Genomic DNA, 107,722 nt, shown 5'->3' with positions numbered 1-107,722 from the left:
GCCGGGAGGTGGCGGGGGCGCTCGCGCCGTTGCTGGCGGAGGGCACGCCGCTGGTGTCCTGCGCCAAGGGCATCGAGCGCGGCACCGGCCTGTTCATGAGCGAGGTGATCGCCGCCGTCGCGCCCGCCGCGGCCGCCGCCGTGCTCTCCGGGCCGAGCTTCGCCAGCGACGTTGCGGCCGGCCTGCCCACCGCCGTCACCCTCGCCGCCCATGACGCGGGCCGCGCCGAGACGCTGTGCGACGCGCTCGGCGGGCCGAGCCTGAGGCTCTATTTCTCCACCGACGTGCGCGGGGTGGAGATCGGCGGCGCGGCCAAGAACGTGCTCGCCATCGCCGCCGGCATCGTCGAGGGCCGGCGCCTCGGCGCCAGCGCCAAGGCGGCGCTGATCGCCCGCGGCTTCGCGGAACTGGTGCGCTTCGGCCGCGCCTTCGGGGCCAAGGCCGAGACCCTCACCGGCCTGTCCGGCCTCGGCGACCTGATCCTCACCGCCTCCGGGCCGCAGTCGCGCAACTTCGCCCTCGGCCAGGCCCTGGGTGCGGGCCTGCCGCCCCCGGGCAAGCTGGCGGAGGGCGCGTTCACCGCGCGGGTGCTGGTGGAGATGGCCGAGAAGGCCGGCGTCGACATGCCCGTGAGCGCGGCCGTCGACGCGGTGCTCTGCGGCCGCCTCACCGTGGACGGCGCCATCGACGCGCTGATGGCGCGGCCGCAGAAGGCGGAGGCGTAGGGCTTCCGCCTGCGCGGCGATCCCCATACTTCCATATGACCGGGCCGATACCATAATATCTATAAATCATAAATACTTATATCTGCCGGAAAGCCGGACGGCGGGGCATCTTCCGACCACTGGGTGTCGATCACCCACGAGGAGAGAGAGATGAAGACCACCCTTGCCCTTGCCGCCGTCGTCGCCTTGCTCACCACCCAGGCCGCCTTCGCCGACCCGTCCGTGACCCGCGAGAACCACGAGGCGGCCGCGGTCGCCGCCCAGAGCGCCGCCCGCGACTACAACAACCCCTTCATGATCTTCACGTCCCAGCCGCAGCAGGACCCGGCGAGCCCGGTCGCCACAGCCCTCAACCCGGTGGAGGACCCGCATTGGGGCCCGGCCGCGGACGGCACCGACAACTGATCCCGCCGCGCGAGCCTGGCTCCGCCGCGACGCCGTGAACCGGCTTGCGGCGGAGCCGTTCCCAGCACCATCCGCACCACCCCAAGCCGCGCCGCTGGCCGCTGCCTGGAGCACAGCGCCAGGGCGATGCAGCCTCGAGGGTCGAGAGGCGGGACTACCGATCCGGCCGGGCGATGGCGCCCAGTTGCCCGAAGGCCGCGCCCATCTCGGCACGCATGGCGCCGTCCGCCGCGGCGGGCGCCAGGACGTCCGCGCCGGCGCGGAACGCCGCCTCGCCGTCCGCGCAGGCGAGCGCGAGGCGCACGCCGCCCGCAAGATCGTAGACGCCCCAAGCGAGGCCGGCCTCGTGCAGCGCCGCCTGGAGCGCGCTCTGCACCAGGCCGCGCACGGCGCGGTGGGGGCCCGAGACCGGCACGTCCTCCTGTCCGCCGCACAAAGCGGCGACGCAGGCCTCCTTGTCGAACGAGGCATGGCCGCGGCAGGCCATGGGCCGCACCGGATAGATCACGCACAGGCCCTCGGCGAGGAATGGGCATGGGCGCCCCAACGCCATGGGATGGGCCGGCGCGTCGGCGGGGCCGGCCTCGGCGAGGCGGCCGTCGAGATCCACGCCGACCCGCCTGAAGCCGCCGGCCATGGCCCGCACATAGCGCGCCACCATCAGCACTTCCGGCGTGGTGGCCACCACCTGGAGCTGGCAGCAGGTGCCGCAGCCCTTGTGGCAGGCGAGCTGAGGCAGGCCCTGCGTCTCGCCTTCCACATTGCGCTCGAAGGAGCTGAAGGCCTGCGTCCAGACCCGGTCCAGCAGATCCGGCCGGTCGCGGAAGCGGGCGATGGTGTCGCCGAAGCCGGCGCGCTGGGCGTGGAAGAAGTCGGCTGCCCCGCTTGTTTCGGGAGAGGGGACGCCGCCGCCGGGAGGGAAGGAAGCCACGTCTTCGGTCCTGCGCCTCGCGGAACGCGCCGCCCGAGCGGACCTTGCGTCCCGATATGCCGCGTGAGCGCCGCGCCCGGCTCCCGGCGCCCGCGCGGCGCCGATCCCGATCCGCTAGGACCGGCCGTCTGGCGCCGCATTGAGCGAGCGCAATTCACCGGGCGCGGAGGCGGCAAGGGCCGCCCCCGCGCGATCCTCAGAAGCAGACCAGCGCCTCGGCAAAATGCTCCACCTGGGGCGGGCTCGCGAAATGCGGGCTGGCGAGGCGGCGCCATTCCTGGAACTCGGGGGCGCCGCGGAAATGGACCGTATGGTCCTCGACCGTGTCCCACTTCACCACCAGCACATAATGCCTCGGGTGCTCCACCGAGCGCTGCAGCGCCAGGCCCGAGCAGCCGCGCGCCTTCTGGAAATAGGGGGCGGCCTCCTTCACGGCGGCCTCGAAGGCGGCTTCCGCGCCTTCCTTCACCTCGATGACGGCTCTCTCATAGACCATGCGTCGTCTCCCAGCGGCCGAAGCGTCGGCGCGCCGGCACCATAATGCGCGATCGGCACGGATTGAACCCGATCGGCGCGGTCCCGCGTACAGGCGGGGCCGGAGCGCAAGGGTTAAGGTCTGCGGCGCAGATGAAGCTATGGCCCGTTGCGCGGGAGTCCTGCGCTGGACGGCGGCTCGGCGCTCCGGCTGCGCCGTCGCTGGGCCGGGGAACGGCGCCGGCTACGCCGTCGCTCGGCCGGGGAACAAGCGCCCGCCGTGCCGGCGCCGCCTTGCCAAGCCCAAGGGAAGCCGGCAAGACGGGGCGGTCCACCGTCTTTTCAGCCGCGAGCGCGCCATGGCCCATTGGCTCTACAAGTCCGAACCCTTCAAATGGTCCTGGCAGATGCAGGTGAAGGCGGGCGCCAAGGGCACCCATTGGGACGGCGTGCGCAACCACCTCGCCAAGCTCCAGCTGATGGCGATGAAGACGGGCGACACCGGCTTCTTCTACCATTCCAACGAGGGCAAGGAGATCGTCGGCATCGTCGAGGTCATCAAGGAGGCCTATCCGGACCCCTCCGACGCCACGGGCAAGTTCGTCATGGTGGACATCAAGGCGGTCAAGGCGCTGAAGACGCCGGTGACGCTCGCCGCCATCAAGGCCGAGCCGCGCCTCCACGAGATGGCGCTGCTCAAATATTCCCGCCTCTCGGTGCAGCCGGTGACCGACGCGGAATGGGACATCGTCTGCGCCATGGGCGGCCTTTGAGCCACGCCATCGCCGATCCGCACGCCTTCATCCGCGCCGAGACGCGCCTGCGGCCCGTGCCGCTGGTGCCGGAGATTTCGCTCCATGTCGCCGACGAGGCGGTGCCGATCTGGCACCGCACCGAGGAGGAGCTGGGCGAGATGGGCCTGCCGCCGCCGTTCTGGGCCTTCGCCTGGGCCGGCGGGCAGGCGCTGGCGCGCCACCTGCTCGACCACCCCGAGACGGTCGCCGGCAAGAGCGTGCTCGACTTCGCCTCGGGCTCGGGGCTGGTGGGCATCGCCGCCATGAAGGCGGGGGCGCGGCGGGCGGTCTGCGCCGATATCGACCCGTTCGCGGTGGCCGCCATCGCCCTCAACGGCGCGGCGAACGCGGTCGCGCTGGCGCCGACGCAGGCGGACCTCATCGGCACCGACGCCGGATGGGACGTGGTGCTGGCCGGCGACATCGCCTACGAGCGCGACCTCGCCGCGCGCGTGTTCGCGTGGTTGCTGGCGCTCGCGGCGCGCGGCGCCAGCGTGCTGATCGGCGATCCGGGGCGCACCTATCTTCCGAAGGATAGGCTGGAGAAGCTCGCCGAGTATTCGGTGCCCGTGACGCGCGAGCTCGAGGACATGGAGATCAAGCGCACCAGCGTGTGGCGCCCGCGCCCCTGAGGCCGCCGGCGCGGAACCATCGCGCGGCGCGCGCCGTTGCCCCGGCGAACCCGCACGCCGAGGGAGGCACGCCATGGATGCCCACGATATCTGGAACAAGATGGCCGATCAGCGCGAGTGCATGCCGGTCGACCGCGACGGCGAGCGCCTGCGCGCCCGGCCCATGGTGCCGGTGGTGGACGAGGCGGCGCGGGCGGTCTGGTTCGTCACCGACCGGCGCAGCGCCAAGGACGACGAGATCGCCCGCGCGCCGCAGGTGTGCCTCGCCTTCGTCGACCATTCTGATCATTTCCATCTCTCGGTGTCCGGCCGGGCGGGGATCGTCGAGGACCGGGCGAAGCTGAGGCATATCTGGTCCTCCTACATGGAGGCGTTCTTCCCCGGCGGTCCCGAGGACCCCAACGCCGTGCTGCTGAAGGTGGAGCCCGAGGCGGCGGAATACTGGGACGGCAAGGGCGACATCGCGAGCGCGTTCGAACTCGCCACCAGCATCATTTCCGAGCGCGCCCCCGACCTCGGCGACAACGCCAAGCTGCGCCTGTGAGGTCGGGTCCGGTCGGGCCGGCCCCTCGCCGCCGTCGCCCTGCGACCCGACCGGGGCCCGCGACGGCCCCGCCGCGCGCCGCCGCGCTCAGGCCTTGCGGGCGAACAGGGCCGCGGCCGCCGCCAGCAGCCAGCCGAGGATCATCAGCGAGCCGCCAAAAGGCGCGCTGCCGCCGAGAAGCTTGACCTCCATCAAGGCGCGCGTCGCGAGGTCTCCGGAAAAGAGAAGACCGCCGATCGCGATCAGGCCCGCGGCGGCGGCCAGCATCGCGCGCCCGCGCCCGAGCTGGAGCGCCACGGCGACCAGGCCGGCGATGGCTGCGGCGTCGAAGAGCAGGAAATGCGCGGCGGTGACGAGAGTGTCCCCGCCGCCCACATGGGCCGCCGCCGCCGCGGCGGCGACGCCCGCCGCGCCCATCAGGCCGGCGACGACGAGGAGAAGGCGGCAGAACAGGTTCATGGCGGCGCCTCGCTGGCAAAACCCGACGGCTCCTCTATAGGCCCGGCGGAGGACGCCGGCACGGGCCGGCCCTGCGGCATGGCGGAGCACCCCGCCGCCCACAGCGACGAAGGGCTATAAACCCAAAGTCTGCCTTGCCGCAGCCTTGTGGAGGGCAAGCCTCCTCACCATAATCCGCGCCAAGAATGCGCGGCTGAAGTCGCGGGAGTGCACGTCGCGGGCGAGGCCCGCGCAGGGAGGCAGATGCCATGTCCGACAAGGTGTATGACGTTCCGGCCCCGTGGGCGCACAAGGCCTATGTGGACGAAGCCAAGTACAAGGCCATGTACGAGGCCTCGGTGAAGGATCCGAACGCCTTCTGGGCCGAGCACGGCAAGCGGATCGACTGGTTCCATCCCTTCACCAAGGTGAAGAACACCTCGTTCGATCCCGGCCACATCTCCATCAAGTGGTTCGAGGACGGGATCACCAACGTCGCCTACAATTGCGTCGACCGCCACCTGGACGAGCGCGGCGACCAGGTGGCGATCATCTGGGAAGGCGACGATCCCTCCGAATCCAAGTCCATCACCTATCGCGAATTGTCCGCCCAGGTGAACACCTTCGCCAACGTGCTGCGCAACCGCGGCGTGGAGAAGGGCGACCGGGTGACGATCTATCTGCCGATGATCCCCGAGGCGGCCTATGCCATGCTCGCCTGCGCGCGGCTCGGCGCGGTGCATTCCGTGGTGTTCGGCGGCTTCTCGCCCGACAGCCTCTCCGGCCGCGTGTCCGACTGCGGCTCGAAGTGCATCATCACCGCCGACGAGGGTCTGCGCGGCGGCCGCAAGGTGCCGCTGAAGGCCAATGTGGACGCCGCCGTCGCCCAATTGCCGGCCGACAGCGTCGACCACGTGATCGTCGTGCGCCGCACCGGCGGCGCGGTCGACATGACCCCCGGCCGCGACGTCTATTACGACGAGGCGGCGGCGCTCGTGACCGACGAGTGCCCGGCCGAGCACATGCACGCGGAAGACCCACTGTTCATCCTCTACACCTCCGGCTCCACCGGCAAGCCGAAGGGCGTGCTGCACACCACCGGCGGCTATCTCGTCTACGCCTCGATGACGCACCAATACGTGTTCGACTACCATCCCGGCGACATCTACTGGTGCACCGCGGACGTCGGCTGGGTGACGGGCCACTCCTACATCGTCTATGGCCCGCTCGCGAACGGCGCCACCACGCTGATGTTCGAGGGCATCCCCAACTATCCCACCGTCTCGCGCTTCTGGGACGTGATCGACAAGCACCAGGTCTCGATCTTCTACACCGCCCCGACCGCCATCCGCTCGCTGATGCAGGCGGGCGAGGCGCCGGTGAAGAAGACCTCGCGCGCCTCGCTGCGCCTGCTCGGCTCGGTGGGCGAGCCGATCAACCCCGAGGCCTGGGAGTGGTACCACCGCGTGGTGGGCGAGGACCGCTGCCCGATCGTCGACACCTGGTGGCAGACCGAGACCGGCGGCATCCTCATCACGCCCCTGCCCGGCGCCACCAAGCTCAAGCCCGGCTCGGCCACCAATCCGTTCTTCGGCGTCATGCCCGAGGTGGTGGACGCGGAAGGCAAGGTGCTGAACGGCGCCTGCGAGGGCAACCTGGTGATCGCCGATTCGTGGCCGGGCCAGATGCGCACCGTCTATGGCGACCATGAGCGCTTCGAGCAGACCTATTTCTCCACCTATCCGGGCAAATATTTCACCGGCGACGGCTGCCGCCGCGACGCCGACGGCTATTATTGGATCACCGGCCGCGTGGACGATGTCATCAACGTCTCCGGCCACCGCATGGGCACGGCGGAGGTGGAGAGCGCCCTGGTCGCCCATCCCAAGGTGTCGGAGGCCGCCGTGGTGGGCTTCCCGCACGACATCAAGGGCCAGGGCATCTACGCTTATGTGACGCTGATGGCCGGCGAGGAGCCCACCGAGGAGCTGCGCAAGGAGCTGGTCGCCTGGGTGCGCAAGGAGATCGGCCCGATCGCCTCGCCGGATCTGATCCAGTTCGCGCCGGGCCTGCCCAAGACCCGCTCGGGCAAGATCATGCGCCGCATCCTGCGCAAGATCGCCGAGGATCAGTTCGAGAGCCTCGGCGACACCTCGACGCTCGCCGATCCCGGCGTGGTCGACGATCTGATCCACAACCGCCAGAACAAGCGTTCCGCCGCCTGAGGCGGGACGCGTCCCAAACGACGAAAGCCGGCGGGCCCTGCCCGCCGGCTTTCGCGTATGTGCGGTGCGATTTGGAAAACGGCGCCGGGGACCGGTAAGGGCCGGGCGCCGCCTCAGCCGGCCCCGTGGGCCGCGCGCGCGCCGGCCGGCGCCGGATCGGGCGCCCCGAGCACGGCGCCGGGGATCTCCTCCATGGCGTCGAACAGATGGTCCGGCCGCGCCGCCTCCAGCACGTCGCGCCGCATGTAGCCCCAGGAGACCGCGCCGCAGGCGATGCCGGCGCGCCGGGCGGCGGTGATGTCGCGCGTCTCGTCGCCGATGCACAGCGCCTCGCGCGGTGCCACGCCTTGCGCCGCCAGCACGCGGCCGAACTTGCGCGCCTTGCCGAACAGCGCCGCCCCGCAGGCGAACTGGTCCACCCGCGCCGAGATCTCGGGCCCGAGCACGTGGCGCACCGTCTCCTCGCCATTGGAGGAGACCACCGCCACCTTGACGCCGCCCGCCGCCAGCGCGGCGACCACGCTTTCGGCACCGGAGAAGAGCTGGAACGTGTGCTTCTCGCGCTCCGCCCTTTTCCTCAGATGGCGGGCGATGAGCGGCACCTTCCAGCGGGCGATGGCGAGATATTCGAGCAGTTCGCGCGCATCGAGCCCGCGCATGAAATGCGTCTCCTCGGGCACCGCACGGCGGAAGCGGAAGCGGTCGGCCGTGGGATTCACCACGGAGGTGAACCAGGGGAAGGTGTCCGCGAGCGTCCCGTCGAAATCGAAGATGACGAGCCTGTAGACCGGTTTCGGCGGCAAAGCGGGGGCGATCTCCATAGGTCGCCAAGATGGCGGCTTCGCCGCGCCGCGACAAGCGCGCAACTGCATGCAATGCCGAAATTTACGCGGCAAACTGCTTAACTTTTCATCGAATTGGATAAGGGGCCGGCAGGCCTGCGACTCCGGACCACACCAACTTATTGAAAAATATAGCGACTATAATTGGCACAGGCGTTGCACAAGAGGACGACGAGTTGGTGGCTAGGGTTCCGGCATCCCACAAGGGGGCGCGTCTGGTCCGAGAGCTGCCACCGCGACGGGAGACATCCGGCGCGGGTGCACGGCGGGATAAAAGCCCGGGAGACCTCAGTGGCCAAGGAATTGGCGGCACTCGGGTTTCCGCCAGTTCCCAATCGTTTCCAGCGAAGGGGAATTATATGCGCACTCCGTTCTCGTTCTCCGCCCACCGCCTGAAATCCCTCGCCGCCGGCGCCCTCGGCCTCGCCGCCGTGGCCGGCCTGGCGCTCGGGGCCGGCCCGGCGCACGCCGCGCCGAAGAAGGAGTTCAAGGTCGCCTGGTCGATCTATGTGGGCTGGATGCCGTGGGGCTATGCGGCCGACGCCGGCATCGTGAAGAAGTGGGCCGACAAATACGGCATCAAGATCGACGTGGTGCAGTTCAACGACTACGTCGAGAGCATCAATCAGTACACCGCCGGCGCCTTCGACGCGCTCACCGTCACCAACATGGACGCGCTCTCGGTGCCCGCCGCCGGCGGCGTCGACACCACGGCGGTGATCGTCGGCGACTTCTCCAACGGCAATGACGCGGTGATCCTGAAGGGCAAGAAGGAGCTTTCGGCCATCAAGGGCCAGAAGGTGAACCTCGTGGAGTTCTCGGTCTCGCACTATCTGCTCGCCCGGGCGCTCGATTCGGTGAAGCTGCGCGAGCGCGACGTGAAGGTGGTGAACACCTCCGACGCCGACATGGTGGCCGCCTTCAAGACCAAGGACGTAACCGCGGTGGTCACCTGGAACCCGCTGGTCTCCGAGATCCTCGCCGACAAGGCCGCCCACAACGTGTTCGATTCGTCGAAGATCCCCGGCGAGATCATGGACCTCATGGTCGCCAACACGCAGACGCTCAAGGACAATCCGGACTTCGGCAAGGCGCTCGCCGGGATCTGGTACGAGACCACGGCGCTGTTCACCGCCGACACGGACGCCGGCAAGGCGGCGCGCGCGGCCATGGGCAAGGCCTCCGGCACCGACCTTGCCGGCTTCGACGCCCAGCTCGCCGCCACCAAGCTGTTCGGCAAGGCGTCCGAGGCGGTGGCGTTCGTGCGCTCGCCGGCAGTGGGCACCACCATGGACCGGGTGCGCAAGTTCCTGTTCGAGAAGGAGCTGCTCGGCGCCGGCGCCAAGTCCGCCGACGCGGTGGGCATCGAGCTTCCGGGCGGCAAGGTGCTGGGCGACGCCAAGAACGTGAAGTTCCGCTTCACCGACACCTACATGGGCATGGCCGCCGACGGAAAGCTGTGAGGGGCTCCCTCGTATCCCGGACAAGCGAAGGCGCTGCCTGAGCGCTGATCCGGGATCCAGGAGAAGGCCCTGCGTAGCTGGCAGGTGCCGCCTTCGGCGACCTCTTGCGCTGGGCCCCGGCTCTCCTTCCGCTCGCGCTCCAGTCGGCCGGGGCGCGCGGCTTCTCCACCGTCGCCCTCCGGCCGTGGAGGCCCCGGACCAGCCGGGGCACGACGGCGGTGAAGGGGGCGGCGGGACGCGCGACGCCAGGGTTCCCCTCTCCCCTTGCGGGAGAGGGTGCCGAGCAAAGCGAGGCGGGTGAGGGGTCGCGCGACGCGGGGGTGATGCTCCAGAGGGTGTGACACCCCTCACCCTGCCCTCTCCCACAAGGGGACAGGGTGCAAACGGCGCGGACCCGGCCCGGGTCGATCTAAGACGTCCTCCCCCGCACGCAAGCGGGGGCGGGCAGCAAACGCAAGCAACCGGAGCAGCGCCGATGCGCCTCATCAATGTCAGGCCGGACCGGGGAACGGTGCTGGCGCTCGCCATCCTGCCGTTCGCGCTGGTGATCCTCGCTTACGTGCTGGGCTCGGCCGAGCGCCTGGCGCTGAACCCGGACGACAAGCTGCTGCCGAGCTTCGGCACCATCGGCGACGCCATCGTCAGGATGGCCTTCACCGCCGACAACCGCACCGGCGACTATCTGCTGTGGTCGGACACCGCGGCGAGCCTCTGGCGGCTCTTCGCCGCGCTCGCCATCTCCACCGCCGCAGCGCTCGTCGTCGGCGTGCTGATCGGCATGCTGCCCACGGTGCGCGCTTTGCTGGCGCCGTTCGTCGGCATGGTCTCCATGGTGCCGCCGCTGGCGCTGCTGCCGATCCTGTTCATCGTCATGGGGCTCGGCGAGGAATCGAAGATCGCGCTGATCGCCATCGGCATCACGCCCTATCTCATCCGCGACCTCGCCATGCGGGTTGAGGAATTGCCGCACGAGCAGATGATCAAGGCGCAGACGCTCGGCGCCTCCTCCTGGCTGATCGCGCTTCGGGTGGTGCTGCCGCAGATCGCCCCGCGCCTCATGGACGCGCTGCGCCTCTCGCTCGGGCCGGCCTTCCTGTTCCTGATCGCCGCCGAGGCGATCGCCTCGGATTCGGGCCTCGGCTACCGCATCTTCCTGGTGCGGCGCTATCTCGCCATGGACGTGATCCTGCCCTACGTCGCCTGGATCACGCTGCTGGCGGTGATCATGGACTTCGCCCTCGCCCGGGCCCGACGCCTCCTCTTCCCCTGGTTCGGAGCCGTCCGATGACCGCCATCAGCGTGCGCCACCTGTGGAAGGAATATGGCGACCAGATCGTGCTCGAGGACATCAGCCTCGAGTTCGCGCCGCGCTCCTTCGTCGCCCTGGTCGGCCCCTCCGGCTGCGGCAAGACCACCTTCCTGCGCATCCTGCTGTCGCAGGAGCGCGCCACCCGCGGCGAGGTGCTGATCGACGGCAGGCCCATCGCCCCCGAGCCGGAGGCGGACCGGGGCGTGGTGTTTCAGCGCTATTCGGTGTTCCCGCATCTGACCGTGCTCGGCAACGTGGTGCTGGCGGCGGAATTTGCCGCGGCGCCGGTGACCGGCCGCCTGTTCGGCGCCCGCCGGCGGCAGGCGGACGAGGAGGCCCGCGCGCTGATCGCTGAGGTGGGCCTCAAGGGCGCCGAGGACAAGTATCCCGCCGCCCTCTCCGGCGGCATGCAGCAGCGCCTTGCCCTCGCCCAGGCGATCATTCGCCGCCCCAAGATCCTGCTGCTGGATGAGCCGTTCGGCGCGCTCGATCCCGGCATCCGTGCCGACATCCACGTGCTCATGAAGGCGCTGTGGAATTCCTGCGAGATGAGCGTGGTGATGGTGACCCACGACCTGCGCGAAGCCTTCACGCTGGCCACCCGCATCATCGCATTCGAGCGCCGCCGCAACCGGCCCGAAGAGAAGGACCGCTACGGCGCCACCATCGCCAAGGACATCGAGGTCTGGCCGAAGAGAATCGCGGGAACGCGCATCGCCGGCCAGCCGAAGCAGACCACCACCGCCCCCGGCCGGGACGACCCGGCCCTATCCGCGGGCACCGGCCGGGACGACCCGGCGCTGAAGACGGCTTGAGGAGAAAAGCCATGACCGTCAGCGTCGAAACCCAGAAATTCATCGAAGAGAACCGCCGCCGCTACGAGGCGCTGAAGGCGGCCGGCCAGCAGCACGCGCCCAAGGCCCTGCCCGGCCCCACGCCGCGCGGCACGTTGCTGCCCGAGGGCGCGGCGATCCATGCCGAGACCATTCCCGGCGGCTGGTACTGGTCCACGCCGCTCAAGGCGGGCGAGGCCCTGCGCATCCATCTGGCGCACGGGCCGGCGGCGGTCTCCATGATCGCCTGGTCGGCCTCCGACGCCTCCGAGCGGCTGAACTATGCCGACACGGTGAAGGTGCAGTGGACCTCGGCGCTGGGAAAGGGCCGCGTGCTGTTCTCCGACATGGGGCGGGTGATGTTCTCCCTGATCGAGGACACCACCGGCATGCACGATGCCCTGGTGGGCGGCTCCACCCCCGCCTCCAACCGCGCCCGCTATGGCGAGACCGTGCTGCGCAACACGCGCGACAACTTCATTCTGGAGGCGCTGAAGCTCGGCCTCGACAAGCGGGACATCCCGCCCGCTTTGACCTTCTTCGCCCCCGTCCGCACGGATGCAGACGGCAATTTCCGCTGGATCGACGGCGCCCGCCAGCAGGGCGATTTCGTGGACCTGCGGGCGGAGATGGACCTCACCGTCGCCCTCTCCAATTGCCCGCATCCCATGGACCCGGCGCCGGACTATGCCCCGCCCCCGGTGGAGGCCATCCGCTTTAAGGCGCCCGCCCCCGCCGCGGACGATCTGTGCCGCACCGCCACCATCGAGGCCGTCCGCGGCTTCGAGAACAACGCGCGCTGAGGGAGGACGACATGAGCCAGTTCTTTGCTTCTCCCGTCCGCGATGCGTCTTCCGCTCTGCGCGATTACTTCGTGCCCGCCAACGCCCCCTTCTCCTGCCTCGTGAAGGCCGGCGAGAGCGTGCGCATCGTCGATCTGGAAGGCCAACAGGCGGTGGATACGCTGTTCTACAAGGCCGATGACTTTTCCGAGCGCTATTCCTCGCAGGATACGCTGCGCGTGCAGGGCTCGGCCTATGTCTCCACCGGCACGAAGCTGATCTCCAGCGAAGGCAATGTGATGCTGACCGTGACCGCCGACACCTGCGGCCGGCACGACACCTCGGCCGGCGCCTGCTCGTGCGAGGCGAACACGGTGCGCTTCGGCCATCAGGTGAAGTATCTGCACGCCTGCCGCGAGAATTTCGTCATCGAAGTGGCGAAGCACGGCATGACGAAGCGGGACATCGTGCCCAACATCAACTTCTTCATGAACGTGCCGGTGGAGCCTACGGGCGAACTCGCCATCGTGGACGGCATTTCCGGCCCCGGCGACTATGTGGAGCTGCGCGCGGAGATGGACGTGCTCCTCGTCATCTCCAACTGCCCGCAGATCAACAATCCCTGCAACGGCTTCAACCCGACGCCCATCCAGGTGCTCGTGTTCGGCGCGGAGGATTGAGGGCGATGTTCTCGAAAATCCTCATCGCCAATCGCGGCGAGATCGCGCGGCGGGTCATCCGCACCGCGCGGGCCATGGGCATCAGGTCCGTGGCCGTCCATTCGGACGCCGACCGCTTCACCCGCGGCGTGCTGGAGGCGGACGAGGCCGTCCGCCTCGGCCCGGCCCCGGCGGCCGAGAGCTATCTGAACGTCGATGCCGTCATCGCCGCCTGCAAGGCGACGGGGGTTGAGGCGGTGCATCCCGGCTACGGCTTCCTGTCCGAGAATGTGCGCTTCGCGCGCCGCCTCGCGGAGGAAGGCATCGCCTTCATCGGCCCGAAGCCGGAGCATCTGGAAGCCTTCGGCCTCAAGCACACGGCGCGCGAGCTGGCCAAGGCGTCGAGCGTGCCCCTGCTGCCGGGCACCGACCTCCTCGACAGCGCGGACGAGGCGCTGAAGGCGGCCGAGGCCATCACCTATCCGGTGATGCTGAAGTCCACCGCCGGCGGCGGCGGCATCGGCATGCAGCTCTGCCACACCCCCGAGGAGCTGAAGGACGTGTTCGAGCGCGTCCAGCGCACGGCCCGCGCCTCCTTCGGCGATGCCCGCGTCTATCTGGAGCGCTTCGTCTCGGAAGCGCGCCATGTGGAAGTGCAGATCTTCGGCGACGGCAAGGGCAAGGTCGTGGCGCTGGGCGAGCGCGACTGCTCGCTCCAGCGGCGGAACCAGAAGGTGGTGGAGGAGACCCCCGCCCCCCTCCTCTCTGACACGGTGCGCGCCCGCCTCCACGCCGCCGCCGTCCAGCTCGGCGAAAGCGTCAGTTACGAGAGCGCCGGCACGGTGGAGTTCATCTACGACCCGGCGCGGCAGGAGTTCTACTTCCTCGAGGTGAACACCCGCCTGCAGGTGGAACATCCCGTCACCGAGGCGGTGTTCGGCATCGATCTCGTAGAATGGATGATCCGCCAGGCGGCGGGCGAAGACCCCATCGCCGCCGCCGGCCCGCTCTCCCCCAAGGGCGCGGCCATGGAGGTGCGCGTCTATGCGGAAATCCCCCACGCCAATTTCCAGCCCTCCGCCGGTCTCCTCACCGAAGTGAAATTCCCGGACTGGGCGCGCATCGACGGCTGGATCGAGACCGGCACGGAGGTGACGCCCTATTACGATCCCATGCTGGCCAAGGTGATCGTGAAAGCGGACGACCGCCCCGGCGCCATCGCGGCCTTGCAGAAGGCGCTTGCCGAGACCTCCATCTGCGGCATCGAGACGAACCTTCAGTATCTCTCCGCCATCGCCGCGTCCGACCTCCTCGCCTCGGGCAAGGTCGCGACCACCGCGCTGAGGGATTTCGCCTTCCGGCCCGCCAGTGTCGAAGTGGTCGTCCCCGGCGCCCAGTCGAGCCTTCAGGAACTGCCGGGACGGCTGAATTTGTGGCACGTGGGCGTGCCGCCGTCCGGCCCCATGGATGAACACTCCTTCCGCCGCGCCAATGCGCTCGTGGGCAATGCCGAGGTGGCGTGTGCGCTGGAAATGACCGTCAACGGCCCGACACTGCGCTTCCATGACGATGCGACGGTGGCGATCTCCGGCGCCCTGATGCCGGCGAAGCTCGACGGCGCCCCGGTGCCGCACGATGCCGCCTTCCCGGTGAAGGCGGGCCAGATGCTCGCCATCGGCACCATCGAGGGGCCGGGGCAGCGGGCGTATCTCGCCGTGGCCGGGGCCTTTCAGGCACCGGAGGTGCTGGGCTCGCGGGCGACCTTCGCGCTCGGCCAATTCGGCGGCCATGCCACCGGCACGCTCAAGGCAGGCGATGCGCTGCACCTTGCCCCCGCGTCCGCGCGTCCGACCGGCCCGGCGACGCAAGTGCCCGCCCCCGCCCCGCTCACCCGCGACTGGCAGATCGGCGTGCTCTACGGCCCCCACGGCGCGCCCGACTTCTTCCAGCCGGACGACATCGCGGACCTGTTCTCGGCCACCTACGAGGTGCATTTCAACAGCGCCCGCACCGGCGTGCGCCTGAAGGGGCCGACGCCCCGCTGGGCGCGCACGGACGGCGGGGAGGCGGGGCTGCACCCCTCCAACCTCCACGACAACGCCTATGCCATCGGCGCCATCGACTTCACCGGCGACATGCCCATCATCCTCGGCCCGGACGGCCCCTCGCTGGGCGGCTTCGTCTGCCCGGCGGTGATCGCCCGCGACGAGCAGTGGAAGATGGGCCAGCTGAAGCCCGGCGACCGCGTGCGCTTCATCCCCCTGCCCCGGCCCGAAGACCCCATTGCCGGCCCCGCCATCATCGGCGCGCCGGAGGAGACCTCCTCCCCCATCCTCGCCATCCACGAGGACGGGCCGGTGCGCGTGGTCTATCGCCGGCAGGGCGACGACAATCTGCTCGTCGAATTCGGCGACATGCATCTCGACGTCGCCCTGCGCCTGCGCGCGCATCTGATGGCCGAGGCGGTTCAGGCCGCGAAGCTGCCGGGCCTCATCGACCTCACCCCCGGCATCCGCTCCCTGCAGATCCACTATGACGGGGCGAGCCTGCCCCGCACCAAGCTTCTCGATGCCCTCGCGGAGATCGAGAAGGGTCTGCCGGCGGCCGAGGACGTGGTGGTGCCGAGCCGCATCGTCCATTTGCCCCTCTCCTGGAACGACCCGCAGGCCCAACTCGCCATGCGCAAGTATCAGGAGCTGGTGCGGCCCAACGCGCCGTGGTGTCCCGACAACATCGAGTTCATCCGCCGCATCAACGGGCTCGAAGACGAGCAGGCGGTGAAGGACATCATCTTCGGCGCCAGCTATCAGGTGCTGGGGCTGGGCGATGTCTATCTCGGCGCGCCGGTGGCGACCCCCATCGATCCGCGCCACCGCCTCGTGACCACCAAGTACAACCCGGCCCGCACCTGGACGCCGGAAAACGCGGTGGGCATCGGCGGCGCCTATATGTGCATCTATGGCATGGAGGGGCCGGGCGGCTACCAGCTGTTCGGCCGCACCATCCAGATGTGGAACACGTGGAGGCGGACCCCCGCCTTCCGCGACACTCCGTGGCTGCTGCGCTTCTTCGACGAGATCCGCTTCTTCCCCGTCTCCCACCAGGAGCTGATGGAGGCGCGCGCCGCCTTCCCGCACGGGGCCTATCCCGTGCGCATCGAGGACAGCCGCTTCTCCTATGCGGACTATGCGGCGAACCTTGCCGCCAATTCCGGCGCCATCGCCGCCGGAAAGGCCCGCCAGCAGGCCGCCTTCGAGGCCGAACGCGCGCGCTGGAAGGCGGAGGGGCTGGACTCTTTCGTCGTCGAGGACGGCGCCGGCCCCTTCAGCGAGGGCGAGATGCCCGAGGGCTGCTTCGGCGTCGCGGCAAACGTCCCCGGCAATGTCTGGAAGGTGCTGGTGGAAGAAGAAGCGATGGTCGCCGCAGGCGACACCATCGCCATCATCGAGAGCATGAAGATGGAGATTTCCATCACCGCCCACGCGGCGGGACGGGTGCGGGAAATCCGCGCCGCGCCCGGCCGCACCGTGCGCTCCGGCGACGTGGTCTGCGTGCTGGAAGATTTGTGAGGATGCCCATGAACACGCGCACGCCGCTCAGCGGCCGTCTCCTCGCCCCCGAGGGCGCAACCGCCCTGCCCGCCGCCGAGGCGGTGCCCATCGCCGTGGTGGGGGCCCATCTCACCGGCATGCCGCTCAATGCCGAGCTCATCGAGGCCGGCGGCGTGCTCCTCAAGCGCTGCCGCACGGCGCCGGACTACCGGCTCTACGTGCTGCCGGACACCAGCCCCCTGAAGCCGGGCGTGGTGCGCGTGCCGGGCTTTGCGGGCCCCGGGCTGGAGGTGGAGGTATGGGCACTCGCGCCCGATGCCTTCGGGCGCTTCGTGGCGCGCATCCCGGCGCCGCTGGGCATCGGCAAGGTGCGCCTGGAGGACGGCACGGAGGTGCCGGGCTTCCTGTGCGAAGCCCATGCGGTCGAGCGGGCGCAGGAGATCACCGCGCTCGGCGGCTGGCGCGCTTTCATGGCCGCGCGGGCGGGCTGAGCGGTCCGGCCGGCGGCCGCGGCTCAGTGGCCGTGGCCATCCTTGCCGTAGACCGCCGCGGGGTCGAAGCGGGGGGCGTCGTTCGTGAAGGCGAGCGTCGTCTGCGGCGAGGGCGCCGCGCCCAGCGGCACGGTGCGGTAGAAGCAGGAGCGGCGCCCGGTGTGGCACGAGGCGCCGGTGCCGCCCACCTCCACCTTGATGACCACCGCGTCCTGGTCGCAGTCGATGCGCATCTCCTTCACCGCCTGCACGTGGCCGGAGGTCTCGCCCTTCTTCCAGAGCCGGCCGCGCGAGCGGCTGAAATAGTGTGCCTCGCGGGTGGCGATGGTGAGCGCCAGCGCCTCGGCGTTCATGTGCGCGAGCATCAGCACCTCGCCCGACGCCGCGTCCACGCAGACGCAGGTGACGAGCCCGGCCGCGTCGAAGCGCGGCGAGAGGACGGTGCCCTCCTCGAGGGCGGCGCCCGGCTGGGGCGGGGCGAAGGGGGAAATGTCGGCGCTCATGATGACGGCCTTCGGAATGGGGCGATCCTTGTGCCCCATGCGGCGGCGGAAGCGAAGAGCCGGCCTGCCGGAAAACGCACGGATGCCGCAGCGCCGGTCGCCGGGATCACCCACGAGCCGGCGCGCCGCGGGGGGAGGCCGCGGCCCTATTTCCCGCCGCGCACCAGGGTGATGAAGCGCACCTGCTCGGCCGGATCGTCCCGGAACACGCCGGTGAACTGGGTGGTGATGGTGGAGACGCCCTGCTTGGCGATGCCGCGCATGGACATGCACATGTGCTCGGCCTCGATCATCACCGCGACGCCGCGCGGCCGCAGGCCCTCGTCGAGGGCGGTGATGACCTGGGAGGTCAAATGCTCCTGGGTCTGCAGGCGGCGGGCATAGATCTCCACCACGCGGGCGATCTTGGAGAGCCCCACCACCCGCTCCACCGGGAAATAGGCGACGTGCGCCTTGCCCACGAACGGCACCATGTGGTGCTCGCAATGGGAGTGGAAGGGGATGTCGCGCACCAGAACGAAGTCGTCGAAGCTGCCGATCTCGCCGAAGGTGCGGTCGAGCAGGGCGTCCGCGTCCTCGCCATAGCCGGAGAACAGCTCGTCATAGGCCGCCACCACACGGCGCGGCGTGTCGAGAAGGCCTTCCCGGCCGGGATCCTCCCCGAGATAGGCGAGCAAGGTGCGGACCGCCGCCTCGGCCTCGCCGCGCGAAGGGCGCGGGGTGCCGTCCGGCATCAGCGGGGCGATGGTCTGGTGCAGGACGGCGGTCGCGCCCGGCTCCTCGGCCTCGGTGCCCACCTTGGCGCGGCGCGCCGCCTCGTCGGCGCGCGCCTTCTCCTCCTGCGCGGCCTGGGCCATAAAGAGCTTCACCACCGCGTCCATGACCAACTCCGTTCGACCCTTGCCGCAGCGCGGAGCGCCCGCGCGGAAGGGAGTGTCACCGGGTGTCGGCTGCGCTTGCGCGGCCCTTTTGCCCGCGCCCCGCCGGTCGTTCCGTTCGGCGGCGGCCTTGCCGTCCTCGTTCGCCAGGGGACATGAGCCCCACGGCACAGTCCCAGATTGATCATGCGGCGGTGCGCCCCAGGGCGCAAGCCCGGCCGCCTCTCGCCGGTCTTCAAACCCCGGACCGGCGCGCTATATATAGGTGAACATGCCATCCCCGGAAGGGGCGGCTCAAGGACGGAACCGGCCCGGCCGGCGCAACAGCCCATGCTCGACGACGTCTATAACGCGCGCATCCTCGCCCTCGCGGCGGACATTCCAAGGCTCGGCCGGCTCGCCGCGCCGCAGGCCAGCGCGCGCGCCCATTCGCGCCTGTGCGGCTCCCTTGTGACCATCGATCTTTCCCTGGACGGGGACATCGTGTCCGACTTCGCCCACGAGGTGCGCGCCTGCGCCCTGGGGCAGGCCTCCTCCTCGCTCATGGCGCGGCACATCGTCGGCGCCTCCACCTCCGAGCTGCGGGCCCTGCGCGAGACCATGTGGCGCATGCTGCAGGAGAACGGCCCGCCGCCCGCGGGCAAGTGGGCCGACTTCGCGGTGCTGGAGCCGGTGCGCGACTATCGCGCGCGTCACCCCTCCACCATGCTCACCTTCGACGCGGTGGTGGACGCCATCGACCAGATCGAGGCGGCCCGCAAGAGCACGGCCGCCGCCGCTGAATAGGGCTCAGGCCGAGGCCGCGCGCGCCGCGATGGCGTCGAGGGCCGCCCCGACGGCGGCGTCGAAGGCCGCCTCCAGGGCCGGCGAGGCGCCCCTCAGGCCGGCCGCCACCTCCCGCGACCAGGCCACATAAGCAAGGGCGCGCGGCGTCTCCCAGTCGGTCGGCGGGTCCTCCGCCAGCGAGCGCAGATTGGCCACCTTGTCGGCAAGCTTCAGCAGCTTGCCGCGCGCCGACAGGGCCGGCGCATGGACCACCTGGAGGCGCTTGCGCTCTTCGGGCGGCAGGGCCTTGTCGTCGGTGACCTCCGCCACGAGATGGGCCACATCGGCGCCGAAGGTGGCGGCGACCTCCGCGAGGGTGACGCCCTGGTCCTCGACCACGTCGTGGAGCAGCGCCGCGGCCACCAGCGCGGCATCGGCTCCGCTTGTCGCCTCGCTGACGAGCAGCGCCACCTCGGCGAGGTGGTTCACGTAAGGCTCCCCGCGCCGACCCTTGCGGCGCTGGTCGGCATGGCGCAGCGTCGCGAAGGCGAGCGCGCGCACCGCCAGGGCAAGGGGAGCGGGCGCCGTGTCCGTCACGTCGGCGGGGTGCGGCATGAGAGCGTCGGTCATCGCTCACCTCAAATGGTCGAGGCGAGGCCGACGGGACTGCCGGACCCGTCCGGCCCGGCTCGAATGGATGGCAAGGTGTCGAACGTCATGAACGACCCGGAACGGGACGATTTTGAGGCAGCCCTGGCCGCGGCGCGCCCCGCCGCGCCGGATGCCGCGAGCGCCCCCGCGGCCGGGCTCGGGCGCCTCCTCGGAATGCTAAAGCTAATCCCCCGCACGCTGCTGCGCGCGCCGATCCTCGCTTATCGCTACACGCTCTCCTCCTTCATGGGCCGGCAGTGCCGCTATCTGCCCACCTGCTCGGACTATGCGGACGAGGCGATCCGCCGCCACGGCGCCTATGCCGGCGCCTTCATGGCGATGGCCCGCATCTGCCGCTGCCATCCCTGGGGCGGGCACGGCTACGATCCGGTGCCCGACCGCCTGCCCGAAGGCGCGCGGGCGCGCGCGCCCTGGCGCTACGGCGTCTGGCGCGTGCCGCCGGAGGGCGGCGGCGAGGCCTGAGCGGGGGCGGGCGGCCGGCACGCGTCCGAGCTGGCGGCGAGCGCGGCCCAGACCTTGCGGACCTCGGCATCGTTGTTGCAACTGTCGCCGGTGCGCTCGATCTGCTCGCGCAAATTCATCTGCACCGGCTTCGACAGCCACCAGCTCATGGCGACGGCGCGGATCTCCTGCCGCTCATAGGTGAGGGGGCAGTCGCCCTTCGACGTCTCGGGCCACACCATGACGTGCGCGAGGTGGGCGTCGCAGGCCGGCCCGAGCCGGCTCGCCAGCCAGGTGCCCGCCTCGGCCACGGCGAGCCGCCCGCGCCCGCCGCGCACCGCGCCGAACGCCCCCAGCGGGCCAGCGACTTCGCCGAACCACACGGTCTGCGGCGCCTGCGGCAGCACCGCCCCGCTCTTGGCCCCGGCCTCGGTGAGGGTGGTCTGCGGATCGTTGGAGACCACCAGGATGAACGGCGCCAGCGCGGGTTCCACCGCCGTGATGGCCTTGGCGAGGTCGAGCGCGCTCTCGGCGCCGAAATTCTCGAAATAGCCGCCGTCGACGATGCGGTCGGTGATGCGGCCATCCCGTCCCGGCACCGCGCCGGGCGGCGAGATCACCGGGAAGCGCGCCGAATTGGTGGCCGCGGTGGAGAGCCGCACGTCCTTGTCCGCGGGGATCAGTTCGTGGAAGTCGAGCGCGTGGGTGAAGACCGGGCAGCGCTCCGGCCGGCCGCCGCTCGGGCATGCCGCAGCGGCATAGATCGGGTGCAGATCGCTGGTGACGATGCGCTGGCCGGTGTCCACCGACGTCCCGTTGAGCACCAGGAACGGCACCCAGGCATCGGCCGTGCGCGGCAGGCCCAGGAAGGGCTGCGACAGACGGTTGGCGGCCAAGCCTGCCGCGCTGGCCGTGTCGCGCGGATCGGCGAGGCCGAGGGCCTCGGCGGCGAGGCCGGCGAACCGGTTCTCCCAGGCGCGCTCGAGCAGGCTCGCCCGGTCGTCGGGGGCGATCTGCACCTGATCGTGGAAGGCCAGCCCGAAGAAGGACGCGGTGAGATAGTCGCCGCTGGTCATGGCCTCTAGGCAGTCGCGCCAGCTCGTCACCGCGCCGCCGAACCAGTGCGCCACGGCCCGCCTGGGACACGGGGGTGGCGCCCCTTTGGGAACGGCCGCGAGCGCTGCGGCCACCACGGCCGCGCCATAGGCGCCGCCGGACACGCCGGATAGGGCGAAGATGCGGTTGCGCACCGCCGCCCCGTCGAGCCCCTCGGCGAGGGCGGCGGGAAGGCGGTCGTCGTCGAGCGCGGCGCGCGTCATGGGCTGTTTGTCGGCCCGCACGAGCGTGGAGCCCTGCTTCAGCCGGTCGACATCGAGGAAGTGGCCGACCACGCTCGCCATGAAGAAGCCGGCCCGGCTCGCCCCGCCCGCGGCGGCGACGATGACGGGACGCGGACACGCTGCCGGGCGTCCCGTGCAGCCATTGGCCGCCATCCACAGGTCGACGGCCTCGCGGATCGAGGGGCGCGCCCGCTCGTCCCGCACCGAGTCCTTGAGGCGCACGGCATGATTGTCGCCCCAGACGGCGACCAGGACCGCGCCGAGGCCGAGCGCCGCGGTGACGAGGGGAAAGCGCCAGCGCCTGCCGAGGGAGGACAGATAAGCGAGGATCGGCACCCAGCCGCCGAAGATGAGCGGGACCGCCATGGCGAGCGGCAGGCGCTCGGCAAGGAAGAGCGGCTGGGCCACGAGAACGGCCACCACGCCGAGGGCATAGACAAGAAGGGTGAGGCGGCCGGTGGCGTGCAGCTCGCCCGATGGATCGCCCTCGCGCGGCGCGATGCCGAGCCGGGCGAACAGGCCGGCGACCCGCGGCTCGAGCCAGCGATCGAATGCCCCCAGGCGACCCCACCGGACCAAGCGGGCGCGCAGCACCGTATAGAGATAGAAGACCGGCACGCAGGCGAGCATGACCCAGGCGACGACGCCGAGCTGGGTCCGCGCGGCGGCGACCACGGGCACGTCCTTCAGCGTCGGCAGATTGGCGATGGCCGCCCAGGCGCCGATGGCGAACGCCACGAAGGTCAGCGCGCCGAGCACCCGCGGCACCAGCAGCATCGCCCAGCCGATCACCCCGCGGGCGGCCGAGAGGCGCTGCGCGGGCGCGTCCTTGCACTCCCGTGCCACCTTCACGGCGAGCGCATGGTCGGTCTCGAGCAGCAGGCGCGCCGCATAGTGCACAGGCATGGCCCAGAGCAGGAAGACGGCGGCCGCCAGAAACGCCATGGCCGGCGTGAGGCCCTTGGCCTCGGCGAGCCTGGCATCCGCCATGGCCACGTGGACCATCACGTCCTGCGCCTCGGTGATGAACGCCATGAGGGCGAGGCCGATGGCGACGCTCGCCAGCGGAATGCGGACGATCCACAGGATCAGCAGAACATCCAGCACCCCGCGCCAGACCCCTGCAGAGCGCGCGCGGAATGATGTGAACGTGCCCATGGTCGAGGCCCTCCCCCTTCCGCGCCGACACAGGATAGGGAACCTTGAGCGACACGTCTTCCGTTGCGCTTTTTGGTTTATTTTATTGTTTCATACAATTTTAACACGCACGACCGCGACGACGCCCCCTTGCGGTCCGCTGCCGGGCGGCGCGCAAGGCCGGAGGCCGGCGCCGATGCGCCGGCGCGCCCGCAGGACCGGGCGTCCCACGCCGGAATTTTTCCGGCCCCTGTCGATTTTGGCTGCGTCCGTTCGTCGTTTGAACAGGAGGGCCGCAGCGGCCTCCCCGAACTGGAGACGAGACGATGCGCGTGATGGTTCTGGTCAAGGCCACCAAGGACAGCGAACAGGGCCTCATGCCCTCCACCGAACTGCTGGAGGCCATGGGCAAGTTCAACGAAGAACTGGTGCATGCCGGCATCATGCTCGCGGGCGAGGGGCTGAAGCCGTCCGCCCAGGGCAAGCGGGTGGCCTTCGACGGGGCGAGCCGCACCGTGATCGACGGCCCCTTCGCGGAGACCAAGGAGCTGGTGGCCGGCTACTGGCTCTGGGACGTGAAGGACATGGCGCAGGCGCTGGAATGGGTGAAGCGCTGCCCCAACCCCATGCCCGGCCCGAGCGAGATCGAGATCCGCCCGCTCTACGAGCTCGCCGATTTCGGCGACGCGGTGATGCCGGACATGCTGGAGCATCACCAGCGCATACGCGAGAAGATCGCCGGCGGCTGACGCCCAGCGGCCCCGCCAGCCGCCTTGCCCGCCCGTCATCTCTGGGAGGGCATGGCGCACGGCGAGGCCGAACGCGCGATCGCGCTCATCTCCGCATGGAGCAGGCCCGCCGCGCGCGCCGGGGACACCCACTGGGCGCGCGCCGGGCGGCCGCCTGCGACGACTGATCCCGCCCGTTGGTGATGACGCCGCGTGCCGGCCGCGCCGTTGCGCCGGGCCGGCCGCGCGCCCATGTGAGGGATCAAGACGCGAGGCGCCGATGTTTCCCTTTTCCCATCGACCGTCGGGGCCTACCGGCGAATGCGAGGCGGCACCCGAGCCCGAGGACGTGGAGCGCGCCGAGCGCGCGGCGAACGGGCGCGGTCTGCCGGCGGTCGGCCTCGCCCTCGGCGGCGGGGCGGCGCGCGGCTTCGCCCATATCGGCGTGCTGCGGGTCCTGGAGAAGAACGGCATCCGTCCCGCGGTGGTGGCCGGAACCTCCATCGGCGCGGTGGTGGGCGGCATCTGGGCCGCCGGCAAGCTCGACCGCCTGGAGGATTGGGCGCGCGGCCTCACCAAGCGCAACGTGCTCGGCCTGATGGACTTCGCCTTGGGCGGACCGGGGCTCATCGCCGGCCGGCGCCTCGTCGAGCTGATGCGCCGCGATGTCGGCGAGCTGTCCATCGACGACCTGCCGCTGACCTTCGCCGCCATCGCCACCGAGCTCGGCACCGGCCATGAGATCTGGCTCACGCGCGGCGACTTCGTGGAGGCGATCCGCGCCTCCTACGCGCTCCCGGGCATCTTCACGCCGGTGAAGGTGGGCGGGCGCTGGCTGATGGACGGCGCCCTGGTCAATCCCATCCCGGTCTCGCCCACCCGGGCGCTCGGCGCGCGCATGGTGATCGCCGTCAATCTCAATGCCGACGTGTTCGGCCGGGGCACCGTGATCCAGGACCACGGCGGCGTGGTGGAGGAGGCCGCCGAAGCGGTCATCACCGGCAAGAAGGAGGGCATCGCCGCCCTGCTGAGCCCGGACCGGCTCAGGCGCCAATTCTTCGCCGGGCACGGCGCCGCCGACGGGCCGCGCGGCCTCTCCACCGTGATGATCGACGCCTTCAACATCATCCAGGACCGCATCGCCCGCTCGCGGCTCGCGGGCGACCCGCCGGACATCACCTTGAACCCGAAGCTCGGGCGCATCGGCCTGTTCGACTTTCACCGGGCGGACGAGGCCATCGCCGCCGGCGCGGAGGCGACCGAGCGGGCGCTGGACGACATCCGCGCCGCCATGGTGGCGCTGGGCTGACCGGGACGGAAGCTGGCGCCTCAGGCCTTCTCCACCAGCGCCGCGCCCTCGCCACGCCAGTGGCCGACGCCGGTGACCACGGCGCGCGCCACGGCGCCGCCGCCGGTCTCCACCGGATCGCCCGCCAGCACCGGGAACAGCTCGCCCTTCGACACTGCGAGCGCCGCCAGCGCGAGCCCGGCGGCGAACTGCGCCTCGAAGCCGTGGCCGAGGCGGTTGGCCACCGCGCGCACGGGAAGGCCGCTGGCCTTGAGCGCCTCCGCCTCGGCGGGGGTCGCCTCGCGCCCGCCGGTGGCGCAGGAGAGCACCACCGTGCCCGGCCCGGCCTCAGCCTTGGCCAGCAGATCGGTGACCTTGCGGGCGATGGCGCCCGGCTCGGACCGGCGCGCGCGCTCGGACCAGACGCCGGACAGCTTGGCGATGGGGGTCGCGCCCCGCGCCGCGGCGTGCGCGGACGATTCGAGCACCAGGAATGCGCCCATGGAGCCCGAGGGCATGCCGGGCGCCTCGACCGAGAAGACCGGCCGGAACGCGCCCTTCATGCAGAAGTCGTCCAGCACGTTGAGGAGCAGCGTGTCCTCACGTTCGGCATTGTAGGCGCCGCCCACGAGGCCGATCTCGCTCTGGCCGGCGGCGATGCGCGAAAAGGCGATGCGCACCGCATCGACGCCCGAACTCTCCTCGCCCATGAAGGTGCGCGAGGAGCCGGTGACGCCGTGGACGATGGAGATGTTGCCGGCGAGCAGGTTCGAGAGCTGCGCCAGCGAGAGCGTCGGCCGCAGATCCGAGAGCAGCCGCTCGTTCAGCAGCCGTCCGGGATCGTTGGCGCCGGCGAGATCGCCGATGATGGAGGCGTCCACCGTCGCGTCGCGCTCGCCGCCGCCGGCCGCCACCACCATGTCGGTCTTGGACAGGATGTCGGCGTTCTTGGCGATGCCTGCGGCCTCAAGCGCAAGGCCCGCCGCATAGGTGCCGATGCGCTGCCAGGGCTCCATCTGCCGCTGGTCGCCCTTCTTGGGGATCTGGCGGTCGTAATCGAGCTTGACGAGGGGATGCACCACGTAGGGCGCGAAGGTTTCCACGTCCGTGACGGGCGCGGTGCCGCCCATCAGCGCGGCCCAGTTCGCCTCGGGGCCCTCGCCGAGCGAGGAGACAAGGCCGATGCCGGTGATCCAGACGTCGCGTCGGAAGCCAGTCTCAGGCATCGGCGTAGTCCGCGAGCGGGAAGCTCACATGCTCGGCCACCTTGAGCACCACCGCCTTCATCTTGCCCTCGGGCCAGGGCAGCACGCGGAAGGAGAGATCGGCCGAGCAGATCTGCTTGCCGTCGAGCTTGGCCTCGGTCTTGGCCACCACATAGCCCGATCCTTCGTGCTCGATGGTCGAATATAGGTCGAGATTGGCGCCGGGCAGCACGAAGGTGCGCAGCTTGGCCTCCTTCACCGAGGCGAGGAACGGCATTCGCTCGAAGCGGTTGCGCGCCAGCACCAGCCAGCCGGTGGTCTGGGCCATGGCCTCGATGAGCAGCACCCCCGGCATGATGGGGTGGCCCGGGAAATGCCCCTCGAAGATGGAGCTCTCCTGCGGCACCAGGCCCTGGCAGTGAATCTTTTCGAGCGAGGGGTCGATGGTGACGACCCGGTCGATCATCTTGAAGACTTCAGGGCGCATGGTCCCCGTCCGGCCTCAGGCCGACTTCGCAGCGACCAGCTCGTCGATGCGCGCACAGAGGTTCTTGAGCACGAAATACTGCTCGGTGGTGGCCTTGCCGTCGTTGACCTCCTGGGTCCACTGCTCCAGTGGCAGCTTGATGCCGAAGGCCTTGTCGATGGCGAAGGCGATGTCCAGGAAGTCCAGGCTGTCGATGCCCAGATCGTCGATGGCGTGGCTCTCCGGCGTGATCGTGTCCCGCGGGATGTCGCAGGTCTCCGCGATGATGTTGGCCACCGTGTCGAACGTCGAAGACATGGACTGACGCCTCTCGTGTGCTCGGCCGCTTCTGGGCGCGACCGGCTCGCGAATTTGGCGAGGGCTGCGGCCATGGCCGAGGGTTCGGCCTGAAGGCCCCTTCGGATGAGTTGATGGCCCCTATAGCGAACGCCGCCGGAGGATTCAATGGCCGGACGCGCGGGAGGCCCTCACGCGTCGAGCGCGCGGGCGATGAGCAGGCCTGCCGTGGCGTCCACGTCGTTGGCCCCGAAAGGGCCCCGCGGGCGGCCAAGACGGGTGGCGACAAAGGCTTCGGAGACGTCGGCGGGCGCCGCTTGGGTGAGCGCCGCCGCGGCGGCGAGAAAATAGAGCCGGTGCGCCGCCCGGCGCGCCAGCCCCTCGCGGTCGGCGGCGGCGAGCGCGGCGGCGATGTCCCCTGCCGCCGCCCGCGCTTCGGGAACTCCGTCGCAGTCGCGCACCAGCCCCTCGAGCACCAAAGCGAGCGAGTCGGGCTCGCGCGCGGCCGCGCGCACCAGATCGAGCGCCATGACGTTGCCGGTGCCCTCCCAGATGGCGTTCACCGGCGCCTCCCGGTAGAGGCGGGGCATGACGCAATCCTCCACATAACCGTTGCCGCCCAGCACCTCCATCGCCTCGAAGATGAAGCCGGGCGCCGCCTGGCAGACCGCGAACTTCACCGCCGGGGTGAGGATCCGCGCGCGCGCCGCCTCCTCCGGGCGGCCCTCCACCTGGTCGAAGCTGCGGGCGAGGCGCACCACCGTTGCCGTGGAGCCCTCCGCCTCCAGGGCAAGGTCGGCGAGCAGGACGCTCATGGCCGGCTGGTCCACCAGCCGGCGCTGAAACACCCAGCGGTGGCGCGCATGGTGCGCCGCGAGGGTGAGCGCCATGCGCATCAGGCCGGCGGAGGCGACCGCGCAGTCGAGGCGCGTCAGCTGCACCATCTCGATGATGGTCCGGATGCCGCTTCCCTCCTCCCCGACCCGCCAGGCGAAGGCGCGCTCGAACTCCACCTCGCCCGAGCCGTTCGAGCGGTTGCCGAGCTTCTTCTTGAGCCGCAGCAGCCGCAGTCCGTTGACCGAGCCGTCCGGCCGGAAGCGCGGCAGCAGGAAGCAGGTGAGCCCCTGGTTGGCCTGGGCGAGCACCAGGAAGGCGTCGCTCATGGGCGCGGAGAAGAACCACTTGTGCCCGGTGAGCTCGTATTCGTCACCGCCGATCTGCCTGGCGCTGGTCTGGTTGGCGCGCACGTCGGTGCCGCCCTGGCGCTCGGTCATGCCCATGCCCACGGTGACGCCCGCTTTCTCCCAGAACGGCAGGAAGCGCCCGTCATAGGTGCGCGCGCGGATCCGCGGCAGCCAGTCCCGCATCAGGTTCGGGGCGGCGGCGAGGGCGGCGGGAGCGGCATGGGTCATGGTGAGGGGGCACACATGACCCGCCTCGACCTGGGTGGTGATGTAGAGCCGCGCGGCCCGCCTTCCGTGGGCCCGGCGCCCGGCCATGTCCCAGCTGGAGCAGTGCAGGCCGGAGGCGTAGCTCTGGGCCATCAGCGCATGATAGGCCGGATGGAACTCGACGATGTCGCAGCGCCGCCCCTGCGGATCGTGGCTGTGCAGCTCGGGCGGGTTTTCGTTGGCGAGCCGGCCGAGAGCGAATTGGTCCGCGGCGCCCCAGTCCGCGCCGAACGCAGACAGCTCCTCAATGGCGCCGTCAGCCGCGGCACTGTCCATCAGCGGCCGGTCAAGGGTCGCAAGATTGACGCCGCCAAGCGGCGGCGGCTGGTTGAACGTCTCCTCCACGTTCCGAAGCGTGTGCATGGCACGTCCCCGCGTCGCGCCTGGGTCGGCGCGATCTGAATGCGACGCGACCAATGGTTGCACGTCCGGAAGCCGCTGGACAGCACCCTCCCGCCGCTCGCGATCAAGTGGTGCGGACATTTCGGGGAAAATGCAAGTGTCCCCGGCACTCGCCGGGTGGCACTGCGGAACGCCCGCGGACGCGGCTCGAGGCCTGGTGCCGGCGCCGCGGCGGTTGCAAAGTCGCCGGCACCCGCCGATGCGACCAATCTTTGTCAGCCGCGGCGGCTCAGATCGGGCCCTGAAAGGCATTGCATTGCTGCATGCTGCCGCTCTTCAGCCCGCGCATGAACCAGTTCACGCGCTGCTGCGAGGTGCCGTGGGTGAAGCTGTCCGGCACCGCGAAGCCCTGGGCCTGCTTCTGCAACCGGTCGTCGCCGATGGCGCTGGCGGCGTTCAGCGCCTCTTCGACGTCGCCCTGCTCCAGGATGCGGAAGCGGGCGTTGGCGTGGTAGGCCCACACGCCGGCGAGGCAGTCGGCCATGAGCTCGACGCGCACCGACAGCGCGTTCGCCTCCGCCCGCGAGGTGGCCCGCGCCTGCGCCTGCTGCACCTTGGGCAGGATGCCGATCAGGTTCTCGACGTGGTGGCCGACCTCGTGGGCGATCACGTAGGCCGCGGCGAAATCACCGGGAGCGTTGAACTTCCGCTTCATCTCGTCGAAGAAGGACAGATCCAGATAGACCTTCCGGTCCAGCGGACAATAAAACGGCCCCATGGCCGACTGGGCGCCGCCGCAGGCCGAGCGGGTGGCGCCGGAGAACAGGACCAGCTTCGGATCCTGGTAGGTCTTGCCCTCGGCGCGGAAGAGTTCGGACCACACGTCCTCGGTCTGGGCGAGCACGGCGGCGGCGAAGCGGCCCATCTGGTCCGAGGGCTTGCTGGTCTGGCTCTGGCTCGAGGGGGGCGGGGCGCTCTGCTGCTGGCTGCCGCCGAGCCCGTTCAGCGCCTCGAGGCCGCCGATCAGCACGACGGGATTGATGCCCAGCGCCCAGCCGATGAGGCCGACGACGATGATGGTGCCGATCCCCAGGCCGCCCCGCCCGCCCGGCATCTGGAAGCCGCCGCCGCCACTGCCGCGCCGGTCCTCCACATTGTCGCTGGAGCGGAAATCGTCCCACCGCATGCCACATCTCCCGCGCTGGTCCGCCGGACGCCACCGGCACGCCTGGATCACCCTCTAAACCCGGCCCGTGAGCCCGCCGACCGCTCAGACCGAAGGCGCCGTCCGGTCGGCCAATGCTCCTGGCGCAAGAATGCACAGCTTCACGGCGAAATCCATGACGATCGGGCGGTCCGCGGCGAGGCCAAGGGGCGGCCAAGGGGGCCATGGGAAGGTCAGGACCAGCCGGATCGGCCGTCCCCCGATCCGCGGAAGACCGCGCGGACCGCGCCGTTCCGGTCGGCGGCGCTTCGGGCAGAAACGAGGAAGGCCCGCGCGGCGGCGGGCCTTCTCAGGAAGGCGCGGTGGCTGCCGCCGGGCACCTGAGCGGGGCCGGCGCACCCGACCGGTCCCGACGGGCTGCGCCGGGAGGCGGTTGCCGCCAGGGTCCCGGTCCGGGACAGCTCAGCGCGGCGGGCGGGGCTTGGAGGGGATGAGACCCTCGCGCTGGGCGCGCTTGCGGGCGAGCTTGCGGGCGCGGCGGATGGCCTCGGCGGCCTCGCGGGCGCGCTTCTCGGACGGCTTCTCGTAGTGGCCACGCAGCTTCATCTCGCGGAAGATCCCCTCGCGCTGCATCTTCTTCTTGAGCGCCTTGAGGGCCTGATCGACATTGTTGTCGCGGACGAGAACTTGCACGTGTTGCCTCTTCGAGCTGTTGCGCCGAGCCTTGGAGCTGACCTGGAATGAAACGTTCCGGAAGGGACAGGACGGCAATGACGCCACGCGCATCTCGCCCGGAAGAGCCGCTCTCTTATCAGATGGAGCGGCGAATGTCCACACGCGGTTTCCACGCCGGATGACGCGAAAGCCGTTGTGCCGGCTCACTTCCGTCGGCGCGCCTTCAGGAGGGATCCTTGACCGCGTATCGCGCGCTCCAGGGTGCGGGCGGCGACGCGAAGGACGGGGACTGCGGGCGCAGCGGCTTCGGCGTGAAGACGGGCACCGCCGCGGGCGGCGGGAATAGCGGCGGCCGCGTCAGAGCGGGCGCGGGCGCCGCCGGCGGGCGAACGGTGGGATCGATCTGCGGCACGGGCCACTGCCGCACCCGCTTCTGCGCGTCCCGGCACAGGGTGTCGAGCTCGTTGCGGATGGCCGCGTCGGTGAAGCAGTCGCCGGCGGCGCGGATGCCTTCCATGAAGCGCAGCTCGATGGCGATCAGGCGCCAGCTGCAGAAGCGCCCGGAGCGGGCCAGTTGCCGCGCGAGATCCCGTATTTGCTCGAATGCCAGTTCTTGACCCATCGGCGTCCCCCCGGCCGTATGGTAAAAACTTACATCCTGGATATGACGATTCGACTGCATCCGTCACGGCATATCCCGCGTGCATTCCCACTTTTGCACAACTCTTCGCACGCTTCGCGCCGCCACACGTCATGCGCGCCAAGGCGCCGCGCCGCCTTCCGCAATCGCGCCGGATGGCCTAAACGGGAATTGGCCGGCTCGGCCGGCGCCGCGGCTCTGGAGGGTGGCAATGGCGACGGCGCTCATCGCGCTCGACTTCATCAACGACATCGTCGACCCCGCCGGCAAGATCGCCGGCTCGGCGGCGCAGGTGGCCGCGCGCGGCACCATCGCCAAGGCGCGGGCGGCGCTCGCATTCGCCCGCGCGGCCGGCTGGCTTCCGGTGCTGGTGAAGGTCGGCTTCGCCCCCGGCTACGCGACCCTGCCCAAAGCGAGCCCGCTGTTCGGCAAGGCCGGGGAGATCGGCGCCCTCGCCCTCGACGGCTGGGGCACGCAATTCCATCCCGGCCTCGGCGCGGAGGCCGCGGACACGGTGGTCGTCAAGCCGCGGGTGAGCGGCTTCTACGGCACCGCCCTCGAGCCGGCGCTGCGCGCCAACGGCATCGACCGCCTTGTGGTCTGCGGGGTGAGCACGGCCTGGGCGGTGCAGTCGACCGTGCGCGAAGGCCACGACCGCGACTACCGGATGGTGGTGGTGGAGGACGCCTGCGCCGCCGCCACCGCCGAGGAGCACGCGGCCTCGATCGCGCTGCTGCGGCGCATCGCCGGCGTGGTGGACGTCGCCGGGCTCGGCGCCCTGTGAGCGAGCCGGCCAAGCCGCGCGCGCCCGAGGGGGCGCGCGGCGCGGACGCGGCGCCCGCGCCGGCCGGCGGGCCGGCGGGGCTCGTCGCCCGGGAAGTGCAGGGCACCGCCATCGCCAAGGCGCTGGCGGTGGTGGGCCCGCTGGTCGCCGCCTTCCTGGTGGCCGAGGAGCCGGCGCTGCTCAATCTGAGCCTGCTCGCCATGGCGCTGCTGATCCCGGCCATGAAGCTCGGCCTCGGGCCGAAGGCGGTGACCGGCCATTTCCTGGTGGTGCTCGCGGCCTTCGGGATGCTGTTCCTGGTGTTTCCCCACAAGGGCCTGTTCGTGGCGGCCACCGCGCTCGCCGCGTTCCTCGCCGTGGCGGTGACGCGCCACGGCGCCAGGCTGCGCACGCTCGGCAACTGGACCTTCATTCCCGCCGTCTACCTCGCCTGCGAGATCCGCGAGGCGCCGTCCGGGGCCGCGCTCGCGCAGGCGCAGGCGTTCTTGATGTCCGCCCCGCTGGCGCTCGGCCTGGTGCTGCTGGTCCAGGCGCTGGAGCGCAGAGGCGGCGCGCCCGCCCCCGCGCTCTTCGGCCCGGTGCGAAGCGGCTGGATCGCCCCGGCCTGCGCCACCGCGCTCGCGGTGCTCGCCGCCGCCGCTCTGGTGGAGGCGCTCGACCTTGATCAGGGCCAGTGGGTCATCTGGTCCGCCGCGAGCGTGGTGGTGGGCGACCTCTCCGAGACCTCGCAGAAACTCAAGCTGCGGGCCATGGGGGCGGTGATCGGCGCGCCGCTCGGGCTCGCTTTGGGTCTGCTGCTGCCCGAGAGCCGGATCGGCTACACCCTCGCGGTGCTGGCCGCGCTGCTCACGCTGATCGCCTTCTCGCGCTACGTGGTGGGCTTCGGCGCGCGCTGCTTCTTCATCGCGCTCGCCGCCTCGCTCGCCGGGATCGGCAGCGGCATCGCCGAGGAGCGAGTCGAGAACGTGATCCTCGGCGGCGCGTTCGGTCTTCTGGCCGTCATCCTCACCGAATGGGGCGCGCGGCGCCTGGCGCGGCGCGCCGCTGCGTGAGACCCGGGCTCAGCAGCCCTCGTTCCCGCCCAGGCGGTTCACATGGCCCATCTTGCGGCCGGCGCGCGCCTCATCCTTGCCGTAGAGGTGGAGCCGGGCGCCGGGCTCGGCGAGGATCTTGTGCCAGGCGTGCACATCCTCGCCGATGAGGTTCGTCATCTGCGTCGGGCCGAGCCGGGCCGGATCGCCGAGCGGCCAGCCGGCGATGGCGCGCACATGCTGCTCGAACTGGCAGGTCGCCGCGCCGTCCTGGGTCCAGTGGCCGCTATTGTGCACCCGCGGGGCGATCTCGTTCACCAGCACCCGCTCGGCGGCGCCGCGGCCCACCAAGAACAGCTCCACCGCGAACACGCCCACATAATCCAGCGCCCCGGAGATGGCGCAGGCGATGGACCGCGCCTGCCGTTCGGTCTCCTGGCTCACGCCGGCGGGCACCGTGGAGGTGTGCAGGATGTGCTCGCGGTGCACATTGCGCGTCACGTCATAGGCCGCGAAGGCGTCGTCGGCGCGCCGGGCGGCCACGATCGACACCTCGGCCTCGAACCGCACGAAGCCTTCCAGGATCGCCGGCTGGCGACCGAGCGCGTGCCAGGCGGCGGTGAGGTCCTCGCCGGGGCGGATGATCACCTGGCCCTTGCCGTCATAGCCGAAGCGGCGCGTCTTCAGCACCGCCGGAAGGCCGATCCGGGCCGCCGCCGCCTCGAGGGATGCAAGGTCATCCACGGGCGCGAACGGCGCGGTCTCGATGCCGAGGCCGCGCACGAAGCTCTTCTCGGCCAGCCGATCCTGGGTGATGGCGAGCGCCTTCGCGCCCGGCTTCACGGGCCGGCGGGCGGCCAGGAACTCGGCGGTGTCGAGGGGCACGTTCTCGAACTCGTAGGTGACCACGTCCACCTGCCGGGCGAACGCCTCCAGCGCGGCGAAATCGTCATAGGCGGCGCAGATGTGGCCGGCGCTCACCTGGAAGGCCGGGCTGTCCCTGTCCGGGCACAGGATGAAGCTCTTCAGCCCCAGGCGCGCGGCAGCGAGCGCGAGCATGCGCCCGAGCTGGCCGCCGCCGAGAATGCCGATGGTATCGCCCGGGGCCAGCATGGCTCAGACGGGCCGCTCCGCCACCTGCGCCGTGCGCGCGGCGCGGAAGTCCTTGAGCCGCTGGGCGAGCTCGGGGTCGGTGAGGGCGAGCACGGCGGCGGCGAGCAGGCCCGCATTGGTGGCCCCCGCTTTGCCGATGGCGAGCGTGCCCACGGGCACGCCGGCCGGCATCTGGACGATGGAATAGAGGCTGTCGAGGCCGCCCATGGCCTTCGATTCCACCGGCACGCCGAAAACCGGCAGCGGGGTGAGGGAGGCGACCATGCCCGGCAGGTGGGCGGCCCCGCCAGCGCCTGCGATCACCACCTTGAAGCCTTCCGCCTCGGCGCCCCTGGCGAAGGCGTACATGCGCTCCGGGGTGCGGTGGGCCGAGACGATGCGCACCTCATGGGGCACCTGAAGCGCCGCCAGCGTCTCCGCCGCGTGGCGCATGGTGTCCCAATCGGACTGGCTGCCCATGATGACGGCCACTGGCGGCGCGCTCATCCCTTCCGACCCCTCGGGAAAAAGGAAAGCGCGGCTTTATAGGAATGCGGAAGGCGGGGCAAGGGCGGCGGGGCAATTCACGCGCGCCGCCCCGCCCTTTTGCACCGCGCCATGTCCGGCCCGCGCCGGGCCGGCTCAATCCTGCTGCTGGTAGTAGCCGGGATCGGTGGGAAAGACCGGCGCGCCGTGATGACCGACGATGGACTTCATGGTGGCCTGGAAGAACAGCGAGCGCGCCATCTCCGCGGCGAGGCCGTTGATGCGCTGGCGCATCTTCTCCACCTCCGTCGGCCGGTCGGCGGCGAGGTCCCGCGTCTCGCCCGGATCGACGGACAGGTCGTAAAGCTCGGCGCGCGAGGGCAAGGGCGCGTTCCAGATCAGCTTCAAGTCGCCCTCGCGGACCGCGCCCCGGAACAGCTCCACATTGTGGACCACCTCCTGGCGCGGCGAGGCGGCGCCGGCGCTGATCACCGGCCACACGTCCATGCCGTCGAGGGGCTTGGTGCCGGCGAGCGGGGCGCCGGCGAGACCCGCCAGCGTCGGCAGCATGTCGACGACGTGCATCATGCCGGGGACCTTGCCCGGCGCGACGTGACCCGGCCAGTTGGCGAGCGCCACCGCGCGCGTGCCGCCCTCGTAGAGCGAGCCCTTGCCGTCCCGGAATGGCGTGTTGCGCGCCGGCAGGTCGCCCTTGGTGTCGATCTGGCCGGCGAAGGTGGCGGTGCGCACGCCGCCATTGTCGGAGTGGAACACCACCAGCGTGTTGTCGCGCATCCCGCGGTCCGCGAGCGCCTTCAGCACGGCGCCGATCTGGTCGTCCATGGCCGTGACCATGGCGGCATAAGCGCGCCGGTTGGGGTCGGCGATGTCCTGGTAGCGGTCGAGATCGGCCTTCGGCGCCTGGAACGGCGTGTGGGGCGCCGTGAAGGCGAGATAGAGGAACAGCGGGCGGCGGGTGTCGTGGGCGCGGATGAGCCGCACCGCGTCCGCGCCGAGCAGGTCCGTGACGTAGCCCGGCTCCTTCAGGAGCTTGTCGTTGCGATACCAGTCCACGACGCCGTGGACCTTGTGGTCGAAATAATCGATCTCGCCGATCAGCGGGCCGTATTGGTAATCGAACCCCCGCGCGCGCGGCCAGTATTTGCGATCCGCGTGGCCGAGGTGCCACTTGCCGATGATGGCGGTCTCGTAGCCCGCAGCCTTCAGCACCTGCGGCAGCAGGCGTTCGTCGGTCGGCAAGCCATAGGTCTGGTCGGGCAGGATCACGAAGCTCTGCAGCCCGTAGCGCAGCGGATAGCGCCCGGTCATGAGCGCGGCGCGCGTCGGCGTGCACATGGGCTGGACATAGAACTGGTCCAGCGTCGCGCCGGTCTGCGCCAGTTCGTCGAGGCTCGGGGTTCGGATCTCGGAGCCGTGGAAGCCCACGTCCGCGAAGCCGAGGTCGTCGGCGACGATGTAGACGATGTTGGGCGGTGTGGCCGCGCAAGCCGCCGTCGCGGCAACGACCGAGACCACCAGCGCCAGCAGCATGCGCGCCATGGATCAACCCTCCGAGAGCAGAAGCGGTTCCAGCCACGGCCCGCTGGACGCCTTTGCGGCGAAGAAAAAACCCAATTGAAGCAGAAGGATGGCGGCATCGGCGGTCAAGCTCTAGCTTGACCTTGCGGCAGGAGCTCGGACCGGGCGGCGCCGCCGGGCGCTCACCGCCAGCGGCGGTGCAGCCAGAGCCACTGGGCGGGATGCTCGCGCACCCAGCCCTCGATCACGTCGTTGATCGCCTGCATGGCGCCCTCCACGTCCACCTTGCCCTCGGCGTCACGCGGCATCACCATCTCGTCGGTGAATTCCACGCGGAAGCGCGCCTTGGGCAGGCGTACCACGCGCCAGCCATAGACCGGGCAGTCGAAATGGCGCGCGAGCTTGGCCAGCGTCGGGTTGGTGGCGGTGGGCCGGCCGAAGAACTTCACCTTGGGCCCGCCGGTCCAGTACTGGTCCACCAGCATGCCGATGTGCTGGCCCTGGCCGAGCCGGCGGATCAGCTCGCGCGCCGCGTCGCGGTTGGTGCGGATGAGGTCGGGCATGGTGCCCTTGCGCGTCTCCTCGATCAGCTCGGCGGCGGTCTTGTTGTTGGGCTCGCGGTAGATCACCGCGTCGAGGATGCCCATCTCCGCCCCGGCGATGGCGCACATCTCCCAATTGCCGGTATGGGCGGAGAAGAACAGCGCCGTCTTGCCGTCGAGCCGCTGCTTGGCGAAATCCTGCGTGCCGAACTCGATGCGCCCGGCGCCGGGCGTGTCGGGGTCGTAGTCCCAGATGTGGTCGAGGTGGGCGAACTCGGCGCACAGGCGGCCGAGATTGGCCCACACCTCGCGCACCAGCTTGCTGATCTCCTGCGGCGTCTTCTCGGGAAAGGCCAGCTCGAGGTTGCGCCGCGCCACCTTGGTGAGCGGCCACAGGGGGCCGAACAGGCGCGCCCAGAACGCCATCGCGGCCGAGGACACCTCCAGCGGCCACAATCTCAGCCACCACAGCGAGCCGCGCACATAGCCGCCAAGCAGCCAGCCGCCCACGCGTCCCACCCTCTGGCGCATCCGGTTGCGGAAGCGCGGCAGGGTCCCGCGGCGGAAGCGCCGCCATGCTTGCTCGACCGTGTTCAAAGGGATCCGCCCCTTCAGAACCTGACCAGGATCTTGCCGAACACGCGCCGGCTCTCCAGGCGCTCCAGGCCTTCGTTGAAGTTCTCGATCGGCACCACCGTGTCGATCACCGGGCGGATGCCGCGGCCCATCTTGGCGAGCCCCTCGGCCACGTTGCGGATGGTGGCGCCGAACGAGCCGAAGATGTGGTACTGGCGCTGGAACAGCTGCATGAGGTTCATCTGCACGCTCACCCCCGAGGTGGAGCCGCAGGTGACGAGCCGCCCGCCCGGCCGCATGGACAGCAGCGAGCCGTTCCAGGTCTCCGCGCCCACGTGCTCGAACACCACGTCGACGCCCACCTTCTTGGTGATCTTGCGCACCTCGTGCTCGAAGCGGTCGCGCCGGTAGTTGATGACGTGGTCGGCGCCCAGCGCCAGCGCCTTGGCGGCCTTCTCGTCGTCGCCCACGGTGGTGATCACGCTCGCCCCCACGTCCTTGGCGAGGCGGATGGCGGCCGAGCCGATGCCCGAGCCGCCGGCATGCACCAGCACGGTCTCGCCGGCTTCGAGCCGGGCATTGTCGAACAGCATGTGCTGGACGGTGGAGAAGGTGATGCCGGCGCAGGCGGCATCCTCGAACGGCACCCCCTGCGGCGCCGGGATCGCGAGCCGCTCGGGCATGTTGATGAGGTCGCGGGCGAAGCCGTCGATGTGGAAGCCCAGCACGCCACCCACATTCTCGCACAGATTGTCGCGGCCGGCGAGGCAGCTGCGGCAGTGGCCGCAGGTCATGGCGCCGTACATGGACACCGTCTGGCCGACCTTGAGCCCGCGCACGTCCGCGCCCAGCGCGACGATCTCGCCGGCCGCCTCGGCGCCGACCACGAGCGGCATCTTGCGCTTTGCGAACGCCATGCCGCGCCAGCCCCACACGTCGATATGGTTGAGCGCCAGCGCCTTCACCTTGATCTGCACCTCGCCGGCGCCGGGGGCGCCGGGCTCTGGCATGTCGACGATTTCGAGCTTGCGGTCGGAGACGAGCTGAAGGGCGCGCATTCTTGTTCTCTGGATCGGTTCTTTGCGAAGGCGGCAGGGGCGATGGGGCCCCGTCCGCCCGGAGCGGCGCCGTCATATAGCCCGCGCCGGGGCGGAAGAGGAAGGCCACCCCCTTGGCGCAGAGTGGGGAACGCGGCGGGCGGGCGCCGCCCCGGCCCGCTAGGCGCAGCCCGGCCGGCTCACGCCGGCTCGCCCGCCAGCACCAGGCAGACGTTCTGCCCGCCGAAGCCGAAGGAATTGGAGATCGCCCGCCGCACCTCGGCGTCGCGCGCCACGTTCGGCACCACGTCGAGCGGGATGGCGGGATCGGGGACCGCATAGTTGATGGTGGGCGGGATGCGCCCGTTGGCGATGGTCAGCAGCGACACCGCCGCCTCGATCGCGCCGGCGGCGGTGAGCGTGTGGCCGATCATGGACTTGTTGGACGAGATCGGGATGCCGGCGAGCTTCTCCTCGCCGAACACGCCCTTGAGGCCGACATATTCCATGCGGTCGTTCTCGGGGGTCGAGGTGCCGTGGGCGTTGATGTAGTCCACGTCGTCCGGCGTGATGCCGGCGTCCGCCAGCGCATTCTTCATGCAGCCGATGATCGGCCGCCCGTCCGGCGAGGAGCGGGTGCGGTGGAAATTGTCCGCCATCTCGCCGCAGCCCTCGAGCACGCCGAGGATCTTCGCGCCGCGCGCCACCGCGTGGGCGTAGCTCTCGAGCACCAGAGCGGCGGCGCCCTCGGCCATGACGAAGCCGTCGCGGTTCTTGGCGAACGGGCGCGCCGCCTCCTCGGGCTTGTCGTTGGCGGTGGTGAGCGCGGACAACAGCGAGAAGCGGATCAGCGCCTCGGGATGCACCGAGCCGTCGGTGCCGAGCGAGAGCGCGACCTCGGTCTCGCCGCGGCGGATCGCCTCGACGCCGAGCTGGATCGCGGTGGCGCCCGAGGCGCAGGCGGTGGACAGCGAGATCGGCTGGCCGCGGGTGCCGAAGCGATCGGCGAGGCGGTCCGCCACCGAGCCGAACATGAAGCGCTCGTGCCACGGGCGGAACTGGCCGGAAGCGGCGGCGCCGAGCAGGTCGCGATAGGTGAGCGGGTATTTTCCCACCGCCTCGCCCAATTCCCGCCGCTCGGGCCATTCCAGCTCCACCGGCGGAACGGCGGCGAACAGCGGCCCGGGGAAATCGCCCTTGGCGCCGATGCCGGCCTCGGCGATCGCCTCCTCCCCCGCCAGCGTGGCGAGCCTCTCGGACAGGTCCGGCGCCGGCACGCGGCCCTCGAACAGGAAATCGACGGTGCCGGCGATGGTGGTGCGCATGCCCTCGATGGGGAAGCGGGTGATGGTGTGGATGCCCGATTCGCCGGCGGTGAGGCGGCGCCAATTGTCCTGCTTGCCCTGGCCGAGCGAGGTGACGATGCCGATGCCGGTGACGACCACCACCGGCCGTCCGTGCTTGTCCAGATGCGCCTGCGTCATGCCGCGGCTCCCATTGGTGAGGCGCGCCCGCCCGAGGCGCCGATTTCGTCCGGAACCGCCGTCGCGCCCCCCGGGAGGGCGCCCGCAGACGGCGTCTGGTTCCGGCGGAAAATAAGCCGAAGCCGGCCCGCGGGTAAATGCGCGCCGGTCTTCTGTACCTAGATACCCGTTTTGGGAAGGGCGAGCGGCCTAGTCCATCTTCTCGTTGGGGTATACGCCGAACAGCAGGCTCTGCGCCACATAGCCGTCGAAGCTCTCGCCGGCGATGCGGCAGAACTTGCCGTCGCAGGACTTCACCACGCCGAGCACGCCGGGCTCAAGCTTGGCCACCACGCGGGCCTCCGCGTTCGGCGCGTCGCGCAGCGGCACGGGGTCGCCCTTCTGCCATGGCGCCACCAGGGCGGTGCGCCGCAGCGACAGCATGGAATGGTAGACCCAGCCCTCCGCGCCGTCGGCGTCGCGGATGCGGCGCCAGGTCTCGAATTCCGCGGTGACCTCCACCGGCAGCCCGGCGCGGTGGAACACCCAGGCCACGTCATGGTCCTTGTTGGGGCCGTTGCGCACGTTGACCGTGTCCGCCTTCAAGGAGACGAAGCGCGGCACCGGCAGGCCCGAGGTCCCGTCCTGCGCGGCCTGCGCCGGCGCCAGGGCGGCGAGCCCGGCGATGAAGAGCGCGCACGCAAGGAGGCTCTTCATGCAATGACGGATCGCTGAGGGCATGATGGCATCGTCCTTTCGCATCGCAGGAGAGGAGCGCCCACGAGGTGCGCCGCGGACGCGCGCCCGTCAAGGGCTGCGGCTCGCGCACGCCTTGTGTTTCGCCGCCTGTCTGCTAGACGGGACCCACAAGGGTTAAGAAATGGGGAACGGGGAAGTGCCCATGGTGCGTCGCAAGCCGCTGGTGGTCGTCACGCGCAAGCTGCCGGAATCGGTCGAGACGCGCATGCGCGAACTGTTCGATGTCCGCCTCAACGAGGACGACACCCCCCTGGACCACGCCGCTCTGGTGGAGGCGGTGAAGACCGCCGACGTGCTGGTGCCCACGGTGACGGACCGCATCGATTCGTCGGTCCTGTCCCAGGCCGGCGAGAACCTGCGGCTGATCGCCTCCTTCTCCAACGGCGTCGACCACATCGACGTGGCGAGCGCGCTGACCCGCGGCATCACCGTCACCAACACCCCCGGCGTCCTCACCGAGGACACCGCCGACATGACCATGGCGCTGATCCTCGCCGTGCCGCGCCGGCTCGCCGAGGGCGCGCAGGTGATGATCTCCGAGAAGGAGGAGTGGCCCGGCTGGTCGCCCACCTGGATGCTCGGCCGCCGCATCTGGGGCAAGCGCCTCGGCATCATCGGCATGGGCCGCATCGGCCAGGCGGTGGCGCGGCGCGCCAAGTCGTTCGGCCTGCAGATCCACTATCACAACCGCCGCCGCCTGCCGGTGGCGATCGAGGAGATGCTGGACGCCACCTATTGGGACAGCCTCGACCAGATGCTGGCGCGCATGGACATCATCTCGGTGAACTGCCCGCACACCCCGGCCACCTACCATCTGCTCTCGGCGCGCCGCCTCAAGCTGCTGAAGCCCCACGCTTATGTGGTCAACACCGCGCGCGGCGAGGTAATCGACGAGAATGCGCTCACCCGCCTGATCGAGGGCGGGGAGATCGCCGGCGCGGGCCTCGACGTGTTCGAGCACGAGCCGGCGGTGAACCCCAAGCTCATCCGCCTCGCCCGCCAGGGCAAGGTGGTGCTGCTGCCGCATCTCGGCTCGGCCACGCTCGAGGGCCGCGTGGACATGGGCGAGAAGGTGATCGTCAACATCAAGACCTTCATGGACGGCCACCGTCCCCCGGACCGGGTGCTGCCGGCGATGCTGTGAGAGATCGGGGCGTTTCGCGACGTCCCCGTCTTCCACATCTGCCGCGCCTTCCCTCCCGGAGCAGGCCCCCGCCGCCGCCCTCCCTCCACGGCCGTCGCCCTCCGGCTTGACCGGAGGGTCCACGCGGCCACGACGCCGCAACGCAACGGCGGCCGCGCCATGGATGCTCCGGTCAAGCCGGAGCATGACGGGGCGCGGGTTTGCCATGTGGGTGCTCGGCGGCGTGGCTTGGCGCAGGCGCGCCCCTACGCCGCCTCGGCATGCCCCGACAGATCGGTGATGCGCACCCTCTCCCCCGTCAGCGGGTTCTCCGGGTCCCAGGCATAGCTCAGGGTCTCGAAGCGCATGGAGCGGGCGTCGATCATCAAAAGGCGGCCCACCAGACCCTCCCCGAAGCCGACGATGGCGCGGATCGCCTCCAGCGCGGCGATGGAGCCGGCGATGCCGGCGAGCGCGCCGAGCACGCCCGCCTCGGCGCAGGGCGCCACCGTGCCGGGCGGCGGCGGCTCGGGAAACAGGCAGCGATAGGTGGGGTTCGGCGTCCCGTCCGGGGCGCGCTCATGGGCGCGGATGGTGGTGATGGTGGCGTCGAAGGTGCCGAGCGCCGCCGTCACCAGCGGCGTCTTGGCCAGCACGCAGGCGTCCGAGACCAAATAGCGGGTGGCGAAATTGTCCGAGCCGTCCACCACCACGCCGACGCCGCGCACCAGATCGAGCGCGTTGGCGGCGGACAGGCGCATCTGGTGCGTCACCAATTCCACATGGGGGTTGAGCGCGGCGATGGCGTCGCGGGCGCTGTCCACCTTCGGGCGGCCGATGTCCGGCGTGCCGTGGATCACCTGGCGCTGGAGGTTCGAGAGCGAGACCGTGTCGTCCTCCACCAGGACGATGCGCCCCACCCCGGCGGCGGCGAGATAGAGCAGCACCGGCGCGCCGAGCCCGCCCGCGCCCACCACCAGGACGCTGGCCGCCTTGAGCTTCTGCTGCCCGGGCCCGCCCACGTCGTGCAGCACGATGTGGCGGGCGTAGCGCTCGATCTCTTCGGAGGAAAAGGCCATGGCCGATATGTAGTCGCTCGCCGCGGTTTCGTCATCCGGCGTGGGAACCGGGCGGCGCCCGGCGGCATTTGTCCCTTCAGACAGACACGCCGGAGAACAGCGACATGCACCGCATCGCCATCGATTTCTCGCGCCGCGCCGACGTTCCTGCCACCTTCTTTCTCGACGATCCCGTCAATTCCGGCCGTGCCGTCGACCTGCTGCTGGACTGCGCCCGCGTCTGCACCGAGACCGCCGCCGACATGGAGACCGGCCGCTCGGCGGCGGAGCCGGAGCGCCTGCGCCTGATGTTCGCCAACGCCGAGGTGTGCCGCGCGGCCGCCCATGTGATGATCCTCGGCGTGCCGCACCATCGCGAATTGTGCGAGGCCTGCGTCAGCCTGTGCGAAGCCTGCGCCGCCGCCTGCGGGGACGATGCCGAGGCGGGCGAATGCGCCGCGACCTGCCGCGCCTGCGCCGAAGCCTGCCGCAACGTCGTCGTGCATTGAGCGCGGCCGCCGGTCGGCATCGCGGACGCGCCGCACTGCCCTCCGGGACCGACGCGCGCCGGCCCTAAGGTGCCGACAGCTTCGCGATCAGCGGCAGGAGGGTGCCGTTCACCGCCTCCGGCGTGAGCGGCCCCACGAATTTGTGGGCGACGGTCCCGTCGGGCGCCAGCACGAAGGTCTCGGGCACGCCATAGACGCCCCATTCGATGGCCGCGCGACCGTTCGGGTCCACCCCCACCGCCGCGTAGGGCAGGCCGTATTGGCCGAGGAAGCGGCGCGCATTCTCCGGCGCGTCCTTGTAGTTGAGCCCGACGAGGCGCAAACGCGGGTCCTGCGCCAGCTTCATCAGCAGCGGATGCTCCTCCCGGCACGGCCCGCACCAGGACGCCCAGACATTCACCAGCGTCGGCTTGCCGGTGAGGGTCGCGGTGTCGATGCCGGGCACGCTCGCGCCGCCCTTGCGCAGGTCCGCGAGCGGCGGCAGCGAAATGGCCGGCGCCTTGCGGCCCACCAGCACCGACGGCACGCGGGAGGGATCGCCCCCGGTCTCCAGCCGCGCGAGGAACAGAGCCGCGAGCGCCAGAAACACCACGAGCGGCAGCGCCACGAGCCACAGGCGCCGGCGCGGCGGGGGCGCGACCACGGGCGGGGCGGGCTCGCTCATGGCGTGCGCTCCTCGAGCCGGGCGGGGTTGGCGGGGCTGGAGCGGCGGCGCACGCCGCGCGCCTCCAATTCGGCCAAAGCCCGCTTCTGGGCGCCATTGTCCATCAGCAGCCACAGCGCCAGCAGTCCGAGGCCGAGGGCGGAGACGATGTAGGAGGCGGCGATGAAGGCGACGTGCTCCATGGCGTCAGCCCACCGCCTCGGCGGCGGCGCGCGCCTCCAGCACCTCCACCCGCCGGCGCAGGATCTCGGTGCGCATGGCGAGCATGTGCAGCGCCACGAACAGCAGCGTGAAGCCCAGCGCGCAGGTCATCAGCGGCCACAGCAGGGCGGCATCGATGGTGGAGCCGCCCATGCGGAACACCGAGGCCGGCTGGTGCAGCGTGTTCCACCAGTCCACCGAGAACTTGACGATCGGAATGTTGACCACGCCCACCAGCGTCAGCACCGCCGCCGCCCGGCCCGAGCGGCTCGGATCGTCGATGGCGGCGCGCAGCGCCATCACGCCGAGATAGAGCAGCAGCAGCACCAGCATGGAGGTGAGGCGCGCGTCCCACACCCAATAGGTGCCCCACATGGGCCTTCCCCACAGCGCGCCGGTGACGAGGCACAGCGCCGCGAAGGTGGCGCCGATCGGCGCCGCCGCCTTGTGGGCCACGTCCGCCAAGGGATGGCGCCACACCAGGATGCCGAGCGAGGAGGCCGCCATCATGGTGTAGGCGAACATCGCGAGCCAGGCGAACGGCACGTGGACGTACATGATCTTGACCGTCTCGCCCTGCTGGTAGTCGGCGGGCGCGCGGAAGGCGAGCCCGAAGCCAATCGCCAGCACCAGGACCGCCGCGCCCGCGACCCAGGGCAGGAGGCGGCCGGAATAGGACAGGAAACGCGTCGGGTTCGCGAGATCGAGGAACGCCATGCCGCCTTTCTAGACCATCTCCATTCGCCAGGGGAGCGCCCCCCGCGCGCCATTTACCCGCAGGAGCGGCGGCGCGGGACGCGAAGACGGCGGCGCGGCACCGGTTGCCCGGGGCCGGCGGCGCCCTCATATTCCCTTACGTCAAATCAGGAGGACGCCCATGCACGAGGACACCGCCAAGGAGCACCAGTGGCTCAAGGGCCTGATCGGGGACTGGACGTTCGAGGGCGAATGCATCACGGGGCCGGACCAGCCGCCGAGCCGCATGAGCGGCTCCGAGACGGTGCGCGCGCTCGGCGAGCGTTGGGTGATCTGCGAGAGCACCACCCCCATGCCCGATGCGGGGACCGCCACCAACATCCTTTCCCTCGGCTATGACCCGGCCAAGGGCAAGTTCGTCGGCACCTTCCTGTCCTCGGCCATGAACGCGCTGTGGATCTATGAGGGCACGCTGGACGCGGCCGGCGCGGTGCTGACCCTCGACACCGAGGGGCCGTCCATGACCGACGTGGGCCGCGCCCGCTACCAGGACGTCATCGAGCTGACCCCTTCCGGCGAGCGGCGCTTCTCCTCGCGCATCGAGATGCCGGGCGGGGCGTGGGTCACCTTCATGACCTCCACCTACCGCAGGGCCGGCTGACGGAGCCGCCCGCGCCCCGCGGCGGTGGGGCGCGGGCGGCACGCTCACTCCTTCTCCGGCACCGGGACGTTGAAGCCGTTGAGGATCACCGAGACGTGAGAATACAGCGCCACCAGATAGATCAGCTCGCCCGCGCCGGCCTCGCCGAAGGTCTCCACCGCGCGGCGGTAGAGCAGCTCCGGCAGCGGGCCGCCGTCCAGCAGAGCGTGGGTGACGTCGTAGGTCACGCCCTCCGAATGGGTGAGGTCCGCCGGCCGCGAGCCACCGACGATGGTGGCGATCTTGTCGTCGGAAAGGCCCTTGGCCTCGGCCACCGCCACATGGGCGTAGAGCTCATAGGCGCTGTCGAAATGGGCGCCGGTGACCAGGATCGCCACCTCGCGCACGGTGCGCGGCAGGCCCGGCGCCTCGGACATGGCTTTCACCAGCTCCCACACCGGGGCGCCGTACTTCGGAAAGCGCAGCCACGGATTCCACGGCCCCATCAGCGCGCCGTCCGGGTCGATCACCTTGAAGGCGTTGAAATTGGCCCTGATGCCTTTGGTCATGTCCTCGTAGAGCGGCTTTTGGGCCTCGGACAGCGCTTTGGGCGGCAAAAGCGGCAGGCGCATGGACGTCTCCCCTGATCGTCGTTGGCGCCGCGGGCGATTCGTCCGGCGGCGTCCCATAAGAGACGATGTCGGTGACGCTTTTGCCAGGGCCGGCGCCGGTCACCCCCGCGCCGCGCGCAGCGCCGCCGCCGCCGCGACCGGCCCGAGCACCAGCGCGAACAAAGCAAGGCCCAGCAACACCCGGAACGGGGTGCCGAACGGCACCGGCCCGGTGACCGCCGACGTGGTGGCGGAGACCGCGAAGATCAGCACCGGGATCGCCAGCGGGATCACCAGCACGGCGATCAGCAGCCCGCCGCGCCGGAACGCGCCGGCGAACGCGGCGCCGATGAGGCCGAGGAAGGTCACCGCCGGCGTGCCCACCAGCAGCGTCGCCACCACGGCGGCGATGGCGGGCGGCTCCAAATTCAGCATCAGCGCCAGCACCGGCGCCGCCACCACCAGCGGCAGCCCGGTGGCGATCCAGTGGGCGAGCCCCTTGGCCGCCGCCACCAGCTCCAGCGGCAGAGCGGACAACGTGAGGTTGTCGAGCGAGCCGTCCTCCACGTCCGCCGTGAACAGGCGCTCGAGCCCGATCAGGCTCGCGAGCAGCGCGCCGATCCACAGGATCGCCGGGCCGATGCGGGCAAGCAAAGCAAGGTCGGGCCCCACCGCGAACGGCACCACGGTTATGACGCACAGGAAGAACACCACGCCGAGCCCGGCCCCGCCCCCGGCGCCGAGCGAGAGCGCGAGGTCGCGCCGCAGGATGGCAAGGAAGGCGCGGGTCATGCCCAGGCCTCCGTCCGGGCGGACGGGATCGGCCGGGGCGCAGCGCCCGGCCAACCGGCGTCCCGGCGCTTCCCCCCAAGCGGAAGAGGGCTCCGGTGCGTCCTGGCGCCCGCTTTCATGTCCGCCCCCCGAGCCTGAGCTCCTCGCCGGCGCCGAGGTCGAGCGGGGCGTGGGTGGCGGCCACCAGGATGCCCCCGCCGGCGAGATGGGCGCGGGCGAAGCCGGCGAACATGCGCTGCGCCGCGGCGTCGAGCGCGGTGGTGGGCTCGTCGAGGATCCACACCGGCCGGTGCGACACCAGGAGCCGTGCCATGGCGAGGCGCCGCTTCTGCCCGGCCGAGAGCACCCCGGCCCGCAGCCGCGGCAGGGCGCCGAGGCCGACCGCCTCCAGCGCATCGCGCACGCCGAGGCCGCTCTCGCCCAGCACCGCGCGCCAGAAGCGCAGGTTGGCGTCGACCGTCAGCGCGCCCTTCACCGCATCCTCGTGGCCGAGATAATGCACCTGCTCGGCGAGCCCCGCCTCTCCCGCCCCCTCGAGCCGCACCGTGCCGGCGGTGGCCGGCAGCAGGCCGGCGAGGATGCGCAGCAGCGAGGACTTGCCGGTGCCGTTCGGCCCGGTCACCACGAGCGGGACGCCGGCCTGCGCCGCAAGGTCGAGCCCCTCGAACAGGAGTTTCAGGCCGCGCTGGCACGCGAGGGCCTCGCCCTTGAGGCAGGTCAAGGTGTATTCCGCCACGACCCCTGCTTTCGCTGCATTGCACTTTCCCCGTTCTTATCGCATGACCCCGATTTGAAATGGCTCTATAAAGCGGCTGAACCGCACCGTCCAAGGTGGTGGGGTGCCTCTCCCCAACCCTTAGGCGATCCGCGTCGGTCGATCATCGAACCGGAGTGAACGCGCCGTGACATCCCTCGACAGCTTCCAGTGCCGCACGACCCTGCAGGTGGACGACAAGGAGTACGTCTACTACGACCTGGAAGCGGCCGAGAAGAACGGGCTTCCCGGCGTCTCCCGCCTGCCCTTCTCCATGAAGGTGCTGCTCGAGAACCTGCTGCGCTTCGAGGACGGCCGCTCGGTCACCAAGAACGACATCCTCTCCATCGCCGACTGGCTGAACAACCGCGGCAAGGCGGAGAAGGAGATCGCCTACCGCCCCGCCCGCGTGCTGATGCAGGACTTCACCGGCGTGCCGGCGGTGGTGGACCTCGCCGCCATGCGCGACGCCATGGTGGCGCTGGGCGGCGACCCGGAGCGCATCAACCCCCTGGTGCCGGTGGACCTCGTCATCGACCATTCGGTGATCGTCAATTTCTTCGGCGACAATTCCGCGTTCAAGAAGAACGTGGATGAGGAATACAAGCAGAACCAGGAGCGCTACCGCTTCCTGAAATGGGGCCAGAACGCGTTCGACAATTTCCGCGTCGTGCCCCCCGGAACCGGCATCTGCCACCAGGTGAACCTCGAATACCTCGCCCAGACGGTCTGGACCCGCAAGGAGGAGATCGACGGCAAGAAGGTGGAGGTGGCCTATCCCGACACGCTGGTGGGCACCGATTCGCACACCACCATGGTGAACGGCCTCGGCGTGCTCGGCTGGGGCGTGGGCGGCATCGAGGCGGAAGCGGCCATGCTCGGCCAGCCCATCTCCATGCTGATCCCCGAGGTGATCGGCTTCAAGCTCGACGGCAAGCTGAAGGAAGGCATCACCGCCACCGACCTCGTGCTCACCGTGACGCAGATGCTGCGCAAGAAGGGCGTGGTGGGCAAGTTCGTGGAATTCTACGGCCCCGGCCTCGAGCACCTCTCCCTCGCCGACCGCGCCACCATCGCCAACATGGCCCCGGAATACGGCGCCACCTGCGGCTTCTTCCCGGTGGACCGCGAGACCATCGACTATCTCGAGGAGACCGGCCGCAAGGACAGCCGCGTCGCCTTGGTGGAGAAATATTCCAAGGCCCAGGGCATGTGGCGCAAGAAGGACACCCCGGACCCGGTGTTCACCGACACGCTGGAGCTCGACCTCGACACCGTGCTGCCCTCCATGGCCGGCCCCAAGCGCCCGCAGGACCGCGTGCTGCTCTCCGAGAGCAAGACCGGCTTCCTCGCCGCGCTCGAAGGCGAGTTCAAGAAGCCCGGCGAGGCGGCAAAGCGCGTGCCCGTCGCCGGCACCGACTACACGCTCGGCCACGGCGACGTGGTGATCGCCGCCATCACCTCCTGCACCAACACCTCCAACCCCTCGGTGCTCATGGCCGCCGGCCTGCTCGCCAAGGCGGCCGCCAAGAAGGGCCTGAAGTCGAAGCCCTGGGTGAAGACCTCGCTCGCGCCCGGCTCGCAGGTGGTGGAAGGCTATCTGAAGGACTCGGGCCTGCAGGAGTATCTCGACGACCTCGGCTTCAACCTGGTGGGCTTCGGCTGCACCACCTGCATCGGCAATTCCGGCCCGCTGCCGGAGCCGATCTCCGAGGCCATCAACAAGAACGACCTGGTCGCCGGCGCCGTGATCTCCGGCAACCGCAATTTCGAGGGCCGCGTCAACCCGGACGTGAAGGCGAACTATCTCGCCTCGCCGCCGCTCGTGGTGGCCTACGCGCTGGCCGGCTCGCTCCAGGTGGACCTGACCACCGAGCCGCTCGGCACCGACAAGGACGGCAAGCCGGTCTACCTCAAGGACATCTGGCCCTCCAACAAGGAGGTGGCCCAGTATATCCGCGAGAACGTCACCAAGAAGATGTTCAAGGAAAAGTATTCCGACGTCTTCAAGGGCGACGAGAACTGGCAGAAGATCGCCGTGCCCACGGGCCAGACCTACGCCTGGCAGGATGCCTCCACCTATGTGCAGAACCCGCCTTACTTCGTCGGCATGACGAAGGACCCGGTGCCGGTGAAGGACATCCTGGACGCGCGCATCCTCGGCCTGTTCCTCGATTCCATCACCACCGACCACATCTCCCCGGCCGGCTCCATCAAGCAGGCGTCGCCTGCGGGCAAGTACCTGGTCGAGCACCAGGTGCGGCCGATCGACTTCAACCAGTACGGCACCCGCCGCGGCAACCACGAGGTGATGATGCGCGGCACGTTCGCCAACATCCGCATCAAGAACCAGATGGTGCCGGGGGTCGAAGGCGGCGTGACCATCCACTATCCGGATGGCGCCCAGCTGCCGATCTACGACGCGGCCATGCAGTACAAGGCCGAGGGCGTGCCGCTGGTGGTGTTCGCCGGCAAGGAATACGGCACCGGCTCGTCCCGCGACTGGGCGGCCAAGGGCACCAAGCTGCTCGGCGTGCGCGCCGTGATCGCCCAGTCCTTCGAGCGCATCCACCGCTCCAACCTGGTGGGCATGGGCATCGTGCCGCTGGTGTTCAAGGAGGGTGAGAGCTGGCAGACGCTGGGCATCACCGGCGACGAGATCGTCACGCTCAAGGGCATCGAGGGCGACCTCAAGCCGCGCCAGACGCTCACCGCCGAGATCGCCTTCGCCGACGGCACCGTCAAGAGCGTCGACCTGATCTGCCGCATCGATACGCTGGACGAGCTCGACTACTTCCGCAACGGCGGCATCCTGCCCTACGTGCTGCGCTCGCTGGCGGCCTGAGACGGGGCGCCGGCGCCGCACGCACGTTGTGTCCCCATCCCGATCCCGCCCCGGTCCGCCGGGGCGGGATCGGGGCGGTGTGCCCCTCGGGCGCATTCCCCTGGCCACGGCGTTCATCACGTTGCGGTGGGGCAGGCGCGCCGCGCCTTGGGGGCGGATCCCCGGCCGGAGGCGGCGCAGGCCCTTGGGGCGCTGCGATCAGCGCGCGGCTCCCGCCGAGAGCTTGAGGCGGATCAAGCCGGCCGGCGCGGCACGGCCGATCTCGGGCCTGAGCTGCACCGGAATGTGACTGGTGCCGCGGGGTGTCCTCCAGTATCTCCGACCCACCCTCACCGCCCCCGAGATCCGACATTGCCATGTTGCGCCGCCCAGCCCTCCTTGCCCTGATCGCCTTCGGCGCTTCCAGCGCGATGGCCCAGGACATCGGGCGGGCGGCAGATCCGGCGAAGGGCACGCAAGGCCAGAAGGTGGTGGTCGAGCTGTTCACCAGCCAGGGTTGCGCCTCCTGCCCGCCCGCCGACGCGCTCCTCGCCGAGCTGGCGAAGGACCCGCAGGTGATCGCTCTGTCCCTGGCGGTGGACTATTGGGACTATATCGGCTGGAAGGACACCCTGGCGCTCCACGGCCATTCCCTGCGCCAGAAGGCCTATGCGGAGCTGCGGCCGGACCGGAAGGTCTACACGCCGCAGGTGGTGGTGGACGGGCAGCTCGCCGCCAAGGGCAGCGACCGGGCGGCGGTGCACCGCGCCTTGCTCGCCGCGCGCAGCCCGTCGGCGCAGCCCAAGGTCCCGCTCGAGGTCACGCGCGTCGCCGGCGCGCTGGAGGTGCGGATCGGCGCCGTGGAGGATCAGGCCGGGGGCACCGTCTGGGCCTGCCCGGTGAGCACCAGCCAGCAGGTGGCCATCGGCCGGGGCGAGAATGGCGGGCGCAGCGCCACCTATTCCAACGTGGTTCGCGGCTGGGTCCGGCTCGGCGCCTGGGATGGCCGCAGCCTGAAGCTCCATGTGCCGCTGGCCGACCTCAGGCGCGACGGCGTCGATGCCGTCGCCGTGCTGGTGCAGGCGGGCTCCGCCGACGCTCCCGGGCGCATCCTCGGCGCCGCCATGGTGCCGCTGGACTGAGCGCGCCGCTCCCGGCCCATCACCCCGAACGCGCCCACGTGCGGCCGCCCTTGCCCGATGCGGCGGCCGCGGCAAAAAAAGAGGCCGCCTTTCGGCGGCCTTCGGGGGTCTTGATAGGATCTGATGCGCAGCAGTGGCCGGCTCGCGCACGCCCCGGGGGCTGGGGGGCTGGGATAGGTCGGAGCGCCTCGCGAACCGGCCCTGCTACGGGACCGAAGATCGCCGACCGCCTGGGCACGCGATTGTTCGAATTCCGGCGAGACTGTGATTCCATTGACGTTGCCGTGATCCTGCCCGCGGCTCGATGCTTCCACCAGCCGGCTACGGAATGCCCTTGAAAGCAGGCGGCGGCGCGGCGATCATGGACCGCAAGGCGCGGCGGCTTCCATCGCTTGGTCCGCGCCGGGAAAGGAGGCCCGATGGGAGACGTGGAGCCCATAAGCTTTTCCCGCCGCGCAGTGCATGCCTCCGCGGCGCCCGCTCCGGCGCGCGTCACCTTCGACCGCCGGGAACTGGACCGCATCCTCGACCTCTACGGCCGCATGGTGGCGCTCGGTGAATGGCGCGACTACGCCATCGACTTCACCCGCGACAAGGCGGTGTTCTCCATCTTCCGCCGGGCGCTCGACGTGCCCCTCTATCGCATCGAGAAGGACCCCCGGCTTGCCCGCCGGCAGGGCGCTTATGCGGTGGTGTCCCAGACCGGGCTGATCCTCAAGCGCGGCCATGAGCTGCCGCGCATCCTGAGCGTGCTGGAAAAGCCGCTGCGGACCATCTGAAGGCTTAGGGGGTCCGGATCGGTCCGGATCGGTCGCCGGCGACCCCCCTTGCGATGGGAAAGGCGACGCGGCGCCGATGCGCTCGCAGCCAAGCCGCGCGGGCCGCGCCGATGCCCGTCGCGCGGCCGGGCCGGCTTGCGGCGTCGGCGGGCCCGTGAGGGGTATGGCGCCGCGGCGATGGTGGGACATGCTGACCGGCCCCGTCCGGGGCCGCCGGGGCGATCCGCCTGCGGACGCGCGCCGCGCGGCGGCTTGTTTCAGGCGGCTTCCTGCGCCTCAGGACTTGGCGACGCCTCAGGACTTGGCGACGCCTCAGGACTTGGGCGACGCCTCAGGACTTGGGAAACGGCCTCAGGCCTTGGGCGACTTGCGGCGCAGGCGCACCACCACGTCGACGCGCGCCACCTCGTAGCCCTCGGGCGTCTCCGGCAGCCGGTCCACCGCCACCTGGTGGGCGGGGATGTCGAGCAACTCGTTGTGGCTCTCGAGATAGAAATGATGGTGGTCGGAGGCGTTGGTGTCGAAATAGGTCTTGGAGCCGTCCACCGCCACCTCGCGCAGGAGGCTCGCCTCGGTGAACTGGTGCAGGGTGTTGTAGACGGTCGCCAGCGAGACCGGGAAGCGGGCCTTGATGGCCTCCTCATGCAGGATTTCCGCCGTCACGTGCCGGTCGCCCTTGGCGAACAGCAGCCAGCCGAGCGCCAGACGCTGGCGCGTGGGGCGCAGGCCGACCTCGCGCAGCATCTCGCGCACGTCATGGAAGGGACAGCCGGTGCGCCGCGCGGTGGTGATGTCGCGCAATTGCGCCACCGGCAGTGCGTTATCCTCGGCAGCCTCGGTCCCCGAGGCGATCGGGGAGCCGAAGGCGGTTCGGAATCTGGGCATCTCGCTCATTTCGGTCTGCAATCTAAGTAGCTAACACCAAAATATGCCGCCGGAGGGGAAACGCAATGCGAATGCCTCCGAAGACCAGTTTCGACTTATACCGGATCGCAGACTGCAATTCCATACCGGCACGCTTCTACGATAATAAGTCTAAAGTGCATTTGGCGACCGGACGGCGGCGGCGTCGATGCCGCTGAGGAAGGTCGCCCTGCCCGCCCGCCGACGCCGGCGCGCTGCCGCCGCCCCGGGGCGCCGCGGGCGCGCGGGATCACGCCACAGTGACCGCATCGCGGCCCCCTCGGCCCATGGACGCGGCGCAGCCCACGCGCTATGGCGGCGCGATGGGGGAGGGGGCGGCGGGCCGCCCCGAAATGGCGGAGGCGCACGTGCCCATGGGTTCCAGCAACACCGCGCAGGCCGCGCTCCTGGTGGCCGCAGGCTCCGCCTTGGCGCTCGCGGCGGCGTGGTACTTCCAGCTCGTGGTGGGCCTTGCCCCCTGCCCGCTCTGCCTCGACCAGCGCATTCCTTATTATGTCGGCGCGCCGCTGGCGTTGGTCGCCTTCGGCGCGGCGCAGTCCGGCCGGATGGGCACGGCGCGGGCGCTGATGGGGGTGCTGTTCCTGCTGATGCTCGCCAATGTCGGCCTCGCCAGCTTCCATGCCGGCGTCGAATGGCGCCTCTGGCCCGGCCCGACCTCCTGCACCGGCGCGCCCGCCGCGACCACCGGCAGCATCCTGGACGCCATCAAGGGCGCCCGCGTGCCGCGCTGCGACGAGGCCGCCTGGCGCCTGTTCGGCCTGTCCATGGCGGGATGGAACGCGCTGATCGCGGCGGGGCTGGCCGCCTGCGCGCTGTTCGGCGCGACATCAAGCCGCAACCGCGGCTGAGCCGGCGGGCCGCCGGAGCATGCGCTTCGGGATCGGGCCCGGCGCTCAGGGATCGAGCTCGGTGTCCCAATAGAGATAGTCGAGCCAGCTCTGGTGCAGGTAATTGGGCGGGAATTGCCGGCCGTTCTGGTGCAGATCCTGGACCGAAGGCTGGAACGGCATCTGCGCCGGCCACATCCCCACATCGCCCGGCATGTGGCCGCCCTTGCGCAGATTGCAGGGGGAGCAGGCGGCGACCACGTTTTCCCAGGTGGTCTGCCCGCCGCGGGAGCGCGGGATGAGATGGTCGAAGGTGAGGTCCTCGCGGGAGCCGCAATATTGGCAGGAGAAGCGGTCGCGCAGGAAGACGTTGAAGCGGGTGAAGGCGGGGTGCCGCGTGGGCTTTACGAAGGTTCTGAGCGAGACCACGCTCGGCAAGCGGATCTCGAACCCCGGACTTCGCACCGCCTTGTCGTAGTATTCGACGATGTTCACCCGGTCGAGGAAGACCGCCTTGATGGCATCCTGCCAACACCAGACGGACAGCGGGTAATAGCTCAAGGGACGGTAATCCGCATTGAGCACGAGCGCTGGCCAAGCCCCTGGTGACAAAGCCGTGGTCAAGGACCGATCTCCTCGCCTCGCGGCACCGAATCACCGTTCCCGATCCTCGGTGCGCGGCGATACTCTATATGGACGGTGTCATTCTTGTGAAGCGCGGCGCGCCGCCCCCGTCAGGGCCGCGGCGAGGAACGCGCCGCTTTGGAAAAGCCCCGCCTCGTCAATACCGTGGCCAAGCTCGGGGCACAGGTGCCACTGCACGGGCGCGCCCGCTTTGGCGAGCGCCTGCGCGCTCGCGAACATGGCCGCGACCGGGATCAGCTCGTCCTGGGCCCCGTGGACGAGGAGGATCGGCGGCGGCCGGTCGATCACCTCCGGCGGGCTCTGGAGCTGCGCCCACAGGCCGGAGCAGCCCACCACCGCCGCCGGACGCGCGCCGCCGGGCACGGTCGCGGCGTGCAGCGCCATCATCGCGCCCTGGCTGAAGCCGAGGAGCGCGAGGCGGGTGGCGGGCAAACCGAGCGTGGTCAGCTCCCGGTCCAGGAAGGCGCGCAATATGGGCCAGGCGGCCTCGGTGCCGCGTGCCAGCTCGTGCGGATCGCGGAAGGTCAGCGGAAACCACTGCCGCCCCACCGGCGCCTCGGCGCACGGCTCCGGCGCATGGGGCGCGATGAACTGGGCGCCGGGCAGGAGATCGGCGATCGCGGCGCCGATGTCGATCAGATCGCGCCCGTCGGCGCCGTAGCCGTGCAGCAGCACCACCAGCGCGTCGGCCGTGCCGGAGCGCGGCGCGAGGCGGGGACCGTCGAGCATGACCATGTGAAAAGCACCTTCAGGGCATCGGGGCCGGAGACTCAGGCGGGCGCGCCGAGACGCGCCCGGCGGGCGCCATAATAGGCCCACAGCAGGTGCGCCGCCACGCCGCGCAGCGGCCGCCAGTCCTCGGCGATGGCGGCGAGCCCGAGGTCGGAGCACCGACCCGGCAGGCCGAACGCCTCGCCCGCCGCCACCTTCAGCGCCAGGTCGCCCACCGGGAAGGCATCGGCCCGCCCGAGGCAGAACAGAAGGTAGATGTCGGCGGTCCAGACCCCGACGCCCGGCAGCCGCGTGAGATAGGCGGCGGCGGCGTCCGCCGGCAGGGTGTCGACGTGGGCAAGGTCCACCGCGCCCGCCGCCAGCGCCCCGGCGATGCCCGTCAGGGTGCGGATCTTCGGCGCCGAGAGGCCGGCCGCGCGCAGCGCCTCCTCGGGCGCGGCGAGGAGCCGCTCCGGGGCGATGGCGCCGCCGAGCTCCGCCTCGAGCCGGGCGGTGATGGCGCGCGCCGCCGCCACCGAGAGCTGCTGCGCCACGACGATGGCGGCAAGCCCGGCAAAGCCCGGCGGGCGCCGCCGCAGCGTCGGGCGGCCGGCCGCCGCCACCAGCGCCGGGAGGCGCTCGTCGCGCGCGATGAGCGCATCGAGCGCCCGCTCGAAGGCCGGCTGGTCGGTGAGGATCGGCTCCCGCATCTCGTCTCCCCGCGCGCGGCCCGTGAGGTGGGGCGAGGGCCGTGCTATGGCTCGCGCCTCAAGTCGTGCCATGAGTCGCCCCATGAGTCGCCTCATGAGTCGCGTGAGGAGTCGCGCCATGACCGTCGCGCCGCCCCGAGAGCCCGGCCGCTTCGTCTGCCGCTTCGCGCCGAGCCCCAACGGGCGGCTGCATCTGGGCCACGTCTTCTCCGCCTTCGTCAATCACGATGCCGCGCGGCGCAATGCCGGCACCTTCCTGGTGCGCATGGAGGACATCGACGCCGCCCGCTGTCGACCCGAATTCGCGCGCGCCATCCTCGACGACCTCGCCTTCATCGGCACCCCGCCCGACGCGCCGCCGCGCTGGCAGTCGGCGCACATGGCGGACTATGCCGAGGCGATCGCCCGGCTGGAGGCCCAAGGTCTCCTTTATCCCGCCTTCGAGAGCCGGAGCGAGATCGCCCAGGCCGTCGCCGACCGCACCGCGGCCGGGGCGGCGCCGGCGCGCGATCCGGATGGCACGCCGCTGTTCCCGTTCGCCCGCCACAGCCTCAGCGATGCCGAGCGCGCGCGCCGCCGCGCCTCCGGAGCGCCGTTCGTGCTGCGGCTCGACATGGCGGCGGCGCTGGCGGCGGCGCTGGCGGGCGGCCCGCTCGCCTGGCGCGAGGCCCAAGGCGCGCCGGAAGGCCCGCTTGCCATGGTGCCGGCCGTGCCCGCGGCCTGGGGCGACGTGATCCTCGCCCGGCGCGACGTGCCGACCAGCTACCATCTGAGCGTGGTGGTGGACGATGCCGCCCAGGCCGTCACCCATGTGATCCGGGGGCAGGACCTGTTCCAGGCCACGGCGGTGCACGTGCTGCTGCAGCGCCTGCTCGGCATGCCGCAGCCGGTCTATCATCACCACCGCCTGGTCCGCGATGCGGCCGGCGCGAAGCTCTCCAAGAGCGCCGGCGCCGCCAGCCTCAAGGCGCTGCGCGCGGCCGGCGTGACGCCGGCGGAGCTGCGGCGCCAGCTCGGGCTTCAGCCCACCCCCACCACGTAGAGCCAGAAGGCGATGGTGAAGACCGCAAGGCCGGTGGAGAGCGACACCGCGCTCGAGGCGGTCCCCACCGCCACGCCGTAGCGCTGGGCCAGCAAATAGCCGTTGATGCCGCACGGCATGGCCGCGAACAGCACGGCGACGCCGGCCCAGACCGGCGGCATGGGGAACACGAAGGTGAGCAGCAGCACCACCAGCGGGTGGACCACGAGCTTCAGCACGCTGAGCACCGAGGCCGGGGCGATGCCGCCGCGGATGCCGTAGCGCTTCAGCGACAGGCCGAGGGCGATCAGGGCGCAGGGCGTCGCCGCCGCCGCCAGCATGTCCACCAGCTGCTTCGGCACGCCGCCCGCCTGGATGCCGGTCAGGCGGGCGATGCCGCCCAGATAGATGCCGAGCAGCACCGGGTTGAAGGCCAGCGCCTTGGCGAGCCGCATCAGCATGGCGCGGGAGAGGCCCGCCTGGCCCTCGGCCATCACGGTGGCGGCCACCATCATCACCGGCAAATGCACGGCGATGAGCAGGAACAGCGGCACCGCGCCCTCTTCGCCATAGGCCTTCAGGATCAGCGGCACGCCCACGAACACGGTGTTGGCCTGGCCGGCGGTGAAGCCGAGGATCACCGCCTCCAGATGGCCGCGCCCGAGGACCCGGCGCGCATACGCCATGGCGAGGCCGAACACCAGGAAGGCGCCGGTGAAATAGGAGATCCAGTAGCCCCAGGGCTGGGCCTGCGGTAGCTGCGATTCGCTCAGCGTCTTGAAGATCAGCACCGGCACCGCGAGGCTGAACACGAACTCGGCCAGCCCGTCGGAGGCGCGGTCCGAGACCAGGCCCGCTTTGGCCGACAGGAACCCCACCCCCACCATGCCGAATACCGGCAGGACGATGACGGCGATGTCGGCGAGGGTGGCGAGCATCTGCCCCTCAGGCCGCCTGGGAGGCCGGCGCCCGGACCGGCACCAGCTCGGCCGCGCGCACCCCCACCGTCACCTGAAGGCGCATGCGCAGCCGCTCGGCGACCGGCGCCTCGGCCGGGAAGTCGAGGACCGCCGTCAGCCCCCGCCCGTCGGCCGAGCAGGCGACCGCGCTCGGCATCACGGCGTGGATCACGAACGGCTCCAGCAGACGCAGGAGGAGGTTGGGATCGGCCTCCGCCTCCACCCTGAGGCGGTGGCGGGGACACGGCGCGGCGGCGGGCGCCGTCGGCGGCCCGGCTAAAGGCGGCGCGGGAAGGGACGGCGCAGGGCAAGGCTGCGCGGAAACGGAGGAGGACATGGCAGGGGCCGGTTCCGGACGGGACGGCGGACGCCTCATGGAAGGTCTGGCCCGCGAGGGGCCGTCGGCGCGCGCACGTCGAAGCAGAAGGTGTGCGATTCAGATGACCCGGCCGAGCGTGTCGACCGGGCGGGAAATTCGCCGCCGCGCCGGACGGCATCCCGGCTGTCCTTGTCCGAACTGGCACATGGCCTGATCCTTTAGTCCCGCCCTCCGGCACCGTCAACCTGCGGTGCGGCACGGTTGGAGCGCGGAGCGCGGTCAGTAGAAGGAGACCGGGAACCAGCGCAGATAGAGCGTGGTGTAGATGCCCTTCTCCCAGATGCGCTGGAGGGCGTAGTCCACGGCATGGCGCAGGCCGTCATTGCCGGCGCGCACCGCCACGGCGAAGCCGTCGCCGAAGAAGCGGCTCTCCGTGAACGGCCCGCCGATGAAGCCGCAGCAGCCGCCGGAATCCGTGCCGTTCAGCCAGATGGCGAGGGTGATGCCGTCGCCGAACACGAGGTCCACCTCGCCCTTGCGCAGCGCCTCCTGCGCGCCCTTGAGGTCGGCATAGGTGCGGATCGCCGCCTCGTTGAAGAACGAACGCAGAAAGGCCTCGTGGGCGGTGCGGCCCACCACGCCGACGCGCTTTGCCGCCACCAGTTCGGGCGTCGCGTCCGCCGGGCCGGCGCCGGACCGCCCGACGAAGCGGGCCGGCGTGCCGAGATAACGCTCGGAGAAATCGAGGCTCGCCCGCGTCGATGGGGTGGCGGCGACGCCGGCGATGGCGGCGTCCGCCCGGCCCTGGTCGACCGCGGCGACGAGCTGGTCGAACGGCTCGGCGGCGATGGTGCAGGAGGCGTCGAGCTCGTTGCAGATGGCGCGCGCGAGGTCCACGTTGAAGCCCACGAGCGCCCCGCCCGCGCCGGTGAAGTTGAACGGCGGATAGTCGTCCGAGGTCACGAACCGCAGGGTCTTGGGCAGGCGCGCCGCGTCGGGGCGCTCCATGCGGCGCTCCACGTTCCAGAAGTTGGGAACCTTCACCGGCGCGGCCGCGCCGCCGCCCGCCGCCGGCTGGGCATTTGCGCCGCCGCCCGGCGCCAGCGGGAGCACGGCCAGGAACGCCGCCGCAAGCGCCAGAAACGCCGCCCTCCGCGCCGCCGCGCGCCGGCTGACCCGAATGGGGGATGGATTGTCCATGGCGGCCATACTACCTTCAGATTGCAATGCGCCGGAGGGGGCGACGCATGGTGGGGGAGGCGCGCGGTGCCCGCAAGGGCGCCGGGAAACGTCCAGCCGGCGGAACCCGACGGGCCGCTGCGATCGCACCTGCGTCCCCTGCGCCCGACCCGGCCGAAGCTCCCGGCGATGCCCGCGCCGTTCCTATGCCGCCGGAGCTCGCGCCTTTCAAGGACAGGGTGGCGCCCGCGGTGCTCGCGGCCGCGGCGCGGCGGGCCCGCCGCCTGGGCGTCGGCGCTGACGAGGTCCTGGTCGCCTCCGGCGCGGTGACCGCGCAGGCGGCGGCGCGGCTGATCGCGGCGAGCCTCGGCCTCGCCACGGCAGATCTCGACGCCATGCCCATGCCGCAGGGCCCGCTCGCCAAGGCGGCGCTGCGCACCGGCGTCATCATGGCGCCGCAGCCGGGGGGACGCACCCACTTCACCTGGGCGGTGGCCGGCCGGCAGGTGCGCCGGCTCGCCCGCGCGCTCAAGGCGGACCCGAGCCTGGCCCAGCGGGTGCGACTCGCCGCGCCCGCCGACCTCGCCCGCCGGATCACCCAATCCAGCGGCGACGGCCTGTGCGCGGGCGCCGCCTTCGACCTCGCCCGCGCGGCGCCGGAAGTCTCCGCCGCCACCTTGCGGCCGGCGCGGCTGCTCGCGGCCTGCGGGCTCGCTTGCGGCGTGCCGGCCGCGCTGGCGCTGGCGCTCGCGCCGGACGCTGCGGTGCTCGCCTTCCAGGCGGCCTTCTCGCTGGTGTTCCTGTCCTGGATCACGCTGCGCCTCGCCGGCTGCCTGTATGACAGCCCCGCCGACCCCGAGCCCGACCCCGATGCGCGGGGGCTGCCGCTCTATTCCATCCTGGTGCCGCTCTACCGGGAGGCGGCGAGCGTGCCGCGGCTCATCCGCGCGCTCTCGACGCTCGACTATCCGCCCGAGAAGCTCGACATCAAGCTGGTGGTGGAGGCGGACGACGCCGAGACCCGCGCCGCCATCGCCGCCTGCCGTCCGCCGCCCTGGTTCGCGCAAGTGGCGGTGCCCGCCATCGGGCCGCGCACCAAGCCGAAGGCGCTCAACATGGCGCTGCCGTTCGCGCGCGGGCAGTTCGTCGCGGTCTTCGATGCCGAGGACGCCCCCGAGCCGGACCAGCTGCGGCGCGCGCTCGCCGCGTTCCGCACCGGTGGCGCCGGGATCGCCTGCGTGCAGGCGCGGCTCGCCGCGGACAACGGGGCGGAAAGTTGGATCAGCGGCCACTTCGCCGCCGAATACGCCGCCCAGTTCGACGTGCTGCTGCCCATGCTGAGCGCGCTCGGCCTGCCGGTCCTGCTGGGCGGCACCTCCAACCATTTCCGCCGCGACGTGCTGGAGCGGGTGGGCGCCTGGGACCCCTACAACGTCACCGAGGACGCCGACCTCGGCGTCCGGCTGGCGCGCGCCGGCTGGGGCACGCTCGTGATCGCCTCCGCCACCCACGAGGAGGCGCCGGTGCGCCTGTCCGCCTGGCTCGGCCAGCGCACCCGCTGGCTGAAGGGCTGGGCGCAGACGCTGCTGGTGCACGGCCGCCGACCGGCCGCTCTGGTGCGCGATCTCGGCCTCGCTTCGACGCTCGCGCTGTTCCTGCTCACGGCGGGCCCCTATGCGGCGGCGCTGCTGCACCCGATGTTCGTGGCCGTGCTGATCCGGGACCTGCTCCAGGGGGCGGTGGGCGCGCCCTGCGATACGCCGGCGCAGGTGGCCGCCTCGGCGCTCTCTTATACCACGCTGATCGCCGGCTATGGTGGCGCCGCCTTGTGCAGCGCCGTCGGCCTCGCGCGGCGCGGCCTGCCGGCGCGCGCCTCCACCCTCGCCAGCATCCCGGCCTACTGGCTGCTGCTGTCGGTGGCGGCATGGCGGGCGCTGTGGGAGCTGGTGCGCCGCCCGCACTTCTGGTGCAAGACCGAGCACGGCCTCTCGCGGCGCCGCGCGCGCCTCAGAAGTAGCGCTTCAGCTCCGCCGCCGCCTCTGCCGGAGGCCGCTTGGCATTGAACGGGGCGACGAAGGTGCCCGATTTGTCCATGAGATAGACCACCGCCGTGTGGTCCATGGTGTAGTCGTCGCCGGTCAGCGGCACCTTGCGGGCATAGACCCGGTAGGCCTTCTTGATGGCCTCCACCTGCTCGGGGGTGCCGGACAGGCCCACCAGCTGCGGCGCGAAGCTGCCGAGATAGGACTTCAGCACGTCGGGCGTGTCGCGCTCGGGATCGACGCTGACGAAGAACGCCTGCACCTTGTCCGCCTCCGGACCCAGGGCGCCGAAGATCTCGGACATTTCGAACAGTGCGGTCGGGCACACGTCCGGGCAGTGGGTGAAGCCGAAGAAAATGAGCGTCGGCTTGCCCTTGAGCGCGGCCTCGGTGACGGTGGCGCCGTTCTGGTCGACGAGCGTGAACGGGCCGCCCACCGCGGCCACCCCCTGCCCCGTCGGGGCGGGGCCGGGCAGCAGCAGGCTCACCGCCACCACCAGCACCGCCGCCCCGGCGACGAAGGCGGCGAACAGCGCGAGGATGCGCCGGCGCGCGGAACGGGCTTCGTGTCCGGCCGGAGGCTTGGTCGGCTTGCCGGAGGGCTTCGCGGGAGACGTCATGGGACCTCGTTCGCCGAGCCTCGGGCCTAGAGGCAGGAGCCGATGCCGGCGGTCAGGGTATCGAAGAAGACGGACACGCCATGGCGCATCCACAGCAGGACCGCGGCGGCGAACAAGGCGCCGCCGAACAGCGCCATCGCCCAGATGGCGAGGGGCGTGGCGAGCGGCGCGAAGACGCGGGTGCTCTCGCCGCGCGCGCGGCCACGCGGTGCGTCCGAAGGCGCGACAACGCTGGTATCGAGGGTCTCGGCCATGGCCTTGCCTCTGAATTCCCCTTGCACGCCCCTCAAGCCGAGGAGCAAGGAGAAGATTACCGCGCATCGGGCGCCAGTTCCAAGCGGCGCCGCGTCACGCCCCCGTGACGCGCGCACCGGCCCCGCGCCGGAAGCCGGCTGGACGCGTTGACGCGTCCAGCCGGCATTCCTAAGGTCACCCCGTCTCCCGGAGCCCGAAATGTCCGAAGCCGCGTCTGCGTCCGCCGTTCCCGCCGAACTTGCCAGCGATCTGAAGCGCGTCGCCGAGACCGCCGGCGCCTGGCCGTTCGAGGAGGCGCGCAAGCTCGTGGAGCGGCTGAAGCGCAAGCCCAAGGACGAGGTGCTGTTCGAGACCGGCTACGGCCCTTCGGGCCTGCCGCACATCGGCACCTTCGGCGAGGTGGCGCGCACCACCATGGTGCGCCACGCCTTCCGCGTGCTCACCGAGGACCGGGTGAAGACGCGCCTTCTGTGCTTCTCGGACGACATGGACGGCATGCGCAAGATCCCGGACAACGTGCCGGATCCCGCTGCGCTGAAGCCCTATCTCCAGATGCCGCTGACCAAGGTGCCGAACCCGTTCGGTGGCGACTATCCGAGCTTCGGGGCGCACAACAACGCCATGCTGCGCCGCTTTCTCGACACCTTCGGCTTCGACTACGAATTTGCCAGCGCCACCGACTACTACTGCTCCGGCAAGCTCGACGCCGTGCTGCTCAAGGCGGCGGAGAAGTATGACGCGATCATGGAGGTGATGCTGCCGACCCTCGGCGAGGAGCGCCAGGCGACCTATTCGCCGTTCCTGCCGATCTCACCCGCCTCGGGGCGCGTGCTGTACGTGCCGCTGAAGGAGGTGAACCCCAAGGCCGGCACCATCACCTTCACCGACGAGGACGGGGTCGACAAGACCGTTCCGGTCACGGGCGGTCACGTGAAGCTGCAGTGGAAGCCGGATTTCGGCGCCCGCTGGGCGGCGCTCGACGTCGACTTCGAGATGTTCGGCAAGGACCACCAGACCAATGCGCCGATCTACGACCGGATCTGCCGGATCATGGGCGGCACCGCGCCGGAGCATTTCGTCTATGAGCTGTTCCTGGACGAGAAGGGGCAGAAGATATCGAAGTCCAAGGGCAACGGGCTGACCATCGACGAGTGGCTGACCTATGCGAGCCCGGAGAGCCTCGCGCTCTACATGTTCCAGTCGCCGCGCTCGGCCAAGAAGCTGCATTTCGACGTGATCCCGCGGGCGGTCGACGAGTATTACGCCTTCCTCGCGCGCTACCCGCAGCAGGACTGGAAGCTGCGCCTGGGCAACCCGGTGTGGCACATCCATTCGGGCGCGCCGCCGCAGGTGGAGATGCCGGTGTCCTTCACCATGCTGCTCAACCTCGCCTCGGCCTCCAACACCGAGGACGAGAACGTGCTGTGGGGCTTCCTGCGGCGCCACTTTCCGGGAGTCTCCGCAGCGAGCCATCCCCAGCTCGCCGCGCTGGTGGGCTACGCGGTCAAGTACTTCCACGATTTCGTGAAGCCCAACAAGGTGTTCCGCGCGCCCGACCCGGTCGAGCGCCAGGCGCTGGAGGCCCTCGACGCCGCCCTCGCCGGGCTGCCCGCGGACGCGGGCGCGGACGAAATCCAGAACGCGCTCTACGACGTCGCCCGGCCGATCCCGCGCTACCAGGATTTCAAGGCCAAGGGCGCGAGCGAGGCGCGGCCCGGCGTGTCCATCGAGTGGTTCAACACGCTCTACCAGGTGCTGCTCGGCCTCGATCGCGGCCCGCGCTTCGGCTCGTTCGTCGAGATCTACGGCGTGGCGGAGACGCGGGCGCTGATCGCCAAGGCCCTCGAGGGCACCCTCTCGGGCGCCGCCTGACGCCGCCATGCCACAACTCGACATGATCTCCGTCCACGTGCCGAAGTGCGCCGGCACGTCGTTCTTCCTGGCGCTCGCCGCCGCCTACGGGCGCGGCGCGATCCTGCGGGACTATGGCGACCGCCCGCTCGACCCGGCGGCGCCCATGAACCTCGACCCCGAGGGCTGGCTCGCGGCCTGCGACGCGCGCGGCGCGGACGGGCTCGCCGGCATGCGCGTGGTGCACGGGCACTTCCATCCGCACAAATACCGCACCCTGCCGGCGCGCCTGCGCATCACCTTCCTGCGCGACCCGGTGGAGCGGCTGATCTCCCATTACGCCTTCTGGCGCCACATGCCGGCCTCCGGCCATGCGCTCCATGCCTATGTGCTGGAGCAGAACCTCTCTCTGGACGCGTTCGCCCGGCTGCCGTTCCTGCGGCGCTTCTTCACCGGCGTGTTCTTCCGCGACGTCGACCTCGACGGCTTCGACTTCGTCGGCTTCCAGGACCGCGCGCGGGCCGACGTGGAGCGCCTGTCGAAGCTCGCCGGGGTGCCCCTCGCCCTGCCGAGCAGCAACGCCAATCCCGAGCCCGCCTACCGCCAGATGGTGGACGAGCTGCGTGCGCAGACCGGCCGTCTCGATCGCCTGCGGGACCTGCTGGCCGACGACATCGCCTTCTACGAGAAGGCCCGGGCGCGCGCCGACCGGGCGGCGGCGTGAGCCGGCGGGTTGCACCTCCTGCGCGGCGGCCCCTTTCCCAACCTGGCGGTTGCGCGCGCGGGCGGCCCTGTTGCCTCGCGGCCCGCAGGGCGCGCGGTCCGGATTTGATTTGCGCCGAGTCCATGGTATATTTCCATGTATAACATTTTTTTCAAGTTGAATGGAGAGCGGCCATGACCCTGCGTCTTGGAGATACGGTTCCCGATTTCGTGGCGGAGACCACCGAAGGCGAGGTGAAGTTCCACGACTGGCTCGGCACCAGCTGGGGCATCCTGTTCTCGCACCCCAAGAACTTCACCCCGGTGTGCACCACCGAGCTCGGCCAGGTGGCGCACCTGAAGGCCGAGTTCGACAAGCGCGGCGTGAAGGTGATCGGCCTGTCGGTGGACTCGGCCGAGAACCACCCGGCCTGGGTGGCGGACATCAAGGATGCCACGGGCGCGCAGCTGAACTTCCCGCTCATCGCCGACCACGACAAGAAGGTCTCGGACCTCTACGACCTGATCCATCCGAACGCGAGCGACACCGCCACCGTGCGCTCGGTGTTCGTCATCGGGCCGGACAAGAAGCTGAAGCTCAGCCTCACCTATCCGGCGAGCACCGGCCGCAATTTCCAGGAAATCCTGCGGGTGGTGGATTCGCTCCAGCTCACCGCGCAGCACCAGGTGGCGACGCCGGTGGACTGGAAGCAGGGCGACGACGTGATCATCGTCCCCTCGGTGTCCGACGAGGCCGCCAAGGAGAAGTTCCCGCAGGGCTGGACCACCGTGAAGCCCTATCTGCGCGTGGTGCGCCAGCCCGGCACGAACTGAGCGGCGCCGGCCGGGAGGAGTCTTCCAGCCTCCGGGCTCCGGGCCGGCTTTGCGCCGGCCCGTTCGGGTCTTCGGCCGCCGCGCTCAGGCGGTCATGATGTAGTCGCGCAGGGCCGCGCTCTCGCGCTCCATCTCCTCCACGCGGTGCTTCACCACGTCGCCGATGGAGATGATCCCCACCAGCCGGTCGCCGGCCACCACGGGCACGTGGCGGAACCGGCCGCGCGTCATGCGCTCCATGATGGCGGGGATGATCTCGTCCGGCGTGCAGGTGACCACCGCCCGCGTCATCACCTCGCCCACCGGCGTCGCCAGCACCTCGGTGCCGCGCTCGTTGATGAGCCGGACCACGTCGCGCTCGGAGATGATGCCTTCCACCGCCATGCGCTGATCCACCACCACGATCGCGCCGATCCGGTGCTCCGCGAGGCTCTTCACCGCCGCGCCGAGCGTGGCATCGGGCGTGAGGGTGACGATGTCCTGCCCCTTGCCCTGGAGAATGCTGCTGATGGTCATTGGCGTGGTCTCCTTCCCGCGGCCCCGGCCGGCGCCCGCTGCTGCCGGCGTTCTCGTCCGGACCCGCCTCATTCGAACCGGAATGATCCCTCGCAAAGGCATGCGACGCAAGAGCGCAGGCGACGCTCTGACGAAGGGGAAGACGAAGGGGAAGACGAAAGCGTTCAGGCGAGCTGGCGGCGCGGCACCGGATCGAACAGCGCGAACAGCAGCAGCCCGGCGACGAAGCCGCCGATATGGGCCTGCCAGGCCACTTCCGCATCGTCCACGCCCGGCATGGAGACGCCGAGCCCGAACAGCAGGTTCAGCGCCACCCAGGCGCCGACGAACACCAGCACCCGGCCGTCCTTGAAATTCTCGATCAGCGAGCCGGCCGGCTGGTGGTCGGCGCGACGGCCACGATCGGGCGACAACGCCGCGCCCGGCGCGAACGCGAAGCGCACTGCCGCCGCCATGGCGCCGGACACCGCGGCCGAGGCGCCGACCAGCGGCATCAGCCCGTCCGGATGGGTGACGAGGTGGGCGAGCGCCCCCGCCGCGGCCGTCACCGCGCAGAACACGGCGAAGCGCCAGTTGCCGAAGCGGCGCGCCACCGGCGTGCCGAAGGCGAGCAGCCACACCAGATTGACCACGAGATGCAGCCAGTTGGCGTGCAGCAGCGCGTAGGTGACGAAGGTCCACGCCTGCGGGCCGATGCCGTCCGGCAGGCCGAACGCCTCCGGCAGGGTGTAGCGCACCGGGATGAAGGCGAAATAGGTGAGCACCTCGATGTCGAGGGTCTCGCTCAGCAGCATGGTGCGCACCGCGTGCACGCCGACAAGCAACAACGCCAGCGCCGCGACGATGCCGGGCACGTTCAGGATGGGCTGGCGGCCGGGCACGTCGGCGAGGGGCGATCGATGGAGCACGCCAAGCACATAGGCACACCCCGCGGACGCGGCAAGGGAAAAGGCGCGCGCCTTGCGGCACGGCCCCGGAAGCGCGCGGACAAAAGCCCCGCTGCCATGTTAAGGTTAACGGAAGGTTGACGGGGCAATTGCGGCCGAGATGCGGCATTATGATCTCGTTAACGATTGGCGGACCCCCGCGATGCCCGAGCGCCTGGCACGATTTGTCCTGACCGCCCTCCTGCTGACGGTGGGGATCTGCGCCGCCGCGGCCCAGGAGCCGCGTCACGACCCGCGCCTGAGCCTTCGGGTCACCAGCCTCTCGCCCGCGGCCATTCCCGACCGTCTGCCGGAAGGCCACGGCAGCAGCGCGCCCATCGGCTACACCCGCTTCTGCGCCGAGAATGCCCACGAATGCGCGCCCTCCGGCCCGCTCGCCGCCATGGTGCGGCTCGACGCGCGCCGCCGCGCCGAGCTGGAGCGCGCCAACACCTCGGTGAACGCCGCCATCGAGCCCGCCACCGATCTCGAGCACTATGGCGAGACCGAACGCTGGACCTATCCCGATGACGGCCGCGGCGACTGCGAGGACTATGTGCTGGAAAAGCGCCGCCTGCTGCTCAATCTCGGCTGGCCCGCCTCGGTGCTCCTGATCACCGTGGTGCGCGACCAGAACGGCGACGGCCATGCGGTGCTGACGGTGGTGACCGAGCAGGGCGACCTGGTGCTCGACAACCAGGAGGAGAAGATCCTGCCCTGGAGCGAGACCGGCTACCGCTACGTGAAGCGCCAGTCCCAGGCGAACCCCGCGCGCTGGGTGTCGCTGGGGGACACCGGCGTGCCGCCGGTGGTGGGCGGCGGGCGCTGAGCGCGGCCGGAGCCGATCGCGCCCGCTTTCAGTCGATGCGCTTCAGCCCGGCCTTGTAGCGCTGGAAATTGTGCTGGTAGTGCTCCGCCGTGCGGGCGATGCGCGCCGCCATCTCGTCGTCGATGCGCCGGACCGCCTTGGCGGGCGCGCCGACGATCAGGGAATTCTCCTCGAACACCTTGCCCTCGGTGACGAGCGCATTCGAGCCGACCAAGCTGCGCGGGGCGATCACCGCGCCGTTGAGCAGCGTCGCGCCCATGCCGATGAGGCTCCCCTCCCCCACGGTGCAGCCATGCAGGATCGCCATGTGGCCCACGGTGACGCCGGCCGCCAGTGTGAGCGGGAAGCCGGGATCGGTGTGGAGCACGCAATTTTCCTGGATGTTCGAGCCCGCGCCCACGACGATCGGCTCGTTGTCGCCGCGCAGCACCGAGCCGAACCACACGCTCGCGCCCTCCTTCAGGATCACGCGGCCGATCAGCACCGCGTCGGGCGCGATCCAGTAATTGCCGGAGGCCGGAAGCTCGGGGCTGACACCGTCGAGTGAATAGAGCGGCATGGGTGGTCCTCTCTGGGGCCGTCAGGGCGGGGACGGGCGCTTCCGGCGCGCCCTGCTTTCCGCTTGCTACCGCCAATGCCGCCGCGCGGCTAGGCCCTGCCCGCATCCGCAGGCACGCGGCGCGCCCCGTCAGGCCGAGCGTGAGCTTCTCAGATGTAGGCCAATAGGGCTCGGACGAGGCTAGACGTAGAATGCCCAATAGCCGCCCACCACCGCCACTAGAAGGACGAAGATACGAAGGATGGCCATGTTCTGCTCCCATTGCGATGCTGCGGGCCTTGCCAAGCCGCGCCCGCACTGGGAGGATGACGCGCCCTGCGCCGTTTGGTTCGACCACTGGGGGATGTAAACGCAAGAGCGCTTCAAAGCCGCCACAACGGCGAGCAGTTGCCGAGCATGAAGAAAATCGGAATGCAAGCACCCATCGCAAATCCAAGGCTTACTATGCACAAAATCGTATCGTAAGGCATCAGCTTCGAATCTTCTGGGGACAATCCAAACGCATATCCATTTTTGTATCGCCAAGTGTTTTTCAGATTTGATCTTCTAATTTGATAAACAATTGTTAATTCAGTGTTTGAGATAGCGAACCAACACCAAGCTATCGTTATGGGTATTGTAAATAAAAATAGGAACGACCACACGCGAGTTCCATGTTTATCGATAATCCAAGCGGGACAATATGTGTCTTTCGAATCTATGAAATAAAAAATTGCGATTGTAACAACCGTAACTAGAACGCAAAATACTGCCGTTACGCGCATCAAAAAAAGATGCAGCCTTGGATTTAAATACGGATATGGATTTTTGTTTTCCATAGAACGCCAAATTATTTGTGCCAGATAAAATTTACTTGAGCAACATCACCCCTCCCGCTTCATCACGCTCACGAAGAACCCGTCCGTGCCGGTCCGGCGCGGCGTCATCAGGAGGCCCTCGCGGGTCGTCAGCGCCGCCGCGGCCAAACCCGGCCCCTGCGCGCCCAGCGCCAGCGCCGCCTCGGCCGGCGGGACGGGATGGAAGTCCTCGCGCTTGGCCAGCAGCGCGCGCACCTGGGCTCCGTTCTCCTCGTCGAGCAGCGAGCAGGTGACGTAAGCGAGCCGGCCGCCGGGCCGCACATAATGGGCCGCGTGCTCCAGGATCCTGGCCTGCTCGGCCTGGCGCTGGGCGAGCGCGCCCGGGCGCACGCGCCATTTGGCGTCGGGGTTGCGCCGCCAGGTGCCGGTGCCGGTGCAGGGCGCGTCCACCAGCACCAGGTCCATGCGCCCTTCGAGGTCGGACAGCACGTCCTCGGCCCCGCGCGGGCTGCGCACCTGGACATTGCGCACGCCGGCGCGCGCCATACGCTCGTGCAGCGGCTTCAGGCGGCGGATGTCCGCGTCGTAGGCGTAGATTTGGCCCTTATTGTCCATGAGCGCGGCAAGCTCGAGCGTCTTGCCGCCGGCGCCGGCGCACAAATCCAGCACCTGCCCGCCGGGCGCCGGCTGGGCGAGGATGGCGGCGATCTGCGAGCCCTCGTCCTGCACCTCCACCTCGCCCCTTAGGAAAGCGGGCTCGGCGGTCAGCGGCGGCGCCTTGCCCTCGGCGTCGAGCACGATGCGCAGCGCCAGCGGCGAGAAGCGGCCCGGCCCGGGATTGAGGTGGGCGAGCGCGGCGCGCGCCGTCTCGGGGTCGGCCTTCAGCGTGTTGACGCGCAGATCGAGCGGCGCGCGGGTGGCGAGCGCGCTTCCCTCGGCCACCGCCTCGGCGCCGAACACGTGCCGCAGCGAGGCGTGGAGCCACTGGGGATAGTCCCCCTGAACGAAAGGCGGGGCAGCCGCAAGGTCCGGGGCGGCGAGACGCGCGCCCTCCTCCTCCGTCAGGCGCGCGGGCGCGAAGCGCTCGCCCGAGCACAAAGCGGCGATGGCCGCAAGGTCGAACCCGCGCATCACGTGGAGCATGCCCAGCACCAGCGCCCGCGGCGCGTCCGACGCCATGACGTAGGCCGCGGAGGCGCGCCGGCGCAGCGTGTCGTAGACCAGGCCGGCGATGGCGGCGCGGTCGCCCGAACCGGCGAAGCGGTGGGACAGGCCCCAGTCCTTCAGCGCCTCCGAGGCGGGACGGTGGCGCGCGCCGATGTCGGCGAGCACCTCGATGGCGGCGGAAAGGCGGGCGGCGGGCGTCATCGGCCCGTCTCCGGGGCCGGCGCGTCCGCGGCCAGGGCGCCGAGCCCCCCGGCGGCCAGCTGGTCGGCCATGAGATCGAGCGCCGCGGCGAGCTTCTCGTCGATGACGTGCAGGTACTCGGCCCAGTCCTCGAAACGGGACAGCTCGCTGCGGCCGTCGGAGATGCCGCGCAGGCCGATCAGCGGCAGACCGTGGCGTCGGGCGGCGCGCAGCACCGCGAAGCTCTCCATGTCCACCATGTCCTGCGCGATCGCGTCATAGGCCGCGCCGGAGATGATGGCGCCGCCGGTGGAGAGCGAGGCCGACCGTACGCCCTTGATGCGGTGGGGCAGGTCGATCTCCGCCGGCTCGTCGAGAAACGGCGTGCGCCCCTTCTCGAAACCGAGCAGGGAGGCGTCCATGTCGCGATAGGCGATGCGCGCCACCTGGTAGACCTCGGCGTGCGCGAGCTTGCGCGAGCCCGCCGAGCCGAGCGTGACCACAAGGTCCGGCGCGGCGCCCCGATGCGCCAGCATGGCGAGCGCGCGGGTGGTCTCGACCGCCGCCTCGACCGGGCCGACGCCGGTGATCAGCGGCGCGATGCGCGCCTCCAGGTGCGGCCCGTATTCCTGGCGGGTCGCCATCACGAAGAGCACTTTGTGGCCGCCGACGGGGAGGATGTGGCGGGCGGGGTCGTCCATTGCAGTCACCTGAAGCGCGGCGGCGAAGCGGGGAGTCCTCTAGCGCCGCGCGGCTCCTGTCAATCGCCGCGCTCAGACGTTGAGCAGGATGGCGAGCGCGAACAGGCCCCACATGAGCGCCAGCACGGCGAGGCTCGCCACATCGACGCTCATGCGCATCCGCGCCGACGGCGACAGCACCTGGGGAAAGGCGGCGACGAGGCGCAGCGCCACGAACACGAAAGCGAGCACGACGAACACCACGTCGGCCTTGCGGGTGAACAGAGCGAGCACGGTCAGCGTGTAGAACAGGAGCGCCGCGAAGCCGGCCCGCACGCCGTCGGCGGTCACCTCGGCCGTGCGGATGCCCCGCAGCAGCACCGCGAGCACCAGCGCCACATGGATGAACAGGGGCAGAAGGATCATCTGGACCGTCATGGACCTCTCCTCGGGCGGGCGCGCCGCAGGCGCGGGCGCGGGCGTCGCCGCAAGCGCAACCGCGCTTGCGGCCTTTCGTTCCCGTCCGGGGGCGCACGGCCGGGCGGCAGGATCGCCGCCCCCTCCCCGCGCCGCAAGCCCGGCACCGGGATGCCGGGGCGGACGGTATCGGCCGTCGCGGCGGGCGGCGGCCGAGAACCAAACCGCGCATGGCGCGTTGTTCCCGAGCGCGGGCGCGACCCTGGGGCACCGCACGGTGCCAGGCTGGGCTTGGCTGCAATGGGAGCATCACATGGCGATTTTTCGCATCCTCGTCCTTCTCGTGGCGGTCGTGGGCGGCTATTGGGCGTTCTATGTCTATGGCTCGTCCGAGCCCTATGACGAGATCGGCACCGCCATCAATTCCCGGCTTCCGGACGATGCGCGCGCTTATTCCTGCGCCGAGCTGAAGAAGCGTCACGGCGCCACCGCGACGACGCCGCCGAACGGCTGCGAGCGGTTCTGGGCCGGCACCTGACCGGCGCCACCGCCGCTTTTGCTTTTCCCGGCTTTGCCGCTAAAGGAGGGCGCACGCTCCCTCCCCGCGCGAGGCCAAGTCCCATGTCCGCCACCGCCCCCTCACAGGAAACCGTGCTCATCGTCGATTTCGGCAGCCAGGTGACGCAGCTGATCGCCCGGCGCGTGCGCGAGGAGGGGGTCTATTCGGAGGTGGTGCCGTTCCAGAAGGCGCAGGAGGCCATCGCCCGCCTGAAGCCGAAGGCCATCATCCTCTCCGGCGGACCGGCCTCGGTGATCGAGGGCGAGAGCCCCAAGGCGCCGGAGGCGGCGTTCGCGGCCGGCGTGCCGGTGCTCGGCATCTGCTACGGCGAGCAGTGCATGGCGGCGCAATTGGGCGGGGCGGTGGAGGCGGGCCACCACCGCGAGTTCGGCCGCGCCGAGCTCACGGTGACCAAGGCGGTGCCGCTGTTCGAAGGCGTCTGGCGCGAGGGCGAGCGCCACACGGTGTGGATGAGCCATGGCGACCGGGTCACCCGGTTGCCCGACGGCTTCGAGGTGGTGGCGGTCTCCGACAATGCGCCGTTCGCCGCCATCGCCGACGTCGCGCGCCGATATTATGGCGTGCAGTTCCATCCCGAGGTGGTGCACACGCCGGACGGGGCGCGGCTTTTGTCCAATTTCGTGCGCAAGGTGGCCGGCCTCGAAGGCACCTGGACCATGGGCGCCTTCCGCGAGCGCGCCATCGCCCGCATCCGCGAGCAGGTGGGCGACGGGCGTGTGATCTGCGGCCTGTCGGGCGGGGTGGATTCCTCGGTGGCGGCGGTGCTGATCCACGAGGCCATCGGCGACCAGCTGACCTGCGTGTTCGTGGACCACGGGCTGATGCGCCAGGGCGAGGCGGACCAGGTGGTCTCCTTGTTCCGCGGCCACTACAACATCCCGCTCGTGCACGTGGACGCGGCCGACCTGTTCCTGAAGGAGCTGGCCGGCGTCGAGGACCCGGAGGCCAAGCGCAAGACCATCGGCCGCCTGTTCATCGACGTGTTCGAGGCCGAGGCGAAGAAGATCGGCGGCGCCGGCTTCCTCGCCCAGGGCACGCTCTATCCCGACGTGATCGAGAGCGTGTCGTTCGCCGGCGGGCCCTCGGTGACCATCAAGAGCCACCACAATGTGGGCGGCCTGCCCGAGCGCATGAACATGAAGCTGGTGGAGCCGCTGCGCGACCTGTTCAAGGACGAGGTGCGTGCGCTCGGCCGCGAGCTCGGCCTGCCGGAGAGCTTCGTCGGCCGCCACCCCTTCCCCGGCCCGGGCCTTGCCATCCGCTGTCCGGGCGCGGTGACGCAGGAGAAGCTCGAAGTCCTGCGCCAGGCGGACGCCATCTATCTGGAGGAGATCCGCTATGCCGGGCTCTACGATGTGATCTGGCAGGCCTTCGCGGTGCTTCTGCCGGTGCGCACGGTGGGCGTGATGGGCGACGGGCGCACCTACGACCACGTTCTGGCCTTGCGCGCCGTCACCTCGGTGGACGGCATGACCGCCGATTTCTACCCCTTCGACATGGCCTTCCTGGGCCGCACCGCGACACGCATCATCAACGAGGTGAAGGGCGTCAACCGCGTGGTCTACGACGTGACCAGCAAGCCGCCGGGAACCATCGAGTGGGAGTGATTTTTGCCCCATCCGAGGGCACCCAAAACGACGCCATGGCTCGCCATAACGCGCTGATAAATAATAAAAATATCTCTACATCTATCGCCAGCCATCGGTGGGCAGAGATCGGCCTTGACGGCCCGTGTGACGGGCCTTGCCCATGTTGATCGGTTCCGAAATCCAAAGTACCGTCAGGAAAGATGAGGTCCTTGACGGTACTTTTTTGATTTAAGTATTTGAAAAGACGCGTAGTTTTCCGCCAAGGCACGCCCAAAGCCGCATGACGGTACTTTTTGGAGGTGGCGCGGAAATGTTGACTGGTGCTGCGCTCAAGGCCCTGAAGCCGCAGAGCAAGATGTACAAGGTTTCGGATCGGGACGGCATGTACGTCCGCGCCATGCCCTCGGGAGCGATCTCGTTTCGCCTCGACTATCGCTTGAATCTTCCGTCGACTAGGAATGAGGAGATAGAAGGCGATAGGTCCAGAAAGATGAAGGCTTCAAATCGACCCAGCGGAAGATATCGGGCCGTGGCGTGCAAATCGGACGGTCGTCCTCTCCTTCAACCCGGGCCTTCTGCCCTACGGCCGACGTGCCGCTCTGCGCAGATCGTCCCTTACTGCCGGCTCGAGGGAACGCCAGTCGCAGTCGCGTAGCGCTGCCTCCATGGCATAAAGCGCGACGAGCGTGACGTGCCGGCCGAAACGGAATTTGAGCCGATGATAAGCCTCGACCGCGCCCAGCCTCCGCAGCGCATCTTCGCTACCGATATCGACCTCGGCGAGCATCCGCGCCGTCGCAGGACCGAGATTGCGCATCTCCGCGATCGGCCGGCTCAAGAGGTTCCCTCCCGAGCCCGCAGTCGCGCCAGGTAATCCTGGTAGGTCTTGCCGACCTCCGAACGAAAGGTGCCGCCACTCGGTGAAACGGCCTCGATTCGATCTGCGCGGAACACACGGAAGTCTGACCGTGCCTCACACCAGGCGGTAAGAGTCCAGGCCTGACCCCAGAATTCGAGATGGAGCGGCCTGACGGTTCTGTCCGACAGCACCCCGTCGAGCCGATGGTAAGTCATGGCGAGCACGGCGCGCGCCTTGATGGCATCGCGCAGGATCGGCAGAAAGCGCTGAGGACCGGCCGGAGCCGGCGCGAGCACGCTGACGGCGCTGGCATGGTCTGCGCCTCTCTGCGACGTGGGCGCAACCGCGTCGATCTTGGTCTTCAACCGCGCGGCTGCGTCCGATAGCGCGGGGTCTCCCATGCGCGAGACGAGCTCGACGCCGAGGTGCAGGGCCTCCAGCTCCGCGGTGCTGAGCGCGAGCGGCGGCAGGAAGATGGGTTCGCGCAGGATGTATCCCACCCCGCGCTCGCCCTCGATCGGTACGCCGGATGCCACGAGCGTGCCGATGTCGCGATAGACGGTTCGAAGCGACGTCTCCAGCCGCTCGGCGAGTTCGCGTCCGCGCCAGAACCGGCCGTCTCGAAAGAGCTGCAACAGTTCGAAGAGACGGTCGGTCCGGCGCATCGGTCGCTCATTCCGCCGTCAGCATCAGCCTGTTGTGTCCCATGACGGCGGATGACGCGTCGATCGCGGCGATGAACGCTCCGAGCGCAGGAACCTTCATGAAGGCGCCCGCCGCCGCGCGCGCCGCTTCAATGTCAGTCCACTCCACATGGTCGATCCAGACGCCATCGCCACCCATCGACAGGTGCCGCCGGACAAAACCCTGGCGTGATTTCAGAAACTGGCTTGCCTTCTCCGCCTCCACGAGAAATTCCTCTTCGGAAGAGCCGGCATTGAGCCTGAAATGAACGATCTCGATAATGCCTGCCATGGTCGCCTCGCGATGTTTGAACGATTGCGGGCGACACGCTAGTGCCGGGCAACTGCCAAGTGTCTGTCAGTTGGAGGCATGACTCGTGGGTAGCCCCCTGTTACTTCGCCATTCTCGCCCGCAAGACCGTCTCGGCGGCCTCCACGAAGCCGTCGCCTCCGGGGCCTTCGGTGATCCAGTTGGGCGGCGTCGGAATCTGCGGCAGATCGCGCACGACGGTGCTGACTCCCACCGTGTGGCGGAAGAAGCCGAACATGGGAGCATCGTTGATCGAATCGCCCACATAGAGCACCGCGTCGCCCGCCGCGTCGATATCGACGTCGTAGCGCTCGGCGAGTACACGGCGGGCCATCGCGAGCTTGTCATAGCCGCCGAGCCAGCCGAGGACCCACAGATTGTTGTCCGTTGCATCGGCGCCGGCCGCACGCAGCGCAGACGCGATCGCCAAGCGAGCATCGATCTCCTGGGGACGGGCGAACGCGATGCTGGTCAGCCGGAAGGGCTGGTCGTCGGCGAACGTAGCCGAGGGCACGGCCTCGCGCACCTGACGGGCGATCTCGTCGAGCCGGGTCACTATCGCCTGCCTGTCGACCTCGCCGTGCCAGAAGGTGCGGACGAGGCCATGGCCTTCGGCTCGCTCGAAGAAGAAGCCGCCATTCTCACCGATCACGCCATCCACCGGCCACATGCGGGCCATCTGATCGCACCACCCGGCGGGAGCCGCGGTAACAGGAATTACCGTCACGCCCGCCCTCTGCAGGCGTTCGAGCGCGTCATAGGTGCGGGCGCTGAGACGGCCCCGGTAGGTGAGGGTCTCGTCCATGTCGGTCAGGACGAAGCGGACGCTGCGAAGCTCCGAGATCTCGGCTCCGGCTAAAGGCCTCAAGGCATTCTCCGATCGGAAGGAGTTCGATTTGTCAGTTGCGTTTTGATATTAACTACGGTAGTCGATATCAAAATGCAACCTAAGGCGCGTTCCATCACCGAATGTCCCGCCGCCCGCGCGCTCGAGTGCGTTGGTGAGTGGTGGAGCATTCTGATCCTGCGCGATGCTTTCCAGGGCTTCACGCGCTTCGACGAGTTCAAGGCGAGCCTGGGGATTGCGCCGAACATTCTGTCAAGGCGCCTTGCGCACCTGACCGAGGCGGGGCTGTTCGAGCGGCGCCTCTACAGCGAGAAGCCGCCGCGTCACGAATACGTGCTGACTGAGAAGGGGCGTGATTTCTTCCCCGTTGTGGTGGCGCTGTTCGCCTGGGGCAACAGGCACCTTGCGCCCGAAGGCGAGGCGGTTCTGCTCGCCGGGCGCGACACGGTGCGTCCGCTCGATCCGCTCTTGGTCGATGCGGAAAGCCTCGCGCCGATCACGACCGCCAATGTTGCCCTCGTCGCCGGTCCGCGCGCCAGCCAGGCCATGCGCAAGCGCCTCGATTCGATCCGGGCGCTGCGTCCCGGCAGTTTCCCTTACGAAAGTTAGGTGGTGGCGATGCGCAGGGTGGTTGTCACGGGTCTCGGTGCGGTTTCGCCGCTAGGCTGTGGCGCCGAACTCGCCTGGTCGCGCCTGCTGGCCGGCTGCTCCGGCTTGCGCGCACTGCCGGAATGGGCGGCGAACCTTTCGGCGAAGGTCGCCGGGCTCGTGCCCGGCAAGGCGGAGGATGCGGATGGCGGCTTCGACCCCGACATCGCCGCACCCCCGAAAGATCAGCGCAAGATGGACCGCTTCATCCTGTTCGCGCTGGTCGCGGCGGCCGAGGCGGTCGCCCAAGCCGGATGGACACCGGCTGATGCACATGCGGCCGAGCGCACCGCGACCGTCATCGCGTCGGGCATCGGCGGCTTTCCCGCCATTGTCGAGGCGGTGCGAACCACGGACCAGCGCGGCGTCCGCCGTCTCTCGCCCTTCACCATACCGTCCTTCCTCGCCAATCTCGCCGCCGGCCACATCACCATCCGGCACGGCTTCAAGGGACCGATCGGCACGCCCGTCACCGCATGCGCCGCAAGCGTGCAGGCCATCGGCGACGCGGCGCGCCTGATCCGCTCCGGCGAGGCCGACATCGCGGTCTGCGGCGGGGCGGAAGCCTGCATCGACCTCGTCAGCCTCGGTGGCTTCGCCGCCGCACGGGCGCTTTCGACCGGCTTCAATGATGCGCCCGTGCGCGCGTCCCGGCCGTTCGACAGGGATCGCGATGGCTTCGTCATGGGCGAGGGCGCCGGCATCCTTGTCATCGAGGATCTGGAGCATGCGCGCGCGGCGCAAAACCGATCGCGGAGATCGTCGGCTACGGCACGACGGCCGACGCCTACCACATCACCTCCGGACCGGAGGACGGCGAGGGTGCGGCCCGTGCTATGGAAGCTGCGCTGCGACAGGCCGGCCTGGCGCCGCGCGAGGTGCAGCATCTCAACGCTCATTCGGCCTCGACGCCGGTCGGTGACCTCGGTGAACTCGCCGCCATCAGGGCGGTGTTCGGTGGCGAGGGCAAGATCGCGGTGAGCGCCACGAAGTCGGCGACCGGCCATTTGCTCGGCGCCGCCGGCGGGCTCGAAGCGATCTTCACCATCCTCGCGCTGCGCGATCAGATCGCACCGCCGACCCTCAATCTCGAGAATCCTGATGCGGCCGCCGAGGGTATCGATCTTGTTTCAGGCAAGACCAGACCGATGGCGATGGAATACGCGATTTCGAACGGCTTCGGCTTTGGCGGCGTCAATGCCAGCATCATCCTGCGGCGATGGGCGTGATCAATTGCGTCCTTGGAGCTGCTAGCGGAACTCAAGAACTCTTAGAGAGCGAGACCTCATATGCCTGTAATCACCGTTCGGATTGGAAAGGGACGCCCCATCGAGACGAAACGAGCCGCGGTTCAAGCCATCACCGATGCTGTGGTCTCGGCGCTTGGCGTGCGGCGCGAGTGGGTGACGATATTGTTCGATGAATACGACCGTGAGAATTGGGCAACGGGCGGAGAATTGCACGTCGACAAGTTCGGTCCGGGTTTTGGAGCTGCCGGCACCGCGACAGATGCCTCCGACGGAGGGGCACATGAGCAATGAGCAGATTCAATCCGACACGCGCATCGGCGTGGTGCCGCCTGATATACTGAGTTCGTTGAGCGGCCTCGAGTTTCTTCAGCGGATCGCCGATGGGCGCCTTCCGGCTCCACCGATCGCCGAACTGCTCGGCTTCGAGCCGAAGGAGGTCGAGAAGGGACGGGCTGTGTTCGTATCGACACCGGATTCCCGCCTCTACAATCCGATCGGCTCCGTGCATGGCGGATACGCTGCAACGCTGCTCGACTCCTGCATGGCCTGCGCGGTCCACTCGATGCTCAAAGCCGGTCAAGGCTATACGACCGTCGAACTCAAGGTGAACTTCGTGCGTCCGCTCTCCGCTGATACTGGCGAGATCCAGGCGGAGGGCAAAGTCATCCAGGTCGGCAGGCAGATCGCTTCCGCCGAGGGACGCCTGACCGACGCGCGCGGGAGGCTTCTGGCACACGCGACCACGACATGCCTGGTGTTCAGCTTTCCCGCTTCACACGGGGTGGGCACGGTGCCCGATGACGCCAAACCCAGTATGGCGGCAGACCCTCACGAGGGCGCATGAGCAAGCACGCGATCGAGACCGCCGTAGATATCGACGCGCCGGTCGAGCACGTGTGGCGAATGCTGACGGATTTCGCCGGCTATCAGCAATGGGGCGATTACATGCCGAACGATGTTGAGCCTTCGAGGCGAGCGGAGGAACTGGCGGCAGCGTTCCTGTCGCGGGTCTGGAATGGGACAAGCAATGATCTTAGCGCGATCGACCAGTTGATGGCGGAAGATTATCAAATTCACTCTGCCATGAAGACGGTCAGCGGACGTGACGCCTTCCGACAGTGGGTAAGCGATTTTCAAAACGTGCTGACGAACGCGCGCAACGACATCCTCGAAGTCTTCGCCAATGCAGCCGGCGACCGCGTGGTTGCGCGGTGGATATGCTCGGGCCTCAACAACGGGATGTTCGGGCTTCCCGCCGATGGGCGCCCCGTCAGGTTCTCGGGGATCGCCATCTGGCGTGTCGAGAACGAGCGGCTCGCGGAATGCTGGATAGAACGCGCGGGTCTTGAGGCCTATCGGGATCTGACGTCCACGAGGTGACAGGGCACGCCAGCAAACAAAAGTCATTCGAGAGAAGAACAATGGTCAAGCGCCTCGACTACAGCCACGTCGCCCCGGACGGTTCAAAAGCACTGGGCGACGTTTACGCCTATGTGATGCGGAGCGGCCTGCAGGCCGAGCTGATCGAGCTTGTATACTTGCGTATTTCGCAGATCAACAATTGTGCCTATTGCCTCGACTTACACACCCGAGATCTCATCAAGAAGGGTGTCAAGATTGAGAAGCTCGCGTTGGTGCAGGCTTGGGCGGAGGCAGGTCCGCTCTTCAGCGATCGTGAGCGTGCGGCACTTGCCTGGGCCGAGACCGTTACCCGCGTGGCAGATACCGGCGTGCCAGATGAGGCGTTCGCGGCCGCCGGAGAAGCTTTCGCAGAAAAAGAACTGGTCGACCTTACGATCGCAATCAGCCTCATGAATGCCTACAACCGGATGGCCATCAGCTTCCGCAACACACCGCAGGCAGTACTCGAGAAGTAGACCGAACGCACTCGGCCAAGGAGTTCATGCCTGACACAAGCCAGCCTATCACAAGCTTGCGTGACGGGATCAAGCACTACCCCGGCGAGCAGACGCTGCTGCAAACCGGGCCGATAGCCAATCAAGAATCTGAACGGCGGTCGGCGATCGCTGCGCCAGGCCAAGCGCTCAGCGCCGTCGTGGCGATGGCATCCAGCACATCGCGGTTGACGCCATCGCGCGCTTGGATCGACAGGCCCTGAACGACCGCCGCATAGAAGGCGGCCAGCGCCTCCGTGTCGGTCCCGGGCGCAAGCTCGCGTTCGATCACGGCGCGATCGAACCGCGCCTTGATCGCGGCGATCGTGGCAAATCTTCGCCTGGACAGGTCCGCTACCACCAGGGTGTGCTCGGGTGCACAGGTCACCGCGCCGCTGGCCAGCATGCAGCCCCGCGGCGCCGGCCCTTTGGTATAGACTGCCACTGACTCCTGCAGGATGCGCTCTACCGCCTGCCGCGCAGTCGGCTCCTCAGCCAGCGCACGGGCGGTGAATGAGCCATAGGACGCGCCGTAGCGGTCCAACGCCTCCTGATAGAGCCGCTCCTTGCTGCCAAACGCGGTGTAGAGGCTCGGCGGGGTCACGCCCATGGCTGCGGTGAGGTCGGCGACGGAGGTGCCCTCGTAGCCGTGCCGCCAGAAGAGCTGCAGCGCCGTCTCCAGCGCCTCGTCGCGGTCGAGTGCGCGCGGCCGCCCGCGGGGTCGCTTTTCGATATTTTTCATAGCGATCAATATAAAAATATCTTGACCAACGCGCAATCGCTTATTTAGCTAGCAGTCACTATTTTATTCCTCGCAAGGAGAAGGCCGTGACCAAAGCTGCCGTATTGCCATCAGCCACACACCGCGCCTACCGACTCGTTCCGACCGATAGTGGTAGCCGTCTCAATCAGGTCGAGGATGTGGCGCCGCTGCCTGGGCCTGGCGATGTACTGGTGAAGGTGGAAGCCGCGAGCCTCAACTACCGCGACCTGCTCGTCCTGCGCGGTCAGCTCGGAGCTGTGCGTGCAGGGCTGGTTCCGCTCTCCGACGGGGCAGGGCGGATCGTGGCGACGGGCAAGAACGTGACGCGCTGGCGCGAGGGGGATCGAGTGGCGCCGATCTTCTATCGGGACTGGGTCGCCGGTCCCTATCGCGAGGCATATGGGCCAGCGGCTCTCGGCGGTGGCGACACCGATGGTGTGCTCGCGGATCTGATCGCCGTTCCCGAAGCCTCGCTGGTGCGCATTCCCGACGAGCTGAGCCTTGAGGAGGCTGCGACCCTGCCGTGCGCCGCCCTGACCGCCTGGCAGGCGCTCATGGTTCGCGGCGGCATCGCGGCTGGCGACACACTTCTGGTTCAGGGAACCGGTGGCGTCGCGCTCTTCGGGCTGCAGATCGCGAGCGCCGTGGGGGCGAGGACGATCGTGCTGTCATCTTCCGACGAGAAGCGCGAGCGCGCTGAAGCGCTCGGAGCCTTCGCGACGGTGAACTATCGCAGCACGCCGGACTGGGACATCGCGGTGCGCGACCTGACCGAAGGCCTCGGCGTTTCGCACATCCTCGAGCTCGGCGGGCCGGACACGTTCGACCGTTCGCTGCGCGCGCTCGCGGCTTGGGGGCACATCGCCCAGATCGGTGTCTTCACCGGCTTCGGGCCGCGCTCGAACCTCATTCGTCTTCAGCAGATCAACGGAACCATCGATGGCATCAATGTCGGATCGGCCGAGCAGTTTGAGGCGATGAACGCCTTCCTCGTCGAGCATCGAATCAAGCCGGTCATCGACAGAAGCTTCGCGTTCGACGAGGCGGAGGCCGCCTACGACGAACTGGCGAGCGGTCGCCACTTCGGCAAGCTCGTCATCCACCTTTGAGGCTAGGGGGAAACACCGTGCCATTCGTAACGAACCACGGCGTCCAACTCGCATACGATGTTTCGGGCAGCGGTCCCGATCTCCTGCTCATTGCCGGGACATCGGCCGATCGGGGCCTCTGGGCACAGATCCGGCCAGCGCTCGACGAGAAGTTCAGGACCGTTGCATTCGACAATCGCGACTAGGGAGCAAGCAGCATCTCGCCGGGCGGCTATGGCGTAGGCGACCTGATGGTCGACGCGCGCGCCGTGCTCGACGCGGCGGGAAGCGATCGGCCTTATATCCTCGGCCACTCGCTCGGTGGCCTGATCGCGCGGGAATTCGCGCTGACGCACCCGAATCGGGTGGCTAGCCTGACACTGGCCAACAGTTGGGCGCGGCGCGACACCTATGTGACTTCCATTTTTGAATTGGCGCGAGATCTTTCGCAATCGATCGAGGATGAGGCGCTGCGTCTCCGGACCATCTACTATATGGCATTGGGGGCACCGATCCTACGAACCTACCCACTTGCTGGCATCGTCGAGCAGGTGCTCGCGGCAGGACCAGCTCAGCCTCGCGAGGCGGTTGCCCGCCAGTGGCAGATCGACCTCGACGCCGACACGCTCGACCGGCTTCCGGGGATCGGCGCGCCGACCCATGTCATCTGGTCGACAGGCGACAAGCTCCTTCCCGACCCACACGGCCGCGATCTCGTCCGAGGCATTCCGAGCACTGTTGAGACCGTGATGGTGGGGATCGGCCACGCGCCGATGATCGAGGATCCGGCAGCCTTCGTGGCTGCTGTCGTCGGCTTCCTCGACGGTCGATGAGACGCCGCGCCAAAGAGCGCGAATTGTTCCGCGGTTTCTGGTCCGGTCCACGGCTTCGGACAGCCACCGCGGGGGCACAGACAGGTACGCTTTTTGAGAGCGCAAAGGGACGGAGGTTCGGAAATGACACAGCTTGCCATCATCGGAACGATCATCGCTCAGTCGGGCAAACGAAAAGAAGTGCTTGAAGCCGTCCTTCGGCATCGCGCGCGCTGTTTGAAGGAAGAAGCGGGGATCGTCGCATTCGAGGTTCTGGTCCCGGTGGAGGACGACGGCAAGCTTATCCTGTACGAGCTCTATGCAGACGAGACGGCCTTGTCGGCGCACATGAATGGTAAGAGCCTCCTGACGCTTCAGGGAGAGGTGGCATCAAAGATCCTTGGCCTGACCGGCGTTCAATGCACGCTCAATGAGAACCTCGAGACTGCCGCTGAGCGTGCCTCGGCAATTCCGTAGGGCGTAGGCTTCTATACTTCCCTCACATAGCCTAGTTGCCATGGCGATTATGGCCGTCGCCGCACGAGACGGAGAAAGTCTCATCGCCAAGCATTTCCCACCGAACCCGACGGCGAGCGGATGACGGTATCTTCGGGCCCGAGAACCCGTCCGTCCTGGGATCGAAGCTCCAGTTTCCGCACCGGAAGGCCGCTCTTCCTATCGACCAGCAGGACATGAGACTCGTCAGGCTCAAAGAAGAAGTCCTCGCCCCACTGCCTGAGAGCGACGAGGAGCGGAAACAGGCCGCGTCCCTTTTCTGTCAGCACGTATTCCTGGTAGGGGCTGCCGTCGGACGCCGGGACGGTGTCCATGATGCCGTGGGCGACGAGGTTGCGCAGTCGCGCCGCGAGGATGTTCTTCGCAAGCCCTAGGTTCTTCTGAAACTCTCCGAACCGGCGCAGGCCATCGAAAGCATCTCGAACGATCAACAACGACCACCAGTCACCGATTGCATCCAGTGGCCTGGCAACGCCGCACATCGAGTCTTTATGACTGACTCGCTTGACCATCGTGACTTGCTCCCCGCGCTCGATCTCCCGCGTGCCCCTTCCCATCGAAATCGAGAAGATCGCGGTTTTCGCCAGATATAGTGGTTGCAAATTGAAACCTCAAGCGGTATCAACAAGCTTGGTTTTAACTTGAAACTCCGGACGCCTGCTTGCGCAGGCTCCGGGATGGGAGACATAGATGACCAGAGTCGATGCCACGTTCGGCAGCAGTTTCCCTTACGCGCCGCATTTCACCGATGCCCCCGGCTATCGCATGCACTATGTCGATGAGGGGCCCCGCGGAGCAGCGGTCGTTCTCTGCCTGCACGGTGAGCCCACCTGGGGCTACCTGTTCCGCCACCTGATTCCCGTGTTGAGCGCAACACACCGCGTCGTCGTCCCGGACCATATGGGCTTCGGCAAAAGCGATACGCCGCCGGACCGGTCGTACTGGTTGCAGGATCACATCGACAATCTGGAGCGCTTCGTTCTTTCGCTCGATCTGAACGACATCACCCTCGTGATGCATGACTTTGGCGGCCCTGTCGGCATGGGGCTCGCCGCCCGCCATCCCAATCGCATTCAACGCGTGATCTCGACCAACGGGCCGACCCCGTTTGGCCAGGTTGATCTTGACGAACGAGTCACGGCGAATGCCGGCGTGTCGCCGTGGTTCCAATGGATCGCGAAGGCGGAAGCGGACGGCAGTCTCGAACCGGTCCTGGGACAGCTCGGCTTCAGTATCCTGAGCACGCTGAAGCTCAACGGTTTCGAAGACAACACGCTGATCACGGACACCTGGCTCGATGCCTATCGCTCGCCTTTCGCAAGTCCTGCCGAGTGTCTCGGCGCAATCGGCTGGGCCAAGGGCTTTGCTACCGGAGCGCACCGGTTCGAGACGCCCGACGCGGCCGCTGACCGGGCAATCCGTTCCAGACCCGCCATAGCCATTTGGGGTGAGGCAGACCGGACGCTCCACGCCGAGCATTTTCTGCCGCTCTTCACTCAGATCTTTCCATCAGCGCCTATACAGCGTTTGGCCGGCGTGGGTCACTACTGCCTCGAAGACGCCCCAGACAAAGTCGGCAGGCTGATCGCGGATTTCATCCGGCAGACCTGAGCGCGGCAACCTCTGTTCCCCCGGTGTCGGTGGACGATCTCTGAGTGTCGATGGGTCAGGCAAACGGAACCGGTGCCACGCCCAATATGGTTGCAGATTAAAACCATAAGACTGGATTTGACATGCAAATTGGAAGCGAGGTCGTTGCCGATGGCGACAAGCAGGGGAGGAGCATCCCTCTTGGCCCAGTGGCGGACGACGTCAACACCACGGCCGCGCTGTCCGGACCGGGAGCATTGTTGTTCGCCGTCGCCTGCGGATTGGCCGTCGCCAACGTCTACTATGCCCAGCCCTTGCTCGACACGATGGCAGATGAGTTTGGGATCAGCCATGCAGCGGTCGGGCTCGTCATCACGATCACACAGATTGGTTATGGGCTCGGGCTGCTCTTGGTGGTCCCGCTCGGGGATCTCTTGGATCGGCGACGTCTGATCCTGGGCCAATCGCTACTATCCATAGGGGCACTTCTCGTAGTCTCTGCGGCGCCATCCGGCCTGGTCCTGCTCACCGGCATGGCCGCGCTTGGACTGCTTGCCGTCGTAACTCAGGTGCTCGTCGCCTATGCCGCCGCGCTCGCGCCCCACGCCGAGCGCGGTCGCGTGGTCGGCATCGTCACAAGCGGCATCATTGTCGGTATCCTCCTTGCCCGGACAATTTCGGGAACCTTGTCGGATCTGTTTGGTTGGCGCTCTGTCTACATCGTCTCTGCCGTGGCGACGCTCGTTATCGTGACGATGCTCGCAAAATTCCTGCCTCGGCAGGAAAAGCGCCCCGCCCGCATGGCCTATCCAAGGCTCATCGGGACGGTGTTCATGCTGTTTGTTCAAGAACCAGTGCTGCGTATCCGCGCGATCCTGGCGCTTCTCATCTTCACCGCCATCACGATTCTATGGACCCCCATGGTCCTGCCGCTGAGCGCGCCGCCCTTTTCGCTGTCTCACACCGAAGTTGGCCTGTTCGGACTCGCCGGCGCCATGGGCGCGATCGGCGCCGCGCGGGCTGGGCGGCTCGCCGACCGAGGACACGCACAGCGTACTACTGGCATTGCGCTTGGGATCATGCTTGCCTCGTGGTTGCCGATCGGGCTGCTACCTCATTCGTTGTGGGGACTGATCGTCGGCGTTGTCACGATAGATTTTGCGCTCCAGTCGGTGCATGTCGCCAATCAGAGCTTGATTTACCGCGTGCGGCCTGAAGCCCGCAGCCGGCTCACGGCCGGCTACATGATATTCTATTCAATCGGCTGCGCCGCAGGCTCGATCAGCTCGACTCTCGTCTACGCTCGAGCAGAGTGGACCGGCGTGTGTCTGCTGGGCGCGGCGATGAGTGCCGCCGCCTTCGTCTTCTGGGCAATGACTCGGCATCTCATGCCAGACTCGCCAGTCCCCGAGCTGTCTGCGTCGGGTGCCGATTGAGCTGCCGATCCACAACTTCATCGCCCGCCTCGGCGTGTCGATCGATGCCTTGTCGCGGCGGCGGGGATCGAGCCAGTTACGATGCGCCCCGGTGACGTTGCCGTCGAGGTCGGGGACGGCCGCGATCATCGCCGGCCAGGTCTCGGTCGGCGAATGCTCGTCGGGTCGATAGTAGCAGCGCGGGTGGAAATGCAGGCTTCCGGCTCCGCGTAAATCCGTAATGCCGCGTTCCCGTAGATACGCCTGTACGAGTGTCCGAACCATAGTGGTAGAAGGTCTTGAGCGTCAGGACGCGCATCGCCGCGACAAAAGCGATGTCAGGCCGTTCGCCGAGCGCCTGCCGCAGGCCGAGCGTGCGATGTGAGGTCAGCTCGGTCATCAGCCGGTCCGAGATGGGCGAGAGACCCTCGTCCTCGTCCGGATCGGTGGCGGGCTCGGCGGTGATAATGGTGTCGTGGCCGTCATAGCTCGCCGCCAAGGCGCCGTTCGCATCGCTATCCTCCACCGACCCGGGCTCCGCTTCCGCCGGCAGTTCGTCCTCGGGGCGGACATAGCCGCGCTCGACGCGAAGATGGCCGTCGGCGGCGATGCTGACGAAGGCGCCAGCGCGCGTGATCTCGCCGGCGTCGAACAGCACGAGACGGTTTTCGAAGCCCTCGATCGCCGTTTTCCAGCTCCGACAGCCGTTCGTCGACCTCGCCGGGCAGTTCGTCGGCGTCCTGATACTCGTCGGACAGCCGGTCCTGCTCGGCTTGTAGCGTGTCGCGGGTTGCTTCCTCCTCGGCCGTGAGCGCGACGGTCGCACCACGAAGCTGGCGCAAGCCGAAGGCATGGCCATAGGCGAAATTGGGGGCGACCCCGATCCACTTCCAGCCCTCGGCGGCGATCGCCTCGGACTCCACCTTCAGTTTCTCGGCCACCATCTGGTCGACCAGCGCGACATCCTGCAGCCAGCCGCCGTCGTCGCCCTGGAACAGGTCGCGTAGCACCGAGCCGCCCGCCGCCCCATAGGCGTCCTGGCCGATGAAGAGCACCCGCTTGTCGGCGGCCGGGGCCGCGCCCTCTGTTAGCATAATATTTGAATAATGGAATCGAGAGGAGGATCGTTGCCTGTAAAAACATTAAACAAGGACTCGCCACCATTCAGCGAGCGAGGCGCCTTCCGTGAAAGTAAGGGCTGTTTCGCTCTTCTGTGGCGCAGGCGGCTTTTGCGAGGGCGCTCGCATGGCCGGCTGGCAAGTTGTAGCCGCCTTGGAGTCGGACGCTCAGGCTTGCCAGACGCACGCTGCAAACTTTCCTGAAGTGAAGCTGCACGAGAAACCCGAGCGGTTCTCCATCAGGCCGGGACCGATGAAGCAGAGCTTAGCTTCCATCCCCAGCCCCTTGCGGTAGAGCATGGCGTCGGGATCGGTGGTGCTCTTGTGGGTGTTGTTGGACCGCTTCTCGCCCCGGAAATCGGCCGAGGCGTTGCGCCCGCCGCCGTCCTCGCCGTCATCACCATTGGCGTCCTTCGGCTTGAAGCTCTTCATCGAGGCCCACGCCTCGATCAACGTGCCATCGACGCTGAAATGCTTGCTCGATAGCAGCCGCTTGACCCGGGGCTGCGACAGCACGGCCGCCAGGAACTTGGCTGCGATGCCGCCTTCCAGCAGGCGGTCATGGTTCTTGGAGAACGTGGAATGATCCCAGGCCGCGTCATCGACGCCCAGGCCCACAAACCAGCGGAACAATAGGTCGAACTCCAGGCGCTCCATCAATTGGCGCTCGGAGCGGATCGAGTAGAACGCCTGCAACAGCATGGCCCGCAGCAGCATCTCGGGCGGGATCGCCGGCCGCCCCATCCCGGAATAGAGCGTCGCGAAGTCGCCCGACAACACCGCCAGCGCTGTGTTGGCCATCTCCCGGATCGGCCGCAGCGGATGGTCTTTCCGCACCCGCTGCTCCAGGCCAACGTAGGAGAACAATTCCCCCGACCGTTTGTCCGTGCCGCGCATCATTCCCTCGCCCCAAATCCCTTAGCCGGGATTGAATCGCACCACCGCGTGGTGGGCTACCGACTTTTTCAACAGCCTGCTAATTTCACGATATTGATGCATACGCGCACCGGATTCCGGGACTGGCAATTCGGCGAGAGGAAGCAAACGTGGAGTGCCGCAAGGCCAATACGCGCCGCTGGAGGCTAAAGTTCTGGCGTTATCGCCCGCAACAGGAAGAATGCGATGACAGTATTCTGGACAATCCGCAAGCCCAGGAGCCAACAAATGATAACATAAAAATGATAAAGTAGTTGGACGCAACGGGCGCCTTTGAATTCTGCAACCTGGCGCTTCTCTTGCGCTCGGTGCAAAGATCATCCCCGACAACGCACAATGCCGGATGATTTTATTAACTCCGATCAGACCCATCGATGATGGCTCTCTCGCATTCTGCATAGATAAGGAGGCGACATGAAGCTCACCCATCTGCGCGATGTTGTCGCCATCCATGAGTACGGCAGCTTGCGCGCGGCAGCACGCCACCTAGGAATCGACCAACCGGCGATTTCCCGTAGTCTAAGGGAGTTGGAGCAGGAGCTGGGCGCAGCATTGTTCGAGCGCCATGGACGTGGCGCGCGCCCAACCGTGATTGGTGAAGCCTTCATCCGACGGGCCGTCCACATTCTCAACGAGATTCGGCACGCCCGGGAGGAAGCCGAGCAGCTCAAGGGCGGTATCCCCGGAACTGTTGTCGCCGGACTCTCCATGGTCGCTCATCTGCATTTGCTTCCGGGCATCCTTGATAAGTTCAGAGCGCGTTACGGAGATGTGGAACTGGAGCTTATCGAGGGTCTTTTTCCTGCGCTGCAGATCGGCCTGATGGATGGAAGTATCGATTTTTACTTCGGGCCTCCACCGGAATATGCGCTGCCGTCGGAACTCAGTTCCGAAAAGCTGTTCGACAACACGCGTATCATACTGGGAAGGAAGGGGCACCCGTTGGGCGAGGCGCGCTCACTGGCGGACTTGGCCGGGGCACGCTGGGCGACGACCTCCATCACGGTCCGTCCCGAGGAGGAACTGCGCGAAACATTCGCGCACTATGGCCTCCCTCCGCCGCCGCTTGCCCTCCGTGCTAGGTCCGCCCTCTCCCTTATCGTCGCCCTTGCCTACAGCGACCTTCTGGCGATGGTTCCTGTTCAATTGTCTCAATTTCCATTGGTTTCGCACGTCCTGGAAAGGATACCTGTCGCTGAGACTTTTCCGGCACCGCCGATCATGCTGGTGAAGCGGGCAGGTCTGCCGCTCACGCCCGCAGCGGAATATTTCGTCGATCTGGCGAAGCGTGTTGTTCTCCACCGCCCTAAATCGCTTCAGGAGTTCTCGGACCAGTTTCCGACGCGGGCCGGCACTCCCACTATGTGATGTAAATTTCACATCATTGAGCACAAACATATCTCTTCCCGCCATGCCTGCCGCGACCTAGCGTCGGCAGTGTCGCCCGAGCGTCCTCGAGCCTCGGGGACCGAAACTCGTGCTGAAACGCGATGGCGTCCTGGGAGCCTGGCGTATGAGATTTGTTCCGTTCACGATGTCAGGATGTGAAGGCTTGGCTGTTCTCGGGAACGACGGGACCGCAAGGGGCCTTCTCGCCGCGGACCAGCGATTTCCAGGAAACCTCGACTGCTTGGTCGCGCAAGGCGGAGATGCTCTGATGAGGGCTGGCGCGCTCCTTGGCGCCGCCGCCCCCATCGACCTCGAGAAGTCGTCGGCTCTGCCGATCTTGAGGCGGCCGGGAAAGATCGTGTGCCTCGGACTAAACTTCCGCGACCATTCGGCCGAAAGCGGGTTCAGCCAACCAGCCTACCCAACTGTGTTCGGTCGCTTCAGTTCGAGCCTCGTGGCACATGGCGAGCCGATCGTGAGACCGACGATTTCGGAACAGCTTGATTATGAGGGAGAGCTCGCCGTCGTGATCGGAAGAGGTGGGCGCAATATTGCACCCGAAGATGCGCTCGATCATGTGCTCGGATATTCGATATTCAACGATGCATCTGTTCGGGATTACCAGTTCAAATCGCCCCAGTGGACAGTGGGCAAGAACTTCGACGGCACCGGCGCGTTCGGGCCGTGCCTCGTGACGGCAGACGAGCTTCCGCACGGATGCCGGGGATTGCGTCTGCAGACGCGACTGAATGGCGTCGTCGTCCAGGACGCAATGCTCGACGACATGGTTTTCGACGTCGCTGCGCAGATCTCCATCGTCAGTCGCGCCATGACCCTGGAACCTGGCGATGTCTTCGTCGCAGGCACCCCTTCAGGCGTCGGACTGGCACGCACTCCCCCACTCTGGATGAAGCAGGGCGATGTCTGCGAGGTCGAGGTGACAGGCATCGGCATCTTGCGCAACCCGGTGGTCGAGGAGATCGGCGGGCAGGAGCGTCCCGCAGCCTAGCGTGATGAGCTGACAGATGTATGTCCGCCGGTGGCCGACCGGGGCAGAGGCGACGAGGAGGAAACAATGACTTCCATCAGAAGCATCAAACGGCCCGCGCGACGGGCTGGCATGCTCGGTGTCCATTCGCTCGACAGCATTGGCCTGACTGTTCCCGACTTGAGCGTCGCGGTTGATTTCTATCGTGCGCTGGGAACCGACGTCCATGAATATGCCGATCGGATTGAGATATCGACCTTCGGCAATCCCCACGTCTGGGGGACCATCCGGGAAGACAGCCGCAAGAAGCTTGCCCATCTGAGCTTCGGAGTTTTCGAAGACGATCGCGAGCGATTTGCTAAGTCGCTGGAAGCACAGGGCATAAGATGCCTCGACCCACCTTCGGGCTGTGAATCGGATGGCATCTGGATTCGCAATCCCGATGGGCTCCCGATCGAACTGCGGGTGGCGGAGAAGACATCTCCGGATGAGAAGTCCACTTTTGGCACCGGCTCGTGCGCCCCCGGCACCCAAGGCGCGTGCAACCGAGGAACCGCGCCCGGCACCCGTCCGAATCGGCTCGCTCACACGTTGATTTTCGCGTCGGACCTCGATCAATCGATTGAATTCTACACCAAGGTTCTCGGCATGCGGCTGTCCGACCGGGCCGGAGAAGGAGTTGCGTTCCTGCATGGGATACATGGCAGCGATCACCACATGATAGCGATCGCCAAATCAGCCGGCCCAGGCCTCCATCATCTCAGTTGGGGCGTCAATTCACTCGATGAGATTGGCCTTGCAGCCCGCCAGATGGCAGAGAACGGCTATGTCGAGGGATGGGGTCTCGGGCGTCATGTGCTCGGGTCAAATTACTTTCATTACGTCCGGGACCCATGGGGGAGCTATTCTGAATACTCGTGCGACATCGACTACATCCCGGTCGACAGCGAGTGGCAGGCTGAGACGCATGGCGCCGAAGACGCGTTTTACCTCTGGGGTCCCAGCCCGCCCGAGGACTTCGCCGTGAATCGAGAGCTTTGAGCGCGGCGACCGCTCCCGAGCCGGACGGATCTGCCCGGGCCTGGCGCGGAGCACGTCGGGCCGCTCGCGGCGCGAGGCGGGCCAAGGGTTCGTTGCGAAGATCTGCGCATCGCCCGCTCACCAACCATAGAGAACGCGCGTATGGATCAGCTTGCGTACATCGGCAAGGTTCGACTGCTGGGGTTGTCTGGCAGCATTAGGTCACGCTCCACGAACACCTCCATCCTGAGAACGCTAGCAGAACGCATTGGGCCCCGCGTCGAGCTTTCGGTGCTCGATCTCGGCGGTCTCCCGCCCTATAACGCCGATCTCGATACCTTCAATGGGCCTGCGGCGGTTGCCGATCTCAGAACCCGGATTGCCGACGCCGATGGCCTCGTGATCGCCTCGCCCGAGTACAATTACGGAATACCGGGGGTTCTCAAGAACGCGATCGACTGGGCTTCGCGACCGGCATTCCGCTCGCCGCTGAAGGGCAAGCCCGCACTTGTCATGACCAGCTCCAGCGGCACGCTAGGAGGTGCTCGGGCCCAGGCGCAGATACGCGAAACCCTCGCATCGGCCCTGTGCCGGGTCGTGCCTGGCCGCCAGATTGCCGTGCCGTCGATCGACGACAAGACGCAGGACGGCCGGTTGGTTCATGAACCGACCATCGACCTCATGCTGGCGGCAATCGCGGGCCTGCTTGATGAAATCGACCTTGTCGCAGGTGGAAATCACGCCAGTCCGCGGCGCCCGCTGCTGCAACAACCAACCTCATGAGCCCTGGAAGCGGTGTTCGAGCATGTCAGACGAAGCTGAAATTATGCGCGCCGTAGAGAACTGGATTCTGTGGCGCGATCAGGGGGATTGGGATCGGTTCCGGACGCTCTGGCATCCCGATGGAGTGATGATCGCCACATGGTTTCAGGGCAGCTTCGAGCAATTCATTGAAAACAGCCGGCGCGCCTGGGAAATGGGGGCGCTTGTGCACCACTTCCTTGGAGGGGCGACGGTCACCGTCAATGACCGCAGGGCGGTCTCGCAAGCTAAAATGAACATATCGGTGCGAGCGCCAGTTCATGATGTGCTGTGCGATGTCACATGCACAGGGCGCTTCTTCGACTACTTCGAACGCCTCGGAAAGCGATGGCTCTTGTCGCGCAGGCAGGTGATCTACGAGAAGGACCGGCTCGATCCGGTTGAGCCCGGCCAGACCGTAAAGCTCGATCAGGCGCTGCTTGAACGGTTTCCCGTCGGCTACCGACATCTTGCGTATCTCCAGCTCCATGCCGGTCATTCGGTGCTCATGGACCTTCCGGGTCTGCGGGGGGCCGCAGTGCAAAGGCTATACGCCGGCGCGGAGTGCTGGTTGCGCTCGGAGAGCGACTGGAGGACGGGCTGGCTCCCCTATGGCGAGCATCGCCTGTGATGGAATCAAGGACCACCTGCGACGCCGATCATTCTCGCGCCGGATACAAAGCCGTCACTTCAAAAGCCGTCACTTCAGATGCAGGCGATACGCAAACAGGAGCAAATAAAATGGACAATTCCGCGAGCGCCACCGCCGATCCGGCGGGGGGGCACGGTCTTCCTTCCGGAGCGCGCAGCCAGACGCGCATGCTCAATGGAATTCGCATGCATTATGTACAGGTCGGCACGGGCGCACCGGTCGTGCTGCTGCATGGCTGGCCGCAGACGTGGTATTCGTGGCGGCCCGTCATGGAGCGCCTTGCGGATCGGTTTACGTTCATCGCGCCGGATCTGCGCGGCATGGGAAATACGGAGATCGCCTCCGACGGATACGACAAGCGGACCGTCGCCGAGGACATCCGTGCACTGATCTCCGAGGTCGTCGGCGGAGCTGCGGCGGTGGTGGGCCACGACATGGGCGGCAAGGCGGCCTACATCCTCGCGCACATCTATCCGGATGCCGTGAAGAAGCTGGTCTTGGTGGATTGCCAGGTGCCCGGGCGGGAGAGCGCCCAGGCCTTGGGCGGCAACGCCTGGCACTTCGGCTTTCACATGGCTGCAGACTTCCCCGAGATGCTCACTGAGGGCAGGGAGGCAGCATATATCGGGGCGCAGATGCGGAGCTGGGCGCGGCGCAAAGAGGCGATCCTCGATGCGGATGTGGCCGAGTATGCCCGTCATTACGCCCAGCCGGGGCGCATGACCGCCGGGTTCAATTACTACCGCGCTCTTCGGCAGGACGGACCCTTTGCCGAGACGCTGCGTGGCAAGCCGCTAGCTATGCCCGTGATGACGATCTCGGGGGAGTACGGAGTCGCCAATCTTCTGCCGGATGCGCTGGCCGGGGAGGCGCAGGACCTCACGAGCGACGTCGTACCGGAGTGTGGACACTTCGTGGTCGAGGAAGCGCCCGACTTTCTTTGCGAAAGGCTCGAACGATTCCTGGCCTAGCGGTCAGGCTACGGCGGAACGCAGGGAGGTCATCGGCGCGAAGACGCGAAGATGGGAGCGGACCCAATGAGACATATTGAAACAGTGATGTGGACCGGCACCGTACGGTCGCTTTCCCTTCAGGACCAACTGAAAGTGTCGAAGGGCGTCGGCTGCCGGGCACTGTCCATATCGCCCCATCTTTACACGAAATGGTTGTCAGACGGACTGTCCACTCGGGAGATGCGCAACATGGCCGAGGATAGCGGAGTCCGGATATTTCATCTGGATCCCTATGCTCGCTGGATGAGGCAGTGGCGCGCGAACAATCTCGACCAGAGGAAGTATCCGATCGGCTTTCGTGGCTTTGCGGAGGATGATTTCTTTCGTATCGGAGAAGCATTGGGTGTGGAATCGGTCTCTGCCATTGTCAGTTGCGATGCTGCGCAGGTGTCGTGGGATGAGCTTTACGAAGGTTTCGCGCGGACCTGTGATCGCGCCGCAGACGCAGGAATGCGTGTCGATTTGGAATTCATCCCCTTCTGGGGACTGCCGGATCTCGCGTCGGCCTGGAACGTGCTGAAAACCGTCGGGCGGCCGAATTCAGGGTTGGTATTTGACTGCTGGCACTATTTTCGGGGTCGGCCGGACGATGCGCTGCTGTCGAGCATTCCTGGCGAACGAATTTCCTCGGTGCAACTGGCCGACGCAGAGCTCGAAGTCGTTCACGGAGACAATCTCGTCGATGATTGCCTTAGCTTTCGGCGTCCGCCGGGGGATGGAAATTTCCCCCTCGCCGCCCTTCTCAGGCTGCTTTATGCCATCGGCGGATTGAACCGTGTGGGTCCGGAAATATTCTCCGCCGCCCTCGACGGGAGGGGTTCCGACGAGATTGCCAGCGTCTGTCGATCGTCGCTCGGCGCGTTATTCCACGCAGCGCACATTGACAATCCGTTCGCTACCGACTGAAGGGGCGCCCCCCGAGCTATAGCCGGCCGCGCATGCTGCCACAGGCCTTCAACGAACCCGGGCGGCTTCGACCGGCGGGTGCACAATGGGAGGGGAAAGATGAAGTCGCTGCTCCGAAGCACTGTCCTTGCGGCGGTCCTGGGGACCGCCTTGGGGGGGCTGCCCGCTATGGGCGATCCGGCCGTCCCCACCTTCGACGATATCGTCGCTGCGGCTAAGAAGGAGGGCAAGCTCAATGCCTGGATCTTCTACCCAGCCAAGCCAGAGACGCAGCGCGCGGTAATTAATGCCTTCAACGCGCGGTTCGGGCTGAACACGGAGGTGACCTGGGTCGCGACTTCGCCTGTCACCGCTTTGACGACCGCCATCGCCGAGAGCAAGGGGGGCCGCGTCACCGTGGACATCATCGCCGGCTCTGAGGAAGAAGTTGCCGGCGCGGTCAATTCTGGCATCGTCAAGTCGTTCCCGTGGTCGCAGGTGTTCGCCGGCCAATTCCCACTGGTGGCGGCGCTCGAAGCGAGTGTGATCAAGGCATACGAAGGCAAAGCGCTGCCCTATATGGCCTATCACTACGGCATCGCGTGGAACCCGAACAGCATCGCCGATGGCGAAGTTCCATCCAAGTTCGTCGATCTGGCCGACCCGAAATGGAAAGGACGATTCGGGTTCAACTCGATCTTCATGAATCCGGCACCGATGATCGCGCCCGTGACAGGCTCGCCGGCGGCGATCGATCTGTCGCGAAAGATATTCGCCAACAAGCCAGTCTTCGCTCGTGGCACGCCAGCTGTTGCGCAGGCTGTCGTCAACGGCACGGTGCCGATTGGAGTGACCGGCTTTCCGGTTGCAGAGGCCGGCATTCGCAAGGGAGAGCCGCTGCGGTTCAAGTTGTTCGACGATTATATTCCCGTCGCGATGGAAAATCTCGTGGTGCTCGAGAACGCCCCCCATCCGAATATGGCACGGTTGTTCTCGGCATGGTTCGCTGGAGAGGGCTATGCAATTGCCGACAAGTACGAGCCGATGCCCGTGCCGGCGGATCTGAAGAGCAAGATCTCGCAAATGGTCGTCGAGCGGGTTGCCGCAGGGGCAATACTCGCCGCAACCGCCGATCCGAAAGACCTGGAAACGACGGCGAAGGTCCGCGATGCCGTTTCCTTGATGATGAGCGGCCAGAACTGACCTCTCCCGCCGGGCTCGGCCGGCGGGAGAGCGGCCGTGGACACCCAAGTTCAATGGGAGGGTAGGAGCTTGTCCAAATCAGGTATTATCGTGGGCATGATCGGGACCGACATTCAACGGTCCCAGGCTCCGGAAATGCATATGCTCGAAGGCGATGCGCTTGGTGCGCGATACGTCTACCGGCGCATTGATCTCGCTGAGCTCGGACTGGGGGCGGAGAACCTTCCGGCGCTGCTGGAGGGGGCCGTGCGCCTCGGCTACAACGGGCTGGTCATCACCCATCCCTGCAAGCAGGCCGTCATGCCCCTGCTCGACAGTATTTCAGACACGGCGAAGCGGCTCGATGCTGTCAATGTCGTGGTTGTCAACGGGGACAAGACCGTCGGCCACAATACCGACTGGTACGGCTTCGCGGAAGCGTTCCGACACGAGATGGGCGACATGCCGAAAGCCCGCGTCGTCCAGATGGGCGCCGGCGGTGCCGGCAGCGCCGTCGCTTATGCGGCAATGAGGCTTCGGGTTGGGAAGCTTGTGCTGTTCGATCCCGATACCGAGCGCGCGGCACGGGTCGTCGACAGTCTGGCCGGCGAGTTCGGCGCCGATCACATCGCGCTGGGCACCGATGTAGCGGCGGAGCTTGAACGGGCGGATGGACTAATTAACGCCAGTCCCGTCGGAATGGATGGCCATCCCGGTTCGCCGGTCGATCTGACGTTGTTGCGCAAGGAGCTTTGGGTCGTCGACATCATCTATTTCCCCGAAGAGACCGAACTCCTCGCCGCCGCGCGCAGGATCGGTGCGCGCGCCATGAACGGACGGGCCATGAGCGCCTTTCAGGTGGCCGAGCAGATGCGGCTGTTCTCCGGGCTCGCCGCTGATCCGCTCCGCATTCTCGCCAGCGCTCGGATGTTGGCGCAACGCCCCCGCGCCTGAACCGGCCGGCGGCGCGGGACGCTCGGATGGGAAGGGGCACGCCTTCCTCGCATGCGGGCATGGCGGAATAGAGGGCCAGCCTCCCAAGGCATGTTTAGATGCTATCGTACCCGCTGAGTGATACCCATAGCACATCGGTTGTAGCCGAATCCCATCTTATGCCCGGGCTTCGAACGCCAGACAGTGGGATGCTAGCGTCGTGACGACAATGACAAGAACAGTGGGAGGGAACACCGATGAATGCTGCGTGGATTCCGATTCTGCTTGGGTTGATGTCGCTCGTTCTTGATCCCGCGGGGGCGGCTGCGACCGATGAGGCATTGACTTACGAGCAGGTTCTGGAAGGCGCACGCAGAGAGGGGCACCTCGTAAACTGGGTGCAGTTGCCGACCAAGCCAGAGACGCACAGGGCACTCGCAGACGCCTTCAACGCGCGCTTCGGCTTGAACACCATTTTCGACTGGACCCCAACCTCGCCGAACACCGCCAATCCCCGCGTCATCGCCGAGGTAGCCGGTGGAAGGACCTCGAGTGTCGACATCATCGGAGGCGCCATCGACGAGGTCGCACAGCTCGTGGAAGCCAGGGCCGTGAGGCCATTTCCTTGGACGGCAGTCTTCGGGGAGAAGTTCCCAGGCATCGGCGCGCTGGAGGAGCAACTCGCCCCCGAATACCGTGGAACTGCGCTTCCCTATCTTGATGTCTATTATGGGCTCATATGGAATCCCGCGGCCATCGCTGATGCAGACGTACCGTCGAAACTGTCGGATCTCGTCGCCGGAAAGTGGCGGGGCAAATTCGCGCTGAACTCCATCTTCCTCGTACCGCTTCCTATTCTTGCGCCGAAGCTGGGCTCCGATGCCGTGATGGCGCTGGCACAAGGGATCTATCGCAACGAGCCGGTTCTGATCCGCGGAACGCCGGCAGTGGCCGAGTCCGTCGTGAACGGCGCCACGGCCTTCGGCATCACCAACTCCACATCGGCCGAGGCGGCTGCTCGTGTCGGTCGCCCGATCAAATTCAGGTTGTTCTCGGATTTCGTGCCCATTTCGGCGGTCCATCTCTACGTTCCGGACCATGCGCCGAACCCGTACACCGCCCGCTTGTTCGCGGCGTGGTTCGCGACCGAAGGCTACAAGATCGCGGACAGGTACGAGCCCAATCCGCAGTCGCGCGATGAGGCGGGCAAGTTCATGCAGATGGCTCGCGCGGCGACCGCGGAAGGCGCGGCGGTCGTACGGATACTGACACCGGACGACCTGAAAGCTGCAGCCGTGGTGCGCCAGAAGATTGGCCTCATGCTCGGGGGGCAAAATTGAGCCGCGCAGGAGCCGGCACGCGCAAGATGGGATCATTTGCCCGCCACGAATGAATGAAGGCTGCCATCTCGGCAGCGGCGGACGGAGTAGTCCCTCCCCATCACCGCATCGCCGACGGGCGAAGCGACCAAGATTGCTCGGCGGCGAGAAGCTTTAGATACAAGGACAGAGCATGCACCTAGTGGTCTCCAACCTCGGGAAGACATACGGGAACCGCCAATCTGGCTCTCGTGTGACAGCTATGAAATCCATCAGCTTCAGCGTTAAGCGCGGCGACATCTTCACCCTTCTCGGGCCGAGCGGCTGCGGGAAGACCACGACGCTGCAGTGCGTCGCGGGTCTCGAGACGCCGACGAACGGCAGCATCTTGATGGACGGCGAGGTGGTGTTCGACCAAGGCACGGCGCGCATGGTTCCCGCCAACCGGCGCAAGCTCGGCATGGTCTTCCAGTCCTACGCGATCTGGCCACACATGACGGTTTTCGAGAACGTCGCCTTTCCGCTGGCGCACGGGACGCGACGCGTGGAGAGCGGGGACATTCGGCGCAGGGTGCTCGACGCACTCGAGAGGGTGAAGCTTGCGGAATACGCTGATCGTCCTTCCCCGCACCTCAGCGGCGGTCAGCAGCAGCGGGTTGCCCTGGCGCGCGCGCTCGTTCACGAGCCACGCCTTTTGCTCCTTGACGAGCCGCTCTCCAATCTCGACGCCAAGCTACGCGACGACATGCGTGTTGAAATTCGGCAATTGGTGAAGTCGCTGGGAATCACGACGTTGTTCGTGACCCACGATCAGGTCGAAGCCATGTCCATGTCCGACCAGATCGTCCTCATGCGCGCGGGCCGGATTCTCCAGGTGGGGACGCCGCGCGAGATATTCCTGAAGCCGAGGTCGCGGTTCGTCGCCGATTTCATGGGCCGCAGCAACATTATCTCCGGTCGGGTAACGGCGGGCTCCGGCGCGGTAGAGACGGCGATCGGGCTTGTTGCGTGCGACGTCCCGTCCGAATTCCGGGCACACGATCCCGTAACGCTGGTCATTCGTCCCCAGGCGATCCAGATACTCTCCGAAAGGGCGCCGTACGCGAGCCTCGGAAACTTGGTGACGGGGCGCGTCAGCAGCCTGAACTTCCTCGGAGAAACGGTCGAAATCGAGGTGAGGTGCGGCCCCCTCGGTCTCAGGATAACGGCGGACCCATATCTCGATCTTTCAATTGGCCAGACGATTTCCTTCGTTTTGCCGGCCGAGCGGTGCGTGGTTGTCGGCCCCGATGAGGAGGAACGCCCGCCTCATGCGGCGAGCGAGCCAGCAGAAGACGAGCCCTCGAGCGCGCGGATCGGCGTCGAGAACGAGCGGGTGCTGCCATGACCGACAGGGCTCCCCATTGGCCGCAGACCGTCGGCTCCGAGCAATTTTCCCTAGGCGCGTCTCTTCAGATCTGGACCCGTCGTCTGCTTTTCGCCCTGGTTGGATTTCTGCTGCTCGGTCCGCTCATAATCTTGCTTTTGACGAGCGTAACACCGCCGGGGCAATTGCCGCTGCAGGCCAGCGCCCTCACCCTTGAGAATTATCTTGAGATATTCACCAGACGAGGCACCTTCACGCTGCTCCGCAACACAGTTGTTTACGCCGGCTCAAGCGTCATCCTGGGAATGGCGGTGGCGATTGTCATCGCCTGGCTCACGGAGCGCACCGACCTGCGCGGGCGCGTTGTGGTACGCATTCTCATGTTTTCGTGGATGGCCGTGCCTCCGCTGGTCTTTGGATACGGATGGATACTTCTCACCAATCCGGGCAACGGAGCTCTCAATGCTCTCGCCCGTGCCGTGTTCGGGCTTTCGTCCGCGCCCTTCACGCCGTACTCGGCGGTTGCGTTGATCGCGATCAGTGGGCTCGGGCTGGTGCCGACCTGCTATGTGATGATCAGCGGTCTCCTGCGGAACATGGACCCTTCGCTGGAAGACGCCGGTCATGTGATCGGCGCTTCACGCCTGACCTCAATGAGAAAGATCACGATACCCCTGATGCGCCCGGGCCTGCTTTCGGCGTCGATCTATCTCGTGATGGGGATGGTACAGACTTTTGACTTGCCTTTGATCCTCGGGACAACGGCACAGTATCCGGTGCTCAGCACCCGAATCTTTCTGCTCGCCTCTCCAGACGGCGGGTTGCCGAACTACGGTGCTGCAAGTGCATTCGGTGTCGTGCTCCTAGTCTTAGCCCTGGGCCTAATGTGGGTATATTTCCGAGCAACCGCGATGGCAGAGCGATTCCGGATCGTATCGGGAAAAAGCTTCCGACCAAAGCGATCCAAGCTGGGACGATTGAGCTTTGCGGCCTACGCCTTCGTTTGCATCTATTTCCTGATCATGCTCCTGCCACTTCTGATCTTGCTATGGACCAGCTTGTTTCCATTCTATAGGGTACCTGCCCTGGCCGAGCTTGCAACCGCCAATCTCTCAGCCTACGCTAGAGTATTATATGAGCCAACCGTCCAACGTGCACTGGTCAACACCGCGTTGCTGGTCGGCATCAGCTCCACGTCCGTGATGTTTCTCTCCTGCCTAATCAGTTGGTTTTCCGTCCGCACTGCGAGTGCCTCCAGCAAGATACTCGACGTCATGGCGTTCTTGCCCACCGCGATACCGCCGATCGTGATGGCCATCGCGATGCTGCTGCTCTTTATGCGGTCGCCCATCTATGGCACAGTCTGGGTACTCATCATCGGCCACGTCACGATCTTCCTGCCTTTCGGGACGCGGACGATGAATGGGGCCTTGCTCCAGATCCACAAGGAATTGGAGGACGCGGCGACGATTTGCGGGGCGGCGTGGCTCGTCGGCCTCCGACGCATCATCCTACCGCTCGTGTGGCCGCACGCGCTTAATGCTTGGCTATGGGTTTTTGCCCACAGCGCGCGGGACCTAACTTTTCCGCTGATGCTGATGACGTCGAACAATGTAGTTCTGGCATCCACACTCTATCTCACCTGGGACTATCCAGATCAGACGGGAGCTGCGGCCATCGCGGTGATTATGGTCGGCGTGCTGATGCTGATCGTTGTGCCGGTTCAGCTGTACTCCGCCCGCCGCGCTGGAGAGACATGACGCCGGTGAAACCGGCGTCATGTCGGCGGCAGGGGCAAGTCTGCAGTGCTCAAGCTCCCGGCAACCTCGGATGGAGGGCGCACCGTCGCCGAGCGCGGCGGCACTCATGCGCGCGTCTTCCAAGTGGATCGTGCCTGGAGCGCCACTCAGCCAGGCTGCATCAATCCGGTCGGTGAATCGCCCTCCAATTTGATGATCGAGAACGCGTTATCCGATGAGCTTGCGATGCAAGCTCATCGGCGCGCGCACCAATCTCACCTCTCGGGCCTTCCGATGTGCGTTGGCGCGGAAATCGCCCCTGGGTCACGATGCAACGACGGCTCCAAGCCGGCCGACGGCGGATGTGAGAAGTCGGAAGAGCAAAGCTAAATTATACTAGCTGTCCGCGACAAAAGCGAGGCCGGCAGTACGTCATCATAACAATCTGCGCCTTTATAAGTTTCACTCGATCGGACAACCGACAATTTATATACCGAACATACAGTCATCACCAACCGATAGTTGCATATTATCTTAACTACAATCAAGACTGTCCTATGTTCATTTCGCATCAGTGTAATAAATATTCAATCTTTGCGAATTCGCAGGAGGATATAAAACATAGATACCTTGATCGGGGTCGAACTATCGCGATCTAGAAAACACAATTCAGGTGGAGCGAATAAGTTGGCCAACGCGGAAGTGGTCGTTGTATAGATTTCACCAATTGATATCGAAATATTCTATTTAAAATATGCATTCATAAAATCGCTGCTCAGGCAACGCGGACAATGCGCATGGGCCGCGGGCGTTGTCGATGGACTTTGTCCAGACGTCCCCTTCCGGAAGGCCGGATCATTTTCGCCATCAAGTAGACAATGAACGTTTTTCTTAAAATTACCACCATTTTAAGAAAACAGGACGTCGAGAGTGCGTAAATATAATTTAACGAGGGTGAGGAAATGAAAAGTAACGTCATTTTGTCTGCCACTCTTCTGCTCGCGATGACCGAGGGGGGCAATGCGGCGGATGTTTTGGTGAAGGCGAAGCCCGCTGAATACGTCAAGCTGTGCGCAGCCTATGGTCCGGGGTTCTTCATGATCCCCGGCACGGATACCTGCCTCCGGGTGGGTGGGTACGCCCGGTTTGAGGCCTATGTCGACGCCGTGGGAGGTTTCACGCCGCTGCTGACGTCCACCGTGCCGCAGGGTTTCAATGGTGCGGGCGCCGGAGGACTCGGCTATCCCTTCCGCGATGGCGACGACAGCAGCCTTTTCACGCGCTCTCGTGGCGTACTGGACCTCGATGCCCGGACCCAGACCGATTACGGAATCCTTCGATCCTTTATTCGCTGGGGCGTGTCTTGGGATACGACGAACGGCGTCAATGCGGGTCCGGGCCTGGCTCCCTATTTCGAGCGGGCGTTCATGCAATTCGGAGGATTTACATTTGGCTACACGCAGTCATTATTTGACACCGGATATGATTATTTTTTCACGACGCCATTTGCGGGATCGAACCGTTGGACAACGGTGATGGCGTATACCGCGTCCTTCGATAATGGTGTGTCGACGACGCTGTCTCTTGAGGACGCAGCCAATCGGACCACCGGTGTGCAGATGGTCGGATCGACGCCTCAGATCTGGTATAATATAAATTCGAGTGTAACCGGACTTGGATACTCGAATTTCGCCGCCGGCCAAGCGGTTCCGGATATCATTGGTAATATTCGCATCGATCAAAGCTGGGGTACTGCTTTGGTATCCGGAGCCCTCCATCAGGTTGGCGCGCTAGCGCCGCTCTACGCGGGTTTCGTGCCAGGCCTCGAGACGTCGAGCACCTGGGGATGGGCACTCGGCGGGACGGTTGAGATCAAGCTTCCCGCGCTCGCCGCCGGCGACAGCTTGTTCGTCCAGGCCAACTACGCGAAGGGCGCGGTCTCCTACGCCGGCCTGTCGGCTTCGACGCAGGTCCAGGCAAGGGGGGTTGGTGCGGTCAATTTGAGCCAAGTCGGTCCATCCATCGTGGGGACTGGTGCATTCTACACGGTGGCCGACGCGGTCGCCGTCAACGCCTTGGGAGACTACGATCTAACGACAAGCTGGGCCGTTGCCGGGCAGTTCAGGCACTATTGGACCCCAGGTTTGAGATCGGCGGTCTATGTCGGGTACGCCAGCTATGATGTGCCTCGTAACATCGTCGCCGGCTTCGATTTCAATATCTCGCAGGTCGGCCTCAATACGATTTGGTCGCCAGTCAAGAATATCGATATCGGTGCGGAGCTGCTCTACACCAAGATCGATGGTCAGGTCCCGCTGGGCAGCTACCGGGCAATCGGCGAAACCGGTGCTTCGATCGGCACGCTTGCCGGAGGCTCGACCGATTTGTGGTCCGGAGGCATCCGCATTCAGCGCAATTTCTGACCGGCGCAGACCTCCAGGCTGGTCCTCCTTCAACCCCGGTGCGCCGTGCCGGGGCTTTTTTTGTTATGCCGCCGCACGGCCGTTGTTGGGTTGGATGGCCACGGCGTCTCAGATGTCCAATGTCAGGCGATTGGTTGCGCTGGCATCCCAATTTCGCACCGGAAGGCCTGTCTGACACGCCTCCCGTAGCCTCCCGTGTCACGCGTCCATGCTGGCGGGCAAGGGATTACATGGCCGCCGCTTCATCTGCATTGGTGACGCCGTCGATGGAGCGAAGTGCCGGTATAGCGAAGTCCGTAAACGCTCTTACTACGGGTCTCATGAACCGGATCGAGGGATAGGCCAGGAATGCTTCGGTCGGCTTGACCTCGTATTCGGGCAGAAGTCGGATGAGGCGTCCTTGGCGCAACTCGTCATTTACGAGGAACTGCTGGACGGAACCCGCCGCGTGTCCCGCGATCAACGTTGCGGCGATGACCTCGGCGTGGTTGGTGCGCAAGATGGTGCGCACCGGTACGTTGACCAACTCTCCATCGCGGTGGCGCAGCGGAAGGACATCGGGCGGTGCAAGGAAGGTGGCGCTGGTGATGATGCTGACCTGGGAGAGCCGCTCGATGGTTTCGATCGGGCCGTGGCAAGCGAGAAAGTCTGGAGCGGCGACCAATATCCGTCTGATCAGTCCCAGCCGGCGGATTATGAGTTCTTGGCCGATGGACCGGCCATATATAATGGCAAGGTCGAAATTCTCATAGATCAGGTCGACCTCCCGATTATCGAGCACGAGATCGACGGTGACGGACGGGAAGCGTCGTTGAAACGCCATTACGATTCCATGGAGATGCTTCGCGCCGATGCAGGAGGGGGCGTGAATGCGCAAGTTGCCTTCAATCACGCCGGTGTCTCGGCGAATACCTTCCAGGGCCGAATCGATGGCCGCTATGGCCTCGCGGCTCGCCTCGTAGAGGGCCTGACCCTGCGGGGTGGGGCGCACAAGCCGGGAGGAACGCTCCAGCAACCGTGCGCCGACGTGGCGCTCGAGATTGCGCAGATGCTTTGTTATTCCGGGCTGAGAGACCGCGAGATCCCGCGCAGCGGCGGTCATGGAACCGCGCTCCACGGTACGGACGAACGCCCTCAGGGCGGCCGCGATGTCCATTGCAATGCTCTCACATGTTCTGGGGGCCTAGGCCCGGGGCGCCACGGGTAAAGATAGCTTGGCCCGGGCGGATGTTCGGCACGGAAGATCATAGCTATCAGTTATGGGGCCGATAACTTCATAACGCATCGACCTTGACGGCGCGATCTGTTTCAAATCCGTCGGTGTTTTCAAGATGTGCGAGCGGAGCACGGATATTTTGCGGCGCGGCCTTGTTCTCGGGCTTACTTTCGCCTTGCCAGGCTGCATCCGAACGAGCAACGCAACATGGCCCTGCCTGACGCACGCTTCGATCCCCTATACACTGCCATGTACGGCGCAGCGGACAATGAGTCGTTTCCGGTGCCTGCAGTCGACCTGACGCAGATCGATCCCGAATTTCTCCGGCGGGAGGTTTCTTACAGCACAAGGGAGGCGTCCGGCACGATTATCGTCGATCCCGCCGCTCGCTATGCTTATCTGGTGCTCGAGAGCGACCGGGCTCTGAAGTATGGCGTCGGCGTCGGCAGGGAAGAGGCGCTCAACTTCCCAGGAGAGGCCATCATTGCCCGCAAGGCCGAATGGCCGAGCTGGCGCCCGACGCCAGCCATGATCCAACGAGAGCCGGGGGGTTACGGTCCAGTCAAGGACGCCCTGCCAGGCGGCGCGGTGAACCCCCTCGGGCCAAGGGCTCTCTACCGGCACCATTGAGCCGTGGACGATCGGAACGATGGTCTCGTCCGGCTGCATCCGTCTACTCAATCAGGACGTGATCGATCTTTATCGTCGTGCCCCCCTAGGCTCGCGGGTTATCGTTCTCGCGACGAACCCTGCGGCAAGTTGAGCCCAAACCCCCGTCTTCAGACGGTCGGGGGCATCCCCCCATCAGTTCGATCTCCAGCAAGCTACGCCGCGATGTGGCTCGCTCCGCTCCCTATAGGGGGCCGTAAGCGGATAGCTGCAATGGGCGACAGCGTCGGCCTCTGCTCGGTGTCCTACCTCACCTCCTTCAGTCGCATCCCCCCGAGGCGTCTTGAACAGCTCGCCCCAGTGATCGTCGACGCCATCCTCAAGGCCAGCGTACCCGTCGGCATCGGCACCCGGCTGGCGCTCAAGCACGATGGAATGGCCATTGGGAGGGTCAGACGGTTCCAGACCAAGAGCACCGGGCGTTGGCCGAAGCCGACGCCATTGTCGTACTGACCGATGACACGGGTGCCCTGCGGGATCAAAAGGATGCAGCCAGTCGGGCTGCCATGGATATTCTCGGTCACCTGGGCGGCTATCTGGTCCGGCAAGTCTGAGCGGGTGCCGGTGATCAGTGCCGCGGGGATCACGGCGCCGGCCTGCAGGATGCTGGTGGAGGGGGAGCCGCGACGCGGTCGGGCGACACTGTGCGCCGATCCATCGCTTGGTTGAGGACGGCGAGCTGCCGCTTCTGAGCCGTCGGCATCGCGCGCCACGTCTAGAAGCCGCGAAACAGCAGAAGGTCGGCGGGATTGATCGGGAACGCGTCGACCCGTACCAGAAGCTGGTCATCGGCGGTGAGAACCGGATCCGGCACCTCGACGCATTCGGCCACATCCGCCGGACGGCCGGCCGTATGGAACGTGATCTGTCTCATGATGCGGCGCGCTTTCGTTGCGAAGCCGAGCGGGCGGCCCTGAGCGCATCCGCCGCCCAGCTGGACAAGCCTTCGGGGTCGTCGAGGATCTCGCTTGGTGCCTCGTAATAGGCCGCGACCGTCACCTGCCTGGAGGCGCCCGGGTAGCTGAACGGCGCGCAGCCATGGCGTTCGAAGGCGCCGCGGCTGAGTTCGTCGGCCTTGAGATAGAGGACGCCCTTCATGACGAAGCCGAACTGGACGCCGTCGGCCCGCAGGCTCGCGCCGGCGAAATACCGATGAACGGAAATCGGGCCGAGCCCCTCGATCCTGGCGGCGTACTCCTCCGCCAGCGCCCGCGGCGCCGTCATGTGGAGGCGCCCGCCGCGGGGTCCGACGGCGTCAGCGGGAAGAACCCGCTGATCTCCTTCAGGCGCCCCTCGCCATCATGATGGGCAAAGCTCGCGCCGAGCTGCAGGACGGCACCATCCGCATTGTGGAGCGCCCAGCGGG

At 67.8% G+C, this 107,722-nt stretch carries 113 protein-coding genes, 6 pseudogenes and 1 riboswitch (1 of these 120 cut by a window edge); of the genes and pseudogenes, 62 read left to right on the top strand and 57 right to left on the bottom strand.

The window, feature by feature from the left end; genetic code table 11:
* Nucleotides 1-725 carry the 3' portion of an NAD(P)H-dependent glycerol-3-phosphate dehydrogenase gene (locus ABLE88_RS21470; RefSeq protein WP_348833833.1) on the top strand. It extends 256 nt beyond the left edge of the window, so the window shows 725 of its 981 coding nt (coding positions 257-981); its start codon lies off the left edge, out of view; its stop codon occupies nucleotides 723-725.
* Nucleotides 726-875: 150 nt separating this feature from the next.
* Nucleotides 876-1,130 (top strand): hypothetical protein, encoded by a 255-nt coding sequence (locus ABLE88_RS21465; RefSeq protein ID WP_348833832.1) that lies wholly within the window; start codon nucleotides 876-878, stop codon nucleotides 1,128-1,130.
* 154 nt (nucleotides 1,131-1,284) lie between these two features.
* On the opposite strand, the gene ABLE88_RS21460 is transcribed toward ABLE88_RS21465, so the two are convergent.
* Both ABLE88_RS21460 and ABLE88_RS21455 read right to left on the bottom strand, forming a co-directional pair.
* Nucleotides 1,285-2,061: a YkgJ family cysteine cluster protein gene (locus ABLE88_RS21460; protein ID WP_348833831.1), complete on the bottom strand. Its 777-nt coding sequence runs from the start codon at nucleotides 2,059-2,061 to the stop codon at nucleotides 1,285-1,287.
* A 196-nt stretch (nucleotides 2,062-2,257) separates the two neighbouring features.
* On the bottom strand, nucleotides 2,258-2,557 hold the full coding sequence (locus tag ABLE88_RS21455) for an antibiotic biosynthesis monooxygenase family protein (protein ID WP_348833830.1): 300 nt from the start codon (nucleotides 2,555-2,557) through the stop codon (nucleotides 2,258-2,260).
* A 337-nt stretch (nucleotides 2,558-2,894) separates the two neighbouring features.
* Here ABLE88_RS21455 and ABLE88_RS21450 point away from each other — a divergent pair, with 337 nt between their 5' ends.
* From ABLE88_RS21450 to ABLE88_RS21440, 3 genes are all read left to right on the top strand, one after another.
* Entirely contained in the window at nucleotides 2,895-3,308 is a 414-nt protein-coding gene (locus ABLE88_RS21450; RefSeq protein ID WP_348833829.1) for an EVE domain-containing protein, read from the top strand.
* On the top strand, nucleotides 3,275-3,961 hold the full coding sequence (locus ABLE88_RS21445; RefSeq protein ID WP_348833828.1) for a class I SAM-dependent methyltransferase: 687 nt from the start codon (nucleotides 3,275-3,277) through the stop codon (nucleotides 3,959-3,961). Before ABLE88_RS21450 ends, ABLE88_RS21445 begins: the two co-directional genes overlap by 34 nt.
* 73 nt (nucleotides 3,962-4,034) lie before the next feature.
* Nucleotides 4,035-4,505 carry a pyridoxamine 5'-phosphate oxidase family protein gene (locus tag ABLE88_RS21440; RefSeq protein WP_348833827.1) on the top strand — a complete coding sequence of 157 codons (471 nt, stop codon included), beginning with the start codon at nucleotides 4,035-4,037 and terminating at the stop codon, nucleotides 4,503-4,505.
* A gap of 87 nt (nucleotides 4,506-4,592) precedes the next feature.
* On the opposite strand, the gene ABLE88_RS21435 is transcribed toward ABLE88_RS21440, so the two are convergent.
* On the bottom strand, nucleotides 4,593-4,964 hold the full coding sequence (locus tag ABLE88_RS21435; protein WP_348833826.1) for a DUF423 domain-containing protein: 372 nt from the start codon (nucleotides 4,962-4,964) through the stop codon (nucleotides 4,593-4,595).
* A 248-nt stretch (nucleotides 4,965-5,212) separates the two neighbouring features.
* Here ABLE88_RS21435 and acs point away from each other — a divergent pair, with 248 nt between their 5' ends.
* Nucleotides 5,213-7,168, top strand: a complete 1,956-nt coding sequence (gene acs, locus ABLE88_RS21430) for an acetate--CoA ligase (protein WP_348833825.1) — start codon at nucleotides 5,213-5,215, stop codon at nucleotides 7,166-7,168.
* A 113-nt stretch (nucleotides 7,169-7,281) separates the two neighbouring features.
* On the opposite strand, the gene ABLE88_RS21425 is transcribed toward acs, so the two are convergent.
* Nucleotides 7,282-7,989 (bottom strand): HAD hydrolase-like protein, encoded by a 708-nt coding sequence (locus ABLE88_RS21425; RefSeq protein WP_348833824.1) that lies wholly within the window; start codon nucleotides 7,987-7,989, stop codon nucleotides 7,282-7,284.
* 193 nt (nucleotides 7,990-8,182) lie between these two features.
* A riboswitch (guanidine-I (ykkC/yxkD leader) is annotated at nucleotides 8,183-8,297 on the top strand.
* Between the two features lie 72 nt (nucleotides 8,298-8,369).
* On the opposite strand from ABLE88_RS21425, the gene ABLE88_RS21420 reads away from it, so the two are divergent.
* The 7 genes and pseudogenes from ABLE88_RS21420 to ABLE88_RS21390 all read left to right on the top strand — a co-directional run.
* Nucleotides 8,370-9,473, top strand: coding sequence for a putative urea ABC transporter substrate-binding protein (locus tag ABLE88_RS21420; protein WP_348833823.1), 1,104 nt, complete (start codon nucleotides 8,370-8,372; stop codon nucleotides 9,471-9,473).
* A gap of 475 nt (nucleotides 9,474-9,948) precedes the next feature.
* Nucleotides 9,949-10,761, top strand: a complete 813-nt coding sequence (locus ABLE88_RS21415) for an ABC transporter permease (RefSeq protein ID WP_348833822.1) — start codon at nucleotides 9,949-9,951, stop codon at nucleotides 10,759-10,761.
* Nucleotides 10,758-11,597: an ABC transporter ATP-binding protein gene (locus ABLE88_RS21410; protein ID WP_348833821.1), complete on the top strand. Its 840-nt coding sequence runs from the start codon at nucleotides 10,758-10,760 to the stop codon at nucleotides 11,595-11,597. The genes ABLE88_RS21415 and ABLE88_RS21410 overlap by 4 nt, the downstream gene beginning before the upstream one ends.
* Nucleotides 11,598-11,608: 11 nt before the next feature.
* Entirely contained in the window at nucleotides 11,609-12,418 is an 810-nt protein-coding gene (locus ABLE88_RS21405; RefSeq protein WP_348833820.1) for an urea amidolyase associated protein UAAP1, read from the top strand.
* Between the two features lie 11 nt (nucleotides 12,419-12,429).
* Nucleotides 12,430-13,077, top strand: a complete 648-nt coding sequence (locus ABLE88_RS21400; RefSeq protein WP_348833818.1) for an urea amidolyase associated protein UAAP2 — start codon at nucleotides 12,430-12,432, stop codon at nucleotides 13,075-13,077.
* Nucleotides 13,078-13,082: 5 nt separating this feature from the next.
* On the top strand, nucleotides 13,083-16,625 hold the full coding sequence (gene uca, locus ABLE88_RS21395) for an urea carboxylase (protein ID WP_348833816.1): 3,543 nt from the start codon (nucleotides 13,083-13,085) through the stop codon (nucleotides 16,623-16,625).
* An 86-nt stretch (nucleotides 16,626-16,711) separates the two neighbouring features.
* Nucleotides 16,712-17,098, top strand: a pseudogene (locus tag ABLE88_RS21390) (allophanate hydrolase-related protein); the annotation flags it as partial.
* A 23-nt stretch (nucleotides 17,099-17,121) separates the two neighbouring features.
* On the opposite strand, the gene hisI reads toward ABLE88_RS21390, so the two are convergent.
* Nucleotides 17,122-17,601, bottom strand: a complete 480-nt coding sequence (hisI, locus tag ABLE88_RS21385; RefSeq protein ID WP_348833815.1) for a phosphoribosyl-AMP cyclohydrolase — start codon at nucleotides 17,599-17,601, stop codon at nucleotides 17,122-17,124.
* Between the two features lie 146 nt (nucleotides 17,602-17,747).
* A complete protein-coding gene (gene folE, locus ABLE88_RS21380) occupies nucleotides 17,748-18,335 on the bottom strand; it encodes a GTP cyclohydrolase I FolE (protein ID WP_348833989.1) in 588 nt (195 codons plus the stop codon).
* A gap of 474 nt (nucleotides 18,336-18,809) precedes the next feature.
* On the opposite strand from folE, the gene ABLE88_RS21375 reads away from it, so the two are divergent.
* Nucleotides 18,810-19,265 (top strand): iron-sulfur cluster assembly scaffold protein, encoded by a 456-nt coding sequence (locus ABLE88_RS21375; RefSeq protein ID WP_348833814.1) that lies wholly within the window; start codon nucleotides 18,810-18,812, stop codon nucleotides 19,263-19,265.
* Nucleotides 19,266-19,268: 3 nt separating this feature from the next.
* On the opposite strand, the gene ABLE88_RS21370 is transcribed toward ABLE88_RS21375, so the two are convergent.
* Entirely contained in the window at nucleotides 19,269-19,874 is a 606-nt protein-coding gene (locus tag ABLE88_RS21370) for an HD domain-containing protein (RefSeq protein WP_348833813.1), read from the bottom strand.
* Between the two features lie 195 nt (nucleotides 19,875-20,069).
* Between ABLE88_RS21370 and yidD the strand changes: the two genes are divergently transcribed.
* Nucleotides 20,070-20,378 (top strand): membrane protein insertion efficiency factor YidD, encoded by a 309-nt coding sequence (yidD, locus tag ABLE88_RS21365; protein ID WP_348833812.1) that lies wholly within the window; start codon nucleotides 20,070-20,072, stop codon nucleotides 20,376-20,378.
* Here the strand turns inward: yidD and ABLE88_RS21360 are convergent.
* Nucleotides 20,333-22,855: a hypothetical protein gene (locus ABLE88_RS21360; protein WP_348833811.1), complete on the bottom strand. Its 2,523-nt coding sequence runs from the start codon at nucleotides 22,853-22,855 to the stop codon at nucleotides 20,333-20,335. The genes yidD and ABLE88_RS21360 overlap by 46 nt on opposite strands.
* Before the next feature lie 305 nt (nucleotides 22,856-23,160).
* Here ABLE88_RS21360 and ABLE88_RS21355 point away from each other — a divergent pair, with 305 nt between their 5' ends.
* Complete coding sequence (locus ABLE88_RS21355; protein WP_348833810.1) at nucleotides 23,161-23,583, top strand: YciI family protein; 423 nt, start codon at nucleotides 23,161-23,163, stop codon at nucleotides 23,581-23,583.
* Between the two features lie 259 nt (nucleotides 23,584-23,842).
* Nucleotides 23,843-24,871, top strand: a complete 1,029-nt coding sequence (locus ABLE88_RS21350) for a patatin-like phospholipase family protein (protein WP_348833809.1) — start codon at nucleotides 23,843-23,845, stop codon at nucleotides 24,869-24,871.
* 20 nt (nucleotides 24,872-24,891) lie between these two features.
* On the opposite strand, the gene ABLE88_RS21345 is transcribed toward ABLE88_RS21350, so the two are convergent.
* The 7 genes from ABLE88_RS21345 to ABLE88_RS21315 form a co-directional block, all read right to left on the bottom strand.
* Complete coding sequence (locus ABLE88_RS21345; RefSeq protein WP_348833808.1) at nucleotides 24,892-26,076, bottom strand: beta-ketoacyl-ACP synthase; 1,185 nt, start codon at nucleotides 26,074-26,076, stop codon at nucleotides 24,892-24,894.
* Nucleotides 26,069-26,542, bottom strand: a complete 474-nt coding sequence (locus ABLE88_RS21340) for a 3-hydroxyacyl-ACP dehydratase FabZ family protein (RefSeq protein WP_348833807.1) — start codon at nucleotides 26,540-26,542, stop codon at nucleotides 26,069-26,071. Before ABLE88_RS21340 ends, ABLE88_RS21345 begins: the two co-directional genes overlap by 8 nt.
* Nucleotides 26,543-26,557: 15 nt before the next feature.
* A complete protein-coding gene (locus ABLE88_RS21335) occupies nucleotides 26,558-26,839 on the bottom strand; it encodes an acyl carrier protein (RefSeq protein WP_121624114.1) in 282 nt (93 codons plus the stop codon).
* A 170-nt stretch (nucleotides 26,840-27,009) separates the two neighbouring features.
* The gene (locus ABLE88_RS21330) at nucleotides 27,010-28,632 is read right to left on the bottom strand and encodes an acyl-CoA dehydrogenase family protein (RefSeq protein WP_348833805.1); all 1,623 of its coding nucleotides are present in this window, start codon (nucleotides 28,630-28,632) and stop codon (nucleotides 27,010-27,012) included.
* A gap of 268 nt (nucleotides 28,633-28,900) precedes the next feature.
* Complete coding sequence (ypfJ, locus tag ABLE88_RS21325; RefSeq protein ID WP_348833804.1) at nucleotides 28,901-29,797, bottom strand: KPN_02809 family neutral zinc metallopeptidase; 897 nt, start codon at nucleotides 29,795-29,797, stop codon at nucleotides 28,901-28,903.
* Nucleotides 29,798-30,238: 441 nt separating this feature from the next.
* The gene (gene rpsU / locus ABLE88_RS21320) at nucleotides 30,239-30,469 is read right to left on the bottom strand and encodes a 30S ribosomal protein S21 (RefSeq protein WP_348833803.1); all 231 of its coding nucleotides are present in this window, start codon (nucleotides 30,467-30,469) and stop codon (nucleotides 30,239-30,241) included.
* A gap of 205 nt (nucleotides 30,470-30,674) precedes the next feature.
* Complete coding sequence (locus ABLE88_RS21315) at nucleotides 30,675-31,133, bottom strand: hypothetical protein (RefSeq protein WP_348833801.1); 459 nt, start codon at nucleotides 31,131-31,133, stop codon at nucleotides 30,675-30,677.
* A gap of 169 nt (nucleotides 31,134-31,302) precedes the next feature.
* On the opposite strand from ABLE88_RS21315, the gene ABLE88_RS21310 reads away from it, so the two are divergent.
* Nucleotides 31,303-31,875 (top strand): cysteine hydrolase family protein, encoded by a 573-nt coding sequence (locus ABLE88_RS21310; RefSeq protein WP_348833800.1) that lies wholly within the window; start codon nucleotides 31,303-31,305, stop codon nucleotides 31,873-31,875.
* Nucleotides 31,872-32,927 (top strand): FUSC family protein, encoded by a 1,056-nt coding sequence (locus ABLE88_RS21305; protein ID WP_348833799.1) that lies wholly within the window; start codon nucleotides 31,872-31,874, stop codon nucleotides 32,925-32,927. The genes ABLE88_RS21310 and ABLE88_RS21305 overlap by 4 nt, the downstream gene beginning before the upstream one ends.
* Before the next feature lie 9 nt (nucleotides 32,928-32,936).
* Here the strand turns inward: ABLE88_RS21305 and ABLE88_RS21300 are convergent, their stop codons facing one another.
* The 7 genes from ABLE88_RS21300 to ABLE88_RS21270 all read right to left on the bottom strand — a co-directional run bounded on the left by ABLE88_RS21300 (nucleotide 32,937) and on the right by ABLE88_RS21270 (nucleotide 40,382).
* Nucleotides 32,937-34,019, bottom strand: a complete 1,083-nt coding sequence (locus ABLE88_RS21300) for a 5-(carboxyamino)imidazole ribonucleotide synthase (RefSeq protein ID WP_348833798.1) — start codon at nucleotides 34,017-34,019, stop codon at nucleotides 32,937-32,939.
* A gap of 3 nt (nucleotides 34,020-34,022) precedes the next feature.
* The gene (gene purE / locus ABLE88_RS21295) at nucleotides 34,023-34,505 is read right to left on the bottom strand and encodes a 5-(carboxyamino)imidazole ribonucleotide mutase (RefSeq protein WP_348833797.1); all 483 of its coding nucleotides are present in this window, start codon (nucleotides 34,503-34,505) and stop codon (nucleotides 34,023-34,025) included.
* A gap of 135 nt (nucleotides 34,506-34,640) precedes the next feature.
* Entirely contained in the window at nucleotides 34,641-36,044 is a 1,404-nt protein-coding gene (locus ABLE88_RS21290; RefSeq protein WP_348833796.1) for an arylsulfatase B, read from the bottom strand.
* 161 nt (nucleotides 36,045-36,205) lie between these two features.
* Nucleotides 36,206-37,162: a lipid A biosynthesis lauroyl acyltransferase gene (locus ABLE88_RS21285; protein ID WP_348833795.1), complete on the bottom strand. Its 957-nt coding sequence runs from the start codon at nucleotides 37,160-37,162 to the stop codon at nucleotides 36,206-36,208.
* Nucleotides 37,163-37,176: 14 nt separating this feature from the next.
* A complete protein-coding gene (locus ABLE88_RS21280; protein WP_348833793.1) occupies nucleotides 37,177-38,199 on the bottom strand; it encodes a zinc-binding dehydrogenase in 1,023 nt (340 codons plus the stop codon).
* A 179-nt stretch (nucleotides 38,200-38,378) separates the two neighbouring features.
* The gene (locus ABLE88_RS21275; RefSeq protein WP_348833792.1) at nucleotides 38,379-39,662 is read right to left on the bottom strand and encodes a beta-ketoacyl-ACP synthase; all 1,284 of its coding nucleotides are present in this window, start codon (nucleotides 39,660-39,662) and stop codon (nucleotides 38,379-38,381) included.
* A 189-nt stretch (nucleotides 39,663-39,851) separates the two neighbouring features.
* Complete coding sequence (locus ABLE88_RS21270; protein ID WP_348833791.1) at nucleotides 39,852-40,382, bottom strand: SH3 domain-containing protein; 531 nt, start codon at nucleotides 40,380-40,382, stop codon at nucleotides 39,852-39,854.
* 160 nt (nucleotides 40,383-40,542) lie between these two features.
* Between ABLE88_RS21270 and ABLE88_RS21265 the strand changes: the two genes are divergently transcribed.
* The gene (locus tag ABLE88_RS21265) at nucleotides 40,543-41,544 is read left to right on the top strand and encodes a 2-hydroxyacid dehydrogenase (protein WP_348833790.1); all 1,002 of its coding nucleotides are present in this window, start codon (nucleotides 40,543-40,545) and stop codon (nucleotides 41,542-41,544) included.
* 245 nt (nucleotides 41,545-41,789) lie between these two features.
* On the opposite strand, the gene ABLE88_RS21260 is transcribed toward ABLE88_RS21265, so the two are convergent.
* Nucleotides 41,790-42,602 (bottom strand): HesA/MoeB/ThiF family protein, encoded by an 813-nt coding sequence (locus ABLE88_RS21260; protein ID WP_348833789.1) that lies wholly within the window; start codon nucleotides 42,600-42,602, stop codon nucleotides 41,790-41,792.
* 104 nt (nucleotides 42,603-42,706) lie between these two features.
* Here ABLE88_RS21260 and ABLE88_RS21255 point away from each other — a divergent pair, with 104 nt between their 5' ends.
* The gene (locus ABLE88_RS21255) at nucleotides 42,707-43,090 is read left to right on the top strand and encodes a four-helix bundle copper-binding protein (RefSeq protein ID WP_348833788.1); all 384 of its coding nucleotides are present in this window, start codon (nucleotides 42,707-42,709) and stop codon (nucleotides 43,088-43,090) included.
* Between the two features lie 64 nt (nucleotides 43,091-43,154).
* Here ABLE88_RS21255 and ABLE88_RS21250 read toward each other — a convergent pair whose 3' ends face one another.
* From ABLE88_RS21250 to ABLE88_RS21240, 3 genes are read right to left on the bottom strand one after another with little or no spacing between them, the layout of a single operon-like run.
* Complete coding sequence (locus tag ABLE88_RS21250; RefSeq protein ID WP_348833787.1) at nucleotides 43,155-43,754, bottom strand: DsbE family thiol:disulfide interchange protein; 600 nt, start codon at nucleotides 43,752-43,754, stop codon at nucleotides 43,155-43,157.
* Nucleotides 43,751-43,936: a heme exporter protein CcmD gene (gene ccmD, locus ABLE88_RS21245; protein ID WP_348833786.1), complete on the bottom strand. Its 186-nt coding sequence runs from the start codon at nucleotides 43,934-43,936 to the stop codon at nucleotides 43,751-43,753. The genes ABLE88_RS21250 and ccmD overlap by 4 nt, the downstream gene beginning before the upstream one ends.
* A gap of 4 nt (nucleotides 43,937-43,940) precedes the next feature.
* The gene (locus ABLE88_RS21240) at nucleotides 43,941-44,672 is read right to left on the bottom strand and encodes a heme ABC transporter permease (RefSeq protein WP_348833785.1); all 732 of its coding nucleotides are present in this window, start codon (nucleotides 44,670-44,672) and stop codon (nucleotides 43,941-43,943) included.
* 160 nt (nucleotides 44,673-44,832) lie between these two features.
* Here ABLE88_RS21240 and ABLE88_RS21235 point away from each other — a divergent pair, with 160 nt between their 5' ends.
* The gene (locus ABLE88_RS21235) at nucleotides 44,833-45,312 is read left to right on the top strand and encodes a DUF1579 domain-containing protein (protein ID WP_348833784.1); all 480 of its coding nucleotides are present in this window, start codon (nucleotides 44,833-44,835) and stop codon (nucleotides 45,310-45,312) included.
* Nucleotides 45,313-45,356: 44 nt separating this feature from the next.
* Here the strand turns inward: ABLE88_RS21235 and ABLE88_RS21230 are convergent, their stop codons facing one another.
* From ABLE88_RS21230 to ccmA, 3 genes are all read right to left on the bottom strand, one after another.
* Nucleotides 45,357-45,923 carry a carboxymuconolactone decarboxylase family protein gene (locus ABLE88_RS21230; protein WP_348833783.1) on the bottom strand — a complete coding sequence of 189 codons (567 nt, stop codon included), beginning with the start codon at nucleotides 45,921-45,923 and terminating at the stop codon, nucleotides 45,357-45,359.
* A gap of 99 nt (nucleotides 45,924-46,022) precedes the next feature.
* Entirely contained in the window at nucleotides 46,023-46,694 is a 672-nt protein-coding gene (gene ccmB, locus ABLE88_RS21225; protein WP_348833781.1) for a heme exporter protein CcmB, read from the bottom strand.
* A gap of 115 nt (nucleotides 46,695-46,809) precedes the next feature.
* Nucleotides 46,810-47,415: a heme ABC exporter ATP-binding protein CcmA gene (gene ccmA / locus ABLE88_RS21220; RefSeq protein WP_348833780.1), complete on the bottom strand. Its 606-nt coding sequence runs from the start codon at nucleotides 47,413-47,415 to the stop codon at nucleotides 46,810-46,812.
* A gap of 181 nt (nucleotides 47,416-47,596) precedes the next feature.
* On the opposite strand from ccmA, the gene acnA reads away from it, so the two are divergent.
* The 3 genes from acnA to ABLE88_RS21205 all read left to right on the top strand — a co-directional run bounded on the left by acnA (nucleotide 47,597) and on the right by ABLE88_RS21205 (nucleotide 52,193).
* Nucleotides 47,597-50,293 carry an aconitate hydratase AcnA gene (gene acnA, locus ABLE88_RS21215; protein ID WP_348833779.1) on the top strand — a complete coding sequence of 899 codons (2,697 nt, stop codon included), beginning with the start codon at nucleotides 47,597-47,599 and terminating at the stop codon, nucleotides 50,291-50,293.
* Between the two features lie 356 nt (nucleotides 50,294-50,649).
* Nucleotides 50,650-51,414: a DUF1223 domain-containing protein gene (locus ABLE88_RS21210; RefSeq protein ID WP_348833778.1), complete on the top strand. Its 765-nt coding sequence runs from the start codon at nucleotides 50,650-50,652 to the stop codon at nucleotides 51,412-51,414.
* A 419-nt stretch (nucleotides 51,415-51,833) separates the two neighbouring features.
* A complete protein-coding gene (locus tag ABLE88_RS21205) occupies nucleotides 51,834-52,193 on the top strand; it encodes a DUF2794 domain-containing protein (RefSeq protein WP_348833777.1) in 360 nt (119 codons plus the stop codon).
* A 351-nt stretch (nucleotides 52,194-52,544) separates the two neighbouring features.
* Here the strand turns inward: ABLE88_RS21205 and irrA are convergent, their stop codons facing one another.
* Nucleotides 52,545-53,078, bottom strand: a complete 534-nt coding sequence (gene irrA, locus ABLE88_RS21200) for an iron response transcriptional regulator IrrA (protein WP_348833776.1) — start codon at nucleotides 53,076-53,078, stop codon at nucleotides 52,545-52,547.
* Nucleotides 53,079-53,383: 305 nt separating this feature from the next.
* Here irrA and ABLE88_RS21195 point away from each other — a divergent pair, with 305 nt between their 5' ends.
* Nucleotides 53,384-53,965: a disulfide bond formation protein B gene (locus ABLE88_RS21195; RefSeq protein ID WP_348833775.1), complete on the top strand. Its 582-nt coding sequence runs from the start codon at nucleotides 53,384-53,386 to the stop codon at nucleotides 53,963-53,965.
* Nucleotides 53,966-54,010: 45 nt separating this feature from the next.
* Here the strand turns inward: ABLE88_RS21195 and ABLE88_RS21190 are convergent, their stop codons facing one another.
* From ABLE88_RS21190 to ABLE88_RS21180, 3 genes are all read right to left on the bottom strand, one after another.
* Nucleotides 54,011-54,568, bottom strand: coding sequence for an HNH endonuclease (locus ABLE88_RS21190; protein ID WP_348833774.1), 558 nt, complete (start codon nucleotides 54,566-54,568; stop codon nucleotides 54,011-54,013).
* Nucleotides 54,569-54,646: 78 nt separating this feature from the next.
* Nucleotides 54,647-55,324: an alpha/beta hydrolase gene (locus tag ABLE88_RS21185; RefSeq protein WP_348833773.1), complete on the bottom strand. Its 678-nt coding sequence runs from the start codon at nucleotides 55,322-55,324 to the stop codon at nucleotides 54,647-54,649.
* A gap of 35 nt (nucleotides 55,325-55,359) precedes the next feature.
* Nucleotides 55,360-56,010, bottom strand: a complete 651-nt coding sequence (locus tag ABLE88_RS21180) for a DNA-3-methyladenine glycosylase family protein (protein WP_348833772.1) — start codon at nucleotides 56,008-56,010, stop codon at nucleotides 55,360-55,362.
* A 118-nt stretch (nucleotides 56,011-56,128) separates the two neighbouring features.
* On the opposite strand from ABLE88_RS21180, the gene gluQRS reads away from it, so the two are divergent.
* Nucleotides 56,129-57,052, top strand: coding sequence for a tRNA glutamyl-Q(34) synthetase GluQRS (gluQRS, locus tag ABLE88_RS21175; protein WP_348833771.1), 924 nt, complete (start codon nucleotides 56,129-56,131; stop codon nucleotides 57,050-57,052).
* Here gluQRS and ABLE88_RS21170 read toward each other — a convergent pair.
* From ABLE88_RS21170 to ABLE88_RS21160, 3 genes are all read right to left on the bottom strand, one after another.
* Nucleotides 57,031-57,969, bottom strand: coding sequence for an AEC family transporter (locus ABLE88_RS21170; RefSeq protein WP_348833770.1), 939 nt, complete (start codon nucleotides 57,967-57,969; stop codon nucleotides 57,031-57,033). The two genes, gluQRS and ABLE88_RS21170, sit on opposite strands and share 22 nt — an antisense overlap.
* 7 nt (nucleotides 57,970-57,976) lie before the next feature.
* Nucleotides 57,977-58,162, bottom strand: a complete 186-nt coding sequence (locus ABLE88_RS21165) for a hypothetical protein (RefSeq protein WP_348833769.1) — start codon at nucleotides 58,160-58,162, stop codon at nucleotides 57,977-57,979.
* A gap of 426 nt (nucleotides 58,163-58,588) precedes the next feature.
* On the bottom strand, nucleotides 58,589-59,509 hold the full coding sequence (locus tag ABLE88_RS21160) for a transporter substrate-binding domain-containing protein (protein WP_348833768.1): 921 nt from the start codon (nucleotides 59,507-59,509) through the stop codon (nucleotides 58,589-58,591).
* 218 nt (nucleotides 59,510-59,727) lie between these two features.
* On the opposite strand from ABLE88_RS21160, the gene ABLE88_RS21155 reads away from it, so the two are divergent.
* Nucleotides 59,728-61,551 carry a glycosyltransferase gene (locus ABLE88_RS21155; protein ID WP_348833767.1) on the top strand — a complete coding sequence of 608 codons (1,824 nt, stop codon included), beginning with the start codon at nucleotides 59,728-59,730 and terminating at the stop codon, nucleotides 61,549-61,551.
* Here the strand turns inward: ABLE88_RS21155 and ABLE88_RS21150 are convergent.
* Together ABLE88_RS21150 and ABLE88_RS21145 are read right to left on the bottom strand one after the other, a co-directional pair.
* Complete coding sequence (locus tag ABLE88_RS21150) at nucleotides 61,496-62,149, bottom strand: SCO family protein (RefSeq protein ID WP_348833766.1); 654 nt, start codon at nucleotides 62,147-62,149, stop codon at nucleotides 61,496-61,498. The two genes, ABLE88_RS21155 and ABLE88_RS21150, sit on opposite strands and share 56 nt — an antisense overlap.
* 26 nt (nucleotides 62,150-62,175) lie before the next feature.
* Nucleotides 62,176-62,403 carry a hypothetical protein gene (locus ABLE88_RS21145; RefSeq protein WP_348833764.1) on the bottom strand — a complete coding sequence of 76 codons (228 nt, stop codon included), beginning with the start codon at nucleotides 62,401-62,403 and terminating at the stop codon, nucleotides 62,176-62,178.
* A 199-nt stretch (nucleotides 62,404-62,602) separates the two neighbouring features.
* On the opposite strand from ABLE88_RS21145, the gene ABLE88_RS21140 reads away from it, so the two are divergent.
* The 3 genes from ABLE88_RS21140 to ABLE88_RS21130 all read left to right on the top strand — a co-directional run bounded on the left by ABLE88_RS21140 (nucleotide 62,603) and on the right by ABLE88_RS21130 (nucleotide 65,791).
* The gene (locus tag ABLE88_RS21140) at nucleotides 62,603-64,276 is read left to right on the top strand and encodes a lysine--tRNA ligase (RefSeq protein ID WP_348833763.1); all 1,674 of its coding nucleotides are present in this window, start codon (nucleotides 62,603-62,605) and stop codon (nucleotides 64,274-64,276) included.
* Nucleotides 64,277-64,283: 7 nt separating this feature from the next.
* Nucleotides 64,284-64,979 (top strand): sulfotransferase family protein, encoded by a 696-nt coding sequence (locus ABLE88_RS21135; RefSeq protein ID WP_348833762.1) that lies wholly within the window; start codon nucleotides 64,284-64,286, stop codon nucleotides 64,977-64,979.
* A 173-nt stretch (nucleotides 64,980-65,152) separates the two neighbouring features.
* On the top strand, nucleotides 65,153-65,791 hold the full coding sequence (locus ABLE88_RS21130; RefSeq protein WP_348833761.1) for a peroxiredoxin: 639 nt from the start codon (nucleotides 65,153-65,155) through the stop codon (nucleotides 65,789-65,791).
* 84 nt (nucleotides 65,792-65,875) lie between these two features.
* On the opposite strand, the gene ABLE88_RS21125 is transcribed toward ABLE88_RS21130, so the two are convergent.
* Entirely contained in the window at nucleotides 65,876-66,307 is a 432-nt protein-coding gene (locus ABLE88_RS21125) for a CBS domain-containing protein (protein WP_348833760.1), read from the bottom strand.
* A 164-nt stretch (nucleotides 66,308-66,471) separates the two neighbouring features.
* Nucleotides 66,472-67,215, bottom strand: coding sequence for a rhomboid family intramembrane serine protease (locus ABLE88_RS21120; RefSeq protein ID WP_348833759.1), 744 nt, complete (start codon nucleotides 67,213-67,215; stop codon nucleotides 66,472-66,474).
* A 181-nt stretch (nucleotides 67,216-67,396) separates the two neighbouring features.
* Here ABLE88_RS21120 and ABLE88_RS21115 point away from each other — a divergent pair, with 181 nt between their 5' ends.
* Entirely contained in the window at nucleotides 67,397-68,062 is a 666-nt protein-coding gene (locus ABLE88_RS21115) for a transglutaminase-like cysteine peptidase (RefSeq protein WP_348833758.1), read from the top strand.
* Between the two features lie 28 nt (nucleotides 68,063-68,090).
* Here ABLE88_RS21115 and ABLE88_RS21110 read toward each other — a convergent pair whose 3' ends face one another.
* The 4 genes from ABLE88_RS21110 to ABLE88_RS21095 form a co-directional block, all read right to left on the bottom strand.
* A complete protein-coding gene (locus tag ABLE88_RS21110) occupies nucleotides 68,091-68,621 on the bottom strand; it encodes a gamma carbonic anhydrase family protein (RefSeq protein ID WP_348833757.1) in 531 nt (176 codons plus the stop codon).
* 863 nt (nucleotides 68,622-69,484) lie between these two features.
* Nucleotides 69,485-70,786 (bottom strand): RsmB/NOP family class I SAM-dependent RNA methyltransferase, encoded by a 1,302-nt coding sequence (locus ABLE88_RS21105; protein ID WP_348833756.1) that lies wholly within the window; start codon nucleotides 70,784-70,786, stop codon nucleotides 69,485-69,487.
* Nucleotides 70,783-71,466, bottom strand: coding sequence for a 5'-methylthioadenosine/S-adenosylhomocysteine nucleosidase (locus ABLE88_RS21100; protein ID WP_348833755.1), 684 nt, complete (start codon nucleotides 71,464-71,466; stop codon nucleotides 70,783-70,785). Before ABLE88_RS21100 ends, ABLE88_RS21105 begins: the two co-directional genes overlap by 4 nt.
* Nucleotides 71,467-71,538: 72 nt before the next feature.
* On the bottom strand, nucleotides 71,539-71,883 hold the full coding sequence (locus ABLE88_RS21095) for a hypothetical protein (protein WP_348833753.1): 345 nt from the start codon (nucleotides 71,881-71,883) through the stop codon (nucleotides 71,539-71,541).
* 292 nt (nucleotides 71,884-72,175) lie between these two features.
* Between ABLE88_RS21095 and ABLE88_RS21090 the strand changes: the two genes are divergently transcribed.
* The 3 genes from ABLE88_RS21090 to ABLE88_RS21080 all read left to right on the top strand — a co-directional run bounded on the left by ABLE88_RS21090 (nucleotide 72,176) and on the right by ABLE88_RS21080 (nucleotide 74,686).
* Nucleotides 72,176-72,400 (top strand): hypothetical protein, encoded by a 225-nt coding sequence (locus ABLE88_RS21090; RefSeq protein ID WP_348833752.1) that lies wholly within the window; start codon nucleotides 72,176-72,178, stop codon nucleotides 72,398-72,400.
* A gap of 83 nt (nucleotides 72,401-72,483) precedes the next feature.
* Entirely contained in the window at nucleotides 72,484-74,049 is a 1,566-nt protein-coding gene (gene guaA / locus ABLE88_RS21085; protein ID WP_348833751.1) for a glutamine-hydrolyzing GMP synthase, read from the top strand.
* A gap of 292 nt (nucleotides 74,050-74,341) precedes the next feature.
* Entirely contained in the window at nucleotides 74,342-74,686 is a 345-nt protein-coding gene (locus ABLE88_RS21080) for an Arm DNA-binding domain-containing protein (RefSeq protein WP_348833988.1), read from the top strand.
* Here ABLE88_RS21080 and ABLE88_RS21075 read toward each other — a convergent pair.
* The 4 genes from ABLE88_RS21075 to ABLE88_RS21060 form a co-directional block, all read right to left on the bottom strand.
* Nucleotides 74,612-74,869: a TfoX/Sxy family DNA transformation protein gene (locus tag ABLE88_RS21075; RefSeq protein WP_348833750.1), complete on the bottom strand. Its 258-nt coding sequence runs from the start codon at nucleotides 74,867-74,869 to the stop codon at nucleotides 74,612-74,614. The genes ABLE88_RS21080 and ABLE88_RS21075 overlap by 75 nt on opposite strands.
* Nucleotides 74,866-75,555: a helix-turn-helix transcriptional regulator gene (locus tag ABLE88_RS21070; protein ID WP_348833749.1), complete on the bottom strand. Its 690-nt coding sequence runs from the start codon at nucleotides 75,553-75,555 to the stop codon at nucleotides 74,866-74,868. Before ABLE88_RS21070 ends, ABLE88_RS21075 begins: the two co-directional genes overlap by 4 nt.
* Before the next feature lie 7 nt (nucleotides 75,556-75,562).
* Entirely contained in the window at nucleotides 75,563-75,865 is a 303-nt protein-coding gene (locus ABLE88_RS21065) for an ABM domain-containing protein (protein WP_348833748.1), read from the bottom strand.
* Between the two features lie 100 nt (nucleotides 75,866-75,965).
* Nucleotides 75,966-76,751: an HAD-IIB family hydrolase gene (locus ABLE88_RS21060; RefSeq protein WP_348833746.1), complete on the bottom strand. Its 786-nt coding sequence runs from the start codon at nucleotides 76,749-76,751 to the stop codon at nucleotides 75,966-75,968.
* A gap of 72 nt (nucleotides 76,752-76,823) precedes the next feature.
* Between ABLE88_RS21060 and ABLE88_RS21055 the strand changes: the two genes are divergently transcribed.
* The 6 genes and pseudogenes from ABLE88_RS21055 (at nucleotide 76,824) to ABLE88_RS21030 (ending at nucleotide 80,505) form a co-directional block, all read left to right on the top strand.
* Complete coding sequence (locus tag ABLE88_RS21055) at nucleotides 76,824-77,339, top strand: winged helix-turn-helix transcriptional regulator (protein WP_348833745.1); 516 nt, start codon at nucleotides 76,824-76,826, stop codon at nucleotides 77,337-77,339.
* 9 nt (nucleotides 77,340-77,348) lie between these two features.
* Nucleotides 77,349-78,607, top strand: a pseudogene (fabF, locus tag ABLE88_RS21050) (beta-ketoacyl-ACP synthase II).
* Between the two features lie 60 nt (nucleotides 78,608-78,667).
* Entirely contained in the window at nucleotides 78,668-78,919 is a 252-nt protein-coding gene (locus tag ABLE88_RS21045; protein WP_348833744.1) for a tautomerase family protein, read from the top strand.
* Nucleotides 78,909-79,472 carry a PaaI family thioesterase gene (locus tag ABLE88_RS21040; RefSeq protein WP_348833743.1) on the top strand — a complete coding sequence of 188 codons (564 nt, stop codon included), beginning with the start codon at nucleotides 78,909-78,911 and terminating at the stop codon, nucleotides 79,470-79,472. The genes ABLE88_RS21045 and ABLE88_RS21040 overlap by 11 nt, the downstream gene beginning before the upstream one ends.
* The gene (locus tag ABLE88_RS21035; protein WP_348833742.1) at nucleotides 79,469-80,008 is read left to right on the top strand and encodes an ester cyclase; all 540 of its coding nucleotides are present in this window, start codon (nucleotides 79,469-79,471) and stop codon (nucleotides 80,006-80,008) included. Before ABLE88_RS21040 ends, ABLE88_RS21035 begins: the two co-directional genes overlap by 4 nt.
* Nucleotides 80,009-80,049: 41 nt before the next feature.
* Nucleotides 80,050-80,505 (top strand): carboxymuconolactone decarboxylase family protein, encoded by a 456-nt coding sequence (locus ABLE88_RS21030; RefSeq protein WP_348833741.1) that lies wholly within the window; start codon nucleotides 80,050-80,052, stop codon nucleotides 80,503-80,505.
* Between the two features lie 121 nt (nucleotides 80,506-80,626).
* Here the strand turns inward: ABLE88_RS21030 and ABLE88_RS21025 are convergent, their stop codons facing one another.
* A complete protein-coding gene (locus ABLE88_RS21025; protein WP_348833739.1) occupies nucleotides 80,627-81,265 on the bottom strand; it encodes a TetR/AcrR family transcriptional regulator in 639 nt (212 codons plus the stop codon).
* An 86-nt stretch (nucleotides 81,266-81,351) separates the two neighbouring features.
* Between ABLE88_RS21025 and ABLE88_RS21020 the strand changes: the two genes are divergently transcribed.
* The 3 genes from ABLE88_RS21020 (at nucleotide 81,352) to ABLE88_RS21010 (ending at nucleotide 83,663) form a co-directional block, all read left to right on the top strand.
* Nucleotides 81,352-82,395, top strand: coding sequence for a zinc-dependent alcohol dehydrogenase family protein (locus ABLE88_RS21020; RefSeq protein ID WP_348833738.1), 1,044 nt, complete (start codon nucleotides 81,352-81,354; stop codon nucleotides 82,393-82,395).
* A 197-nt stretch (nucleotides 82,396-82,592) separates the two neighbouring features.
* Nucleotides 82,593-83,207 carry an alpha/beta fold hydrolase gene (locus ABLE88_RS21015; protein ID WP_348833987.1) on the top strand — a complete coding sequence of 205 codons (615 nt, stop codon included), beginning with the start codon at nucleotides 82,593-82,595 and terminating at the stop codon, nucleotides 83,205-83,207.
* Between the two features lie 123 nt (nucleotides 83,208-83,330).
* On the top strand, nucleotides 83,331-83,663 hold the full coding sequence (locus ABLE88_RS21010) for a putative quinol monooxygenase (protein ID WP_348833737.1): 333 nt from the start codon (nucleotides 83,331-83,333) through the stop codon (nucleotides 83,661-83,663).
* A gap of 80 nt (nucleotides 83,664-83,743) precedes the next feature.
* Here ABLE88_RS21010 and ABLE88_RS21005 read toward each other — a convergent pair whose 3' ends face one another.
* Nucleotides 83,744-84,214 carry a winged helix-turn-helix transcriptional regulator gene (locus ABLE88_RS21005; RefSeq protein ID WP_348833736.1) on the bottom strand — a complete coding sequence of 157 codons (471 nt, stop codon included), beginning with the start codon at nucleotides 84,212-84,214 and terminating at the stop codon, nucleotides 83,744-83,746.
* Nucleotides 84,215-84,392: 178 nt separating this feature from the next.
* Here ABLE88_RS21005 and ABLE88_RS21000 point away from each other — a divergent pair, with 178 nt between their 5' ends.
* Both ABLE88_RS21000 and ABLE88_RS20995 read left to right on the top strand, forming a co-directional pair.
* On the top strand, nucleotides 84,393-85,313 hold the full coding sequence (locus ABLE88_RS21000) for an alpha/beta fold hydrolase (protein ID WP_348833735.1): 921 nt from the start codon (nucleotides 84,393-84,395) through the stop codon (nucleotides 85,311-85,313).
* 122 nt (nucleotides 85,314-85,435) lie between these two features.
* Nucleotides 85,436-86,728, top strand: a complete 1,293-nt coding sequence (locus ABLE88_RS20995; RefSeq protein WP_348833734.1) for an MFS transporter — start codon at nucleotides 85,436-85,438, stop codon at nucleotides 86,726-86,728.
* Here ABLE88_RS20995 and ABLE88_RS20990 read toward each other — a convergent pair.
* Both ABLE88_RS20990 and ABLE88_RS20985 read right to left on the bottom strand, forming a co-directional pair.
* Nucleotides 86,723-86,986: pseudogene (locus ABLE88_RS20990) on the bottom strand (DUF7146 domain-containing protein); the annotation flags it as partial. The gene ABLE88_RS20995 and the pseudogene ABLE88_RS20990 overlap by 6 nt on opposite strands.
* A pseudogene (locus ABLE88_RS20985) lies at nucleotides 86,979-87,801 on the bottom strand (DNA-binding protein); the annotation flags it as partial. The pseudogenes ABLE88_RS20985 and ABLE88_RS20990, both read right to left, overlap by 8 nt.
* A gap of 151 nt (nucleotides 87,802-87,952) precedes the next feature.
* Here ABLE88_RS20985 and ABLE88_RS20980 point away from each other — a divergent pair.
* A complete protein-coding gene (locus ABLE88_RS20980) occupies nucleotides 87,953-88,120 on the top strand; it encodes a hypothetical protein (protein WP_348833986.1) in 168 nt (55 codons plus the stop codon).
* Here the strand turns inward: ABLE88_RS20980 and ABLE88_RS20975 are convergent.
* Nucleotides 88,048-88,722, bottom strand: a pseudogene (locus ABLE88_RS20975) (transposase); the annotation flags it as partial. The gene ABLE88_RS20980 and the pseudogene ABLE88_RS20975 sit on opposite strands and share 73 nt — an antisense overlap.
* A gap of 453 nt (nucleotides 88,723-89,175) precedes the next feature.
* Here ABLE88_RS20975 and ABLE88_RS20970 point away from each other — a divergent pair.
* The 13 genes from ABLE88_RS20970 to ABLE88_RS20910 all read left to right on the top strand — a co-directional run bounded on the left by ABLE88_RS20970 (nucleotide 89,176) and on the right by ABLE88_RS20910 (nucleotide 104,471).
* Nucleotides 89,176-90,129 carry a LysR family transcriptional regulator gene (locus ABLE88_RS20970; RefSeq protein ID WP_348833732.1) on the top strand — a complete coding sequence of 318 codons (954 nt, stop codon included), beginning with the start codon at nucleotides 89,176-89,178 and terminating at the stop codon, nucleotides 90,127-90,129.
* Between the two features lie 289 nt (nucleotides 90,130-90,418).
* Entirely contained in the window at nucleotides 90,419-91,159 is a 741-nt protein-coding gene (locus ABLE88_RS20965) for a fumarylacetoacetate hydrolase family protein (RefSeq protein WP_348833730.1), read from the top strand.
* Nucleotides 91,160-91,225: 66 nt separating this feature from the next.
* A complete protein-coding gene (locus ABLE88_RS20960; RefSeq protein WP_348833728.1) occupies nucleotides 91,226-92,179 on the top strand; it encodes a VOC family protein in 954 nt (317 codons plus the stop codon).
* Nucleotides 92,180-92,320: 141 nt separating this feature from the next.
* Entirely contained in the window at nucleotides 92,321-92,941 is a 621-nt protein-coding gene (locus tag ABLE88_RS20955; RefSeq protein WP_348833727.1) for an NADPH-dependent FMN reductase, read from the top strand.
* A gap of 22 nt (nucleotides 92,942-92,963) precedes the next feature.
* Entirely contained in the window at nucleotides 92,964-93,590 is a 627-nt protein-coding gene (locus tag ABLE88_RS20950; RefSeq protein WP_348833725.1) for a nuclear transport factor 2 family protein, read from the top strand.
* Between the two features lie 110 nt (nucleotides 93,591-93,700).
* Nucleotides 93,701-94,582: an alpha/beta fold hydrolase gene (locus tag ABLE88_RS20945; RefSeq protein WP_348833723.1), complete on the top strand. Its 882-nt coding sequence runs from the start codon at nucleotides 93,701-93,703 to the stop codon at nucleotides 94,580-94,582.
* 66 nt (nucleotides 94,583-94,648) lie between these two features.
* Entirely contained in the window at nucleotides 94,649-95,530 is an 882-nt protein-coding gene (locus tag ABLE88_RS20940) for a sugar phosphate isomerase/epimerase family protein (RefSeq protein WP_348833722.1), read from the top strand.
* A gap of 99 nt (nucleotides 95,531-95,629) precedes the next feature.
* Nucleotides 95,630-96,712: an ABC transporter substrate-binding protein gene (locus ABLE88_RS20935; protein WP_348833721.1), complete on the top strand. Its 1,083-nt coding sequence runs from the start codon at nucleotides 95,630-95,632 to the stop codon at nucleotides 96,710-96,712.
* Nucleotides 96,713-96,748: 36 nt separating this feature from the next.
* Nucleotides 96,749-97,645 carry a shikimate dehydrogenase gene (locus ABLE88_RS20930; RefSeq protein ID WP_348833720.1) on the top strand — a complete coding sequence of 299 codons (897 nt, stop codon included), beginning with the start codon at nucleotides 96,749-96,751 and terminating at the stop codon, nucleotides 97,643-97,645.
* A 236-nt stretch (nucleotides 97,646-97,881) separates the two neighbouring features.
* Nucleotides 97,882-98,964 (top strand): ABC transporter substrate-binding protein, encoded by a 1,083-nt coding sequence (locus tag ABLE88_RS20925; RefSeq protein WP_348833719.1) that lies wholly within the window; start codon nucleotides 97,882-97,884, stop codon nucleotides 98,962-98,964.
* A gap of 241 nt (nucleotides 98,965-99,205) precedes the next feature.
* On the top strand, nucleotides 99,206-100,330 hold the full coding sequence (locus ABLE88_RS20920) for an ABC transporter ATP-binding protein (RefSeq protein WP_348833717.1): 1,125 nt from the start codon (nucleotides 99,206-99,208) through the stop codon (nucleotides 100,328-100,330).
* Nucleotides 100,327-102,069: an ABC transporter permease gene (locus ABLE88_RS20915; RefSeq protein WP_348833716.1), complete on the top strand. Its 1,743-nt coding sequence runs from the start codon at nucleotides 100,327-100,329 to the stop codon at nucleotides 102,067-102,069. The genes ABLE88_RS20920 and ABLE88_RS20915 overlap by 4 nt, the downstream gene beginning before the upstream one ends.
* 941 nt (nucleotides 102,070-103,010) lie before the next feature.
* Nucleotides 103,011-104,471 (top strand): porin, encoded by a 1,461-nt coding sequence (locus tag ABLE88_RS20910; RefSeq protein WP_348833715.1) that lies wholly within the window; start codon nucleotides 103,011-103,013, stop codon nucleotides 104,469-104,471.
* A 226-nt stretch (nucleotides 104,472-104,697) separates the two neighbouring features.
* Here ABLE88_RS20910 and ABLE88_RS20905 read toward each other — a convergent pair whose 3' ends face one another.
* Nucleotides 104,698-105,627 carry a LysR family transcriptional regulator gene (locus ABLE88_RS20905; protein ID WP_348833714.1) on the bottom strand — a complete coding sequence of 310 codons (930 nt, stop codon included), beginning with the start codon at nucleotides 105,625-105,627 and terminating at the stop codon, nucleotides 104,698-104,700.
* Nucleotides 105,628-105,894: 267 nt separating this feature from the next.
* Here ABLE88_RS20905 and ABLE88_RS20900 point away from each other — a divergent pair, with 267 nt between their 5' ends.
* Nucleotides 105,895-106,317, top strand: coding sequence for a L,D-transpeptidase (locus ABLE88_RS20900; RefSeq protein ID WP_348833713.1), 423 nt, complete (start codon nucleotides 105,895-105,897; stop codon nucleotides 106,315-106,317).
* Between the two features lie 19 nt (nucleotides 106,318-106,336).
* Nucleotides 106,337-106,450, top strand: a complete 114-nt coding sequence (locus ABLE88_RS23840; RefSeq protein ID WP_510182930.1) for a L,D-transpeptidase — start codon at nucleotides 106,337-106,339, stop codon at nucleotides 106,448-106,450.
* A gap of 188 nt (nucleotides 106,451-106,638) precedes the next feature.
* Here ABLE88_RS23840 and ABLE88_RS20895 read toward each other — a convergent pair.
* The 3 genes and pseudogenes from ABLE88_RS20895 to ABLE88_RS20885 form a co-directional block, all read right to left on the bottom strand.
* Nucleotides 106,639-107,062, bottom strand: a pseudogene (locus tag ABLE88_RS20895) (TraB/TrbI/VirB10 family type IV secretion system protein); the annotation flags it as partial.
* Nucleotides 107,063-107,071: 9 nt separating this feature from the next.
* Nucleotides 107,072-107,230, bottom strand: coding sequence for a hypothetical protein (locus ABLE88_RS20890; protein WP_348833711.1), 159 nt, complete (start codon nucleotides 107,228-107,230; stop codon nucleotides 107,072-107,074).
* Nucleotides 107,227-107,580: a TfoX/Sxy family protein gene (locus ABLE88_RS20885; RefSeq protein WP_348833710.1), complete on the bottom strand. Its 354-nt coding sequence runs from the start codon at nucleotides 107,578-107,580 to the stop codon at nucleotides 107,227-107,229. The genes ABLE88_RS20890 and ABLE88_RS20885 overlap by 4 nt, the downstream gene beginning before the upstream one ends.
* Nucleotides 107,581-107,722: the final 142 nt, after the last annotated feature.

This window comes from Xanthobacter luteus (assembly GCF_040049235.1).
Taxonomy (GTDB): Bacteria; Pseudomonadota; Alphaproteobacteria; order Rhizobiales; family Xanthobacteraceae; genus Xanthobacter.
This window is presented reverse-complemented; position numbering and strand designations above follow the sequence as displayed.

Bases quoted from the DNA above. Each gene is read 5' to 3' on its own strand.
- ABLE88_RS21465 (WP_348833832.1), top strand. From the start codon at position 876: ATGAAGACCACCCTTGCCCTTGCCGCCGTCGTCGCCTTGCTCACCACC.
- ABLE88_RS21455 (WP_348833830.1), bottom strand. From the start codon at position 2,557: ATGGTCTATGAGAGAGCCGTCATCGAGGTGAAGGAAGGCGCGGAAGCC.
- ABLE88_RS21450 (WP_348833829.1), top strand. From the start codon at position 2,895: ATGGCCCATTGGCTCTACAAGTCCGAACCCTTCAAATGGTCCTGGCAG.
- ABLE88_RS21445 (WP_348833828.1), top strand. From the start codon at position 3,275: ATGGGACATCGTCTGCGCCATGGGCGGCCTTTGAGCCACGCCATCGCC.
- ABLE88_RS21440 (WP_348833827.1), top strand. From the start codon at position 4,035: ATGGATGCCCACGATATCTGGAACAAGATGGCCGATCAGCGCGAGTGC.
- ABLE88_RS21435 (WP_348833826.1), bottom strand. From the start codon at position 4,964: ATGAACCTGTTCTGCCGCCTTCTCCTCGTCGTCGCCGGCCTGATGGGC.
- acs (WP_348833825.1), top strand. From the start codon at position 5,213: ATGTCCGACAAGGTGTATGACGTTCCGGCCCCGTGGGCGCACAAGGCC.
- ABLE88_RS21425 (WP_348833824.1), bottom strand. From the start codon at position 7,989: ATGGAGATCGCCCCCGCTTTGCCGCCGAAACCGGTCTACAGGCTCGTC.
- ABLE88_RS21420 (WP_348833823.1), top strand. From the start codon at position 8,370: ATGCGCACTCCGTTCTCGTTCTCCGCCCACCGCCTGAAATCCCTCGCC.
- ABLE88_RS21415 (WP_348833822.1), top strand. From the start codon at position 9,949: ATGCGCCTCATCAATGTCAGGCCGGACCGGGGAACGGTGCTGGCGCTC.
- ABLE88_RS21410 (WP_348833821.1), top strand. From the start codon at position 10,758: ATGACCGCCATCAGCGTGCGCCACCTGTGGAAGGAATATGGCGACCAG.
- ABLE88_RS21405 (WP_348833820.1), top strand. From the start codon at position 11,609: ATGACCGTCAGCGTCGAAACCCAGAAATTCATCGAAGAGAACCGCCGC.
- ABLE88_RS21400 (WP_348833818.1), top strand. From the start codon at position 12,430: ATGAGCCAGTTCTTTGCTTCTCCCGTCCGCGATGCGTCTTCCGCTCTG.
- uca (WP_348833816.1), top strand. From the start codon at position 13,083: ATGTTCTCGAAAATCCTCATCGCCAATCGCGGCGAGATCGCGCGGCGG.
- hisI (WP_348833815.1), bottom strand. From the start codon at position 17,601: ATGAGCGCCGACATTTCCCCCTTCGCCCCGCCCCAGCCGGGCGCCGCC.
- folE (WP_348833989.1), bottom strand. From the start codon at position 18,335: ATGCCGGACGGCACCCCGCGCCCTTCGCGCGGCGAGGCCGAGGCGGCG.
- ABLE88_RS21375 (WP_348833814.1), top strand. From the start codon at position 18,810: ATGCTCGACGACGTCTATAACGCGCGCATCCTCGCCCTCGCGGCGGAC.
- ABLE88_RS21370 (WP_348833813.1), bottom strand. From the start codon at position 19,874: ATGACCGACGCTCTCATGCCGCACCCCGCCGACGTGACGGACACGGCG.
- yidD (WP_348833812.1), top strand. From the start codon at position 20,070: ATGCTAAAGCTAATCCCCCGCACGCTGCTGCGCGCGCCGATCCTCGCT.
- ABLE88_RS21360 (WP_348833811.1), bottom strand. From the start codon at position 22,855: ATGGGCACGTTCACATCATTCCGCGCGCGCTCTGCAGGGGTCTGGCGC.
- ABLE88_RS21355 (WP_348833810.1), top strand. From the start codon at position 23,161: ATGCGCGTGATGGTTCTGGTCAAGGCCACCAAGGACAGCGAACAGGGC.
- ABLE88_RS21350 (WP_348833809.1), top strand. From the start codon at position 23,843: ATGTTTCCCTTTTCCCATCGACCGTCGGGGCCTACCGGCGAATGCGAG.
- ABLE88_RS21345 (WP_348833808.1), bottom strand. From the start codon at position 26,076: ATGCCTGAGACTGGCTTCCGACGCGACGTCTGGATCACCGGCATCGGC.
- ABLE88_RS21340 (WP_348833807.1), bottom strand. From the start codon at position 26,542: ATGCGCCCTGAAGTCTTCAAGATGATCGACCGGGTCGTCACCATCGAC.
- ABLE88_RS21335 (WP_121624114.1), bottom strand. From the start codon at position 26,839: ATGTCTTCGACGTTCGACACGGTGGCCAACATCATCGCGGAGACCTGC.
- ABLE88_RS21330 (WP_348833805.1), bottom strand. From the start codon at position 28,632: ATGCACACGCTTCGGAACGTGGAGGAGACGTTCAACCAGCCGCCGCCG.
- ypfJ (WP_348833804.1), bottom strand. From the start codon at position 29,797: ATGCGGTGGGACGATTTCCGCTCCAGCGACAATGTGGAGGACCGGCGC.
- ABLE88_RS21315 (WP_348833801.1), bottom strand. From the start codon at position 31,133: ATGCAGTCGAATCGTCATATCCAGGATGTAAGTTTTTACCATACGGCC.
- ABLE88_RS21310 (WP_348833800.1), top strand. From the start codon at position 31,303: ATGGCGACGGCGCTCATCGCGCTCGACTTCATCAACGACATCGTCGAC.
- ABLE88_RS21300 (WP_348833798.1), bottom strand. From the start codon at position 34,019: ATGCTGGCCCCGGGCGATACCATCGGCATTCTCGGCGGCGGCCAGCTC.
- purE (WP_348833797.1), bottom strand. From the start codon at position 34,505: ATGAGCGCGCCGCCAGTGGCCGTCATCATGGGCAGCCAGTCCGATTGG.
- ABLE88_RS21290 (WP_348833796.1), bottom strand. From the start codon at position 36,044: ATGGCGCGCATGCTGCTGGCGCTGGTGGTCTCGGTCGTTGCCGCGACG.
- ABLE88_RS21280 (WP_348833793.1), bottom strand. From the start codon at position 38,199: ATGCGCGCCCTTCAGCTCGTCTCCGACCGCAAGCTCGAAATCGTCGAC.
- ABLE88_RS21275 (WP_348833792.1), bottom strand. From the start codon at position 39,662: ATGACGCAGGCGCATCTGGACAAGCACGGACGGCCGGTGGTGGTCGTC.
- ABLE88_RS21270 (WP_348833791.1), bottom strand. From the start codon at position 40,382: ATGCCCTCAGCGATCCGTCATTGCATGAAGAGCCTCCTTGCGTGCGCG.
- ABLE88_RS21265 (WP_348833790.1), top strand. From the start codon at position 40,543: ATGGTGCGTCGCAAGCCGCTGGTGGTCGTCACGCGCAAGCTGCCGGAA.
- ABLE88_RS21260 (WP_348833789.1), bottom strand. From the start codon at position 42,602: ATGGCCTTTTCCTCCGAAGAGATCGAGCGCTACGCCCGCCACATCGTG.
- ABLE88_RS21255 (WP_348833788.1), top strand. From the start codon at position 42,707: ATGCACCGCATCGCCATCGATTTCTCGCGCCGCGCCGACGTTCCTGCC.
- ABLE88_RS21250 (WP_348833787.1), bottom strand. From the start codon at position 43,754: ATGAGCGAGCCCGCCCCGCCCGTGGTCGCGCCCCCGCCGCGCCGGCGC.
- ccmD (WP_348833786.1), bottom strand. From the start codon at position 43,936: ATGGAGCACGTCGCCTTCATCGCCGCCTCCTACATCGTCTCCGCCCTC.
- ABLE88_RS21240 (WP_348833785.1), bottom strand. From the start codon at position 44,672: ATGGCGTTCCTCGATCTCGCGAACCCGACGCGTTTCCTGTCCTATTCC.
- ABLE88_RS21235 (WP_348833784.1), top strand. From the start codon at position 44,833: ATGCACGAGGACACCGCCAAGGAGCACCAGTGGCTCAAGGGCCTGATC.
- ABLE88_RS21230 (WP_348833783.1), bottom strand. From the start codon at position 45,923: ATGCGCCTGCCGCTTTTGCCGCCCAAAGCGCTGTCCGAGGCCCAAAAG.
- ccmB (WP_348833781.1), bottom strand. From the start codon at position 46,694: ATGACCCGCGCCTTCCTTGCCATCCTGCGGCGCGACCTCGCGCTCTCG.
- ABLE88_RS21210 (WP_348833778.1), top strand. From the start codon at position 50,650: ATGTTGCGCCGCCCAGCCCTCCTTGCCCTGATCGCCTTCGGCGCTTCC.
- ABLE88_RS21205 (WP_348833777.1), top strand. From the start codon at position 51,834: ATGGGAGACGTGGAGCCCATAAGCTTTTCCCGCCGCGCAGTGCATGCC.
- irrA (WP_348833776.1), bottom strand. From the start codon at position 53,078: ATGCCCAGATTCCGAACCGCCTTCGGCTCCCCGATCGCCTCGGGGACC.
- ABLE88_RS21195 (WP_348833775.1), top strand. From the start codon at position 53,384: ATGGACGCGGCGCAGCCCACGCGCTATGGCGGCGCGATGGGGGAGGGG.
- ABLE88_RS21185 (WP_348833773.1), bottom strand. From the start codon at position 55,324: ATGGTCATGCTCGACGGTCCCCGCCTCGCGCCGCGCTCCGGCACGGCC.
- ABLE88_RS21180 (WP_348833772.1), bottom strand. From the start codon at position 56,010: ATGCGGGAGCCGATCCTCACCGACCAGCCGGCCTTCGAGCGGGCGCTC.
- gluQRS (WP_348833771.1), top strand. From the start codon at position 56,129: ATGACCGTCGCGCCGCCCCGAGAGCCCGGCCGCTTCGTCTGCCGCTTC.
- ABLE88_RS21170 (WP_348833770.1), bottom strand. From the start codon at position 57,969: ATGCTCGCCACCCTCGCCGACATCGCCGTCATCGTCCTGCCGGTATTC.
- ABLE88_RS21160 (WP_348833768.1), bottom strand. From the start codon at position 59,509: ATGGACAATCCATCCCCCATTCGGGTCAGCCGGCGCGCGGCGGCGCGG.
- ABLE88_RS21150 (WP_348833766.1), bottom strand. From the start codon at position 62,149: ATGACGTCTCCCGCGAAGCCCTCCGGCAAGCCGACCAAGCCTCCGGCC.
- ABLE88_RS21145 (WP_348833764.1), bottom strand. From the start codon at position 62,403: ATGGCCGAGACCCTCGATACCAGCGTTGTCGCGCCTTCGGACGCACCG.
- ABLE88_RS21140 (WP_348833763.1), top strand. From the start codon at position 62,603: ATGTCCGAAGCCGCGTCTGCGTCCGCCGTTCCCGCCGAACTTGCCAGC.
- ABLE88_RS21135 (WP_348833762.1), top strand. From the start codon at position 64,284: ATGCCACAACTCGACATGATCTCCGTCCACGTGCCGAAGTGCGCCGGC.
- ABLE88_RS21130 (WP_348833761.1), top strand. From the start codon at position 65,153: ATGACCCTGCGTCTTGGAGATACGGTTCCCGATTTCGTGGCGGAGACC.
- ABLE88_RS21125 (WP_348833760.1), bottom strand. From the start codon at position 66,307: ATGACCATCAGCAGCATTCTCCAGGGCAAGGGGCAGGACATCGTCACC.
- ABLE88_RS21115 (WP_348833758.1), top strand. From the start codon at position 67,397: ATGCCCGAGCGCCTGGCACGATTTGTCCTGACCGCCCTCCTGCTGACG.
- ABLE88_RS21110 (WP_348833757.1), bottom strand. From the start codon at position 68,621: ATGCCGCTCTATTCACTCGACGGTGTCAGCCCCGAGCTTCCGGCCTCC.
- ABLE88_RS21105 (WP_348833756.1), bottom strand. From the start codon at position 70,786: ATGACGCCCGCCGCCCGCCTTTCCGCCGCCATCGAGGTGCTCGCCGAC.
- ABLE88_RS21100 (WP_348833755.1), bottom strand. From the start codon at position 71,466: ATGGACGACCCCGCCCGCCACATCCTCCCCGTCGGCGGCCACAAAGTG.
- ABLE88_RS21095 (WP_348833753.1), bottom strand. From the start codon at position 71,883: ATGACGGTCCAGATGATCCTTCTGCCCCTGTTCATCCATGTGGCGCTG.
- ABLE88_RS21090 (WP_348833752.1), top strand. From the start codon at position 72,176: ATGGCGATTTTTCGCATCCTCGTCCTTCTCGTGGCGGTCGTGGGCGGC.
- guaA (WP_348833751.1), top strand. From the start codon at position 72,484: ATGTCCGCCACCGCCCCCTCACAGGAAACCGTGCTCATCGTCGATTTC.
- ABLE88_RS21080 (WP_348833988.1), top strand. From the start codon at position 74,342: ATGTTGACTGGTGCTGCGCTCAAGGCCCTGAAGCCGCAGAGCAAGATG.
- ABLE88_RS21070 (WP_348833749.1), bottom strand. From the start codon at position 75,555: ATGCGCCGGACCGACCGTCTCTTCGAACTGTTGCAGCTCTTTCGAGAC.
- ABLE88_RS21065 (WP_348833748.1), bottom strand. From the start codon at position 75,865: ATGGCAGGCATTATCGAGATCGTTCATTTCAGGCTCAATGCCGGCTCT.
- ABLE88_RS21055 (WP_348833745.1), top strand. From the start codon at position 76,824: ATGCAACCTAAGGCGCGTTCCATCACCGAATGTCCCGCCGCCCGCGCG.
- ABLE88_RS21045 (WP_348833744.1), top strand. From the start codon at position 78,668: ATGCCTGTAATCACCGTTCGGATTGGAAAGGGACGCCCCATCGAGACG.
- ABLE88_RS21040 (WP_348833743.1), top strand. From the start codon at position 78,909: ATGAGCAATGAGCAGATTCAATCCGACACGCGCATCGGCGTGGTGCCG.
- ABLE88_RS21035 (WP_348833742.1), top strand. From the start codon at position 79,469: ATGAGCAAGCACGCGATCGAGACCGCCGTAGATATCGACGCGCCGGTC.
- ABLE88_RS21030 (WP_348833741.1), top strand. From the start codon at position 80,050: ATGGTCAAGCGCCTCGACTACAGCCACGTCGCCCCGGACGGTTCAAAA.
- ABLE88_RS21025 (WP_348833739.1), bottom strand. From the start codon at position 81,265: ATGAAAAATATCGAAAAGCGACCCCGCGGGCGGCCGCGCGCACTCGAC.
- ABLE88_RS21010 (WP_348833737.1), top strand. From the start codon at position 83,331: ATGACACAGCTTGCCATCATCGGAACGATCATCGCTCAGTCGGGCAAA.
- ABLE88_RS21005 (WP_348833736.1), bottom strand. From the start codon at position 84,214: ATGGTCAAGCGAGTCAGTCATAAAGACTCGATGTGCGGCGTTGCCAGG.
- ABLE88_RS21000 (WP_348833735.1), top strand. From the start codon at position 84,393: ATGACCAGAGTCGATGCCACGTTCGGCAGCAGTTTCCCTTACGCGCCG.
- ABLE88_RS20995 (WP_348833734.1), top strand. From the start codon at position 85,436: ATGCAAATTGGAAGCGAGGTCGTTGCCGATGGCGACAAGCAGGGGAGG.
- ABLE88_RS20980 (WP_348833986.1), top strand. From the start codon at position 87,953: ATGGCCGGCTGGCAAGTTGTAGCCGCCTTGGAGTCGGACGCTCAGGCT.
- ABLE88_RS20970 (WP_348833732.1), top strand. From the start codon at position 89,176: ATGAAGCTCACCCATCTGCGCGATGTTGTCGCCATCCATGAGTACGGC.
- ABLE88_RS20965 (WP_348833730.1), top strand. From the start codon at position 90,419: ATGAGGGCTGGCGCGCTCCTTGGCGCCGCCGCCCCCATCGACCTCGAG.
- ABLE88_RS20960 (WP_348833728.1), top strand. From the start codon at position 91,226: ATGACTTCCATCAGAAGCATCAAACGGCCCGCGCGACGGGCTGGCATG.
- ABLE88_RS20955 (WP_348833727.1), top strand. From the start codon at position 92,321: ATGGATCAGCTTGCGTACATCGGCAAGGTTCGACTGCTGGGGTTGTCT.
- ABLE88_RS20950 (WP_348833725.1), top strand. From the start codon at position 92,964: ATGTCAGACGAAGCTGAAATTATGCGCGCCGTAGAGAACTGGATTCTG.
- ABLE88_RS20945 (WP_348833723.1), top strand. From the start codon at position 93,701: ATGGACAATTCCGCGAGCGCCACCGCCGATCCGGCGGGGGGGCACGGT.
- ABLE88_RS20940 (WP_348833722.1), top strand. From the start codon at position 94,649: ATGAGACATATTGAAACAGTGATGTGGACCGGCACCGTACGGTCGCTT.
- ABLE88_RS20935 (WP_348833721.1), top strand. From the start codon at position 95,630: ATGAAGTCGCTGCTCCGAAGCACTGTCCTTGCGGCGGTCCTGGGGACC.
- ABLE88_RS20925 (WP_348833719.1), top strand. From the start codon at position 97,882: ATGAATGCTGCGTGGATTCCGATTCTGCTTGGGTTGATGTCGCTCGTT.
- ABLE88_RS20920 (WP_348833717.1), top strand. From the start codon at position 99,206: ATGAAATCCATCAGCTTCAGCGTTAAGCGCGGCGACATCTTCACCCTT.
- ABLE88_RS20915 (WP_348833716.1), top strand. From the start codon at position 100,327: ATGACCGACAGGGCTCCCCATTGGCCGCAGACCGTCGGCTCCGAGCAA.
- ABLE88_RS20910 (WP_348833715.1), top strand. From the start codon at position 103,011: ATGAAAAGTAACGTCATTTTGTCTGCCACTCTTCTGCTCGCGATGACC.
- ABLE88_RS20905 (WP_348833714.1), bottom strand. From the start codon at position 105,627: ATGGACATCGCGGCCGCCCTGAGGGCGTTCGTCCGTACCGTGGAGCGC.
- ABLE88_RS20900 (WP_348833713.1), top strand. From the start codon at position 105,895: ATGGCCCTGCCTGACGCACGCTTCGATCCCCTATACACTGCCATGTAC.
- ABLE88_RS23840 (WP_510182930.1), top strand. From the start codon at position 106,337: ATGGTCTCGTCCGGCTGCATCCGTCTACTCAATCAGGACGTGATCGAT.
- ABLE88_RS20890 (WP_348833711.1), bottom strand. From the start codon at position 107,230: ATGAGACAGATCACGTTCCATACGGCCGGCCGTCCGGCGGATGTGGCC.
- ABLE88_RS20885 (WP_348833710.1), bottom strand. From the start codon at position 107,580: ATGACGGCGCCGCGGGCGCTGGCGGAGGAGTACGCCGCCAGGATCGAG.